This is a genomic window from Paenibacillus sp. ATY16 (genome assembly GCF_003399985.2).
Taxonomy (GTDB): domain Bacteria; phylum Bacillota; class Bacilli; order Paenibacillales; family Paenibacillaceae; genus Pristimantibacillus; species Pristimantibacillus glycanilyticus.
Genome location: NZ_NMOK02000015.1, coordinates 173,015 through 288,357, shown reverse-complemented (window position 1 = coordinate 288,357; position 115,343 = coordinate 173,015). Strand labels below are relative to the sequence as shown.

The following is a 115,343-nucleotide window of genomic DNA, read 5'->3' as shown; positions in this document are numbered from 1 at the left end:
TCTTCGGGAAAGACGGAGAGTTTAGCGGAGGAGATCGGGCGCCTGCCGAGGCCGGAACCGAATTTTGGAAAGAAGGCACCGTGTCGTTCAAGGCTGGCGAAGACTGGATGGAGCTCGACGGCGGCGCCCATGAGCATCGGATGAAGTCGATTCGCGGAGCAGCCTATCCGGCTGATTGCCAGACGCTTGTGGTCAATGTGCTGACGCCGTATGACCGGACCTTTGATATCCGGCTGTCGCCTTCAAATGGAAGTGGGAGGAACGGGCAATGACCGTATATATAGAGCCTCGGGATAGCGCAAGATCTGCGTTTGGCGATGATGAACACCGCATTTTGGAGCTGCTGGCTAGCCGCTATGTCGGAGCAAATCCACCCATTCCGTTTGCGTATCGCCCCTTTTCGAAACAAGGCATTTTGCAAAATGAAGAAGGTCTGTACGACATGGAGCTTGGCTCCAGATGGCCGCAGGCGGTAACCGGCGATTACGCTTACGTGTACGGACTTGTATGGAGCGACAATGAACGCTCGATTGATTGCAATCTGGAGCCGATCGGCCCTATTCGACTATACATGAACAACCGGCTGCTGTTCCGTACTTCCGCCGTGGAAGAGATGAAGCCGGATGCCCGCGTCGTAGTTCCGATGCTGCTGGCTCAAGGCTGGAACCGGATTCTGATCGAGGCAAGACGTACGCCTGCGGGCTTTGGCTGCCGGTTTGGGGCGGATGAAGCGAAGGTGCGGATTCTGAACGTGCTTGCTCCATTCACCGGACGGGACGGAAGCGCGGGATGGGTATTCTCCGAGCCGGTAAAGAAGTCTTTGTACGGGGAACTAGGTTTCCCTAACGAACGTTTACCGGAAGAGGAAACCGGCATTCGCTGGCTTCCCCGAACGAAATGGCAGGAGGATGAAGTTTCACAGCCGAACCTGACGCGCCTCTTCGGTACTCCGGAGACAACCGTTGCCGGGTACGGCTGGACCAAGCTTCCTTTCCTGCCGGGGACAGAATCGCTTGAGCTTGAAGGAAAAGTATTTGGGCCGGCATCGGTATGGCTGGACGGCAAGCTGGTGCTGAGCCTGGCCGAAGCGGGAGCATTCCGCGAAAGTCTGAAGCCGGAATCCGGCAGCGGACATCTGTTGATCCGCACGGAAAGCAGCGCGCGTGGCTGGGGCTTTGAGTTGAACGCTTCGTCAGGCGGCGAGCCGCTGGCTCTCCGGCAGCCTGTACACATTCACGGGTATGACGGCGAGTGGATTTATGCCGGGCCTATTGCGGCAAATGCGGAGCTGGATGCTTCGGAGGTTGGCCGACTGTCAGCCCTGCTGCCTGCCGTTCGCTTGGACGGTCAAGCCGCGGGCAGCACGTATTGGGAGCTGGATATGCCTAAGACCCGGCTTCGTCCTTATTATGAGAATGCGATGCTAAGCAACAAGTGGACGGTTGGCACAGCTACCAATTACGGGCGGTGGGACTATCCGCTTGGCGTTACGATGTACGGTTTGCTGCGCACGGCGCGGGAATTGAACCGGGAGGACTGGTCGCGTTACGCTTTGTCGCATATCCGCACCTGTACGGATATGTACGATTATTCCTTGTGGGACCGGCGGGAATACGGATTCCCGAGCGTTAATCATCAGCTGGTGCTGATGAAGATGCTGGATAATTGCGGCTCGTTCGGCTCGGCGATGCTGGAAGCGTATCTTCAGGAGGGAGACGACGTATTCCGCCGCATTGCGGATTCCATCGTCGAATTTATGCTGAAGCGGCTGGAGAGGAGAGAAGACGGAGCTTTCTTCCGGCTCAGCGAAGGGGAATATTTCGACAAAACCATGTGGTCGGACGATCTGTACATGAGCGCGCCGTTTCTGACCCGTTATGCCGTTATTACCGGGGACCGGGAAGTACTGAATGAAGCAGCCCGGCAATTTTTGCTGTTCCGCCGTTATCTGTTTATAGAAGAAGAACGGATTATGTCGCATGTCTATGATTTCAAATACGGCCAGGCAACCCGAGTGCCTTGGGGACGGGGCAACGGATGGGTGCTGTTCTCGCTTTCCGAGCTGCTTGAGCGTCTGCCGGAGGATCATTCGGACCGAGAGGCATTGCTCGATTTCTTCAAAGCGATGTGTTCCGGAGTAGCCTACCTGCAGAGCGGCTCGGGTCTTTGGAGACAAGTGCTGAACGAGCCGGAAGCCTATGAGGAAGCTTCTTGCACCGCGATGTTCGCTTACGCCTTCTCGAGAGGCATCCGTTTCGGCTGGCTGCAAAACAGCGAAGATCATGACTACGCAGCCGCAGCAAGGCAAGCCTGGAAAGGCCTGACCGAGAATGCCATCGACCGTTCGGGCAGCGTACACGGCGTATGCAGCGGCTCGCGATATTCCTTCTCGCCGGATTACTATATGCACGACCTGCGTACCGTCGTAAACGACAATCACGGCATTGGCATTATGATGCTTGCCGGCGTTGAGGTAAGCAAGCTTAACCGCGCAGGAAGCGTTGTCTAACGAGGGCTTGCGGCTACGGAAAGGGGGGGTTACCGCTGTTTGCGATTAAGCTTGGGGCGGCATTAGCCCTTGGTCTGCTCATCGGGGTAGACCGTCAGCTTCGGCATAAGCCGCTTGGCATTAAGACAAGCATGGTCATCTCGGTAGCAAGCTGCCTCATTACGATGGTGTCCGTAGAAGCGGCATCCACGCTTGCCCGCCCGGGGATGACCAATATGGATCCGATGCGTCTCGCCGCCCAAATCGTAAGCGGAGTTGGCTTTATTGGCGCCGGAGTTATTCTGCGGCGGAACAATGACGTCATCTCCGGCCTGACAACGGCCGCGATGGTGTGGTCCGCCTCCGCGCTTGGCATTGCGGCGGGCGCGGGCTTTTACAAGGAGGCTTTCACGGCTGCCGGTATTATCATTCTGGCCGTTAACCTTGTGCCCCTTGCCGTTCGGGCGCTTGGCCCTTCCAAGCTGCGGGAGCGCGACGTATCCGTCTGTTTGACCTTCGACCGCTTGGCCGAGCTGGACGGGATGCTGGCAAGCATCCGGTCGGATCATCAGATCAAGCATACAACGATTAAGGATATCGGGGATGGCCGGATGCAAATCCGGCTTGTCCTGTCATCCGGAGAGCTGTATCCGACGACTTCGATCTACGAGGAAATGCGCCGGTTTAAAAACGTTCTATCGGTTGAAGTCGAAAATTTGAGCTCCTGAAAAGGAATTTGCAAATATTCCAGATAAACGTTGAAAGCGCTCTCCTTAACGCGCATAATGGACTTAAATATGTTTCGCGCGATTGGAGACCGTCAATGATGAAAGCGACCATATACGATGTAGCTAAAGAAGCAGGCGTATCCATTGCCACTGTATCCCTTGTCATTAACGGCAAAGGGAAAATCAGCGAGGAGCGCCGGGAAGAGATCCGGCAGATCATGCTGCGCATGGGCTACAAGCCAAGCATGATCGCATCCGCGCTGACCGGTAAAAAAACGTATGCCTTAGGCTTGCTTGTGCCGGATATCTCTAATCCTTTTTTCGCTGAGATCGCAAGGGCGGTTGAGGATGAAGGGCAGCGGCATGGCTACAGCGTCTTTATATGCAGCACGGACAACAAAGACGAGAAGGTGGAGCATTATGCCGCCTTGCTTCAGCAAAAAAACGTCGATGGCGTTATTATCAGTACCGGCTTGAAGGAGCTATCCGTGTTAAATCCGCTTCTGCAAGGGGGAGTTCCGGTAGCCCTGCTGGCTAGGGAGTTTCCAACCGTTGAGGTTCCGACGGTTGTTGTGGACGATTATGAGGGAGGGGCCGCCGCCGCAGGGCATCTGATCTCGCTTGGGCATACCCGTCTAGCCGTTCTGGCCGAGCAAGGCTCGATCAGCAGCAGCAGGGAGCGGGTTCGGGGGTTCAGGCAGACCGCTGAAGCGGCGGGGCTTATGCTGGATCCGTTATTTGTCGTCAGCTGCGGCCATAAGGATGGCAAGGACAGGGCATGGGAGCTGCTTCAGATGAAGGACCGCCCGACGGCGATTTTTTGCTGCAACGATTTGCTGGCGATTGGCGCGCTCCGCGCGGCCAAGGAGCTGGGACTGCGGATTCCTCAGGATTGCTCGATTATCGGGTTTGACGACACGGTGCTTGCTTCCGTCACGGATCCGCCGCTGACAACGGTGGCCCAGCCGATTGAACAGATGGGGCAAAGAGCGGTGCAGCTGCTTGTCCGCCAGATCAGTCAGCCGGGAGAAGAGAGTGAACGGATCGTGCTTTCCCCATCGCTGACTATCCGGCAGTCCGCCGCGATGCCGGACAATGCTTCCGTCTATAATCCTCTTCGCGAGAAGAACTCAGGCTGAGCTTACGGCCCGTAGTCCGGAAACCTTTCGGACTGCGGGCTTTTTGCGGCCTGTCCGCAGCTGGTATACTGGGTAAAGAAAGGCGTATTCGTAAAATTGCGGGGTAACGGGAGGATATTATGAGCATTGTACGGTTTGGCATTATAGGGGGAGGCTGGCGCAGCGAGTTTTTTCTGCGTATTGCAAAAGCGCTGCCTGAACGATTTGATGTTGCAGGCGTCGTTGTGCGCGACGAGGAGAAAGGCAGAGCATTCGAGCAGGCATGGGGAGTTCCGACGTTCCGTACGGCTGCCGCGATGCTGGATGCCGTTTCTCTTGCGTTTGTTGTCGTCAGCGTACCGCGTAAGGTTGCTCCGGACGTCATGCTGGAATTGACAGGCCGAGATGTTGCGGTGTTATGCGAGACGCCGCCCGCCGAGAAGCTGGAGGATCTCATCTCATTATACCGGCAGGTCGGCGGCAAGGGACGGATTCAGGTTGCCGAGCAATATGCATTTCAGCCGAATCATGCCGGGAGGCTGGCCATTGTCCGCTCCGGCAAGCTTGGCCAGGTGACGCAGGCTCAAGTATCGTCCGCGCACGATTATCATGGCATTAGCCTGATTCGCCGCTATCTGGGCATTGGCTTTGAGAACGCCAGCATTCGCGCCGCCGCTTTCTCTTCACCGATTATGGAAGGTCCGGGCCGTTCCGGTCCGCCGGCAGAGAGCAGAATAAAGCAATCGGAGCAGGTTATGGCGTCGCTGGATTTTGGCGGAAAATACGGCGTTTACGATTTCACCGGAGACCAGTATTTCTCCTGGATTCGTTCGCCGCGCGTGCTGGTGAGAGGGGAACGAGGCGAAATCAACAACTTTGACGTCCGCTACTTGCTTGATCATTTGACGCCGGTCCATTTGCGGATGACCCGTCAGCAGGCCGGATTGGACGGCAATTTGGAAGGCTATTACCTGAAGAGCCTTCACTTAGGCGAACAGGTCGTGTACAAGAATGACACGGCGCCGGCACGTCTGACCGACGACGAAATCGCTGTGGCGGCATGCCTGGAGAAGATGGGAGTATATGCGGCCGGCGGAGAAGAGTTCTATAGCCTGGCGGAAGCCTGCCAGGACCATTATCTGGCTCTTTTGATGAAGGAATCCCTGCTAACGGGCGGATCGGTTACGACGGAAACCCAAATCTGGGCGGAGCATAATTAAGAAAAACTTTAGATTTGCCCTGCTTAATTTTTAAACAATGAGTCTTATTCTGATTAAGTCAACGCAGGCGGCGATTGGCTTAACGGAAGGGCAGGGATATTTATGATGAAATACACCAAAGGCAGCATCCTATCGGTTCTTTTTTTATTCTATCTTTATATTTTGCTAAAGGTGGTCTTGTTTAAGTTCAGTTCGGTTAACATAGCGTTTCTATGGCAAAAGCTTCACTGGACGTTAGAATACCCGGAATATATGCGGTACGGTCTGGAGCGGGCCAATTTTACCCCGTTCAAATCGATCTCGCAAAATCTTCACGGGCTGTCGGAGCGTCACGAACAGGTAAATTTGTTTGGCAACATCGCGATTTTCCTGCCTTGCGGCATTCTCGTGGGCTTATGGACGAAGCATGACTCCATTTCCTTTCTTGGAGCAGCCGCTCTTTCGTTTGGTTTAAGCTTGGCCCTGGAATGCTCGCAGCTTGTTTTCGCTATGGGCAGCTTTGATGTCGATGACCTTATTCTGAATGGCTTTGGCGGACTTCTGGGATGGTGGATCATGTTTGTCATACGAAGGGAAAGAGCACTTGCACAAGTTTAGCTTGCGCAAGTGCTCTTTCGTATATATACACCGCCGTCATTAACCTTAAAGGTACAAGCTGTGTCCCGAACACGGCTTGTACCTTTTTTTATGCGGATCCCAAGATTGGTTAACGTCCGTACAGCTTCCGGTAAGTCTCCGGCGTCATGCCTTCCTTTTGGCGGAAGGTGGAGACGAAATGGCTCGCATCGCGAAAGCCTACCGCTTCGCCGATGCGGCGTACGGTCCAGTCCGGCCGGGAAGGCAGCCATTCCTTCGCTTTCCGGATCCGCAGCTGAATGAGATACGAATAAGCCGTCTGGCCAAACAGCTCGCGGAATCTTTCGTTCAGCTGCCTCACGCCGATGCCAAGCTGCCCGGCCATGTCGGCCAACCCGATCTCCGGGTTGGCGAAATGCTGCTCCAGCCAGGCCAGCAGCACCTGAATCCGCTCCAGCCGTTTGGACATGGACGGGCGGTTGTCCGTTCGGGCATTGGTCCGAAGGAGCGTCAGGAATTGGTACAAATCGGCCGATGACTGCCAGCCGGAAGGATCGCTTCCGGCTTCGGCAGAGGTCAGCATGTTGAATAACTGATCGCTGATCCGGTCGTTGCCGGCTTCCCATTGGAATCGTTCGGCGCTTCCCCAGCCAAACGATTGCACGATGCTGGCAGCCATACCTCCGCGAAACGTAATATAACCCGTCTGCCACCAGCCGTTTCTGGCCTCGTACAGGTGCGGCGTAAACGGGGCAAGAAGGACGCCGGAGCGCTCATTCATTTTCCAGGTTTGACCGCCAACCGTCAATTCGCCTTCCCCGTCCAAGGTCTGGAGCCAGTGGAAATAGGGATAACCCTCCTGTCTGTCCAAGGTCTCCTGATCGGGGTTGAAGCCAATCGTTTCGAGCTGCAGGGGCAGCGGCTCGGAAGGGAAGGCGGGCACGACTCGTCGCATCATAGGAACCTCCATATTTTTATATGCGAAATCATTAATTTTATATAGGTTAAGGTAATGAGAAGGCTTACAATAGAAGCAGATAATGCAGTTTTATCATATACAAAGAGGTGTGACAAGATGATAAATACGAAAAAGCCGAAGATTTGGTATGGCGGCGACTATAATCCGGATCAATGGGAGAAGGCAATCTGGGACGAGGATTTAAGGATGTTCAAGCTTGCCGGAATCGATGTGGCAACGCTTAACGTGTTCGCCTGGTCAAAAAACCAGCCTGACGAGGATACCTACGATTTCGGCTGGCTCGACGAGATGATGGACAAGCTTCATGCGGACGGCGTTGGCGTCTGTCTGGCTACAAGCACGGCGGCGCATCCCGCGTGGATGGCCCGTAAATACCCGGATGTGCTGCAGGTTGATTTCAACGGCAATAAACGCAAGTTCGGCGGGCGCCATAACTCTTGTCCGAACAGCCCGACCTTCCGCAAGTATTCGGTGCGTATGGCGGAGAAGCTTGCCGAGCGGTACAAAGATCATCCGGCTCTTCTTATCTGGCATATCAACAATGAATACGGCGGCGCGGGCAACTGCTATTGCGACAATTGCGAAGCGGCATTCCGCGTATGGCTGAAGGATCGTTACGGAACGATTGAAGAAGTAAACAAAGCTTGGAATACGGCGTTCTGGGGTCATATTTTCTACGACTTTGAGGATATCGTTCTGCCAAGCGGACGCAGCGAGGAATGGTACGGCGCGAACGGCCGGACGGAGACAAACTTCCAAGGTCTGTCGCTCGACTACATGCGTTTCCATTCGGACAGCCTGCTCGAGTGTTACAAGCTGGAGTACGAAGCGGTCAAGAAGGTTACGCCGGATATTCCGGTTACAACCAACCTGATGGGCGCTTTCAAAAAGCTGGATTATCATAAATGGGCGAAGCACATGGACGTTGTATCCTGGGACAACTACCCGAGCTTCGATACGCCGCACAGCTATACCGGCATGATGCATGATCTGATGCGCGGCCTGAAGGACGGCCAGCCGTTTATGCTGATGGAGCAGACGCCAAGCCAGCAGAACTGGCAGCCGTACAACTCGCTTAAGCGTCCGGGCGTTATGCGCTTGTGGAGCTACCAGGCCGTTGCGCGCGGAGCGGATACGATCCTGTTCTTCCAGCTGCGCCGCTCCGTCGGGGCATGCGAGAAATATCACGGCGCGGTTATCGAGCATGTCGGCCATGAGCATACCCGCGTATTCCGCGAATGCGCGGAGCTTGGCGCAGAGCTTGGGAAGCTGGGAGATGCTTTGCTCGATGCGAGAGTGAAAGCTAAGGTTGCCATTCTGTTCGATTGGGAAAACTGGTGGGCGATTGAAATGTCGAGCGGTCCATCCATTGCGCTTAAATACGTGAATGAAGCCCATAAATTCTATGATGCGCTATACCGTGCCGGCATTGCGGCCGATGTGGTCAGCGTGGAAGCGGACCTCAGCGGCTACGACCTGGTTATTGCGCCGGTCATGTACATGGTGAAGGATGGCGTGGCCGAGAAGCTGGAAGCCTATACGGCTGCCGGCGGCGCGGTTATTACAACCTACTTCAGCGGTATCGTAAACGAGACCGATCTGGTGACGCTGGGCGGTTACCCGGGCAAGCTGCGTAACCTATTCGGCATCTGGGCGGAAGAGATTGATGCCCTGCTTCCTTCGCAGCGCAACCGGATTGTTTTGTCCGATAACACGCTTGGTTCGAAGGCAGAATACGAATGCGGCATGCTCTGCGATCTCATTCATTCGGAAGGCGCCGAAGTTAAGGCCGTATACGGGGATGATTTCTACAGCGGCATGCCTGCCCTAACGGTTAACAAGTTTGGCGAAGGCGAAGCCTGGTACCTGGCGACAAGCCCGGAAGTGGCCTTCCTGCAGGACTGGCTGCCTCAGCTATGCGCTTCCCGCGGCATCAAGCCGCTTGTCTTCGGCACGCCGGATGGAGTGGAGACGACGATCCGCTCCAAAGACGGCCAAGATTATCTGTTTGTGCTTAATCACAATGCGGATGCCGTTACGGTGGCGCTCGGAGAGCAAACCGGGGTTGATCTGCTTACGGGAGCCAGCGTCCAAGGCGGCGCAACGGAGCTTAAAGGCTATGACGTGCGGATCATTAAGCTTAACCAGGCATAGAGTAGAGTTAAACCGCAAGGGCTATAACCTTAGAGTAAAAGCACGCCTGTTCATGGCGTGCTTTTTGTTATTTTAATTTATTACAAAACCTCACTTAATAAATTACATTTTATTAAAAATCCAAGCAGGTATAATTTTTTACATGAGCTCACCTTATACGGAAAGAGGGATTGATAAAATTGAAAGCGGTTTTAGGCAGAGATAGCCAGCGCGTCGAAATAAGGAGAAAAAACCGAATCGTTCAAAATATCAAGAGAGATTTTTTGTTATATGCCCTTTTGCTGCTGCCAATGGCGTATATCGCGTTATTCAGATACGCGCCGATCTACGGCGTATTGATGGCATTCCAGGATTACAACATTTTTCAGGGCATTAGCGGAAGCGAATGGGTTGGGCTTGACGTGTTCCGGTTTATTTTTGAGCAGGACAGCTTTTACCGGGCTTTAACAAATACGCTTGTTCTTAATCTTCTGGATTTGGTTGCAGGCTTCCCGGCACCGATTATTCTGGCGATTTTGTTAAATGAGCTTAGGTTTACGCGATTCAAAAAACTGACGCAAACCGTTCTGTACCTGCCGCATTTTCTATCTTGGGTCATTATCGGAGGCATGGTGTACCTGATGTTCTCGTCGGGCGGCATGGCCAATACGATCTTGTCCGGCCTTGGTCTTGGCAAAATCGAGTTTCTCTCCGACAAAACAAACTGGCTGATCATGTATGTAGCCGTTGGGATATGGCAGAGTGCCGGTTGGGGGACCATTCTTTATTTGGCCGCCATGATCGGAATAAACAAGGATTTGTACGAAGCGGCAGACATTGACGGCTGCAGCAGGATTCGTAAAATCTGGCATATTACTTTGCCGGGCATCAAACCAACTATCATCATTCTGCTTATTCTGCAGATCGGAAGAATGGTCTCGATCGGATTCGACCGGCCATTCGTCATGGGAAATTCTCTTGTCAGCGATTACTCCGATGTTATCAGCACTTATGTCTACCGGATCGGGATTGGATCCGGCGATTTCTCCCAGGCAACGGCTGTCGGATTGTTCCAATCGGTTGTAGGGCTGCTGTTTCTCGTATCGGCCAATTATGTTGCTAAAAAAATCGGCGAGAACGGAATCTGGTAAAGGGCGTGAGTGCGTTGAACAAATCAAAAACGAATCTCGTAGATCTACTGATTGTATTATTCATAACGGCGGTTTCAATAACTTGTCTTGTTCCCTTCCTATATATGATAGCGCTTTCCTTGAGCTCGAATAATGCGATTATCTCGCAAAAGGTATCGCTTTGGCCGGTAGAACTCACGTTTGAAACCTATAAAACGATTCTGAGCGATAACGACATGCTTTATACCCTTGGTTATACCATTGTGCTTACGATTTTGTTTACCGCATGCTGTATGTTTTTAACCATATGCGCCGCTTATCCGCTTACTAAGAAACGACTGATGGGTAGAAATTTCTTGTTGACCGCTATGGTGTTCACGATGTATTTCAGCGGAGGACTCATTCCGAGCTATATCCTGGTGAAAAATCTGGACATGATGAACACGATGAGCAGTTTGATCTTGCCTGGCGCATTGAGCGTCTTTAATATGATCATACTGAAAACCTTCTTTTCGTCTCTTCCGGAAAGCCTGGAGGAAGCGGCAGCGATCGACGGATGTAATGAATGGGGCATTCTGGTTAAGGTTGTTCTTCCGTTATCCATGCCTTCTATAGCAACCTTAAGCCTCTTTTACGCGGTTGACCGGTGGAACGGCTTCCAGGATGCTCTGTTTTATATTACAGACAAGAACCTGTACCCGATGCAATTAAAGCTGTATCAGATTATTACCGCCAATCAGCAGCTGGATACGCAGCAAGGCGAAGGAAGCATGGGAGCGTTTATCGTTCCGGAATCCTTGAAGGCTGCAAGCGTCATGTTTGCTACCGTACCGATATTGCTCGTTTACCCTAAGCTTCAGAAGTATTTTGTTGACGGAGTAATGACGGGGGCTATCAAAGGTTAAGGCAGAGCCTCGTGGGCAGCCGTAGGGAAAGGTGGTGATCGTTGCCAAATTGCCGGAATTCGTGAACAATTATTGGGGCCAGTTAAGATTTCATAAAGACGATAAGAATAAAAAAGCGAGGTTGAAAAACATGAACAAAAAAATGTTGGTTTTACTGCCCGTGCTTACTTTGCTAGCCAGCGGATTGGCCGGATGCGGCGGCGATAACAATAATAAAGAGAATCAGCCGAATGAATCATCGGCCGCTTCAACCGAGACGAAATCCCCTTCAGGCCCGCCGACTACACTTACGGTAGAGGTGTTTGACAGAGGGATACAAGGCCAGCCGGATCTGAACAACAACACCTGGACCAGGTATATTAACGAACATTTCGGCAAGCCAAACAATGCGGTTGTAAAATTTGTTCCGGTTCCGAGATCGCAGGAGATTGATAAGCTTAACGTCATGATGGCAGCGGGCGAGGCGCCGGATATTTCCTTTACTTATGACAGCGCAACCGTATCCCGGTACGCCAAGATCAACGGTATCATGCCATTGGAGGAATTGCTTGAGAAGTACGGCCAGGATCTGAAAAATTATCTGGGCGAGACCGTTCTCACTTACGGGCAGTTTAACGGGAAGCAGATGGCGATCCCCGCAAAACGAACGTCGCTGGCTTGGATCGGCAGCTTCATTCGAAAGGATTGGCTGGACAAATTAGGGCTGCCGGTGCCGACGAACAGAGATGAATTATATAATACTCTCGTTGCATTCCGAGACAAAAATCCCGGCGGCGTAGACGGCGTTATTCCTTGGGGATTGGCGGCGACCGGCATGAATTACGGCACCGGTAATTTGGCCGAGTCTTTCTGGGGCGAACAGTCTGAGGAGGATTTTGTAACCTCTCCGAACTGGTTAAAGCCAGGAAACAAGGAATCGCTGAAATTCCTCAACAAGCTGTACAATGAAAAATTGATCAGTCCCGATTTTGCGTTGGACAAAACGGCAAAGCAGGCGGATGCGGACGTGACGAACGGCAAGGTCGGATTTTTCAGCGCTAACTGGGATTACGCGTTTAGACAAAACATAAGCGAGCCGTTAAAAGCCAATGTGCCTGATGCTAATTTTATTCCGATCGATACGTTTAAAAACGATGAGGGCAAATACAAAAAAATGATTTACAACGAAAATGGTTTAAATGTGTTTATTCCGAAGTCCAGTAAAAATGCGGAGCTGGCGATTAAGTACTTGAACTGGATGGCAAACCCCGACGTGTTATTTTTCCTGCAATACGGGGAGGAAGGCGTAAACCACAAAACGGTAGACGGAATCCCGCAGGTGATTGCGCAGACCGGAGACAATATGCAAATGAGCCCTCAAAACCTCGACTATACCTTGGTGGTAAACGGCGTTGAGCTTGGCGATCAAGAGAAGAATATTAAAGCTCTTTCCGCTTCGTATGCCGGATTAGAAGAGACGGCAGAGCAGTCCTACAAAATCAATACGACGGACGGTTACACCAGCTTCTTCTATGATACGCCAAATGATGCCAACATTAAGTACGGCAAGACGCTTGGGGATTTGAACAAACAGATGACCGATAAGCTGATTGTGTGCAAGCCTTCGGACTTCGACAGTTTATACGATAAGCTTGTGGATGAGTATATGGCGGCAGGCGGCAAAGCCGTTATGGAGGAGAACGTGAAAATTTACGAAGCGATGCAGGCAAACAAGAAGTGATATAATAGGTTGGCTTGCTGACAAGCCTATGGACTTTAGGGTTCATAGGCCTTTGTCCATATAAAGAGAATGGCTGCGATTTGTTCCTGGTTACCGAGTTCCCACGATTATGACGAGAAGAACCTATCGGGAGGTACTTATGTATAGTGTCATTATTGTAGATGATGAGCCATGGGCGATTAAAGGAATAAGGAATGCCTTTGACTGGGGCAAACACGGATTTGAAATAGCCGGTCAGTTCACAAGCGTTCATAAAGCATTTGAGTTTATATGCGATGAAAATCCCGACCTGATCGTTACGGACATTAGAATGCCTGAAATTTCCGGGCTAGAGCTGATGAGGATGACCAGAGAAAAGGGCAAGCATGCCGACTTTGTAGTTGTAAGCGGTTTCGCCGAATTTTCCTATGCGCAGGAGGCAATAAGATACGGGGCGCTGGATTATTTCTTGAAGCCTATCGATATCGAGTTGGCGGAAACCTTAATTAATAAGCTGGCTGTCCATTTCGCTAACAAAAGAGGTCACCGTAATAGCCTTATCCTGGAGGCGTTAATGTCGGCTGACGAACATGAATTGAGCCGTTTAACTCCTTTTTTTGATCCTTCTTCGAAAGATGACTATTATCGCGCGCTTATTCTTTATTCGAATCGTGAACAAATCGGCGGCAAAAAGAAGTTTGATGTCAAGCATGCCTTGGAGATCGAGCTGGGATCAAGGAAAACGTTATATATACTAAAAAGCGGCCAAATGGCGGATTTGAAGGGACTTAATTTGGCGAGTTTGGCGGGAACAGATATTAAGGCTGCGGGAATCAGCAGCATCTCGAATCATTACAAGGATCTTGCCAAGCTGATCAAGGAATCCGACCTGGCGGCCTCAAAGGTCTTTTTAAATGAGGATGAAAAGGGTTTATTCGAATTCGAGCAAAAGCTGAATACAGTCAAGCCTTTTATAGATAGCATTTCTGTCATTATTCAGGAGAAACAATTCGAAGCTTTGGAAGATACCATGGGGAGGCTCAAAAACGACTTCAGCAAAAATAACGCGGGCATGGGGGAGGTTGTTTATTTATGGAATCAGGTGGTCGGCGTATTATTAGCTTCCTTTTACGAGGAACTGAAAGACATGGAGCTTGGCTTCCTGAATTATTCAGAGCTCAAGGAGCGCTTCGAGAACTTTGAGTCCTTATGCGGTTTTTTGTATGATGTCCTTCTCTATATCAGGCAGTTGAACCGTCAATGCGTAAGCGAAGGCGATATCGGCTCCTATTTCGCCCAGATGGTGAAATATATCGATAATCACTATTCAACCAAGCTGTATCTAAAAGATTTATCTTCAAAGTTTTTCCTTAATCAGGTCTATTGCTGCCAGCTGTTCAAGAAAAACTTGGGGAAAACCTTCTCGGAATACGTCACGGAACTCAGGATAAATAAAGCCTGCGAGCTGTTGAAGCATACGGAAATGTCCGTTGAGGAAGTAGCTTTAAAGGTCGGAATCATGGATTATTATTATTTCAATAAAGTATTCAAGAAGCAATGCGGAATAACCCCCGCAAAGTACAGAAAATGCTGATTTTTAAATTAACGTATCGGAGTGGGCAGCTTGAAGATCAGCAGACTGAAGCTTAAACATCAAATCTTCCTTATCGTGTTGTTTACGGTCATCATCTTTACCTTTATGGAGGCTTATTTCTATTTCAGCTTTTATAATCTGACCCAGACAAGGGCCGCCAATTACGGCAATAAAATCATTGAGCAGACGCGTCAAAAGATCGATTCGGTTTTTAATGATATAAAGATCAGCACGAATACTGCTGTAGATAATAGAAAAATTCAGGAATTTACTACGGCGGATAACGATTACACGAGAGATATCGACATCGGCAATTACGTCATCGACTTAATGGAGTACATGAGATCCTTCAATTCCTATGTAAGCGGCATTGTCATTAATGATAATCAAGGCAGAAAGGTATACAGCGTCGATTCGATAACCGGCGATATTTTTTTCCTGAATCAGTATAACGCGTTTATTCAAAAGTACAAAAACGACAGCGAAGCTTTAAAAGAAGGAAGGTTTACGGATTTGTTGAAAGACGGCAAATCAGGAAATAAATATTTCTTTTATGTGACACCTGTTATCGAATCGATAGGCGGCGTTCATTTTTCGCAAAGAACCGGCTTTTGTTCCGTTATGGTCAATATCGGAAAGCTGCAGGAGCTGATTGAAAACACGGAGCTTACGCCCCACTCCGCCCTGTATGTTCTGAACAGCAGCAACGAAGTTATAGCTTCCAACCAGGCAGGCTTCCGCGGCGTTTTGTTCGAGGATATCCTGTCGGCGGACCGGAACAGCTTAACAAGCGGAGTGAAAACGGAGATTAACGGGGAGAAGGTTATCGTCCAGGAGAAAGGTCTGGAACAAGCAGACGGTTGGAGCATTGTCAGTATTATCCCGGTTCATGAATTGACGGAGGACATGAATCCCATTAAACATAACAGCATAATAGCCGGAGTCGGAATCATTCTGAGTCTCTTTATACTGGGTTATTTCTTTCTAAACAATTTGACGCGGCCGGTTATGGGGCTTGTGGCGGACATGAGGAAAATCGGCAAGCGGGAGGGCTTCAGAGTAAAGGTTCGATCGACGAATGAAGTTGGAGTATTGGCTTACGATATCAATCGGATGATTGACAAAATGGAGAATATGTCCAGCCATGTTATTAGCACGCAAGCACGATTATACGAATCGGAGCTGAGCAAGAAGCAGGCGGAGTTTTCTGCTCTGCAAAGCCAGATCAATCCGCATTTTCTCTATAATACTTTAAATTGCATCAGCGGCATCGGGCTGGAATACGGCAGCAAGGAAATCGCCCAAATTACCTCGTGTATGTCCAAGATTTTCCGGTATAGCGTGAAAGAGGATGCATTGGTACGGATCAGCGAGGAAATGGAATGCATTAAGGCTTATTTGAATATTATCTCTATTCGATATGAGAACAAATTTGCGATGGAAGTGCGGATAGACGAGAAGCTGATGAACCTGCAAACACCAAAAATGATATTGCAGCCCATTGTGGAAAATGCCGTTTACCACGGGCTTGAGAGAGTGGATGCCGAAGGAGAGCTTAAGGTCAGCGGCCATTTCGATGCCAATGGAGACATATGCTTTGCGGTAACGGATTCGGGAAGAGGAATGGATGAGGAGAAGCTTGAGCGCTTAAGAGAGAAGCTGAATTCGAAGCATTCGGATAGAGGGTCCGGGAAAAGTATCGGTCTGCCGAATATAAATAACCGAATAAAGCTGCTGTTCGGAGAAAGCTACGGCGTAGTAGACATCGTTAGCCGGTTGGGATGCGGAACGACCATAATTGTCAAAATACCAGCTTTGGAAAAATAAATTTGAAGCTTGATCTGGCGGAAAAGCTGGGATCAGATAGGGAAAGATCAATAGATTTGTCCACCTTCCATACATCCTTTTCCTTGAGCATCTCTTGAAATTATTGCTATAATTTCCTAATAAAGCTTCAGGAGAGAGAGCATGCAATGGAAAAGGGGGATGGAAGATGGAGCAATGCAATGAAAGCTTTATTATTAGCATCGACCGTTTCAAGCCGCATACCTTTCATTTGGAAGAGGGAGACGGTCTTTTTATCTCGCATTCTCATGATTACGACGAATTGACGTTGGTTCTGGATGGAGAAGGCTATTACAGTTCCCCGGAACAAAACATAAAGGTGCGCGCGGGCAGCTTGATCCTGATTCCTCCCGGACTGCATCACGGCTTTGTATGCACGAAGCCTTGGAGAGGAGTATCCGTTCATTTCAGCCATGATCGGATTCCGCTCCAATCCCGTTTCCTGTTTCAAACCGGATACGAATGTAATCGAATTCATCCTATTCAGCTGGATGAAGAGGATACCGATTGGGCGAAAATCAGCTTTAGCCAGCTGGAGAAGGAATGGAAGAAGGATACGCGCAGCATGGATTCCATCAATATAATGCGAATTGCTTTCGAGACGGTAATCGTCTTATTCCAGCGGTATCAAGCACTTACTTCCCAAACAGCCGGCGGCAAAAATGATCAGACGATTATTCAGGAAGTATTGAAGGAAATTCACGCCAGGTTCTACAGTCAGCTTACGGTTCATGAACTGGCCTCCAAGCATTTCGTATCGGAGAGCAATTTGCGCAAGAAGTTTACCGAGATCGTTGGCGTATCGCCGAAGCAATATATGATTAACCTGCGGATGGAGGAGGCGAAGCGTCTGCTGCGGCAGACCGACAAAGCCATCGAATCGATTTCCTCCGAAGTCGGCTTTACCTCCTCCAGCCGATTTTATGATTTCTTCGTGAAAGCGGTTGGGGTAACTCCGTTCGAATGGCGCAAGCAAAACACGAAATAACAAATTTGATAAAGCCGGCTCTTTTTCGACCGTCGAAACCGATTTGGCTATTCCGTTTTTTGAACAAAAAATAAAGCGCTTTCGCAATTGTTCGCCGAGGGGAGACTCCTAGATAATAGGAGATGCAAGACGTAATAATGAAGCAAGAAAAGGAGAGAGTAGATGACTCAAGCTAAGACATTCCGCAACCCTATTGTTGCAAACGCTGGCGATCCATGGGTATATAAGCATACAGACGGTTATTACTACTACATGTGTACGCTGGGAAGCCGTCTGGAACTGACGCAATCCGCCAGCTTGACGGGGCTTGCGGGGGGGCGCAAACAAACCATATGGACACCTGAGGCTGGAGGCTCGTACAGCAGCAATCTATGGGCGCCGGAAATTCACTTCTTGAATAACAAATGGTACATCTACTACACCGCTAATGATGGAGGAGGAGATGATACCCGCCGGATTTGCGTTCTGGAGAATGAGCAGGCGGATCCGCTTGAGGGCGAGTGGACGTGGAAGGGCGTTCGGGCTTCGCTCGGTGAAGCTGAACGGGATGGCATTCCGCATTAACGGCAAATCCGTATTCCAGCGGCTTGTGCTGGATCAGGGCTTTTACCCGGACGGTGTCTATACGGCTCCAAGCGACGAAGATCTCCGCAAGGATATCGAGATCTCGATGGGACTTGGTTTTAACGGCGCCAGGCTGCATGAGAAAATATTCGAGCCCCGTTTCCTGTACTGGGCGGATAAGCTTGGCTACCTCGTATGGGGCGAGCATGCCAACTGGGGATTGGACATTACGACTTCGGAGGGGCTCGCCGGCTTTTTGCCGGAATGGCTGGAAGGAATGGAACGCGATTTCAACCATCCCGCGCTTATTGGCTGGTGTCCGTTCAACGAGACTTGGGATAAGGACGGGACCAAGCAAAATAACGAGGTGCTCCGCATCGTCTATGAGGTGACGAAGCGAATGGACCCGACGCGTCCGGTTATTGATACGAGCGGTAACTTCCATGTCGTCACGGATATATTCGACGTTCACGATTACGATCAGAATCCGGAGACGTTCCGGGCGAGATACGAGCCGATGAAGAACGGCGGCGAGGTATTTAATACGTTTCCCAAGAGGCAGCAGTATGAAGGCCAGCCTTATTTCGTCAGCGAATACGGCGGAATCTGGTGGAATCCGGACCAGAAGGACGAGAAGTCGTGGGGCTATGGCGACCGTCCGGTATCGGAGGAGGACTTCCTTGCCCGCTATGCGGGATTAACGGATACGCTGCTCGATCATCCGATGATGTTCGGCTTCTGCTATACGCAGCTGTATGATGTGGAGCAGGAAGTTAACGGCCTTTACACGTACGACAGACGGGCGAAGTTCGACCCCGAGATGATCCGCCGTATCAACAGCCGCAAGGCGGCAATAGAAGATTGAGTTGAGAGGCTTCCGGGTAACCGGAAGTCTTTTGTTTTGTTGCAAGAAGGAGGAATTGGGAGGGTAACTATTTAATTAAGTAACTACGGGGTGATTATTTGAAAAAGCTAGGTATGCTCTTCTGCGTGTGCTTGCTGTTACTTACCGGATGTCAGAGTTCCAATGATGGGCTTGCCAAAGCCCAGGAGAAGATTGACCAATCCAATCTCTCTTTTAAAATTCCGAAACTAGACGGATATGAAGTTAATTATGTGCAACTCGTCGGTCCGCCAAAGGATGAGCAGGGTAATGCCATGGGGGACAAGCAAGAGGTTCTTGTTACTTATACCGATCATAAGGGCAAGCTGATGAAGCCGGCAGAAGAACAGAAAGCAGATAAGGAAAGAGATATCTTATATGGACCCTATCAAGGTGAAACGTTCATTACGATAACCTATAGCAGTTTCGAGTCTGATCTGGATAATAGTCAGGATATAGTAATAGACGGTGAGCAAGTTCAGAAAGCAGTTGCAGGCGAGCGCACTTTGCTTCTTTTTAACGGTGAGGAAGGTTCAATCATGTTGGAGTATAACAAATTAGATCAAGCTGCTATTACGCAACTGACTGAACAGGTAATCAAGGAGAACAAATAGATCTAACCGATTAAGACTTCCGGATTTCCGGAAGTCTTTTTTTGTCATTTTAAGGAAATGTCGGTCTCCTTCTTAAGACCCTAAAGCGGACGTAAAGCACTATTTATTTGGTAATTTTTGTCGAAGTTATTGAAATGACATATACAATATATATAATATATCTTGTGTGTGAGCCACAGCTATGATGCACCGCTAGGAGGTGGGAAGCCAGCGTTTCGTTTTCGAACTTGCAGCATCACTAATTAAACCATAAGAGGTGTGAGAACATGATTCGAAAGTTAACGGCAATCAGTCTAGCCATTGTCAGTACGCTGTCTTTCACGGCGGCAGGATCGTATGCCGATCCGCAGCCGGCGGCACAAGGATCCACCATTTCATGGCCGGATAAACAACAGCTTCCGACCTTCAAGCAGCCTAAGCAGCTGGAGGTTGCGGACATTTATGACGCTCCGGGTGACGTGAAGCTTATGCTGTCTACCCTGCAGGGGATCGTCAACCGTAAGGAGCCCCGCATCTACCTGCTGGAAAGCAAGGAAGAAGGCAAGTATAAATGGCTGAATGATTTGGACGTCGACTATAAAGTGCGCGACGATTATTTCGACCTTTTGAAAAAGTTCCAAAAAGAAGTAAAGGGTATCATTATCTACGATCCTAACGTACCGGATTCCGTTAACGTGGCTACAACGCTTGCCGGACTTCGCGACGGCGTGGCCGTAAGCCCGGAGCTGGGCGCAAAGCTGCAAGCCGCACCGTATAATTTCAAAGTAATCGAGGATCTTCAAGGCAAATTCAAAGACCGCGTAGATGCTTATACGTGGGAGTACGAGAATTTGTGGAAGGAAACAAGCCACCGGATGCTGGTTGGTTTGAGTCCGGAAGTATCCGCGCGTCCGCCTGCGAATCAGCCTGATACGTACAAGGTTGTAGCGCAGGAGAAAACGGAAGAGCGCGATGCCAAGAACCGTCAAGTCTACGATCTGGACTTGTCTTCGTTTTTGGCAAAGCCTGATGTGTACGTGAAGTTCGGGGATGCTTTCACCCAGGACGGCTGGGGATCGGCCGTTCACGAAATTACGGTGAAGGCTGACGGCGTAGAGGTTGCGCACTTCCTGCCGGGTACGGATGCGGAGAAGCCTTTCCTGTACGACCCACAAAGCTCCCAGGTATCTTCGGGCAGCGGCGGCCACCGCTTTGCGGATGGCGGCAACTACTTCACTTACAAGTTCACGCCGCCTGCCGGCACGAAAGCTCTGACAATGTCCGTTGAGATGTGGAACGAGTACAAGGTGAGCGCGACTAATGATCAACCGTTCTCTTCCCTGACGAAGGAGCCATACGGTTACCTGCGCGATTACGCGGTAGCGAACAAAGCGATGGTCTTCTGGCTGGATTCCAATGATCCGGCGGAGAAGGAGCTGTTCGAGAAAATTTTGTCCGATGTGAAGCCGGGAACGCCGTACCTCGGATGGTTCAGCAACGATTTCCAAGGCGAGTTCAGCGGCGTAGAGGTTGCTTCGAATCATGGCGTATACGTGCTTGCGGCGGACTGGTTCAGCAATATGACCGTGTTCTCCGGCACGAAGCCGGAATTCTCGAAGCCTAAAGCTCCGAAGCCGGTGAAGCTGGATAACAAAATTTACGTAACGTATACCTTCAGCGAAGGCGACAACCTGCAATATAACCAGCATAGACTTCGGAATTTGTGGGATGATCCAAAACGCGGCCAGGTGCCGATCAACTGGACTTCCAGCCCGCTGCTCTATGATGCCGCTCCTGCCATGCTGAATTACTTCTATGGCACGGCAACGGCTAACGATCAGATTATCGCCGGTCCTTCCGGAGCGGGTTACTTCTATCCGGCAGCTTGGCCGGAGAAGGCTCTTACCGATTATCTGAGAAACACGAAAGACTACCTGAAGAAAACCGGCATGAACATTCCGTATGTGCTTAACCGTCTGAATGGCGAAAACCTGCCGCTCAGCAAAGCGAACAATGCGGCATACCGCGATCAATATGAAGTGCCTGGCCTGTTCATCGGCTGGGATAACTTCACCAAGGTAGACATTGTTGACGGCGTTCCAACGTCCAACATTCAAGGCGTAGGCTCCGTAAACGATACGAAAAAAGCTCTCGCGGACGCCAAAGCGAAATGGGACGGCAAATCGCCGCTCTTCGTATCCCTCGGCATCCTGGCATGGGGCATGACGCCAACCGATCTGGCGAACGTTACAGCCGAGCTTGGTCCTGAGTACCAAGTGGTCCTCGCCGACCAATACTTCTCGCTGATCCGCGACGCCAACGGCTTGCCGGCGAAAAAGTAACCTGATCCAGACAAAGACCTCCGGGGTTCCCGGAGGTCTTTGTTATTTCCGAGCCAAGCTGTCCTTCACTCTCGCTAAAGAAACGTAGTAACCTTATTTGTGACAATTTGGCTGTCTGCCAAATCTAACGAAACTTGGTAACGTTATTTGGCTCATTAGAGACCACATGGTGCACGCAGAAATTCGATCGTTCCGTGTCCTAAGGGTCGTGAATACAAGCAAAAACGCCGCTTCGAAATCGTCTTATCACGGAGATAAAACGAAAATCAAAACGGCGTGTGCTTCACGACCAACTATTTATTAACCGTATAAATTAATAATAAATGAGAAACAAATCGCTCTTTTATGAGAAAAATGAAAGAATTTCTAGCGTATTTCAGCTTTTCTGTGAAAATGTTAATCCAAACTTTATATTTCCATGTGGTACAATTACCCAGAGCATGAATGGTTCAGGGCTTTATACCTACATTTATTCAAGGAGGTATATATGATCGTACATAGCATGCAAAAATCTGTGAAGATCATGTCTTGTGTAATGGCTTTAGCGCTTCTCTGGCTTAGTGCTGGACCGCTTGCAAGCGTTTCTGCGGCAGAAGCGGGCGCAACGGTTCGGGTAAATGGCGAGAACGCGAAGCTGTCAGATTCCATTATTACACAAAAGAACAGAATGTATGTACCGGCAGCTCGCATTGCTACGATGCTTGGCGCCGAGATCAGTTGGGACAGCAATAATGAAGAACTTACAATAGATACAGCTTACAATGATGAAATTGTATTCGGCAATGGCGTACCTGTCGTATATTTCAACGACAACCGTTACAAGATGGATGCGGTACCGTTCATGGAAGACGGCAGAATGTATGTGCCTCTCCGCCAGCTGGCTGACGTGCTTCACGCAGAGCTGACATGGGATACCGATTCGAATACGGCAAAGCTTACCGATGTGGACCGTGCAGCCGTAACCGATGAATACGGTCTTGCCGAGATCAGCAAGGAATACGGCATCAGCACCGCGACTTTGCTCAAGCGCAACGGATTAAACAGCAAGGATCAGGTAAAGCCCGGAACAAAATTAAAAGTCGTTATCCCTTCATTCCTGGATAATCCGGCTTCTTCGTATTCGCAAAGCGATTTAACGCTGCTTGCGAAGATTTCCCAAATTGAAGCAGGCAGAGACTCCTACGAAGGACAGCTTGCCATTGCGAATGTTATTCTGAACCGGGTGAAGGACTCCCGTTTTCCGGATTCCATTCATGATGTAATCTACTCCGGCAAGCAATTCCCGCCAGCCCACAACGGACTGCTAGACAAGAGCAAGCCGAATGCTAGCGCGCTTCGCGCAGCCAAGGATGCCTTGAACGGGAGAAATAACGTTTATGACGCCGTTTATTTCTACAATCCGAACGTCACCAGAGGATCGTTCTGGAGCAGCCTCGAGGTTGTAGCCAGAATCGGCGGACACAACTTCGCAAGATAACAGGATAAGATTATCGATGCACCTCATTTAATGAGGTGCTTTTTTTATATTGATTTTTACCCCTATCCGGAACAAGTTGAAACCTCTTATCGCTGCCTGATGCCTTGCAGGAAGAGAAGAATAAGCATTTTACAGCCATAATTAGGGAAAAATTATGTCATATCAGTCCGTATACGCAGCTTTATAAATAAAAGTGATTAATATTACAGAATATCTTATAGACATTTTTCGACGAACGCATTGAACCTAACGAAAGCCTGCGTTAGTATTAAGTATAGTAAAAAACAGAGTGTCGAAGTCGGATTTTATAGATTGATGTGAGGTGGATGTTGTTTGCAACTTCAAGTGACGAATAGTCCGTTTACGGGCGAGCAGGCAGAACTGCTTAACAAGCTGCTCCCAACTTTAACAGGATCTCAAATGCAATGGCTGAGCGGTTATTTAGCTTTTTACGGCGCGGGCAATAACACGGCTCTGGCATCGGTTGCCGCGGGAGCCGCTATCGCGGAAGCGCCTGCGACTGCCCTTTCCGTAGTACCTGCCGTGCCGCAAGGTCCTAAGGATGCTACCATTTTGTTCGGATCGCAAACAGGCAATGCGCAAAGATTGGCTGGCCGTCTTGCCGAGAAGCTGAAAGCGCAGGGCTTTGACGTAACGTTGTCGGCGATGAACAAGTTCAAGACCAACAAATTAAAAGAAGTCGGCTATTTGTTTATCCTCGCAAGCACGCATGGCGAAGGAGATCCGCCGGATAACGCCTTGACATTCTATGAATTCCTGCATGGCAAACGTGCACCGAAGCTGGAGGGCATGAAGTTCTCCGTGCTGGCTCTTGGCGACACATCGTACGAATTTTTCTGCAAAACAGGCGCAGACTTTGACTCCCGTCTCGCTGAGCTTGGCGCTGAACGTATCGTTGACCGCGTGGACTGCGACGTTGATTTCGAAGATGCGGCAGCCGGTTGGCTTGCGGCAGTCAGCGGAGCGGTTAGCGCTGCGCCGTCGGCAGCGGCAGCTCCGCAAGGAGCTGCGGTATCGGCATCCCCGGCAGCAGCCGGCGAGTCCGAATACTCCCGTTCGAATCCGTTTATGGCCGAAGTGCTGGACAGCTTGAACCTGAACGGCAGAGGCTCCGATCGCGAGACGCGCCATTTGGAGCTGTCGCTCGAAGGATCCGGTCTGACTTATGCGCCTGGCGATGCGGTTGGCGTATACGCGCAAAACGATCCCGCATTAGTAAACGACATCATTGCGCTTCTTAACTGGGATGCGAATGAGAAGGTTGTAACCGGTAAAGCCGGAGAGACTTCAACGCTGCGTGAAGCTCTGCTCCACCATTATGAAATTACGGTATTAACGAAGCCGCTGCTGGAAAAAGCCGTTGCTTTCTCGGGCAATTCCAAGCTTGCCGAGCTTGTTAAACCGGAAAATAAAGAAGAATTGAAGGCGTACCTGAACGGACGCGATTTGCTTGACCTGCTCCGTGATTTCGCGCCTTGGACACTGAAAGCAGCGGATGTCGCAAACTTGCTCCGCAAGCTGCCTCCGCGTCTATATTCGATCGCAAGCAGCATCGAAGCGCATCCGGAAGAAGTGCATCTGACCATCCGCAAGGTGGAATACGAAGCGCATGGCCGCGACCGCAAAGGCGTATGCTCGGTATTTGTATCCGAACGTCTGCAGCCTGGCGACAAGCTGCCGATCTTTATCCAACAGAACCCGAACTTCAAGCCGCCGGTTAGTCCGGATACGCCTGTGATCATGGTTGGTCCGGGTACTGGCGTTGCACCGTTCCGCGCCTTCCTGGAAGAGCGCGAGGAATCGGGTGCCGAAGGCCAGACTTGGTTGTTCTACGGCGATCGCCATTTCGTAACGGACTTCCTGTATCAAACCGATTGGCAGCGCATGCTGAAGGACGGCGTATTGTCGAAGCTGGACGTAGCATTCTCCCGCGATACGGAAGAGAAGGTCTACGTGCAACACCGCATGCTGGAAAATGGCGCAGAGCTGTACAAGTGGCTGGAAAACGGCGCTCATGTTTATGTCTGCGGCGACGAGAAGCACATGGCGCATGACGTTCAATCCGCGCTCCTGACGATTATCGGCCAATACGGCGGCAAATCGCCTGAGGATGCGGCAGCCTACCTGTCCGCATTGCAAGAGCAAGGACGCTACCAACGCGACGTATACTAGGCGCTCGATCGGCAGCGCATAGCAAATAGATAAGTATGGGCCCATTACATGGGCAAAGGAGCTAACAGCAATGGCAAAGAACCATAAAGTCGAGCCAGTCGGCGGACCGCCGAGCGACGTGGAACATCTGAAACTCGAAAGTAACTATTTGCGCGGTTCGTTGACCGACTCGCTGGCAAACCGGATTACAGGCGGACTTCCCGAGCTGGATAACCGACTTCTGAAATTCCACGGCAGCTACATGCAGGACGACCGCGATTATCGCAACGAGCGCGAGAAGCAAAAGCTCGAGCCGTATTATCAATTTATGCTTCGCGTCGTTACACCGGGCGGTGTAGCGACTCCGGAGCAATGGCTTCTGATGGACAGCCTGGCTGACAAATACGGTACAGGCAGCCTGAAGCTGACTACGCGTCAAGCGTTCCAGCTGCATGGGGTATTGAAATGGAACCTGAAGAAAACCATTCAAGAGATCAATGAAGCGATGTTAACGACGCTTGCTGCTTGCGGCGACGTTAGCCGTAACGTGATGTGCAACCCGAATCCGTACCAGTCGGAGCTTCATAGCGAAGTATTCTACTGGGCGCAGCAGCTGACATCGCATCTGGCGCCAAAAACGCCTGCTTACCATGAAATCTGGCTGGATGGCGAGAAGGTCGTAGACGGCGCGGAGCAAGGCGAGGTTGAACCGATTTACGGTCCGGTCTACCTGCCTCGTAAGTTCAAGATCGGTATTGCCGTACCTCCTTCTAATGACGTGGACGTGTACTCGCAGGATCTTGGCTTTATTGCGATCCTAGGCGAAGACGGCAAGCTTGCCGGCTTTAACGTCAGCGTTGGCGGCGGCATGGGCATGACGCATGGCGATACGGCGACTTACCCGCAGCTTGCTAAAGTCATCGGCTTTGTAACCCCTGATCAAGTATTGGATCTGGCGGAAAAAGTCGTGACGATTCAACGCGACTACGGAAACCGTTCCGTACGCAAATACGCTCGTTTCAAATATACAATCGACCGTCACGGCCTTCCTTGGTTCATGGATGAGCTGCAGGACCGTCTGGGCTGGCAGCTTGCTCCTGCCCGCGAATTCCGCTTCGAGCATACGGGCGACCGTTACGGCTGGATCAAAGGTAAAGACGGCAAATGGAATCTGAATCTGTATGTTCAAGCCGGCCGCGTGGTCGATACGGAAGACAATAAGCTGAGATCGGCGCTTCGCGAAATTGCGAAGATTCATACGGGGGATTTCCGTTTAACGGCTAACCAGAACCTGGTTATCGCGAACGTTACGGCTCAGAAGAAGACCAAAATCGTTGCTATTTTGAAGGAATTCGGCATTGCGGAAGGCTCGAACTATTCGGCGCTCCGCCGCAGCGCATTGTCCTGCGTAGCCCTTCCAACCTGCGGTCTTGCCATGGCGGAAGCGGAGCGTTACCTGCCGTCGCTGATCGACCGTCTGGAGCCTATCCTTGCTAACGCGGGACTCCGGGATCAAGAGATCAACATTCGGATGACGGGCTGCCCGAACGGCTGCGCGCGTCCGGCGCTTGGCGAAATTTCGTTTATCGGCAAATCGCCTGGCAAATACAACATGTACATGGGCGCAGGCTTCGCCGGCGACCGCCTCAGCAAGATGTACAAAGAAAACATCGGCGAAGACGAAATCATCGATACCCTTACGCCAATTATTAACCGGTATGCTGCCGAACGCAACCAAGGCGAGAATTTTGGCGACTTTGTTATCCGTGCGGGCTACGTGAAGGCGGTAGCGGACGGAACGAACTTCCACGACTAACAGCAAAGCGGTGCAGAGAACAATCTCTGCACCGCTTTTTTTTGCGTTAACCTTTATAGGGAAGATTCAAAATGGGGACCTGCAGGAAGTTCTGGATCGCAATCGCGCATGCGCCAAGCACGCAGGATTGTTTCCCGATGGTGGAAATCTTGATTTCCCGGTAGTGGCTGACTCTGGAGTTTAAATTCGATTCAATGAGCGGGAGGGAGTCCGGATAAATCCGCAGCAATTCGCTGTCCAGAACAACAACCTCCGGGTTATAAATATTAATAATGTTATTTAGACCGATGGAGAGATAATAGAGGAACTGCTCCATTATATCCGTCACGTCCGGGTCCTTCTCCTCCATCCAGCGTTCGATTTGCGCATAGGTGATGTCCGCGTCCGGCTTCTTGGCGCGCAATAGCTGGAGGACGCTTGTCTCGGAAGCGTATTTCTCCCAGCAGCCTTGATTGCCGCAATTGCACGGAAGGCCGCCAGGCATAACAATCATATGACCAATCTCCCCGGCAAATCCGTCTTGCCCCCGGAAGAAGGAATGATTTATCATCATGCCCATCCCGATGCCGGAATGCAAAGTGACGCTTAACAGATCGTTAGTCTCGTGATGGAAAAAAACGCGCTCCGCGAAAGCGCTGAGATTCGCATTGTTCTCCAGCTTTACTTGCAGGCCAAGAGCGTTCTCCAAATCGCTCTTCAGCGGGACGTCATGCCAGTCAAAGGACGGGATATAATGAATGACTTCATCCGTTGAGACTAGGCCGTGAATGGCGATAACAATGCCGATAATGCCGTACCGGCTGGCAGCGAAGCGCTCCTGATAATGCTTGATCTGGCCGGTCAGCAAGGTCAGGATATCCGCGTAAGCGTTGTTTTGCAATTTGATGGCGTCGGACAGGACAAGAGAGCCTTGAAGATCCGAGATCGCGAAGGAAATCCGATCATACTCCAGATCGATGCCAATCGCGTAACCGGCCTCCGCGTTAATGGACAGCATAATCGGTTTGCGGCCGACCTGGTTGTATTCGATTTCTTTCTCGATAACCAATTCCTCTTCAAGCAGATCCGAGACCTGGCCCGATACCGTCGCCCGGGTGAGGGCGGTTACTTTGGAGACGTCGGCTCTCGAAAGCATGCCTTCCTTCAAAATTTCTTTCAGAATCAAAGAACGATTCATTTTCTTTATATAAGAAGCGTCGCCGGTAATCATCTTTATCCTCCTAGCAGCATAAATACGGAATTGACAATGGAGATAGTGCTTGTTACATTTATAATACAATTAATTTGTTCATTAAACAAACAAATTATTAGAGCGTAAAAAGGAGCGATGACTGGATGGGTATTTTGCAGGATTTGGTCAAGGATATTCCGATTCCGCGCATGGCCAAGGTGAAAGTCAATTTCGACGATTCAAAAATTGAAGATATCGCAAGCGAGCTGCTGCCGAAGCTTCAGCGGGAGCAAATTACAAGCCGCGTCAAACCGGGCATGGAGATTGCAATTGCGGTAGGCAGCCGCGGACTTGACCGTCTCGTGGAGATTACGGCGGTTACCGTGAAGTTCCTGAAGGATGCCGGAGCGAAACCATTTATCGTGCCGAGCATGGGAAGCCATGGCGGAGCGACGGCGGAAGGGCAACGCGAAGTGCTCGCTCATCTGGGCGTAACGGAAGAGACGGCTGGATGCGAGATCCGCTCTTCGATGGAAGTCGTGCAGCTTGGCGAGCTTCCGAACGGCCTTCCCGTCTATCTGGATAAATTCGCTGCCGCGGCGGACGGTATTGTCGTCATTAACCGCGTGAAGCCGCATACGGCATTTAGAGGCAATGTGGAAAGCGGTATCATGAAGATGATCAGCATCGGTCTTGGCAAGCAAAGAGGCGCGGAGGCGTGCCACCAGCTTGGCTTCAAATATATGGCGGAGAATGTTCCGGCTATGGCTAAGCTTATTATGGAGCAGAAGCCGGTGTTGTTTGGCGTAGCGTCGATTGAGAATGCTTTCGATAAAGTCCGCTACATCGAAACGCTTACCCCGGATGAAATCGTAGAGCGGGAGCCGCAATTCCTCGCCCAAGCGAAGGAGCTGCTGCCGAAGCTGTTCTTTGACCAGCTGGATGTTCTCATTATTGATCAGATCGGCAAAAACATCAGCGGCGACGGAATGGATCCGAACATTACGGGCCGTTACCCGACGCCATACGCGCATGGCGGGCCGGACGTGAACAAAATGGCCGTGCTTGACCTGACGCATCAGACGGAAGGCAACGCAAACGGCGTTGGAACGGCGGATTTTACAACGCAGCGTCTCGTAGACAAGATGGACCTGGAGAAAACGTACGCAAACGGTCTGACTTCGACGGTTGTGGCGCCAACCAAGATTGCCACGACGCTTCCGAATGACCGGGAGACGATTCAGGCGTCGATCAAGACGTGCAATATTTTGCATTTTGACCAGGTAAAAATGGTGCGGATCAAAAACACGCTGGAGATTGGCGAGATTGAAGTATCGGAAGCTCTCCTGGAATACGTGAAGCATCATCCGCGCATGGAAGTCGTGAAGGATTTATATGAGCTTGATTTCAATAACGACGGAAACTTGTTCTAGATCAGAGACAATGGGGAGAGAAGAATAATGACGGCTAACTTATTTGATTTGACGGGGAAAACGGCGGTTGTCATCGGCGGCAACAGCGTACTTGGTTCTTCCATGGCAGCGGGTCTTGCCGCTCACGGCGCCCATGTTGCTATTGTTGGACGTAATATCGAAAAGGCGCAAGACGTTGTGGACGCCATTATCAGCGATGGCGGTAGCGCGAAGGCGTTCCAAGCGGATGTATTGTCCAAGGAATCGCTGCTCAAGGTACAGTCGGAGTTTGAAGCGTGGAGAGGCGGATGCGATATTCTGCTGAATGCCCCGGGCAAAAACAGCGCAACTCCATTCTTCGAGCTGGAAATGGAGGAGTATGACGACATCATGGACGTCAATCTGAAAGGAATTATACTCACCTGCCAAATCTTCGCCAAGCGGATGATCGAGCAGCAGCGGACGGGCAGCATAATTAATATTTCTTCCGTATCCTCCACTACGCCGTTGTCCAGAGTGTTTACTTATTCGGTATCCAAAGCCGGTCTTAACAGCGTTACGCAATTTCTCGCCCGCGAGTTCGCCGAGCAAGGCATCCGGGTGAATGCCATTATTCCGGGGTTCTTCCCGGCTGAACAGAACCGTAAAATATTAAGCGAGGAACGTGTTGCCTCCATTATGCGTCATACGCCAATGAACCGGTTCGGAACGCCGGAGGAGCTTCAAGGCGCAGCGGTATGGCTGGCTTCGGAGAAAGCATCGGGCTTCGTTACGGGAACCTTGATCCGCGTGGACGGCGGTTTCGGCAGCATGACGATCTAGAGAGGGGAATGGAAATGCAGACTGAAAAATATGTTGCCCTGCAGGACATTCTTCGCGAGATGGGATCGGTTGTGGTTGCTTTTTCCGGAGGGGTGGACAGTACCTTTCTGTTAAAAGCGGCGGTTGAGACGCTTGGACCGGAGAACGTGCTTGCCGTCACGGCCGATTCGGAGACCTACCCGACGAGTGAGCTGGAAGAAGCCAAGGCGCTGGCGAAGCAAATCGGCGTACAGCACGAAGTCGTTTCGACTTCGGAGCTTGCCATTCCGGGGTATGCGGAGAACAATAAGAACCGTTGTTATTTTTGCAAAAGCAGCCTGTTTGACCACCTGTTCCCGCTGCTCGAAGAGCGATCCTTCGCCAATCTGGTGTACGGCGTTATCGCGGATGACAAGAACGAACACCGTCCCGGCATGCAGGCGGCCAAGGAAAGAGGCGTCAGAGGCCCGCTGCTGGAGGCGGATTTATATAAACAGGAAATTCGGGAGCTGTCGAAGGTCTTTGGCCTGCCGACATGGGATAAACCTTCCTTCGCCTGCTTGTCCTCAAGGATTGCTTACGGCGAGAGAATTACGAACGAGAAGCTGCTGAAGGTGGAACGCGCGGAAGCTTATTTGAAATCGCTCCGTATTCGCCAAGTTCGCGTGCGTACTCACGACGAGATTGCTAGAATAGAGGTAGAACCTGGCGATATGACGCTAGTGCTCGCTCATCACGATTCAATCGTAGCGCAGCTTCAAGCCTTTGGTTATAAATACGTAACCCTTGATCTGCTCGGATACAAGAGCGGCAGCATGAATCGATCGCTTCATCTATAATTCGGGCAAGCCGTTTACACTTGGGGAAAAAGGAAGGATTATCGAATGTCAAATTACGTCATTGGGCTTGATCTGGGCACAACCAGCGCCAAAGCCTGTATCTTTAACCGCGTTGGCCATCTTATTGCGGAGGCGGAGGAGCTTGTTGACTCCGAATACCCGCAGGTAGGCTGGGTCCAGCAGAATGCGGCTGCTATTGAACGCTCTGCCGTTCTTGCCGTAAGCAAGGCGATTCAGAAAGCGGGAATCGGGAAGGACGAGGTTGCCGTTCTCGGATTTTCAGCGGCTATGCATTCTCTCTTGCCGGTAAGCGGAGAGGGGAAGCCGTTAGCCCCTGCTTTGATCTGGTCGGACGGAAGGGGAACGGATCAGGCGGAACGCCTGACGGAGGAAGAGCGTCAGCGTTACTACGAGAGAACGGGTACGCCGATCCATCCCATGTCGCCCTTCCTGAAGCTGCTGTGGATGAAGGACGCCGGATACGAGCCTTACCGTCAAGCCGCCTTTTTCATGTCGATCAAGGAATATTTGATTTATTGCTGGTTCGGCAAGCGGGTCATCGACTATTCGATGGCGTCGGCCACCGGATTGTTTAACCCGCATGCGCGGGAGTGGGATGGGGAAATGCTGGATCTGGCCGGTATTCAGGCGAGCCAGCTATCCGAAATTGTTGCCCCTACGACCCTTCTAGGTACGATAAACAGGGAGATTGCCGAAGAAATGGGAATCGCGCCGGAGCTGCCCGTGGCGATTGGCGCCGCGGACGGCCAACTGGCTAACCTGGGAATTGGCGCGCTGCTGCCCGGGGAAGTTGCCGTATCGGTCGGGACAAGCGGAGCAATCCGCCAAGTGACCCATGAGGCGAAGGTCAGCAGCCGCGGCGAGACGTTCTGCTATTCTTTTACCGAGGATTCCTATATTATCGGCGGACCTACGAACAATGGCGGCATCGCGCTCCAGTGGCTGAAGCAGCTTCTGAATGATCAAGGCAGCTACGAAAGCTTCCTCGCGGAGGCGGACAAGTCCGCTACCGGAGCCGAAGGCCTGCTGTTCCTCCCGTATATTAACGGGGAGAGAGCGCCTCTGTGGAATCCGCGTGCAAGAGGCAACTTCTACGGCATGACCGTTGCCCATACGAAGGCGCATTACGTTCGCGCCGTGCTGGAAGGCATTACGTTTAATTTGTATCAGATTGGACGGGCCTTGGAGCAGCTTGCCGGTCCTTCCCGGAAAATTTACGTAAACGGCGGTTTAGCGCGTTCGCCGTTCTGGCTGCAGATGATGGCGGATATTTTCGATGCGGAAATTTACGTTTCGGAGAATCATCATAGCGCAGCTTGGGGAGCCGCCTGGATTGGGCTGGTCGCAATCGGGGAAGAGAAGGATCTGGCTTCTATTAAGTCTAATATCCCGATGGGGGAAGCCGTGCATCCGAATCCCGGGAACAGCAAGGTATATAAAGCCATTTATGATCGCTACGAGAAATTGGCAGCCGGTATTGCAGCATTGTTCTAAAGATCCGAAAAGGCTTAAGAGGTGAATACATGCTTGAAGAAGTGCTAAGACAGGTACAGGACGGCAGGCTTAGCGTCGAGGATGCGGCGAAGCAGCTGGCGACATTCGAGAATTTGGGCTTTGCGAAGGTGGACCATCACCGGAAAAAACGCCAGGGCTTCCCTGAAATCGTATACGGGGAAGGCAAATCGGCGGAGCAAATTATCGGGATTGCGAAAGCTTTGCAGGCGCAAAATCACGAGGTTCTTATTACCCGCGTGTCTCGGGAAAAAGCGGAACAGATCCGGATTGTGTGTTCCGATTATCAATACGATGCCGTAGCTAGACTGCTGTTCTGGAAGCATGCGGACAATGGGGAGAGCAAGCTGAACGGGTATGTTGCGGTTGTGGCGGCAGGCACATCGGATCTGGCCGTTGCCGAAGAAGCGGCTGTAACGGCTGAAGTTCTGGGAAGCAGCGTACGCCGCTTCTACGATGTTGGGGTTGCGGGCATTCACCGCCTGCTGCATCATGCGGAAGAGATTCAGCAAGCCGCCGTTTCGGTCGTCGTTGCCGGGATGGAAGGAGCGCTGCCAAGCGTTGTAGGCGGCCTTGTCGCCCATCCGGTTATCGCGGTTCCGACAAGCGTGGGCTATGGCGCTAACTTTAACGGTCTGTCTGCACTTCTCACCATGCTCAATTCATGCGCCTCCGGCATCAGCGTCGTCAACATCGACAATGGATTTGGCGGCGGATATAACGCCGCGCTGATCCACCAGCTTATAAACAAAGGAGCCGCTGGCCTATGAAAACCTTATATATCGATTGCTTCTCCGGCATCAGCGGAGATATGTTTATCGGCGCCCTCCTGGATGCGGGAGGCGACGCCTCTCATCTGCAGGCAGAACTGAAGAAGCTTCAGATCAGCGACGAATACGAGCTTGCCTGGAAGCATGTGATGAAGAACGGCATCAAGGCTTTGAAGTTTGATGTCGAGCTGAAGCAGGAGGGGCAGGGGCACAGCCATGCTCATGATCATCATCATGAGCATAGTCATGAGCATGAACACGGACATGATCATCATCATGAGCATAGCCATGAGCATGAACACGAACATGATCATTATGACCATCACCAGCATGCGCATAGTCATGATCATGAGCACGACCATGGTCACAGCCATTTGCACGATCATGAGCACGACCATGGTCACAGCCATTTGCACGATCATGAGCACGACCACGATAACAGCCACCATCACGACCACAGCCATAGCCATTCGCATGATCACGGTCATCACCACCATGATCATCGGGCGTACAAGGACATCGTCGAGCTAATCGACAAATCTGCCTTGACGGACGCGGTTAAACAAACCGCGCTTCAAATTTTCAAGAAGATTGGCGAGGCCGAAGGGAAGATTCATGGCCTGCCGCTTGAACGGGTTCATTTTCACGAGGTAGGCGCGGTTGATTCCATCGTTGATATCGTTGGCGCTGCGATTCTGCTTCACCAGCTGCAGATTACAACGGTGAAATGCGCGCCCGTACCGGTTGGAGTTGGTAAAATCCGTATCGATCACGGTATTTACCCAGTGCCGGCGCCGGCAACGCTCGAAATGCTGAAGGGCATTCCGATCGAGCAGTCGACGATTCGTGCGGAGCTTACGACGCCTACCGGGGCAGCTTTTGCGGCAGTGCTTGCCGAAAGCTTTGGACCTATGCCTTCCTTCAAGGTGGAGGCAATCGGTTATGGCGCAGGGACCAAGACGTTCCCGGACCATCCGAATGTTTTGCGCGTTGTCATTGGCGAATAGTTGAAGGGGATAGGAGTCGGGCGAAATGTTCAATCAACCGGCATATGAGCATGAAGACAGCGGAATGATCAAGCTCGAAGTGAATCTGGACGATATTTCGGGCGAATGGCTCGGGTATGTGATGGACTTGCTGTTTGAGGAAGGCGCTAATGACGTGTTCTATACGCCGATTTATATGAAGAAAAATAGGCCGGGAACCATGCTGCAGCTGTTATGCCCGCAGGATAAATTAGAAGCGATGAAAGCGATTTTGTTCCGCGAGACAACTACGCTGGGCATCCGCTATTATCCGCTTACCGTTCACCGGCTGGAGCGGGTATTCGAAACGGTCCAGACCGAATGGGGACCGGTCACCGTCAAGAAAGGCTTGTATAACGGAGAAGTGGTTCAATGGGCACCGGAATACGAGGATTGCAAAAAAATCGCAAGCACGCTTGGCATTCCTCTTAAACAAGTTTATGATAGAGTTCGTATGGAACAAAATGGTTAAATGGTAGAGAGACAGGAACGCTTGGGAGGCTATACGGGATGGAGAGTTTAATAACGGTTCTGCTGCTTGGTCTGGTGCTTGGCATCAAGCATTCCATTGAACCCGACCACATTATCGCGGTATCGACGATGGTAAGCAATCAAAAGAAGCTGTGGCGTTCGACGTTAACGGGAATCTTTTGGGGGATCGGGCATACAAGCACGTTGTTTATCGTAGGAATGGTGCTCGTCCTCTTAAAGGGAGAGCTGCCTGAAGTTTGGGCAATGTCGCTGGAGTTTCTGGTAGGCATTATGCTCGTTTACTTGGGTTATAAAAATGTAATATCCGTAAAACGCGCTTATCAGCATTCCCATCGGCATGACAAATCCTCCCTCATCAAGGTGACGGTTATCGGCTTTATCCATGGTCTTGCCGGAAGCGCGGCGATGGTTATTCTGACCTTGTCAACGGTTGAGTCGGTATGGGAATGCGCCTTGTACATTCTTGTATTTGGAGTCGGAACGATCACGGGCATGCTGATATTCACAACGATTCTTGGCATTCCGTTTGTATATAGCAAGACGAGCGTAAAGCTGAACCGCGGTTTGATGCAGGCTGCGGGCACGGTAAGTTTTTTGTTCGGCCTTTATTATATGTACAACCTTGGGGTTACGGAAGGGCTGTTTGAGTTGTGGGTGAAATAGCAGCCTGCTGAAGCAAACGGGAGTAGATCGCGTGGTACGCCACGGTGACTATTCCCGTTTTTTATAGTCCAAAGGAACTGTTCACAAAACAGAAAATTTTGGTAAAATAGGTATTACCTTTAAATGGATGGTGATGTTCAGATAGGTAAGCTAGCTCATTTTGATTCTGATGGAGGAATGTAATAGCATGCTGCTTGAGGCTCATGTTAAGGTGACGGACTCCGATCGCCGGAAGGTGAAGCAGCTGCTGAAAGCTTACCCGTCAATGAAAGCGGTAGTCGATATTTCCGCGTGGGATCATAGGGTTGACCAAATTGCTGAATATGCCGGAAAATGCAAAGCGATCGAACGGGCGCTGGAGGCGCTGCCTTATGAAGGTAAGGAAATTTTGACCCGGTGTTTTTTTGAGCAGAAGAAAGATAAGTACATATACGAATTTGTGCTGAAGATACCCAAGAGCACTTACGATGTTTACAAATCAAGAGCTGTACATACGATATCCTCCATTTTAAAAGCAGCTAATATGATCTGACAGACGATATGATAACAAAAGCTTCCTGCGGGAGGCTTTTTTTTATTGTCTATAAACGTATTTCGCTTCCTTATAGTCAAAATCTAGGCATTCCTTAGGCGATTTTCATACGCAACTCATACAAGCCATGTACCGAAAATAAGCTCTTCTCCGCTTACACTGGAACAGATTACGTTCATGAAGGGGCTGGTCGATTTTGTTTGCCGACATCTTGTCGATTGCGTCCTTGTGCGGGAAGTTGATCAGCGCCGAGCAGTACATCGGCGATGTGCCGGAGGAGAAAACATTCCCCGCATTGGCCTTTCCTCCACCGAGGGTGGTAGACAGTCCGGGCAACCTGGTGTCGTTCCGCAAGACGTATACGCTGGTCATCAAGGTATTTGAGGAGACCGACAGCAAGGCCTTTATGGCTGCCGAGATTATAGCGGACGGAATCCGGGCTCCCCGTTACCGTGTTCCATGTCTCGCGGAGGATGGATCGTTGACCGGTGAATTTATTCGCGTCGACAAGCTGGATCTGCAGATGGGCGGTACCGGAGAGGCCCAATTAACGCTGGAATGGTCCAGACAGATCAGCTTTGAAAGGGAGACGTACGAGAAAGTAAATACAGTTACGGTTACGGAAAGGATGAAAAGCGATGCCTAGACCTAGAAAAATAGAGGTCCAGCCGCCACCGGCCCAAGTACCCGCGGATGCGCTCGAAAGCGCGCCGGCTGCTGCCGGACTAGAAACGGCGGAGACGCGTTATACGGCGGAAAGCCTGCGACGAAACGCGCGGGAGCTGTTCCGGGTGAATCCGGAAGTGGTTGACGGTGCTTTATACGGAACAAGCGCTCATGAGCTGACCATTGCGGAAGCGCAAGCGCTGATCAAGGCCTATATGCAAAGGGAGGTTCGTTAAGATGGCGGGAGGAACATGGATTCAAGGCGTGGAGAAGGTAAGACCGGGATTGTATATGAACTTCAAAATCGCAGCATTGGAGCGGATCAAATCCGGCGAGCGAGGCACGGTGACGATGCCGCTTGAGCTGAGCTGGGGCCAATCCAAAACCTTTCTGAAGATTGAAACGGACGGCGATGTGCTGGAGCTGCTCGGTTACGATATCAATGATCCCAAAATGATCAAAGTGCGCGAAGCGAAGAAACGGGCAAAGACGCTGCTTCTCTACAGGCTGAATGCCGGCGACCGTGCGAAAGCGACATTTGGCGCGGACTCTAATGTCGTAACGGCAACCGCGATACATACCGGAACAAGAGGCAATGATATTACGATTGCATCGGAGGATGATCCATCCGGAGCCGCGAAAAAGCTGGTTAAGACGCTGGTTAGCGGCCGCGTTGTTGACCAGCAGGTTGTCGGCAGCGCATCCGAGCTTAAAGCGAACGCCTGGGTAACCTTTTCCGGTACGGGGGGCGTAGACAAAACGGCAGGCTCTCCGCTGACAGGCGGTACAAACAGCTCGGTTACCGGCGGGGATCATACGGAGTATCTGGAAGCGACGGAGACACAGCATTTTGACGTTATCGCTTATCCATTCTCGGATGATAATCTGAAAATCTCGTTTATCTCGTTTATTAAACGGATGCGCGAGGAGGAAGGGAAGAAGATTCAAGGCGTGATTGCGTCGCCGGTAAAGGACGGAGCGTTCTCCAATATTTCCGACTATGAAGGAATCGTCAGCGTTGGCAACGGCGTGGTATTGCTGGACGGCACAACGCTAAGCGCGCTGGATGCCGTTGCCTGGGTAGCCGGAGCAACTGCCGGAGCTTCGATCATTCAGTCCAATACGTACAGCGCTTATGAAGGAGCGGTTGACGCCAATCCTCGCCTGAAGAACAGCCAGGTGATCGAAGCGCTTAAGAAAGGCCAATTCGTATTTGTCCATGACGGCGTGAAGGTAAAAGTCGAACAGGACATTAATTCGCTCGTATCTTACTCGCAAACCCGCAACGGCCGTTTCTCGAAAAACCGCGTAGTCCGCGTGCTGGACGCGATTGCGAATGATTTTGCACGGGTCGCCAACGACAGCTATATCGGCAAAATCGATAATAACGGGGATGGCCATGCGCTGCTGAAGGCCGCCGCTAATCAATATTTAAGAGATTTGCAGGATGCCGGCGCGATTCAGAACGTTGATTTCATAAAAGATTTCGAGATCGATACAATCCGTTCGGTTGGCGACGAAGTGTATGTCAATCTTGGCATTCAGCCGGTTGACAGCATGGAGAAATTTTTCTTTACGGTGGAGGTGCGATAATCGATGGCAAAGTTCCGTGCGGATAATACGATTAACGGCCGGGAAGCAAGGCTCTTTATCGACAGTGAGGAAATCGGCTACGCCAAGTCGTTTGAAGCGACAATCGAGAAGAATAAGGTGGATGTGGCGGTTCTCGGCAACCGTTGGCTCGGAAAAAAAACGACCAGCTTAAGCGGCACGGGTACGCTGACGCTTTATAAAGTAACGACGAAGTTCTCCAAAATGCTGCTGGAATACGCAACCTCAGGCAAAGACGTATACTTCACGCTGCAGGGCGTGCTGGACGATCCGGGCTCCGGCCGCGGAACAGAGCGTATTACGCTGCTCAACTGCAATATCGATTCGGTAAAGATCGGGCAGTTCAACGTAGAAGCCGAAGTGCTGGAGGAGGAAATTCCGTTTACCTTCGAAGGTGCCGAAATTCCGGAAGCCCTTAAGGACGGCTTTGAATAATACTCTCTAACTCGGAAGGGGAATGGACCATGACAACAGCAACAAAATCGATGAATGTATTCATGAAGGGCAAGGCGAAGCAGGCGGTCATCGAGGAGATTATCGTATCGCGGCGTTACGAGGACGAGGACGGCAACCCGATACCACTCCGGCTCAAGGCCGTGGACACCAAGCGTATTGAAGAGCTTCAGGACGAGTGTACAGTACCGCAATTCAAAAAAGGCAAAAAAGTCGGCGAAGAAGTCGATTGGAAACGGTTCGCTTGTCGCTTGGCCGTTGAGACAACGGTATATCCGGACTTCCGCGATCAGGAGCTGCTGAGCAGCTACGGCCTGGTAGACCCTTGCGATCTGGTAAAAGAAATCTTGAACGTAGGCGGCGAATACGCCGAGCTGATTCAAGCCGTTCAGCGCGTGAACGGTTTTGACACGGACTTTGAAGAGCTGGTGGATGAAGCAAAAAACTAATCCGCAGTGGCGATTATCATGCGCTGATCTCCCACCGGGTCTGGCAGAAGCATCATCTCCCCCCGCAGGAGCTTTGGCAGATGGATGATTACCACCGCGCTTTTATTTATGCCTCCGAGTTTACGGAGATGGAAGCGGAACGAAAGGCTGCGCGCGCGCAGGGCCGCAAATAGCCCATGCAAGCGGGAGAGGAAGGAGGCGGTTATGAATGGCAGCCGCAGCCGCACTGACAGGTACGGGTTTTAAACTGGCACTCAAAAAAGGCGCAAAGAAAAAAGGGGCCTCCGTTTTTCTGAACAGCTTTAAATCCTTCAAAAAGCAAGGCCTCGGCAAGCAGGCGGTGCAGGCCCTCTTCGGGAAGAAGACGGCCGCTAAGCCTCCTGCCGGGGCCGAAGAGAAGAAGCCAACCTTCGCCGATCATCTGAAGAGCATGCAGGAGGTGTTCGGCGGCGTAGGCGAACAGCTGAAAAGCTTTGGGACCGCTACCGTTGGGGCAGCTGCTGACCTGGAAACCGACAGGATTGGCTTCGACTTTGTGGTCAGTAAGCTGAAGCCGCCTGGGGGGAAGGGCGGGAAAGGGAAGGGAGCGGCAAGCGCGGCTGCGCTTCAGAAATCCTTTGCCGATTATTGGACAGCGCTCCGGGATAATGCCCAGACATCCGCGTTCTCGGCTAATGATGTACTGAAAGGCGGTACGGAGGCCATCAAGCTGACCAAAGGCGATACGGGAAAGGCGATGCAGCTGGTTAAGCTGGCGGAGGATATGGCGGGCTTTAACCCCGGCAAGACTGTCGCCGAAGCCATGGAAGCGATAGAAGCCGCGAACGGCAAAGATTATAAGAAGCTGGAGGAATTCGGCTTCGAATTCAAAAAGGGCAGCTGGAACAAGTTCCTGACGGATGCAGGCAAATGGTTTGATGGCGGCTCCAAAAAGCTGAACGAATCGGCAAGCGGCATGTGGGAGATCGTGACGGAAGGTCTTAAGGGCTCCCTGCAAAATGCGGGGGTTGCCGCGCTGGATCAGGTGAAGCCGATTATGCAGAAGCTTGTAACCTGGCTTACGAACGGCGGCTTCAAGAAGCTGGAGAATATAGCGGCCAAGACCGTTGATGTCTTGGTGAAGAGCTTCCTATGGCTTGCCGACGTGCTGGGTCCGGTATTTGGCTGGCTGGAAAAGGCACTCGACTGGTTAAGTGCCAACTTTGATTCGTTACGGCCTGTACTGAATGGACTTATCGCGGCATTCGCTGCTTTTACGGTTATCTCTACCGTTGCTTCTATCATTTCGGGGATAGGCGTCTTTATTGGCCTCTTATCCAATCCGATCTTCTGGGTGGTTGCCGCCATTGGTCTGCTTACGGCAGCCTGGACGGGCAACTGGGGTGGCATTCAAGACAAGACCAAGGCGGCTATCGCCTGGATTGTGTCTGCCTATAAGGGATTTGTTCAATCCATGAAGCAGTTTATCGCGGATACCAAGCAGCTGTTCTCCGATCTTGGCGCCTGGATGAACCAGCTATGGTCGAATGCCGTAAGCGGCGTACAGCAGTTTGTGAACCAGCTGGTAACGGGAACGATTACCCGTTGGAACAAACTCGTCAGCACGGTTACGCAGCTTGGCGCGCAGCTGCAAGCCTGGCTGACCCAAACCTGGAGCAATATCGTATCGGTGACGACGCAACTGCTCTCGCAGGTCTGGCAGGCGGTCAGCACAGCCTTCCAATCCGTATGGGCAACCGTTTCCGGCGTCATGATGCGAATCTTCCAATTCTACGCGCTTATCTGGAACGGAATGGTGAAGATCGTCGCCGGAGCGGGGTCCTTTATTATCAATACCGTCCGTTCCGCCTTCCAGTCGGTGAGCGGCATCATCACCTCCGCTTTTGACACCATCGTTGGGATCGGGCAGGCGGCGATGGATATGCTGCGGGGCATTTTCAAGGGCGTATGGCAGGGAGCGTCCGGCGATCACCAAGGAGCCGTACAGACGATCCGGAACGCGGTTATGGGAGCAATCGGCAAAGTAGGCAGCCTGCTCGCCGGCTTTGCCTCGAAATCGGTGAATTACGCCAAAGCCTTCGTATACGGTTATGTGTCCGGGCTTGGTCAACTCTATCAGACCGTAAAAAGCGCAGTAATGCCGGTATGGCAAATCGTCACGCAGGTTTGGGGTACCATCTCAAGCTTTGTCGCATCGGCTGTCCAAACCGCCTGGTCGGCCATTCAAAAGGCATGGGATTCAATATCCGCTTTTGTTGTGAATGCCTTCCATACGGCCACTGATGCGATCCGTCGGGGCTTCTGGAGCATGATCGGCTTTGTGAAGACGGCCGTTCAAGCGATCAAGCAATGGCTGGACATGGCCATTGCGGCAGCTATTGCCTTTGCGATACAAAGCTTTCATTCGTTTGTCGACTTTATGAAAGCCGCGGGGCCGGCAATCGTCGATTTTATCAAACGAACCTTTGAAGCGGTTATCGAAGCCTCCGTTAAAGCTTTCTTTACGGTGGTGGACACTTTGGAATCGGCTATGGGGGCACTGTGGTCGGTCATTACAAACACGATGACGGCGATTAAAAGCTTTTTTATCGAAACTTGGGGCATTGTCTCCGCGGCTGTCGTGAGCGCCTTTACAACGATGTACAACTGGGCGGCCAGCACGCTCACTGCTCTATGGGGGGTCATATCTCCCGTACTGACAGGCATCGGCGAATTTACCGCTTTGATGTGGGGAATCGTTGTTGGCGCCTTTGCGTGGGGAGTGCGAATCGTCTATGACCTGATGAACGGCTTCGTTCAGCAGGCGATGTCCTTCGGAACACAGTTTATGGAAAGTCTCATTCAAGGCTTCCAATCGATGTGGGGAACGCTTGTCCAGACGGTTCAGCAAATATGGGATTCGGTCAAGTCGATCTTTGGCAGCGCCACGGCAACGGTGAATATGGCGGTAACGCCTATTAACGGCAGCCACCTGAACGGCTTGAACCGGGTACCTTTCAACGGCTACATTGCCGAGCTCCACCAAGGCGAGATGGTGCTCACCTCGGAGCAGGCGAATCAGTACCGCGGCGGTCAGCTTTCGACCGAACAGCAAAGCGCGATGCTTCAGCCTTACAGCCCTTCCGGCGGAGGCTCGGTGAACAATTCGAAGTCGGTTGAAATTGCGAACCTGGTTGGCGAGATCCATGTGCATGACGAGGCGGACGAGAACCGTTTTATCGACAAGCTGAAACGGATGCTGGAAGAGGATTTATTAACGGAAGGAGAAGGCGTGTATGCCGGTTGAGTTCTGGTTCACCTATAACAACGGAGCGGAATCGCTGTGGCTGCCCGTCAATCCTTCCGAGCTGAAGGTGACGGCAGGCTCCGCGAATGAAACGGTAACCGTTCAGGGACTTGGACAGGTGACGGTCATTCAGGATCCGGTGCTGAAGACCTACGAATTCTCCTCCCATTTTCCCCAGCATTACGGTCCGTATTGCGCTTACAAGGATATTCCTCCTCCCAAGAAATGCGTCGACCAGCTTGAAACCTGGAAGTTCAGCGGCTTTCCCGTCCAGTTCGTCATTATTAATCCCGAAGGGCAGAAGCTGACCGTAGCGGTAACGATCGAGTCGCTGTCCTACCGAGAGATTGCCGGCGATATCGGCAGCATCTATTATGATCTGTCTCTTCGGGAGTTCAAGTATACAAAGCCTCGCGCGATCGAGACCAAGGAAGAGAACGGGCAAAAGGTTGCGGAGATCAGCAGCAAGGGGCAGCGGCCGAACCAGACCGTAAAGCCTGCCTCCTATACCGTCAAAAAAGGCGATACGTTATGGGCCATCGACCGGATGGTTGGGGTGCCTTACGAGAAGATAGCCGCGGCCAACGGCATTAAACCGCCCTATACCATCTATCCGAACCAAGTGCTGGTGATTCCATGATCCGGGTCATGCTTGTCGACAACGGCAAAACAACGGATGTTACTACTCTGATAGAAACGGTGGAATGGTCCGGCAGCTCGCAAAAGGCGGTACGGAAGCTGTCGGTCAGCCTGCTTTTTGCCAAGGAAGGCGGGGCCAGCCCTTCGATGGTCTCTAACGGAACCGGCATTATGCTCCACGACGGGGAAGAGGAGCTGTTCCGCGGGATTGTCTTTAACGCCGAATACAAGCCCGGGAAGCTAAGCCTGACCGCCTACGATCAGCTGATCTATCTCTCGAACAACAAGGATTCTTATGTGTTCAAGAGCATGAAGGCTTCGGCAATATTAAATAAGCTGTGCACGGATTTTTCCATTCCGGCCGGTACCATTGAAGACACGGATTATGTCATCTCCTACCTGGTATGCGATGAGGAGACCTTGTTCGATATGGTGAAAAAAGCGCTTGCGATCACTTACCGGCAGAAAGGCATCCGCTACTCGCTGTATTCCAGGGAAGGAAAAGTGCAGCTCGTGCCTTACAAGAAAAACAGCCGCAACTGGGTCATCGAGACCGGTATCAACCTTATCGATTATTCGTACGGCGAATCCATTGAAGAGACAGTGACGAAGGTGAAGCTCCAGGGCGGCGAAGAGAAGCAGACCATTATTGCCACCGCGGAGAACAAATCCCTGCAGAAGCAATTTGGCGTCCTTCAGCATTACGAGAAGGTGAAGGAAAAGCAGAACCGCGCGCAGCTCCAGGAAGCGGCGGATCTCTTGCTCGCTGAGAAGGGGAAAGTCAAGAAATCGCTTAAGCTTGACGAGGTTATCGGGATATCCGAGGTCATCGCCGGTACCGCTATCGTGGTGAAGGTGCCGGAGCTTGGCATTGAGCAGACGTATGCCGTAGAGGAAGACAATCATCATTTTAACGGGCGTTATCACAAGATGTCCTTGACCTTAACCGGGATGACCTGAATGGAAGGAAAGCAGGTGAACCGCAGTGTCGCTGGGGGAACTGATCAGGCAGCACAGCATGAAGAGCGCCAGGTCGCTGAAGATGCTGGAGCTCATGGAGGCCGAAGTCACGAAGGCTCCGCCGGATCTTGCGATCAAGCTGAAAGGCAGCGATAAGCTGATTATTCCGAAAGAGCTGATCGTCGTCGCCGAGCATTTATGCGAGGTGAAGCAGCAAATCAATCTGCATGCGGACGGCCAGACGGAGGTAGGGAAGCAATCTTTTGAAATGACCATTACGGAAGTGCCGCACACGGTGCCGCCTCCTACTCCCGATACATCTCCCCATGGTCATCCAAAAACGATGCTTGAGGTAGCTTTGACGAATAAGAGTTTTGACCTGAAGGAAGGCGAGCTTCACTACATTAATGACGACAAGAAGGATGATCTATTGCAAAAGGGCGACAAAGTTATGGTGATGACCTTTGAGGGCGGGCAGAAGTTTTTCATCATCGACCGGATTGTCCAATATTAACGAAGGCAGGTGCATCCATGTCGCTTGGTGACTTGATTAAACAGCATAGCGTCAAAAGCATACAGGCGATGAAGCTGCCGGAGCTGATGGAAGCCGAGGTTGTCTCGGACCCTCCCGATTTGAAGATCAAGCTGAAGGGCAGCGACAAGCTGATTATTCCGAAGGAGCTGATCGTGGTTGCCGAGAGGCTGTGCCGCGTCAAGCGCAAGGTGAATCTGACGAACAGCGGAGCGACAACGATTGGCGCGCAGACCTTTAGCGGTAATACGGAAAATTCGCCTACCTTCGCGCACGTCCATCCCTACTCCGTTGAGGTTAGCCTCAAGGATCGGGATTTCACCTTGAAGGAAGGAGAAATCCATTACATCAATGACGACAAGAAGGATGATCTGCTTAAAAAAGGCGACAAGGTGATGGTGATTACCTTCGAGGGCGGGCAGAAGTTTTTTATTTTCGACCGAATGGTTACCTATTAATCGATGATGGGAAGGCGGAGAGTAAATGGGGCTTACCCCCGATATCGGGTTTCCGGATGTTATCGTGAAGAAAAAGTCGGTCTTGCGCACCTACAGTCTTGATCTCGAGACGGGCGAAATCGGCCGGCAAATCGATGGACTTGGTGCCATTAAGCAGTTTATACATAAAGCGATTCAAACGATCCGCTTTGCTTATCCCATCTATTCGCGGGACTATGGGTGCGAGGTGCAGCTGATGCTGGGCAAGGCTTATACGCAAGGTTTTATTCAAGTAGAGATGAGCCGGATGATAACGGAAGCTCTTATCTATGATGAGCGAATTAACCGTGTCTATGATTTCGAGATTGCCTGGGAGAACGACGAAGTGAAAGCTGCTTTCAAGGTTGATTCAACGTCGGGTTTGATCCGGTACGAAGGAGTGTTGTAGCTTGGTCGGTACAAATACGCTTAGCTTCGAGTCGAAGCTGCAGCAGCTGCTGGACCGGGTGGATAACGGGCTGGACAAAAGCGAAGGCTCCATTATCTACGATGCGCTTGCGCCCATCGCCATGCAGCTATGGATTGAGGAAAGCAAGTTCCGCAGCATACTGGAGCAGGCTTTCGCCGTAACGGCAGAGGGGCGTTTTCTCGATTTAATCGCGAAGGATTACGGTCTTGACCGGACGCCGGCTGCGGCAGCTTGGGTCGAATTGACGTTTACCGGTATCCCGGATGCGGTTATTCCGGAAGGGACAACCGTCGGGATCGAGAACTCGGATATCTCCTTTGCTACGACCGCGGAGGCGGTTATCGGAAGCCAAGGGAAAACAACGGTGACGGCGCGGTGCAAGCAGCCCGGTGTAATCGGCAATGTAAAAGCGGATACGATCCGTCTCTTATTCGATCCGGTCAAGGATATTTGGACGGTTAACCATATAGCTCCGGCTGCAGGCGGCTTGAACCAGGAATCGGATGAATCCCTTCGCGGCCGTATTTTGTATCAGAAGCGGAATCCCGAGCATGGCGGAACCGAATCGGATTACAAGCGCTGGGCATTGTCCGTTACCGGCGTAACCTACGCGGAGGCGATCAACTTCGGCCGCGGATTAGGTACGGTGGATGTTGTCGTTGGCGCGGACGGCGATCTGGAGCATGTGTGCCTCGAGGTTCAGAAGCTGATCGAGCTGAAAAAACCGCTTGGGGTGGATGTCATCGTGAAGCCGGTTATTCCGGAGCCGATGACCGTAAAAGCGAAGGTAATCGGGCTAAATGAAGCAACGGCGAAAAATGCCGTATACGCCTACTTGAGAACGGTCGACATCGGCGGAACGATTTATCTGTCCAAGATTGTCGCGGCTCTTATTGCGGCGGGGGCGGAGGATGCCTCCATTCTTGAGCCCATAGCCAATCTGGAGCTGCCGATTGACCGGAGCCTTCAGGCGGAGGTGATTATCGTATGACCTCGCCGCTTATTCAATATTTGCCTGATTATTATCACGAGAGCAGGCAGATGAACGCGATTATGGATGCAGCGGCGCCGGATATTCCTAATGTGGAAGGGCGGCTGCTGCATTCGTTGTTTCTGTCCGAATCCCCGGACGAGTGGCTTTATTTGTGGAAGCAAGAGCTGCAGGAGGAAGAACGGGAGGCGCTGCTTGCCAAGCTGCGCTCTTCCGGAACGTTAAATCGGGAGACCATTGATGCGCTTGGCCTGTCGGCGCTCGAGACGTTCCGGTTAAGCCCGGATGACGGTTATACCTTATCGGGCGACGATGCGATGTTTCCGGACGGCGAGTTTTTTGGACCTTTAATAACAGCGATCTATGTCAATCCGGATCAGGTCGAGGTTGTCCGCAAGCTGATTCAGATAAGCGGATTTGCGGGTTTCAAGTATTGGCTCGCCGTTATGCTGAAACAAACGGTGAAGCTGGACATTGCGAAGGCGGGAACGCTTCGCAGCTTGTATCCGGGGCCGGACCGGGAAACGAAGCTGAACTATGAAGAGGTCAGCGGGTATAAGGTAAGCACGGGATTTGCGACGGCGATTTATACAGGCAGCAGCAAGGCAGAGGCAGAGCGGGGGGCGTGGTGGTCGCCGGGCGTATTCTTCACCGATGAGCTGTACTTTACGGAAAAGGAGCTGCGGATACAGCAATCCGCTGTTACCATAGCTCCGGCAAATCCATAGGAAATGCTTACGCGTAAGAATTATCGCGGAGAACGCGATATTCTTTTTAGGAGGAATCTAACATGGGAGTCAGTTACACGGCGTCGGTTGCCGGGATGCGGGCGTTTCAGGCGCTTCATCTCGTCCGCACCGACAATATATGGATCGGAATCGGCAGGCAGTCACCATGGAATGAGACCGACACGGTACCCGAGGTATCGGGCTCCTCGCTGCTTAATGAACCGATCGGCTACAAGAAGGCGGAGAAGGTACGTTTTGTTATCCCTGACCCTGAGGGGGACATTATCCAATTTGATCAGCGTTGGAAAATAATCTCCGAAGAGGAAGCGGTGTCCGGCCTTGTCCGTTGGGTGTATGTAGCGGCCTGGATTACCGGAACGGAGCTTCCGGCCGTCAGCTATCGGCAAAGCGCTATCGTAACGGATTTGCAGCTGGCGGAAACGACTTTGCCCGGCAAGCTTGCCGTTACCGCGGAGGAAGTCAGCAGCCACGGTTATGCTCTGGTCGTCAACAACCGCTCGCCGATTCACCGGACGGAGGATCAGCGGGAATATCTCGAATTTATCGTAGAGTTCTAGGAGGAACGTTCATGAGCATATACAACCGTTTCGCCCCGGACAAACGCTGGATCGCTCTGCAGGCGCAAAGCGGCAGACGTTTGCAGTCGGCCGAATTAAACGAGATCCAGTCGCTTTCCCTATACCGGGATAAGCGGATGGGCGACGTTATTTTTGGCTCGGGCCATATTATCGAAGGCGGACAAATTTATGTCCAGGATGACAAGAAAAAGGTCATTATTTTTCCCGCAACCGTCTACTTCGACGGCGTTATCCACGATATCGGAGAAAGGATCATTCCGCTTACGGGTCATGGGGAAGAGATCATCGGCCTTAAAATTACATATACAACCATCACCTATGAAATGCAGAAAGAGCTGCTGGATCCGGCTGTAGGCTATGCGAATTTCGGTTCGCCGGGGATGGACCGTCTGGTGGCAACGCCGGAATGGGTGTTGAACGACGCAGCCGCTATTCCGATGTACCGGCTGGCTGACGGGGAAGTCGTTACGGCCAAGGTCCCCCCGGAGCTGGAAGGCTTTACGCCTGTTCTTGCCAGAAGAACTTACGATGCAAGCGGTAGCTTCCTGGTATCGGGGATGGACGGGTTTATCGAGCCGGCGGAAGGCGATAATGTAACGCTGGTCATTGAAGCGGGCAAAGCATATGTGCTTGGGTACGAGATTAATAGACTGGTTCCGACCCGGATCAAGCTGAAGAAGTCGCTCGATTCGCGCAGAGTATCGGATGAGGTGAAAACCTTCGTTGCCGGTACGACCCGTTATTCGCTGAACAGCAAGCCGGTAAAGGCCATTCAGGAAATTACCGCCAGGGTGCAATTGCCGGGTATCGGCATAACGAGAGGCGGTTCATCCCTGCAGGATGCGCTTCCCGCGGATGCCGTCGTTGATATTGTGAGCATCGTTCAAGGGACAAAAACCTATGCGAAAGGCAAAGATTATCAGCTTACCGAGAATAGCGTTGACTGGTCCATAGGCACAGCCCGGCCTGCTATCGGCGAGACGTACAGCGTGACCTTTGAATATATGAAGCAGATGGCGCAGGGCACGGACTACAAGCTGGAGGCCGGTAAAAATGAAGTCACCTGGCTGGGCGGCGATCTTCCGGTTGCCGGCTCGATCTTTAACGTGACCTACGATTACTATTTATCCCGTAAAGACGCGTTCTATTTGACCGCTGACGGGCAGATCCGGATTGTAACCGGGCAATCGGACGTTCACCCGCCTTCGCCGCCTGTTCCGCCGGATGTGCTGGAGTTGGGCGAGCTGCAATTTCCGCCGGCTAGCTCCGACGTTGTTGTCGTGAACAACAAGCCGAAACGGCTGACGATGCTTGAGCTTCGCTCCCTGCTGGATCGCCTCGAGAGGGCGGAGTATAACCAGGCGATGCTGGAGCTGGACCGTACGGCGCAAATTTCGGATCCGGCTACGTTTAAGAAAGGCTTTTTTACCGATAACTTCACGAACTTTGAACGTGCCGACCTCGAGAGAGGCTTCGATGCCATGATTGACCCGTCGAACCAAACGCTGCAGCTCCCGGTGAACCAGCTTTTCTTTGAAATGGAAGTCGAAAGTCTCGATTCGGTACATCAGCATGAACGCCTCTTAACCCTTGAGTATGCGGAGCAGCTCATCATCGATCAGAGCTATGGAACAGAAGCGCTTAACGTCAATCCGTATCAGGTGTTTGGCTCCCAGGCCACGATCCGGCTGACGCCTTCCCAGGATTCCTGGGTGGAGACATCTTACATTTACCAGACGGTTTGGGGCTGGTGGGATGCGTGGTGGACCGGCAACCGGACGGAGACCCGCGTCATTCTGGACGAGAATATTCCGTTTATCCGTCAGCGGGTTGTTACGGTCTACGGCGAAGGCTTTGAGCCAAACAGCAATAATCTGCAGGCCACCTTTGACGGCGTGGACGTAGCGCTGGCTCCGGTTAATGGCTTTGAGGCGGGAACAAAGCAGGGGACGATAAAGGCTAATGGCGCAGGCAAATTTGCCGCGACCTTTGCCATTCCGCCGAATATCCGGACAGGTACGAGGGAAGTCCGTATTTTTAACTATGTGTAGGAGGGGTAGAAGTGGCACAGATTCAAAATGAATCAAGAACCTCTTATGTTGGCGTCGGCCGCAAGCAGATTATCGAGCAGACCTTCTGGCAGGTGCCCTGGTGGAATCAGATTGATCCGCTCGCTCAAACCTTTTTGCTGCCGGAGGAGCGGATCGTTACAAGCATAGAGCTCTTTTTCGAAACAAGGGACTTGGATGCATCGGGAGGCAGCGCTTATAAGGCCAAGCCGGTTACGGTACAGCTTCGCAACGTGGTGAACGGTTATCCGGGAACAACCGTCCTCGCCTCCAAAGTGCTGGAAGCCAGCTCGGTAAAAGTATCGCTGAAGGGCGACGTGCCGACCAAGTTTGCGTTCAGCGATCCGGTACTTCTTCAGGCCAATGTGGAATATGCCGTAGTGGTGCTGACAGGCTCAAGCCAATATCGGGTTTTTGTTGCAAAAATGTCCGGGAAGGATCTCGCGAGCGGCAATATCGTCTCGCGTCAGCCGTATACCGTTGGATTGCTTTTCTCAAGCTCCAACGCTACGGCTTGGACCCCTCATCAGGATATGGATTTGAAGTTCCGCCTGTACGCAGCGGAGTTCAAGAAGCCGACCGGAATTCTGAATTTCGGAAAGCTGCCGCTGCCGATTGCCGTCTCCCAGCTGCTGCTCTCGACAAGCCAGGTGGTTCCGCAAGGCAGCAATCTGCAATGGCAGTGGTCGTTGGACCGAGCAAGTTGGTATGCGCTTAACGATGCGGGAGTAACCGCACTTGGAGCGATGACCAAGGATGTTTATGTTCGGGCTTTGCTGTCGGGCAATGCAAAGAGCTCGCCGGTCATCCAGACCGGCGCGATTGGTGCCGGGGCTTTGTCCTATAAAGCAAACGGAACGTATGTCAGCAAGGAGTGGTTCACGAACGAGACGTTTACGAAAATTACCGTCTACGTTGACTTTCATACGCCGTCAGGTACTTCGCAAAACGTGGAATACAGCGTTGACGGGGCAGCGACTTGGGTGGCTTTCCCTACGGGGAAGGTAAGCCAGCAGTTAGGCGTCTATACGCAATTTAAATATGAAGCAACGGTTACAGCCTCGCAGAAGGTCCGGATTCGCATTAAACAATCGAATTCGGTAAACAGCCAGGCGGAGACGCCGCGGGCCAAGCGGCTGATGGTGACTTTAACTTAGGAGGAGCGGGGGAGTAGCGATGAGCAAGACGAACCGAATCAATCTGGATCCGGCTGCCCCGGACAGCTTATATGCCGGTGCGCAGAAGGTGAATCAGGCGCTTGATGAAACGGAAGAGCAACTGGAGCAGCTGAAGAAGGAATTGAACGTGAAAATAAGCAACGCGCTTTGCCTGCATTGGATGGGAGGATAGCATATGGCGTATGAAGTCTATTCCGCGGTGGATTTGTATGCGGGACAGCCGGGCGTAACGTTGACGGATCTTGTAACGCTGCAGCAAAAGACGATTCTGAAAAGCATCGTCATCCATAACACTACAAGCATAGGCGCCAAGCTGAGGCTGTATATTATCCGGCCGGGAAAAACGGCGAATGCTGAGACACAGCGGATCGGTACCAGCATCGGCAGCGAGGATACGGTCAAGTTTTCGTTTGAGACGGTGCTGCCGAAAGGAACAAAGATTGCGGCTTCCCAAGCCATTGCCGGTGCATTGTCGATCGATATATCCGGAGTAGAGGTGATTCCGGGTGTATAGCTCCTTAAAGGGTTTGACCAGCGGGGGTGGAACGTCCTCCATTAAACGAACCTTCCCTGTTGCGCCGGGAGAGACGATCGAGAAGGACGACGTCGTTACGATTTTTGACAACATGCTTTATAGAAATGCCGAAATGCCTGTTGACGCGCTGCCCCGGTTTAGTCCGGATGTGCTTTATTTGAACAGCGAGGAATACAGCAATTCCATTCATCCGATAGGCGGAAACAGCTATCTGTACATCGGGACGACGCAGAAGGTAATTTCTATTTATCGAGTGGAATTGGAAGCAAGCAGGATGTCTGTGTCCGTTGTAAAAAAGCTGCCGATTTATGGAGTAGAGGGGATAAACCAGTTTCAATTCAAACCTCTTTCGGAAGATATGGGTATCCTTTGTTACCTGGAATCCAATACATCGATATGGACGATGCTGACGATCCGGTGGAATGATAATGGCTTGCAGCTTGGCGAATCATCCCGCATGGAGCTGTACTCGGGTGGTTCGCTTCCGGCGATTGAGAGCTTAAGCGATAATAAATTTCTGCTGGTATGGCATTGCACGAAAGTAGCGCCTTGGAGACTAAAGGCATCCGTATGCAATATTGGCCTTAATGATCTTATAACGCTTGAAGGGTATGCAACCGAGATTGACTCCGCAGCTAATCTGTATGCGGAATTTGCCTTCAGCAAGCTTTCCGCTGGGATGTTTGCGGCAAGCTATTGGGTGAAGGAATCCGATACGAAGGGCTCGCTGGTTACGAGAGTGGTGACCTGGAACGGAGAAAGGCTTGCCGTTGGCACCGATAAGTCTGTTATCATTACGGCGGGGAGCTGGCAGATCGAGGTTAAGCATTTGGTGCTGTCATCCGTCCATTTTATTTTAAGCCTTAAACTGGATACTACGTTAACCTTCCATCCGATTACTTTGCGCGAAGCAGCGAATATTCCGGTTAACGGAGGCCCAACCACAGGCAATTTGGCGGATCCCTTTTACGATGCGGTTAAAATATCGGAGAAACGGTTTGTGACAGCCGTCTGCTATAAAGAATCGGGAGCGCTTGTCTTGAATCTCTTTGACACCACGGACGGGAATATTAAGCAGATAGCCGGCAAAGCTGTTTTAACCTCGGTGAAAGGCAGTTCCAATAAGCTGACGCTGACTGCTATCGGGCAATCCTTGTTTGTGCTTGCTTTTAACCATGAGCCTGAACGGGATTACGCTTATACCCAGGCTTTAATGTTCAAGATGGCTCCTGATCAGAATGTAATCGATGAACTCAATTGGAAAGAACAGCTGACATCGATTTGGGGGAGGGACGCTGCTGCTTACGGCTTTATCTTTTGCCCGACTGCAGCAAGCGGTTTTATCGCCGCTGGTCAAGGCAGGCTGAAGCTGTTCCGCTGCGGGTGGTCTCCTACCCGTTTTATCAGCTCCGGAGTTGGCGAATTTAATAGGGTCACCGGCGACCATGACAGAATCTGGCGAACAGTGGCCTCGGTCGTATTGTCCAACGGATATGTAGTTATCGCTTATCGGGAGCGGGATACATGGCATGGCAAGCTGTCCGTCTTACAGCCGTTTGAAGGCAGTTATAAGCCGATACAATCGCATACCTTTTCTTACAGTCATGTTGATAATCTATCTATCGTGGAACTGACTCCCGGCGTCATTGCTCTGCAATATAAACAGCGAATCAACCCTTCTTACGACTCCAAGCAGCTTAATAGCGACAATACGTTCGAAGAGTTGAAGCTGCTGACGGGCAGCGTCTCGAGCACGGGACTCAGCGGGAAAATAACGACTGGCTTTAAACCCGAAGAGGCCTATATGAACAGTCAAATTATGAAGCTGGATAATGGATATTTGCTGCATGTAGGCGTAACTTCGAATTACGTCGTTACAGCCAGAGTAATCCGCTGTGTGATTAATGATACCAGTGTGACCTTTACGCCTCTCGATCAGGTCGAGTACCTGGATTACCAGCGAATGAATGCTTCAGCCATTCTAATTAGTCCCAACCTGGCTGCAATCCAAACCGATTCCAAAATGATCGTGGTAGAAGTGGGCGAAAACGGCTTATTATGCAAGCTGGCAGATCACTATTTCCAGCTGCAAGATCGGACAACAAGAGGAATTATCGCCGATGGCAGAGGCGGGTTTATCCAGGTGACCACCCATAACATCAATCAGGAATTACTGGAGCTTACCCCGTACCGTTTCGCAAACAACAAGCTCTTTCAATATGCAGATACCCGATCGGTTAGCCGGACAACGTTAGATGTACAAGTGGAAGTTGGCGCTGATGGCAAAGCCGCGTTATTCTATCAGGCCAGATGGCAGAGCGGCAGGAGCTCAAGTCTTGTAGAGCCGCATCAAACCATGTTTCTTGGTTTGCTGGACATAAACACGGGCTCAAACCCGGAAGATCGGCATTATCCGTTTCCATGCTCGGAGGAGACGCTGCCTGTGTTTCTTCCGCTTGGCGGTCAGCGTTATTTCTGCATGGGCGCTGATCCGGACGGCAATCAGATCTATATGACCGCTTACAGTAACGGTGAACAATTATCCTACGGAAAGCCAAGTTTAACCCCGCATGGGATAGCCAGCTCTGATGGCGTTCCAGGAGAGTATGTAGAGGTAGCCATCCGAGGAATTGCGGAGGTAGATGCTCCTCTTCAGGCTGGATCAACTTATTACAATGGGCGTGATGGTAAGCTTTCAATTTATCCGACTGGCAGTAAAGTAGGTCGCGCCATTTCGGGAAATGAGCTTTTAATGGAGTAGTCTCTCTCTCATAAAGCAGAAGGAGGTGCTTTTACAATATGGCGCAGCAGCTAACGAAACAGGCGTTTTTCGCCTTTCTGTCAGCCACCGTTGTGAAGGTGTGGAAGGAAGGCTCGCCGCTCTTGCCAAGCGTACGAATGGCTCAGAACTGGCTGGAGACCGGCGGGAAAATCCATGAATGGAACAATCTTGGCGGCTATAAGGTTGGCAGCGGAATTCCGAATGCCTATTGGAAAGGCCGGACGGTGTGCACCTCAACCTGGGAGGTCTATAACGGGACCAGGGTGACCCAGAAGGCAGATTGGAGGGCTTACGACTCCATCTATGACTTTTACAAAGACCAGGATCTGTTGTTTACCAAGAACCGTTATGACCGCGTACGGTCAGCCAGGACTCCGGAGCAGCAGACGACAGCCCTGTATGCCTGCGGATACGCTACCGATCCCGATTATGCGTCAAAGCTGATGTCTATTATTAGAGCTAATAACCTGACGGCATTTGATGTCATAGAAATAGAGGCGGAAGTAGAAGAGGAAAGAGGGGAAGAGGAAATGGAGCCTATTACCGTCTATGTGAACGGCAAAAAAATAGATGACGGCTTATACGACGATTCCAAAGGCATCACTTACGTGCCAGTCCGTACGTTGGCTGAAGCGCTTGGCGCGAAGGTGCAATGGAACGGGCAGGAGAAGCGGGTTGACCTCACAAAAAAATAGGGCAAAAAAAGAAGACGTTACTCTCCCGTATCGGGGGAGCAATGTCTTCTTTTTTTGATTCAAATAAATTTCTCCCTCTAAAAACCTTATAACGTTATAATATCCCCTCATAGTGGAATTTTCCACCTTACCTTAATTCGCTTCCTGTTCCATGATAGATTTACTAGAAATTAACAACTTAATGTCACTAAATACATCGGTGGTGATGAATGGGAGATTGCTTACGTTATGCAGCAAAATGACTTGCAGCGGGGTCTAGCAGCTAGCCGGGCTTAAAATCCAATCCTAATTCAAATCCAATAGAGGTGAAATAATTGAACTTATCGATGATGAGAAGATCTTTATGGAATCTCCCTTTGTTATTAGTGGTTTCAATCCTCACCGGAATAATAGCTTTTGCACCAAATGCACACGCGGAGGAGGGGCAGGCTGTACCAGCTGCTCAAACCGGACCTACTAATTTGCGCATAGCCCAAGACGAGAATGGCGCTGATCTCATTACGCATAATACGGCTGCCATTGCATGGGACCTGATCGGCGACGAGACCAATAACAATGATATCGACATCTGGAACGCGGATACCGATGCTTGGATGACTTGGGGAGACCGAAGCAAGCGGGAGATCGGAGGACTAACGCCGGAAACGACTTACAGGGTCTATATTACCTGGTATGCGGATCGCCCTTCGCTCGACTATAAAAGCAATGTCATCGAATTTACCACCGCTCCCGATACGAGCGAATATCCCGAGCCGCCGCTTGCTCCTCCGGGACATCTCCGCACCGCCGCGATTACCGATAACAGCATCACCTTGAAATGGACCGGAAGCCCCGGCGCGAACGGTTATGATTTGTATGTTAACGGCGCCTGGAAACAAGGCATATGGGACGGTTCCAATACGGTAACCTATACGCTTCCCGATGGAGGCCATACAGCCGGTACCGCGTATAAGTTCGAGGTTGGGGCACAGAACCTGCCGAAGGTATCGGCGAATAGCAATGCCGTTACGGTAATATGGGGCGGGCTGGCAGCACCAATCGGCTTGCAGGCGGTTACCGCGACCAGAACGGCGGCTGCGCTTGGCTGGGCGGAGACCCCTGGTGCCACCGGGTACGATATATATGCAAATGGCCAATTTATCGGTTCCAGTCTCGAGAACCGTTATGTGGCTTCCGGTCTTCAAGAAGGAACAAGCTACGTCTTCACGGTTGTAGCGAAAAACGCGGTTTGGCGTTCGGCGGACAGCTCGCCAATTACGGTTGTTCCGGGAGCCGATTACAATATCGTCACGTACTATACGCTTTGGTCTCCGAGCAGTACGGGACGGAACTATCATCCGTCCGACGTGGATGTCTCGCAAATTACCCACGTGAATCTTGCATTCGCGGATCTTTGCTGGAGAGGTTTTGGATCAGGGGCGACGGCTTGCCAGAATGCCGCTGTTCCAACGCAAACCGATTATGTTTATGACGGCGAAATGATTGTTGGGGATCCGTCGGTGGACTTGGCGATTTTCCAGGAATGGGCAGCCATTCGGGATGCGAACCCGCATCTGAAGCTTATGATTTCCGTCGGCGGCTGGTCTTGGTCGAACAACTTCTCGAATATGGCCGGCACGGAAGAAACCCGGCGTGCCTTCGCCAATTCGGTTGTTAAATTTCTTCGCGCCTATAAGCTCGACGGAGTCGATATCGACTGGGAATACCCGGTTGAAGGCGGCGAGGATGATAATTCACGGAGCACGCTGGATAAGGAGAACTTCGGACTGATGGCGCAAGCCGTAAGGGAAGCGCTGGATGCGGCTGGCTCGGAAGACGGCAAATATTATTTGCAGACGATCGCCTCGGGCCAAGGGGATAATTTTGTGGTTAATTCGAATTTGGGCGAATCCTCGGACAATCTTGATTTTATCAACATTATGACTTACGACTACAGCGGAAACTGGGATACGCTCGCACACCATAACTCCCCGCTTTATTACGATAAGAACCATCCTAAGGATTACGCGAAGCGCAACAACGTGCTTGGCGCCGTGCTTGCCGAGCTAAACGGAGGCGTGCCGAACTACAAAGTGAATATAGGCATTCCGTTCTACGGCAAGGGCTGGGTTGGCTGCCAGCCAGGCGGTCAGTATCAGACCTGCGCGGGCGGAACGCCATTCGGTACTTGGGAAAACGGTATTTTCGATTTTACCGACATAGAGGAAAATTACTTGAATGATGAGGCTTACGAGCATCAATGGAATAACGAAGCCAAGGTTTCTTATTTGTACAATGTGGACAACGGCGTATTCCTTACTTACAATGACGAGTCTTCGATGATGTATATTGCTTCGCTCGCGAAGTCTCTTGATTTGTCCGGCGTCATGAGCTGGGATATTAGCGGCGACCGCAACCGGACCTTAACGACAAGGCTCGCCAAGGATCTGCCTATTACAGGAATACCGGATCCCGATGCGCTGTCCGCGCCAACCGGTCTGCAGGCCGCATCCATCAGCAACGGAAGCATCAAGGTCAAATGGAACGCTTCCGAGCATGCGACGGCCTACGAGGTTTACCTAGGGAAGGTGTTGGCGGGGACTACGTCGGGTACGGAGTTTGAGTTGACGGGTCTTACTCCTGACACAAATTACGCAATTGAAGTGCTGGCGATTAAGAAAGACAACGGTACGCTCGTAAACGTATCGGCCTTCAGCAATCCGCTGACAACCAAGACAGCGCCGGTGAAGATAACGCCGCAAGAGCCGGTGAAAGGGCAGGAAGGCTTGCATACGCAGGTTGCAAAAGACGGCGATAAGCTAATAGTCAGCCTGCCAAGCGATGCCGCGCTGAAAGAAATTGCTTCGGCTGCGTCCACAACGTTCCCTATTATTGTGGAGGCCGATGGCAAGCAGCTTGAGGTTGCTTTGCCAAAAGAAATTACGGCGGCAATCGCGGATAAGGGCAGTGATTCGGTTATTGTTATCCGCTGGAGGGGCGCGGCGTTCTCGATTCCGGCAGCCGCTTTGCCTGCGGGCACGGATATCCGGATCTCGATGGAGACCTTGGATACAAAGCTGCTGCAGCAGAGCGGTATCCCGCTTGTCACGGCTCCGATGTCCTTTAAGATAGAGGGCAAACAGGCGAACGGCGCATTTAACGAGATAACGAATTTCGGTGATTATTTCTTATCGCATAGCTTTACCGTGCAAGGCTCGGATATCAACAAAGCTCAAACAGCCGGTGTCGTTTATTTGCCTGAGTCGAATGAGCTTCGTCCGGTTCCCGTATTGTTCACCGACAATGCCGATGGCACGGTAACCGCGGCATTGAAGAGGAAAGGCAATAGCGTTTACGGTCTGGTGAAGACGACAGTTTCCTTTGCGGATAAGCTTGCTGCCTGGGCTCAGCAGGAGGTATGGCAGGCAGCTTCCAAGCTGATCGTGAGCGCAGACGCTGACGGCAAGTTTAACGGAGCGCGAGTTCTGAATCGCGGGGAAGTAACTGCTCTTATCGTAAAAGCGTTAGGTATCCTGCCTGACTATTCAAGCGCAGGTACGGCATTTAAAGATGTAGCGGCAAATTCCGCTTTTGCCGCGGATATAGCGGCGGCGAAGAAGGCCGGTCTGGTAAACGGCAAAGGCAACGGCCTATTTGATCCAGAGGCCGCAATCACTCGCGAAGAAACGGCGGTTATTCTCGCGAAAGCATTGGCTTATGCCGGGGCATCAGCGCAGGCGGATTCCGCCGTACTGAACCACTTCGCGGACCGCTCAAAGGTGTCGGGCTACGCGGTGCCTTCACTTGCTCTTCTCGTCGAACGCGGAATTATGAAAGGCGTATCCGCGCATCGTCTTGCTCCGCAAACAACCGTCACCAAAGAGCAGGCAACGGTGTTAATAATGAAGACGCTCCGGTCCGCCGGCTTGTCGAACTAAGCGGTAAACCGCCCGTGAACTCGGGCGGTTTTTTTCTTTTTTCCTGCTGCGGGCTATACGCGAATACATCCGCAGACTGATTTACCGGTAAAGGGATTAGCTTAAGATTGAAACATTGATTCGAAATGTAACGATCGTTTAAATTCAGTTTAAAAATGAACGGTAAGATGATGACATCAACAATTCTTGGGAGGAAACAGGAATGGAATATAAGAATGGGAAGAAGCCAAACAACGGCGACTGGGCGGTTGAGGCTAACGGTCTAGTTAAAGTGTTTGGAGATAACAAAGCGGTGGACGGCGTCAACTTGAATGTGAAAGCCGGCTCCATTTATGGCGTGCTTGGTCCAAACGGGGCAGGCAAAACAACAACGATCCGCATGCTGGCGACGCTGCTGCGTCCGGATGCGGGCTCGGCCCGGATTTTTGGCCACGATGTGCAGAAGGAATCTCAGATTGTCCGCCAATTGATTGGCGTTACCGGCCAATACGCATCGGTTGACGAATCGCTCAGCGCAACCGAGAACTTGATTATTTTCTCCCGCCTGCTTGGACTGGGACGTGCGGAAGCGCGGAAGAAAGCCGCTGATCTGCTGGAAGAGTTCGGGTTGACAGAAGCGGCCAAGCGTCCGCTTAAGAACTTCTCCGGCGGCATGAGACGCCGTCTGGACCTCGCTGCCAGCCTAATCGCGCAGCCGCCGCTTATCTTCCTGGATGAGCCGACAACAGGTCTTGATCCGCGTACCCGCGCTCAAATGTGGGATACGATCCGTCGTTTGGTGAGCACGGGTTCCACGGTTCTGCTCACGACCCAATACTTGGATGAAGCGGACCAGCTGGCTGACCGGATCGCCGTTATCGACCGCGGTCATGTCGTGGCGGAGGGCACCGTAGACGAATTGAAGCAATCGGTAGGAACTTCTTCGTTGCAGCTCAGAGTTCTGGATCCATCCGATATTGAAATGGCTCGCCAAACCGTCGAGCATGTGCTTGGGGTGCAAGCGACCTTATCCAGCGAGGCTGCCAAAATTACGGCCCCTATGGCCAATGCCGACCTGGTTACGGATCTGTTAATCGCGCTTCGCGAGAAGGGCATTACTTTATCCGAAGTCAGCGTTCAGAAGCCAACTCTTGATGAAGTGTTCCTGACTATTACCGGTCATGGCGTTGAAGAGAAAGCGAAAGAAACGGGAACCGAAACAAAAAGAGCGGAGGCTGTAAACGTATGAGTTCATCGGTAAAAACAGGTCATCTGAAAAATCACACGAGTTTTATTCAATCCTTGCGTCATTCGCTTACTATGGCATACCGGGGGATTTTGAAAATCCGCCGCACGCCGGAGCAGCTGTTTGACGTAACGCTGCAGCCGATCATTTTCACCTTGATGTTTACTTACATTTTTGGCGGCGCGATCTCGGGCGACGTGCAAAGCTACCTGCCGGTGATCATCCCGGGTATTCTCGTTCAGACGGTCATCACCACGTCCATCGTAACCGGCGTTCAGCTCCGGGAGGATATGGACAAAGGCGTCTTCGACCGGTTCAAGTCGTTGCCGATTGCCCGGATAGCCCCGCTTGCGGGAGCGTTGCTCGCCGATACGATCCGGTATACGATTGCTACCGTGCTTACGTTTTCCATGGGCTTCATTATGGGTTACCGTCCTGACGGCGGTATCGGCAGCGTTGTTCTTGCCGCTTTGCTCGTTATTTTCGTCTCCTGGGCGATGAGCTGGATCTTTGCTTTCTTTGGCGTTATCTCTCGTACGGCTTCCAGCGTGCAGGGAGTATCGATGCTCGTATTATTCCCGTTAACGTTTATGTCCAATGCTTTCGTACCGGCAGATACGATGCCGAATTGGCTGCAGTGGTTCGTAAACATTAACCCGGTTTCCCACGTTGTTTCGGCCGTCCGCGAGCTGACCAATTCCGGCACGGTTGGATCGGATATGGTCTGGTCCTTGGTAGGCGCAATAGCTATCGTAGCTGTATTTGCTCCGATTACGGTTCGCGCTTACATGCGCCGGACATAGGAATTGCTTCATTGAAAAGAGATGGCATAATCGCCATCTCTTTTTGTCATTCTAAGAGGGTTAATCCTGAGCGGTTTAAATTCAGTTTAAGTAGCAGCGTTACTATATCTGTGTAAGGAACAAACAACAATCACGGATATAGGAGATGATTAGCATGACAACAACTCATATAAATAACTCAAAGAAAATAGCGATTATCGGCGGTGGACCAGGCGGGCTTGCACTGGCTCTCATCCTGCAAAGACATGGCATTGCCGCAACGGTCTATGAACGGGAAGCCCAGGATGGGAATGCCCAGCGCGGCGGCTCTCTCGACATACATGAGAATTCGGGGCAGATGGCGCTGAAGGAAGCGGGGCTGCTGGAGCAGTTCAAGGCGATTGCCCGTTATGAGGGAGAAGATTTCCGACTGTTTGATAAAACCGGAAAAATCTATATGGACGACAGGGCGGAGGATGGAGAGCAAGGCGAACGTCCGGAGATTGACCGCGGCGTATTATGCGATCTTCTGCTGAACGCATTGCAGCCGGGTACGATTCTTTACGGTTACAAGTTGACGGAAGCGGCTGCTATGGAAGGCGGTCGGCATGAGCTTCACTTTGACAATGGCGAGAAAGTGACGGCTGATCTTGTCATAGGGGCGGACGGCGCTTTCTCCAAGCTTCGTCCGCTGCTGACCGATGAGCAAGCCTCTTACTCCGGATTAACGATGGTGGAGCTGCATGTGGATGCGGAGGCGCACCCGGATCAGGCGGCTTTTAACGCAAGAGGCAAAGTGTTTGCGCTTGATGATAACAAGGGAATACTTGCACAGCTAAATGGGGACGGTAAAATTAAAGTATACCTGACCTTTACGGCCGAGCAGAACTGGCTGGATAGCTGCGGCATCCCGTTTGACCAGCCCAAGGAAGCCAAGCAGCAGCTGCTTGCGTATTTCGATGATTGGGCAGAGCCGCTCCAGAACTATATTCACAAGTCGGAAGATCTTGTTCTTCCAAGACGGATTTATACGCTTCCGGTTGGACTGAAATGGGAGCATAAGCCGGGGATTACGCTTATTGGAGACGCTGCGCATCTGATGTCCCCGTTTGCGGGCGAAGGCGTAAACCTCGCCATGCGCGACGCAGCCGAGCTTGCGCTTGCCATTGCCGGTCATGAGGATACTGATCAGGCCATTCAAGCTTATGAGAAGAAAATGTACGAGTATTCCGCGGAGTCTGCACAATCGTCCGATGATAATTTGAAGCTGATGTTCTCGGGCAATGCCGCTCCGAACCTTAAAGCATTGTTTGACGAGCTCCATGAGCAGTTTGCCCAGTAAAAATAAGTGAGGCTGTGCCGTTTTATTGGCACAGCCTCTTTTTAATCTAACGCGTAAATTTTCTCGACGAATACGATCTTTTATTTGCACGTCCATTTTCTATGCAGGGCTGGATGATTGTGGTAAAGTTTGAGTAGATGCGAATTCCATTGCAAATGGAGAGGATCCATTGAAAAAGATCGTTTGCGTGTTTATCATGCTTATCGTTGTACTGGCGGGGTGCAGTCAATCAACGGCATTGATAAAGGAAGCCGATTCGCATAAGCTGAATCAGAAGGTGAAGTCTTTCGTAGACCGGAACAAAAGCAAGAATGGGATCTATCTGTACTCGGTGGCGGGAGAAAAAGAGTATTTTATCGTGAATTACTCTACGGCTCAGCAGGGCGAAAAGGTGAAGTTCCTTTCGGGTATTCGAGCAGAGCTCCGGGAGGATGTATTTACGATACAATTGGATGTGCAGGAAACTTCCGATCCGCACGATAAACGAATAAGGCCATTGTCTATCTATAAGCTTAATAAGCATGAAGAGGCAATTAAGATACAGGTTAAACTTAACGGACAAGAGACTCCGATCGATATAGTCGGCAGTTGAGCGGGAAAGGAGGTGTGCGGCATGGATGGAAGCAATGAGGCAATCAACGAAGAAGATAAAGGCTCGAGCATTTGCGAGGTGCTTCAAATATTGGGGGCGAAATGGGCATTTCTTGTATTGGAGGAGCTGATGAACGGACCGTTAAGATTTAATCAGCTTCAACGGAACGTCTCCATCGTGAAGACCCAATCGTTAACCAATACGGTTCGTCATCTGGAGAACAACGGCCTTGTCATGCGCCAGGTATTTCCGACAGTGCCGGTGACCGTAGAGTATTCCCTGACCGAGAAGGGAAAAGATTTTCAGGCTGCGCTTAGAGAGATGGAGAAATGGGTGCAAAAATGGGGCGATTCCCCTAATCCCCGGCTTAGCCGTTCCTAACGGCAATGATGCAATCGAACCGTAAGAGCTATTAGCTCTTGCGGTTTTTTTGTCTTCCACTTACTTACCGAACGGTTAGTTACTCCAAAAGGATGGATTATGCCAAAATAAATTGCGTTCTTACTAAAAGTAAGCAACCTCGTTATAATCCGAATTAACAAATCGTTTTGGAAAAGGAAGTGTCGTTATGAATCGTGTTGTGATTTACGTCTTGATGATTGCGGTGTTTTTTACGGCCACCTCAGAGCTGGTGATTGCCGGAATCTTGAATGTGCTAGCCAATCAAATGAATATATCGGTGAGCTTGGCAGGGCAGTTGATCACGGTTTATTCTTTGGCTTTTGCGATTGGCACGCCGGTTATTATCGCCTTATCCGTCCGAATACCGCGAAAAAGACTTCTGCTCCTCGCCATAGTCGTATTTATAGCCGGTAATTTTTTGTCCATTGCAAGCACGAACTTCATGGTTTTGATGGCAGCGCGGATGCTGCTCGGGGTTAGCTCCGGCGTCTTTATCGTGGCAGCGTTTAGCGCTGCGGCCAAGATGGTGCCGGTTGAAAAAATCGGCAGCGCGATCGGAACGATTATCCTCGGATTCAGCAGCGCGATGATTTTGGGCGTTCCGCTTGGCGTTGCTTTGACGAATATGTACAGCTGGCAGACAATCTTTTTGTTCCTTGGCATAGGAGGCATTGTGATCCTTATCGGTCTTGCTCTCTTGCTTCCGCAAATCGAGGGGGATGCTCCGGTTCCCTTCAAGCAGCAAATGGGGCTGCTGGCTAATCCGGTGATCTTCTACGCCTTGCTGCTTGTGCTGTTCAGAGAAGCGGGCAACTCGGTGATGTTCACGTATATTGCTTCCTTCCTTGGCGACATTCTTCACAGAAGCTCCGCGGAAATCGGCCTAATGATGCTAGTGTTCGGGCTGGCCGGTGCGGTTGGCTCCAGGATCGGAGGCTCTGCCGTAGACAAATGGGGAAGCGCCAAGTTAATACTGATTGGAGTCACGATCCATGTTATTGCCCTGTTACTGCTGCCTTTAGCCGTTCATTCCTTCCCGGTTGCCATCACCTTGTTGTCGCTATGGATCATGTCTATGTTCACTTTAGGACCGGCAACTCAAACGTATTTCATCGAGCGTGCTCCGCAAGCATCGAATCTGATTATCAGCCTGAATATTTCCGTCACTCAGGTCGGCATCGCCGCCGGTGCCAGCGTCGGCGGACTGGTCGTCAATTGGCAGGACACCGTCCTCTATAATCCGTTAGCCGCCGGCTTGGTGCTCATCCTCTCCTTAGCCGCAGCCGTTGCCTCCATCCGCAAAAGCCGGCCATTGAAACTCCCATCGCTCTAAATTCTAAACGATAACAATAAGGGCTAGATGAACCTGACCGGTTCGTCTAGCCCTTATGCGTTATGCCGCTTCATTAACCGAAACGGCCCGTAATGTAGTCGTTAGTCCGTTGATGCGCAGGGTTGGTGAAGATCGTTTCCGTTTTATCGTATTCAACCACATGACCGTTCAGGAAGAAGGCGGTTTTGTCGGATACGCGCGCTGCCTGATGCATGTTATGGGTTACGATAACGATGCTGTAATCCTGCTTCAGCTCGGAGATCAGCTCTTCGATCTTGGACGTCGAGATCGGATCAAGCGCGGAAGCGGGTTCGTCCATCAGAATGACATCCGGTCTAACCGCAATCGTACGCGCGATACAGAGACGCTGCTGCTGACCGCCGGATAAAGCCAAAGCGGATTTATGAAGACGGTCTTTGGTTTCCTCCCAGATCGCGGCTTTCCGCAGGGACTGTTCGACAAGCTCATCCAGCTGCTTCTTGTTCTTAATGCCGTGATAACGCGGACCAAAAGCGATATTCTCGTAGATCGACTTATGAAACGGGTTAGGACGCTGCCAAACCATCCCGATTTTTTTGCGAAGCGCTACGACATCCGTTTCCGTGCCGCTGATTTTCTGCTCTTTCAGCCAGATATCGCCGGTAACCCGGCAGGATGGGATCAGGTCATTCATCCGGTTCAAGCTTCTGAGGAAGGTTGATTTGCCGCAGCCGGAAGGACCAATCAAGGCAGTCACTTCTTTTTCGGCGAAATCAAGCGAGACGTCATGAACGGCATGTTTTTCTCCGTAGTGAACATTTAATTGTTTGGCGGCCAATGCGATTTCTGTCATGCTTGTAGCCCTCCTTATTTCGAAGCTGTGAATTTATTATGCATGTAACGACCAAGCGCCCGTGCTCCGAGGTTGAAGAGCAGAACCGTAATGACCAGCACGGCCGAAGCGCCTGCCGCGATTTGCGTAGCATCCGGAGCAAGACCTTCCGAGTTGACTTTCCAGATGTGAACGGCGAGAGTCTCGGCCGGACGCATAGGGTTAAGCGGCGAAGCGGAGTGGAGCGGGTTCCAGTCGGAAAAATCAAGACGCGGGCTGCTCATGCCTGCGGTGAACAGAAGCGCTGCCGCTTCGCCGAAGATCCGGCCGGCAGCCAGAATCGAACCGGAAAGGACGATTGGCAGTGCGATCGGGAGCTGAACCGAACGGATGGTTTTCCATTTGGAGATACCAAGCGCAAGACTTGCTTCCTTCTGCTGAAGCGGTACGCTGCGGAGACCTTGCTCGGTAATCCGCACCATCAGCGGCAGGTTGAAGATCGTCAGCGCGATCGCGCCGGATAGCAGGGAGAAGCCCAGGTTGAATTTATTAACGATAACAAGAAGCCCGAACAAACCAACGATAATCGAAGGGAAGGAAGACAATACTTCGACGACCAGACGAATCGCGGAAGTGATTTTGCCGGCTTTTGCGTATTCGCTCATATAAATGCCAGCGCCGATACCAAGCGGCACGGTAATAACCATCGTAAGTACTAGCAGGAACAGCGAGTTGAAGAGCTGCGGACCGATACCGCCGCCTTTGCGAATCGTTTCCGGCGGGGAAGTAAGGAAGTGCCAGCTGATATGGCCAAGACCGCGGAACAAAATGTAGCCCAAAAGTCCGATCAGGGCGAGAGCGATTAAGCCCGTGATGAAAATAATAATGCCGGTTGCGATTTTATCTACTGTTTTGGCACTCATAGCTTCTTCCTTCCTTCCAGCCAGCGAATGATAAAGACGAATACAAAGGTCATCAGCATCAGAATCAATGCAAGCGACCACAGGGCGTTATTTTGAACGGAGCCCATCGCCGTATTGCCCATGCTAAGCGTAATGGCACTGGTGAGCGTTGAAGTCGATTCGAATAGGGAATGCGGAATATGCGGTGCGTTGCCGATAACCATCTGTACGGCTAGGGCCTCGCCAAATGCTCTCGCAATACCAAGCACGATACCTGTCATTTGCGCGGGAAGCGTAGTAGGCAGGACAATGCGATATATCGTTTGCCAACGGGTAGCGCCAAGCGCGTAAGAGCCTTCCTTCAGGCCCGCGGGCAGGGAAGCCAGCGCATCCGTTGCTATAGTCGTAATTGTAGGTAAAATCATAAAGGCAAGTACAAGCGCGCCTGCTGCGATCCCGACGCCTTGGCCAGGGAACAGGTTGCGGAATAATGGAACGATGACGCTTAAACCAACAAATCCGTATACAACGGAAGGAATGCCTGCAAGCAGTTCGATAACCGGCTGCATAAATGTCCGGCCCAACTTCGGAGAGAGCTCAATCATAAATACTGCCGCGCAAAACCCGAGCGGAGCAGCAATGATAGCAGCAAGAATCGATGTGCTGAACGAACCAAAAATAAACGGCAAGGCGCCAAACAACGCCGGTTCGCCATCCGGTTTCCATTTGAGTCCTGTTAACAAATCCTTTACGTTTACGCCGTTTACGATAAAGGTGCTAAGTCCTTTTGAAGCGACGAAGTAAACCATCGAAAAAATGGTGATGATAAGAAACAAGATGCAGATGAATGTATATACTTTGCCAACCCATTCCTCCGCAAGATGCGGCGTGGCTACTTCCCGATCATTAGACTTCTTCATCGCGACCACCCTTTACATAATTAACATATAGGCATGCATTCAAGAGACGAGCTTGCCCGCCTCTTGACTATGCCTTTATTTATTGGAGATTAATTATTTCGTTACTGCGCCTTGAGCATCGCGCTTAACTTCCATTTTGCTTACCGGAATGTAGCCCATTTCCACTACGTCGCCTTGGTCGCCTTGAACATCTTCGGACACCATGTAGTCAAGGAATGCTTTAGTAGCTGCATCAGGCTCGCCTTTTGTATACATGTGCTCGTAAGCCCATACCGGGTAAGTGCCGTTAGCTACGTTGTCTACATTTGCTTCAACGCCTTCGTATTTAACAGCTGCGATCGAATCGTCCAGGTAAGACAGGGCCAGGTAACCGATAGCGCCAGGAGTTTCGCTTACGAGCTTCTTAACCGTACCGGAAGCATCTTCTTGAATCGAACCTTGAAGGTCTTCTGTTTTAGTGCCAAGCGCGAATTTCTCGAAAGTAGCGCGAGTACCGGAGCTCGAAGGACGGTTAACGATTTGGATTTTCTCGTCTTTACCGCCAACGTCTTTCCAGTTCGTTACTTTACCAGTGAAGATGTCAACCAGTTGTTGCTTAGTCAGGCTGTCAACGCCAACGTCTTTGTTTGTTACGGCAGCCATCGCGACTACGGCTACTTGATGGTCAACCAGCTCAGCTGCTTTGTCGGCATCCAGCTTCTCTTCAGCGAATACGTCGGAGTTGCCGATTTGGGCTTGGCCTTCCGATACTTGAGTCAGACCGGTACCGCTGCCGCCGCCTTGAACTTGAATCGATACGCCGGAGTTTTTGTCCATGAACTCTTTGGATACTTGGTCAACCAGCGGTTGAAGTGCAGTAGAGCCTGCTGCCAGAATCGATCCGGATACGGAAGCTGTGTTATTTGTTGTTGCATTGTTTGAAGCGGCAGCATTACCATTTTTTGCACCGTTGTTTGTATTGTTATTGCCACAAGCTGCGAGCGATAAAGACAATGTCAGTGCCATAGTGACGATCAGAGATTTTTTCATTTAAGTAGGTTCCCCTTCCAAACTTTTGTTTTTGTTTTGCTTACATGAGTTATTGTAGTTGGGCTACGTAAACGCAAAACGTTATTCATGTTAACGCAATGTAAATTTTTTTGAGAGTTGTTAAGGTTGTCCGCATGATTGTAATCCTCTATAGTAAGGGTGACATTTTCCTTACGAAATGAGGATGCATTAGATGAAGGAAGTTGAACTGAAGCATGTACTCGATCAGGTGGAAAGCCGGCAGGATGAGTTGTTCGCTTTGCTTGCTGAACTGGTCGCTTTCCCGACGGTAAGTCCGCCGGCGCGCAATACGATGCAGGCGCAGATGTTTATGAAGGATCAGCTGCATGACCTTGGCTTTGAGACGGAGCTGTGGGAGGTCTATCCGGGAGATCCAAACGTAACCGCGGTTAGACGAGGGACGGAGAGCGGTTCCTACAAAAGCCTGCTTCTCAACGGGCATATGGACGTAGCGGAGGTAGGCGACAGCACGGAATGGTCCATGCAGCCGTTTCAATTAACGCTTAACGACGGACGGGCATATGGCCGCGGAACAGCCGATATGAAAGGCGGCCTTGCCGCTTTATTGTTTGCCATTAAGCTGCTGACGGAAGCCGGTATCGAGCTTAAGGGAGATTTGCTGTTCCAATCAGTAATCGGGGAGGAGGCTGGAGAGGCTGGCACCAGAGCATGCATGGAACGCGGCTGCGAAGCGGATTTCGCCATTGTCGCGGATACAAGCCATCTCGCGGTTCAAGGACAAGGGGGCGTTATTACCGGCTGGGTTACGGTGCAAAGCCCGGTTACCCATCACGATGCGATGCGCTCCCGGATGATTCACGCGGGAGGCGGGCTGCATGGGGCAAGCGCGATCGAGAAGATGGCAAAGCTTATTGCCGGGCTGCAGGAGCTGGAGAGGCATTGGGCGGTAACGAAGTCCTATCCGGGATTCCCGCCGGGCTCCAATACGATTAATCCGGCTGTTATTGAAGGGGGACGCCATGCCGCGTTTGTTGCCGACCGCTGCGCACTTTGGATTACGGTTCATTTCTACCCGGATGAAGATTATGAATCGGTAGTCGCGGAAATCGAGGATCATCTGATGCGCGTGGCGCAGGGCGATCCATGGCTTCGAAATCATCCGCCAACGTTCCGATGGGGCGGGAGATCGATGATCGAGGAGCGGGGAGAAATTTTTCCTTCATTAGAAGTTGATCCGGATAATGATGGCGTGAAGACATTGTTAACGAATCACCATGCTGTACTGAACCGCGAGGCGGAGGTTGGAATGACACCAACGGTTACGGATGCAGGCTGGATCGGGCGGGCAGGAATCACGACGGTTATTTACGGACCGGGGGAGTTAAGCAAGGCCCATGCCGTAGACGAAAGCCTTGATATTAAGGAGCTTATTGAATATACGAAGGTGATGGCCGCTTTTATCGCTGACTGGTGCAACCGGGAAAAAGCCTAAAAGATGAAAATGACGTTTACAGCCCTTATAATGAATACTGTTAATGACGATTCAGAGGAGAGATCATGAGATGACGAACATCAATGAGTTTATTGCCGGTTGGAAAAGCCATCGTAACGTTCTGCACGACATGCTGACCGATGTAACAACAGAACAACTGTCCTACAAGCCGTGGGAGAAAGGAATGTCGCTTGCCGGGCTTGTCCTGCATATTATTGGCGCGATGGATATGTTCGCGAAGACGGTACAAAACGGCGCCTACACGCCAGGCGCAAAGCCTGCTGCGCCTGCAACGATTGAAGAACTGAAAAGCGCCGTGGCAACGGCAACGGAACAGACGGAAGCCGTTCTCCGTTCCCTTACGCCGGAACAGCTTGCAGCGCCAATCGATTTCTTCGGCAACTCGCTTCCGGGCGTCGTTTTGCTGCAAAATGCCAAAGACCACGAGATTCATCACAAAGGCCAGCTGTTTGTCTATTTACGCCTGGTTGGCATCGAGAATCTGCCCTTTTTCGTAAGCAAGGGCTAACGCTGTAAAAGTATAGCACTGGACGGTATAAAGCGCCGGATGGTATGATGCTTGAGGGTGAAAACAATATGAATAATGATATTACGAATGCGAATAATAACGAAACTAACGATAATACCGAGGTCTGGGACGCGCTCATGAAGACGATCTTCCAGAAGGGACTCGCGACTCTAAAGCCGTACTTCCCTCATGTGGAAGGTCTTGTCGTGAACGATGAGAAATTTGGGCAGATCTTTATTTACCGCGTGACGAACGATTTCAAGAAAACGTATGACTGCGGCTTTTTCCTGCGCGAGCTGGCGGAACAGTTCCAGGATGGCGGCCGTGAAGCAGGGGAATGGATGGCTTCCTTCTTCTACGAGCTGATGAAGACGAACAAAGGTGGCAGAGAGCTGCCTCCTCCTCCGGACAGCGAACAGAAGGAAGAACAATTCATCGATGATGTGTTGTTCCCGCATTGCCTTAGCGCGGTCAGCGAGGAATTTGCGCCGCTTACGATTACGGGCAACAGAGGGCTTGATGAGAACCATACGCCTGTGCTTGAGCTTGGCTTCAAGGATGTTCCGGAAGAGAAATGCGTTTTCCCGATTCATTATTTGTACAAAATGATGCAATTGAACCGCGACCCTTCGGATACGATTCTTGTCCAATTGGCCAAGCTTCGTCAGAAATACGGCGTAGAGTAAAGAGGATTGACGAGCCGTCCCTTTGGGGGGCGGTTTTTCTTTTGGACTAGACTGATGATTTGTCGGAATGATATGATGATTACGGGTGAAGCGAATAATGAATAATGAGACGACAAACGAAGAGATCCAAGGCAATTCAGAGGAAGAAGCGAAGCAATTCGCTGAGCTTGTCAAGGCGGTCCAGCACAACGGCTTTGTCGCTTTGAGACAGCATTTCGAAGATGTTCAAGGGCAAGTATTGAACCAAGAGCTTTATGGTCCCGTGTTTGTTTACAAAGTGAAGGATGAATCCGGCAGCGATTACGTTTGCGGCTTTTTCCTTCGTGAGTTAATCGCGAATTTCCAAGCGGGCAACGAAGAAGCGACAGAATGGATGGCTTCGTTCTTCTACGAATTGATGAAGACCGAAGGAGGTAAGCCGCTTCCGCAGCCTCCTGCAAGCGAAGATGATGCCAAAGCTTTAATCGATAAAGTTCTCATCCCGCATTGCATTAAGTCTGTTGAAGACGAATTCCCCGAGGAGAAGGTTCATGCAGGCCTTGCCTGGAACGAAGAGCTGAAAGGACCTGTATTCGAAACGGGTTTCCCGGCGATTTCCGACGGCAATAATGTTTGCGCTTTCTCCCTGCATCTTTTGTATACGCATCTTTTGATCAACCGCGATCCTGCGGAATTGCTGCTTCGGGGACTGTACAAGATCCGCGAAGAGCATGGCATGGATTAGAAAAAACAGCTCCTTTACAGGAGCTGTTTTTTTGTTGCCGCATCTTTTGTGATATACTGTTTATTAAGTACACAATTATGGCATGACCGGTATGGAGGATAATGGGATGGAGCATGGTGACGAGGAAGACGTATTAAAATCCTTGCCGCGGGGAGTTGCATTGGCATGGGGGCTGGTGAAGGAATCGCAGAGAGGACCCAAGCGCGAGCTGTCTATCGACCAGATTGTGGCTGCAGCAGTCGAGCTGGCGGATAAGGAAGGACTTCAGGCTGTCTCGATGAGCCGGGTTGCGACATCGCTCGGTTTTACGGCGATGTCTCTGTACCGCTATGTGCAAAGCAAAGACGATTTGCTGCTGCTTATGCAGGAGTCTGTCTGCAAGCTTCCGGATAGGCCGGAGGACGAAGAGGCGGATTGGCGAGAGGGCATGCGGCAGTATGTACGGGATTGCATTCACGTATTTCTGAAGCATCCCTGGTATGCGGATATTCCGATATCGGGCGTGCCCCTAACGCCTAATAATCTGCTATTTGTGGATTTGGCCCTGCGGCCGATGCGGAAGCTTCCGCTTAATGACTTTGAGAAAATGTCTACCGTTCTGCTGCTCAGCAATTACGCGCGCTCCACCGGTCTGATTCAAAGGGACATGGTTCGGGCGATGGAAGGCGGGGCAAGTCCGGGCTCCTTCAGCGGACTCGATTATACGAAGGCGCTTAAGATACTCGTGAAGGAGGAGCATTATCCGGACCTGCAGCCGCTTATCGAATCAGGCGTATACACGGAGGAGAATCCGGCTGATAATCCGGTCGGCAATGATTTCGATTTTGGCCTGGAGCGCATTCTGGACGGCATTGAGCATTATCTCGCTTCCAAAGGTTAGATGCGAAAAAGCCAGCCATTTGATGAAAACTCATCAGATGGCTGGCTTTTTCTATTTCAGGAAATCCGATTAACGGCGTCCGGCTTTTTTGCGGAAGGAGAAGATGCTCCAGACGAACGCAAGAGTCAGGATGAAAAGGCACCAGCTAACAGCCCACCAAGCGCTATTATCCAGCGGCGTACCCGTCAGCAATCCCCGGATCGTCTCGATGACAGGCGTTATCGGCTGATGATTGGCTACGCCTTGCAGCCAGGAGGGCATCGTATCCGTTGGCACAAAGGCGCTGGACAGATAAGGGAGGAACAGAAGCGCAAAGCCGTATCCGCTTGCTGCCGCCGGACTTCCCGCAACCAGGCCGATAGCTGCAAATAACCAGGTGAAGGTCAATATAAACAAGGTAATAACGCCTATCGCCAGCACCCACTCGATAAAGCTGGCATTTGGCCGGAAGCCGACAAGCAAGGCGACTCCAATAACAACGGCCGTAGCGAATAAATTGCGGGCGAGGCTGGCTGCGACATGACCGGTCACAACGCTGAGGCTTTTGATCGGCATCGTCCGGAACCGGTCGATAATGCCATTGGTCATATCGTTGGACACGTCAACCGCCGTGCTTGAAGAGCCGAACCCCGCGCAGAGCAAAATAATGCCTGGAACCACGTAATTCACATAATCCCCGCCGGAATCGATAGCTCCTCCAAAGACGTAAGTAAACAGGAGCATCAGCATAACAGGGAGCATAATCGCCATCATCAGAGCCTCCGTATTACGCAGGCTGTGACGGAGACTGCGGCCGATGAAGACAAGGTTGGTTGTCAGCATCGATGCCGGTTTTGCAGGTTTAGTCGAAGCGATCATACGCGCTGCACCTCTTTCCCGTTAGTTGTTAAGGCAACAAAAACATCGTCCAAGCTAGGCCGGCGGATATTGACCCGCGTCCCGGGCGGAACCGAATGAACAAGTTCATTCAGCGTACGGCTAATATCCTGAACGCTTCCGGTTGTAGGTACCGTATGAATAACCTCGTCATGGCCGTTTAATAGTTCGATGACTTCTCCTCCGACACGCGTTTTTAATTGCTCGGCGCTGCCGGTCGCCACGATCCGGCCGCCATTAATGACGGCGATCTGGTCGGCCAGCTGATCGGCCTCCTCCAAATATTGCGTAGTCAGAAAGATCGTTCTGCCTTGACTCGCCAGATCGCTAATGATATCCCACAATGCCCGCCGGCTGACGGTATCCAGACCTGTAGTTGGTTCATCCAGAAAGATAACGGGGCGGTCGACCACAAGGCTGATGGCAAGGTCAAGTCTTCGGCGCATGCCTCCCGAATAGGTTTTTACCCGTTTCTTTGCGGCGTCAACAAGATCAAATGCTTTTAGCAGCTCTTCCGTACGCGTTCTGGACTGTGACGAAGAAAGCCCGGACAGCCTGCCGATCATGCGCAAATTTTCTTCGGCGGACAAGACTTCATCCACTGCGGCGAACTGGCCGGTGAGGCTGATATGCTGCTTGACCAGCTCCTGCTCGGTCTGCACATTATAACCTCCAACGAGAACCTTTCCGCCATCGGGTGCAATTAAAGTAGACAAAATATGAATGAGAGTGGTTTTGCCGGCTCCGTTAGGACCAAGCAGGGCAAAAACGGATCCGGCCGGTACGGACAGTTCAAGTCCGCTTAATACGGATTGTTTCCCGAAGCTTTTGCGGAGACCCGATACTTCAATCGCCATTGATTTCACAATGCGCCTCATTTCTGTGTATTTTGTACACTGATTATTATGTAAACAGTATATGACATAAACATTAAAAGATGCAATGATTTTTTGAAAAAAGAATGGGCGCAAACTTTGCTGTTTCAATTAACCTCTAGAGGTGTAATAGATAATACGAGATCGGATACGGTTTCGAATACGAGAACGGAATAAAGGAGAGATAACTATGCCAAAGGAAAACACAGGTAGCGGTCTGCTGGTAGGTACAATTGTAGGGACAGCGGTTGGTGCTGTCGGGGCGCTTCTGCTAGCGCCGAAAACAGGTGTGCAGCTGAGGGAGGATATCTCGAATAAGTTCCAGGCACTCAGCCAGCGTACTCAGGAACTTGCTTCCACGGCGAAGGACAAAACAAAGGATGTTCTGTCCAGCGTAAGGGAAGAGGCTTCGGATTTGACGGATAGGGCGAAGAAATCCAACGAGCATGTCATGGATGCCTTCAGCTCCGCCAAGGACGATATGAAAGACAAGATGAGGTCCACAACGAATTAAGAAGCGGATCGAAGGGAGAGGTTGTCCATCGGACAACCTTTCTTTTTTTGCGCTTGGATTGGCAAAAGAAAACCGCCCGTCTCGTAACGAGACGGGCGGTTCGTTCAGCCTCCTTCGCTTTGCGGCGGATGCAGAAGCTGTCTTAATTTATCAAGCGCGCGCTTCTGGAAGCGGGATACGCTCATTTGGGATACGCCAAGCTGATCGGCGATCTCCCTCTGGGATTGGCCATGCTGATAGACGAGAACGAGCACTTTGCGTTCCTCATCCTTGAGCTGCGCCATGGCATCGCTGAGGGCGATCTGGTTATCGACATGACTGTATTTATCGCTGTTGTCGCTTATGACATCGCCAATTGTCGCACTGTCGCCTTCGCTGGAGAGCGGGGTGTCAAGCGAGACATACTGATAGGATTCGCGGGAAGACAAGACTTCGATCGTTTCCTCCACCGATAATCCCAAATAAGCGGCAATCTCGTCCATCTTGGGGGAGCGTTCGAGCTTTGTCGTCAGCTCATCGATGGCTTTTTGGACGAGCAGTCCTTTTTCCTTCATATTTCGAGGCACCTGTATGTACCAGGACTTGTCGCGCAAATAATTTTTAAGCTGGCCAATGACGCTTTTCATGGCGTAGCCTTCGAATGGAACGCCCTTGTCGCTATCATACTGCTTGAACAGCCGCAGCATGGACATTTGGCCGACCTGATACAAATCCTCGTAGAGATCGGGGCGGTTTCTCGAAATTTTTGACACGGCCATCCGGACCAATGATTCAAAATGCTGCAACAATGCCGTTGCGGCATCGTTGCAGCTCATTTCCTTGTATCTTTGAAGCAGATCATTAATTTGCTGCTGATTCAGGCAGGATGATTGTGATTTCATGCCATCTCCTCTTTCCTACCAAGTCGCTTGGTTAGAATCACCTCGGTGCCTAATTCCGAGTGGACCTCAACCTGGTCCATTAAAGCCTGCATCAGAAAGAGACCAAGGCCTCCCACATTCGCGTCCATTAACGGCTTTTCGTGCAGGGAAGCATGCGCAATAACGGTCGGCTCGTAATGAAAGCTGTTGCCGGAATCCTTCACCCGTATTTGAAAGGTTTCTTCCTCTGCTTCAAAGATAACTTCCATAACCCCGAATTCTCCTCCGTTATAGGCATGCAGAACAACGTTGCTGCATGCCTCCGTAACGGCTACCTTCATATCCTCGATTTCCTCGTAAGAGAAGCCTTCCTTGGCGGCGAGCCCCGACAGGGTAAGCCGCACGATGTCAATATATTCGGCTTTTGCCGGTATAGTCAAGCTAGTCCATGGTTTCATCATTGTTCCCGTTCCTCTCCGCTTATCCTATTATAGCTTAATGTTGTTTGAGTTTTCTCCAAATTCGTAAGGAGGAAATAATGCCGTCTGTTATGGCGCTTGTAATCCTTCCATTGCTTGGCCGGGGTGTTCCGCTATCGTAGACCTCCCGCTGAGCTTTATTTTTGACGGTGGCAACAAGACCCGCGGCCGTTTCCTTCATGACGCCGGTAAAGCTGTGCAGGGTCTGGCCGATGTCATGCACGGTTGCGAATACGACATCCAGCGAGCGGAGCTTCGTGCGGACATCAAGGGTCATCTCCGTGGTGTTATGAATCATTTCCTTCACGTCCCCGCTGATCTCGGAGACGTCGGTTCGAAGCTCGCCGACCGTATTGCGTACTTCGTTCAAGGTTGAGGTCAACGCTTTGATGGTCTGGATAAGGAAAAACATCAGGATGACGAAAGCAACCGTAATGACGGCAATAATGATCTGAATGAAAATATCCATTACAATCACATCCTCTTTTTTTCTTTTAATACCCTAGAAATTTGTAAATGAAACAGCCGTGTAATTGTAGATATAATGGTATAATTAGTTTAAGAGATTAAGAGATTAAGAGATTAAGAGAGAAGGAGATTTCTATGCTTCGAGCATTCAAATTTAATATTAGAACCAAGATTGCAATCGGGTATTTCCTTATTCTTATTTGTTTAGGGGCTTCGATTGTAACGGTGACGGACCGTATAGAGGCACTGCAAAACGAAGTTGAAACGATAACTACCCGGGATGTCGAGGTTCACAACCTGATTGCTTCCATTCAATACGATGCGGTCAGCATGGAGACAGCCCAGCGCGGATATATCATTACGGGCGATGAAAGCTACCTGGATCCCTACGATAAAGGAAAGTCGCAGTGGGAGTCCAATTATAACAGCCTGTATGCTTACATCGCGGACAATTCAAGCACGCAGAAACAGCTGGAGGAAATCAAGTTGACCATCCAGGAATGGATCAGCAAAGCGGCAGAGCCGACAATCGCGATGAAAAGAGAAGGAAGAGAGGCGGATATTATCGCCTTCTTCCAGAATGACGTCGGCAAGCAGCGGATGGACAGCCTCCGTTCCAAATTCGATGCGATCGGCAATCAAGAGGTTCAGGCGACAAAGCTTCACATTATGGATCTGGAGAACAAAAACCGGATTCTTACCATAGGCATCTACCTGCTGCTGCTGGCTGCAACCATTATATCGTTTATGATCGTGTCGTTTGTGTCCGGTTCGATTGTCAAAACGATTAAGCAGGTCGTGGAGACGATTAAGGAAATCGCTTCTTCCGGCGGTAATCTGGCAACCCGGATTAAAGTTAATTCGAAAGACGAGATCAAGGATCTTGGGGATGCAACTAACGAGCTGCTTGCAAGCCTTGAGGCGAAAAGCTGGATTCAAGCCAAGGTTGCGGAGGTCGCAACGATGACGCAGGGGATTAACGACCTGCAGGTGCTTGCCCGGACGTTTCTGACGAAGGTCGCACCGATGGTTAACGCGTCTTACGGCGTGTTTTACATCCGGAAAGGAGCAGGCGATCAGCAGCGTCTGGAGAAGCTGGCCACTTACGCCAGCTCCGGGGAGGATGCGGGCAAGTCTGAAATCCGATTTGGAGAAGGGCTAGCAGGGCAATGCGCAATTGAAAAACGCATTTTCCTTATAAATCAGACGAAGGACCATGCTCCGCTTATTTCAACCGGACTTTTTCAGATGGAGCCGCGGAGTATACTAATCGTTCCCATTGAGTATGAAGACAGGCTGGAAGCCGTTATCGAATTCGCTTCGCTTGAATCATTCACCACCCAGCACCTGAAGCTGATGGAAGAGGTTGAGAAAGACTTCGGCATAGCGGTTAACAATGTGGCCGGACGTATGGAGGTCGAGCGTCTGCTAAGCGAATCTCAGGTATTGACCGAGGAATTGCAGATGCAGCAGGAAGAGATGCGGATGACAACCGAGCATCTGGAAGAGCAATATCTGGTGGCCGAGCAGAAGACGAAAGAGCTCGAGAAGGCAAAGGAAGAATTGGAGGATTACTCCGAGCAGCTGGAGAAAAGCTCGCAGTATAAGTCCAATTTCCTTGCGAATATGTCGCATGAGCTTCGCACGCCGCTCAATAGCATTCTCATTTTATCGCAGCTGCTGGCAGAAAATGAGAACCATACTTTAAGCGAAGACGAAGAAGGTTATGCTAAAGTTATCCATACTTCGGGAACGGATTTGCTCAAGCTCATCGACGATATTCTGGATCTGTCGAAGATTGAAGCGGGGAAAGTCATTTTGACCGTGGACGAAGTGAATCTCACCGAAATTCCGGAGCTTATGAAGCTGACCTTTAACCCAATAGCGGAAAAAAGAGGAGTAACTTTTGCAATTGACATGGCCGAGAACCTTCCTGCCGTTTGGTACACGGATGGCCAACGCCTGCAGCAAATTTTGAAAAATCTGCTGTCCAACGCCTTCAAGTTTACGGAGAAGGGCTCCGTTCGATTAGGATTTGATCATACGGATGACGGGATGCTGGCGATTTCCGTGACGGACACGGGTATCGGTATTCCTAAGGACAAGCAGAAGCTGATCTTTGAAGCCTTCCAGCAGGTGGACGGCAAGACAAACCGGATTTATGGCGGAACGGGACTAGGGTTGTCCATCTGCAACGAGTTTGTGAAGCTGCTGGGCGGGTCCATCAAGCTCGACAGTACGCTTGGTGAAGGCAGCTGCTTTACCGTCTATCTGCCTCTGCTTAGTCAAGAAATGGTTGATATCATTCAGATGGCTCAAATGGAAGCATCGGCGGCCATTGAGATTACGGGAACGGAGCAGCCAGAACAGACGCAGCCCTCTGGAGAGGAAGCAGCGGAGGAGCATGTCGCCGGCTGCGTGTTTGCAGGGAAGAAGGTGCTGCTGGTTGAAGACGACGCGCGCAATGTGTTTGCGCTCGTTAACGCGCTGGAGAACAAGAAGATGCAGGTGACGGTGGCGGGCAACGGCAGGGCGTGCATGGATCTTTTGAAAGAAAATAAAGACTTTGATCTTGTTCTGATGGACATTATGATGCCGCTTATGGATGGGTACGAGACGATGAGGGAGATGCGCAAGCAGCCGGAGCTGCAGGCCATGCCGATTATCGCCCTGACGGCTAAAGCGATGAAATCCGACCGTGATAAATGTCTCGAAGCGGGTGCTTCGGATTACATCAGCAAACCATTGCAGATGGATCAATTGTATTCGCTTATGCAGGTATGGCTGACGAAGCAGGTGGGGAGCTAAATGGACAATCAGCAGCACTTTGATTTACCGGATCATACGCTCGATGAACTGCCGGCCAACGAATGGGAAGACATTGAGATCGAACTGTTGATTGAAGGGCTGTTCCGTGCATACGGTTATGATTTCCGTCATTACTTAAGATCCTCCCTCAGACGGCGGATCCGGAACCGAATGTATATGGACGGCGTGCAGACCGTTACCGGAATGCTGGAAAAGGTTTTGCATGAGCCGGACTATGTCCATAAGCTGACCAATGATTTCTCCATCAAAGTAACGGAGATGTTCCGTGATCCAAGCTTTTTCCGGGCATTCCGCGAACGGGCGGTTCCGCTGCTGGACAAGCTGCCGGAAATCCGGATTTGGCATGCGGGCTGTTCAACTGGCGAAGAAGTATATTCCATGGCCATTCTGCTGCAGGAGCAAGGGCTGCTCGAGAAGGCCAGAATTTATGCGACCGATATGAGCGAGCGTGCCATTGAGCAGGCGAAGGAAGGAAAGTTTCCTCTTAAGCGGATGCAGACGTTTACCAAGAACTATTTGCAGGCCGGCGGAACAAAGGAATTCTCCGCTTATTACACGGTTGAAAGGGATTATGCGATATTTGACCCTTCCTTGGCGCAGCATGTGATGTTCGCCCAGCATAACCTGGCAACGGACAGTACGTTTAATGAATTTCATGTAATCCTATGCCGCAATGTCATGATTTACTTTAATCCCGAGCTGCAGGACCGCGTACACCGGCTGTTCCATGAGAGCTTAACCAAGGCGGGCATATTGGGACTTGGCAGCATGGAATACCTGATTGCTCCTTGGAAGCAGCATTACGAGGAGCTTGCCGACGGCGAGAGGTTGTTTGTAAAGAAGGATTAGCCTTATAAGGCTGGATGGTGATAGATCCGGCGCTTTCCCCAAAACGAACCATTATGAATATAATCAACGAGCTGATCAACTGAGGGCTTGAGCAACCTAAAACGAGGGCGATTGCGTTAAAGCAAAAGACCGGCGAATATTCGCCGGTCTTTATTTGGATTGTCTAGCATCCGTTTACGAATGCTCGCTTACATATTTGGTAAGAATCACTTCGGTGCTGCTTTCGTTTGACTGCACCAATACTTCGTCCATAAGAGCTTCCATCAAGTAAATGCCGAGCCCGCCAACCGGCAGCTCGCTGATTTCAATCCCTTGCAGGGGAGGGCTGGCGATCCCGGCTTCAGTATGCTCGAATGGAGGGCCGTCATTCTTGACAATAATCGTGATGCCCGCCTCGGAGGGCTGGAAGGTAACGTCAATCAGGCTGCCGCCTTCCTTCTCGGAGCCTCCATGCAGCACGGCATTCGTGCAAGCCTCGGATACCGCGACCTTCATATCTTCGATGTCTTCGTAGGAGAAATTCAGTTTGGACGCAATACCGTAAAGACACACTCTAACGATATCGATATAATCGGCATGGGAAGGGATTTGTAATCTTATCATGATTATCCCTGTGTCCCTTCCGATAAATAACCGGATATGCCCGTCAAATCAAACAAACGTTGAATGGACGGGGGAATATCTTTGACCGAGAATGGCGCATTAATGCCGTCACGGTATTTGAGCACGGATACGATAATGCCGATGCCCGTGCTGTCGATGTATTTCAAATCGCGAAGATTAAGCACGAGACCGCGGTCCGTCCGCTCCATCAGCGGCTCCAACGCGGCTCTAAGCTGAGTAACGACCGATAGGTCGAGCTCTCCGCCAAGCGATAAAATATAGCTGTCGTTTGTTTCTTTTTGCTCAATCTGGAATTGCTGAGACTTCATTTCATCCACTCCGATCCTTATATTAAGATAGTCCTCCGTTAGACGGAGGAGATATGGTAATAAGCGATAGATTCAAGAGTTCCGGTATCGTAGTTGATAAACAGCTTCAGGACATTCTCCCGGCGTTCGTATACAATACCGTCCTCTGCCTTATAATCAGGTTCGCCGAGCGCGTCGATTAACGCTTCGATCGAGACAGGGATTTCTTCGTCATCGATCCAGATAGTGCTTGCGCTGCCGCTTACCTTGATTTCATCCATGATGCCGTCACGGAATACGATGTCCATGTTGGGATATTCGTAGGTTTCCATCTCCGTTAACCATTCATCTTGGTTGATTTGGTTCGGTTCGCCGAGCATGCGTTCGACGGTTATTTTATCATCGTAAAGAGAAAGCCCGTTGACGGATTGCAGCCGGAAGTCGGATACCGTATAGTCCGCATGCGAGACGGTCGCCCATTCGGAAGCTGCTCCCGTGGTCGTTGCCTGCGGCTCTTGCACGGGATGGGGAAGAGACATGTAAGCAAGCGGCACGACGCCGATAATTCCTCCTGCAAGGTAACATGCTATAAATGCATTCTTCATAAGTTATCCCTCCAGCCGTTGTCATTTGCTTTACTATCAAATACCCGGGAAGTGGGCAGTTGAAACAGGCTGGAGTAAAAAATTATTTCGTATACAAGGTTACAAGACAAATATCGTCCTTCTGCACGGTGCCGCTATCCTGCGGGATCATGGCGGCTACAAGCCCCGATGGATCTAATTGATCATTATTTCCCATCCAATCGATTAACGTTTCGTTGGAGGGCTCCTCACCGGTTAACGCTGCAATACCGTCGGTTAATCCGTCCGTATACAAGACGATTCTTGCATCCCGCTCATATTGGAGACTGCCTTTGCTTACCTTCAGCTTATTAAATAAACCGATAGCGCTGCAGCAAGGCTCAAGCAAGGCGGGCTTGCCGTCCAGGAAGGCGATTCCCGGGGGATGGCCTGCATTAACGTATTCAATCGTTTTGTTCTCCACGTCAAGCACCAAATAAATGGCGGTAAAATAGTAGTTCATCAGTTCATCCTTGATATGCAGCTGATTCATGTAACGGTTAAGCTCATGCATCACTTGTTCCATATCGTTTATGCGCGTTATCGTATCCCGAAGCACGGACGAAATGTACATGCAGACAAGGGAAGAGGAGATGCCGTGGCCCATCATATCCAGAAGGATTACGCCGTATCGGTTCTTGTCGATCCGATACCAATTATAGAAATCCCCCGCCAGCTCCGAAGAAGGCTGGTAGACGGCGTTAATCCGCATATTCTCATCGTCAATCTCCGTGCTGAGTACGCTGAGCTGCACCTGCTTGGCCAGCTCCAGATTATATCTCATATTTTTGTCGCGTTCTTTGTGCCGGTCGATTTCCTGCTTCAGCCGCATCGCCGAGCGGATGCGGGCAAGCAGTTCCATGCGGTTGATCGGCTTCATGACGTAATCGCAGGCTCCGGCATCGAGTGCTTCGGCCATTTTGTTCGAATCGCCAACCGCGGTTACGAATATGATGGGGATGTCTTTGTAACGGCAGTCCCGCAATACCGCGCGGCATGCTTCGATTCCGTCGATGTCCGGCATCATCATATCCATCAGAATGAGCTCGACATCCAGGTCTGCTGAGGTAGTGGAGCCTCCTATGCCAAGCATATCGTAAAGCTCATGGGCTGACGAGGCCGTTAATAGATTCCGATAACCGGCCTTATTCAGGATGGTCTGTATGATAAGCTGGTTGGTCGCGTTATCGTCAACAATGATAATACTCATCCGGGAGCACTCCTTTCTTTGTTTCTATTCTTTTAACACTATACCATAGATCAAAGACCTACCCGTAGGAGTAGGCCTTTGATTTTGGATTGCTCGGTTATAAACGGTATTCCGGATAGTAGTAGACGGAGGAGTCGTATTCGTCATCCTTATACTCTTTGCCGCCCCAAGCGATAACCAGAATTTTATCCCTGTCCATCTCTTTTTCCAGATGCTCCGCGTATTGCTTCGAGATCCCAAGCGATCTCATCTTGGCGCGAAGCTCATTGCCGGTGGAGCGGAAAATGTTGGCGATAGCCGTTCCGACGCCTTCCGCCGCTACGGTGATTTGCTCGGCGTTGGTATTTTTAGCAATGCGTTCCGTACGGTCCTTATCGTGAGTCAGTACAAAGATATTCTCTCTCGCATAGCCGTCACGTTCGAAGCGGTGAACCTGCTCCTGTACCTCCAGCATGTTGTTGACCGTGTGTACTCTTGTCGTCATGGTTTGAGTTGTCATTGTAATTCCTCCTCGATTTTAATTAAATTGTTGTGTTACGATGCTTGCGGGTTATGCTCGTCTTCGTCCCAGTATCAGAGAAGCGATAAAGAGGACGATAAAGACCACGAATAGAATTTTCGCAATACCCGCAAGTGCGGAGGCGATGCCCAGAAATCCGAACAGGCCAGCGACGACTGCGAAGATAAAGAAGAGTAGAGCCCATCCTAACATATGAATCACCTTTCTTTCGATTGGATACTTGCTTGTTTTGTCTGTCTTGCTTGTCTTGCTTGATAGGTATTTAACCATGATAGCGGAAGGTGAAACATCTTCTTCCTTAAAAAGTCGGTCAAGTATTTTACTTCATTAATAGTCAAATAAAAAACAGCCTGCAGGGGATTATCCCTGCGGGCTGTTTGACATGCCAGGCGGTTAAATTCGGTTAAGATGCTCGTTCAAGAGACCCGGAAAATCGGTAATAATGCCCGTTACGCCGATGGAAATCAGCTTGTCCCATTCGGCGGGATGATTGGCCGTGTAAGGATAGATCTGAAGTCCGGCCGCGAGGGCGTCCTCGGTATCCCGGGCTCCGATATGGCCATGATGGGGATGAAGAGACCATACCTCCGTCTCCAGCAGCGCCGCGTACGTAGCATGATGAATGAGGTCGGCGGCATAGAGCAGTCCGATACGGAGCTCCGGCTCTGCCTGCTTCAGCCTTAGAAGCAGCTTATGATCGAACGAAGAGACAACGGTGCGCTCCAGGCGGCCTTCGCCGCGGAGATAATCCAGCAGTACCTGGTCGAGAAGGGAGCCTGCGGAATCCTTGACTTCGACATTGATTTCGATGTGTTCGGGCAGCAAATCGTATACTTCCTCCAGGAACGGAACTTTCTCGCCGGCAAAAGAAGGCGAGAACCAGCTTCCCGCATCCGCCTTGCGGATGACTTCCGAATGCAGCAAGCGGATCGCTCCGGAGCCGTCCGTTGTCCGGTCCAGCGTATCGTCATGGCAGACAATAAGCTTGCCGTCCTCCGACAGGTGAATATCCAGCTCTACCATATGGCTGCCTTGCTCGGCCGCAAGCCTGAAGCTTGCTAGCGTATTCTCGGGTGCTTCTCCGGCTGCGCCTCTATGTCCAATGACAATGGGGCTGCTTGCATGAATATTTGGCTCGATTTCCCTCGACATTCTTTAGTTCCCTCCCAGTCTGGCTCCAACGACATCCAATGGATTACCCTATCGCTTGCCTTCATTATAGGTCGGGACGGTTAACTTGTCCCTCACTGATTATAAATCTAAAGAAAATCTTTAGAAAGACAGGTTTATTTTCAAGTAAGCGTTGTCACATTTCCTAATCTTAATAAAACGCTGACATAGGAGTTACAAATGGCGGTTATTCTTGGACTTGCCAAGCCATATCAGGTTCAGCAATTTCTTGAAAGGGCGGTTGTAGCCACACATGAATTCGTCACTCTATTCAGACAAATCCGAGCCGGTCTTGTCTCCGGCATCCGCGGCAGCGCCTGACAGCCGGATCAACGCGGGCATGCTGAGAAGAATGCGGGAGCATCTCCTCGGGTACCTGTTTTTGGCGCCAAGCGTGGCTATATTCATCCTGTTCTTCTTCTATCCGATGGCTCGCTCCGTTTATCTGAGTTTTCAACTTACCGACCCCCGCGGCAGGGTGGCCGCCTATGCCGGATGGGACAATTATTCGCGCATGATGGAATCATCTGCCTTCTGGAACAGCCTCTGGATCACGGTGAAATTCACGCTGATGACAGTGCCAGCCGGTCTTATCCTCGGCTTGCTATGCGCCAGCCTTGTTCACTCCGCAGGCAAAGGGAGCAAGCTGTTCCGCTTTATTTTCTCGCTTCCGCTGGCGCTCTCCGTCGGAACGGCATCCATTCTGTGGATGATTCTGTACCACCCGTCGCTAGGCATGCTCAACTATTTGCTTGGGCAGATCGGCTTCGGACAAGTCCAATGGCTGACCGATCCGGGTGCGGCGCTTGATTCCGTCTCTCTTATGACGGTATGGATGAACTCCGGATTTCCGTTCGTCCTGCTTCTGGCAGCTATTCAGGGGCTGGATAACGATATCATGGACAGCTCGCGAATCGACGGTGCATCCATGTGGAGAACGTTTTTCTCGATCAAGCTTCCGCTGCTGTCGCCAACGCTTTTCTTCCTTGCGGTTGTGTCGATCATGAGCGCCTTCCAATCATTCGGACAAATCAATATTTTGACCAGGGGAGGACCGGCGGGTTCAACCGATGTGCTGGTGTACTCCATCTACCGTGAAGCCTTTATCAACTATCAGTTCGGCACCGGCAGCGCGCTGGCGATCGTCCTGTTTATTCTGATGCTTCTGCTGACGGCCGTACAATTTCTAGTCCTCGGAAAGAAGGTGCATTACCAGTGAAGGCTTTCGGTCATCCGCGCAGTCCATACCGCTTATTCAGCCTTTACGGCCTGCTCGTCCTGCTGTCGCTGTTAGTGCTGGCACCGCTGCTTTACTTGCTTGCCCAAATCTTCATGACGCCGGACGAAGCAAGCCAATTTCCGCCCAAGATTCTTCCTTCCGGTCTTTATGTGGGGGAGCTGAAGAACGCCATCGATACCGTGCCGATATTCGGCTTTATTCTCAACAGCTTTGTTCTGGCGGTCTCAATTATGATTCTTCAGGTGCTGACGGCGGCGCTGGCCGCTTACGCATTTGTGTATATCCGGTTCGCCGGCAGCCGGTTCTGGTTCGCTTTATTTATCAGCACCATGATGATTCCATGGGAAGTTACGATTATTCCCAATTATTTGACCGTGAAAAGCTGGGGATGGCTCGATTCGTTTCAAGGGCTTATCGTACCGTTTGCCGCTTCGGCGTTTGGCGTGTTCCTGCTTCGCCAGTTCTTCATGCAGCTGCCGCGCGAGCTTTTTGAAGCGGCGCGCATCGACGGCTGCGGGCATTTCCGCCATTTCACGTCCATCGTGCTTCCCTTATCCGGACCGGCTGCCGCATCGCTTGCGGTGTACGTATTCTTAAACGGATGGAATCAATACTTGTGGCCGCTGCTCGTTACAAGCAGCGACGCCATGCGAACGGTACAGATCGGAATCGCGATGCTCCAGTTCGAGGAGCTGACAAGCTGGAATCTGGTGCTGTGCGGAGTCGCGCTTGTGTTGGTTCCGTCGTTTGTCCTGCTGGCACTCGGCCTGAAGCCGCTTGTGCGGGGAATTACGGCCGGCGCGGTGAAGGGTTGATCTTACGGGGTACTTGTCCTATCGGACTTGCCATATAGAAAACATTATTTCAAGGGAGAGAAAAGAAACCATGGTTAAACGCAATTGGAAAATGGTATTGCCTGTGGCGGCTATGCTCGTGCTGCCTTTATCAGCTTGCGCATCGAATCCGAATAACGGAGGTAACGAACCGTCGCCTACCGTCTCGGCTTCCAATACGGAGACCAGCGCCAATGCGGGCGCAGCTTCCACCGAGCCGGCCAAAGAGCCTGTCAAAGTAGTCTGGTGGCATTCCATGAGCGGCGAGCTCGGCACAGCCGTGGACAAGCTGGTCAGCGATTTCAACGCTTCGCATCCCGATATCAAGGTAGAAGGCGTCTTCCAGGGCACCTACGACGAGAGCTTGAACAAGCTGAAGGCTTCCATGGATTCGAAGTCCGGACCTTCCTTAATCCAAGTGTACGAGATCGGTTCGAAATTCATGATCGATTCCGGCGCCGTTACGCCGGTGCAGCAGTTCATCGACGAAGAGAAGTACGACTTGTCTTCGCTTGAGCCGAATATTGCTAAATACTATACGTTTGACGGTAAGCAGTACTCCATGCCTTTCAACACCTCCAATCCGATTCTTTACTATAACAAGGACCTGTTCGAAAAAGCCGGTCTTGATCCAAACAAGCCGCCTGCGACTTACGAAGAAGTAGCAGCCGACGCTAAAAAATTGACCGGGAACGGCGTAACGGGAGCATCCTTCGCCATCTACGGCTGGTTTATGGAGCAGCTTCTGGCTAATCAAGGCAAGGACCTTATCAATAACGGGAACGGCCGCGAGAGCGCCGCTACGGAATCGCTCGTAAACCAGGAAGCAGCCGTAAATACGCTCACTTGGTGGAAAGGCATGGTCGACAATAAATCGGTTCTGAATCTCGGACGCAAAACGGATGACACGAAAAAAGCGTTCCTGGCGGGCCAAATCGCCATGACGCTGGACTCGACGGCTTCGCTGCGCGGCATTGTTGACGGCGCGGCAGGCAAGTTTGAAGTAGGCACGGCTTTCCTGCCTAAGCCTGACGCTTCCTCCGAGGGCGGCGTTGTCATCGGCGGCGCGAGCAACTGGATTCTGAACAACAAGCCGGCGGAAGAGCAGAAGGCCGCTTGGGAATTCATGAAATACCTGGCTGAGCCGGCCGTGCAAGCGGAATGGCATATTAATACCGGTTACTTCCCGATTACGACAAAAGCTTACGACGAGCAGATTGTAAAGGATAACCTGGCGAAATATCCGCAGTTCCAGACCGCTGTTGACCAGCTTCATGCCTCCAAGCCAAGCACGGCAAGCCAAGGCGCCGTAATGGGCGTGTTCCCTGACGCTCGTCAGACGGTTGAAGGCGCGATTGAAGAAGTGTTCACGGGCAAGAAGGACGTTAAGGCTGCGCTTGACGGCGCAGCAAAACAAATTACGGAGAAAATCGATATCTACAATAAAACGGTATCGAAATAATGCGGCGAAGAACAGCTCTGGAGCTAAGCGCTCCAGGGCTGTTTTTTTGTTTTGAGCAAATAAATTCAGAATTGTCTGATAATAGTGTTTCAACGAATCGATAGCTGGTTAAGTAATGACATGATAGCATTTCAAATCGAAAAGGATGTGGGATCGATGGATAAGCATAAGGTAAATGTCAATGGCATCGATATGGTATATGAAGAATGTGGCAAGGAAAACGAAAAAGCGATTATTCTGCTTCACGGTTTTTGCGGATCGTCCCATTATTGGCATAATGTTTGTCCGCTGCTGACCGATCACTACCGTGTCATTATGCCGCAGCTGAGGGGTCATGGCGAGACATCGGTACCAGACAATGTGTATACGATGGAAGTGATGGCCGATGATATAAATGCATTGATCGAAAAGCTTGGAATCGAGAAAACCGTTGTATTCGGTCATTCTCTAGGCGGCTATGTAACGCTGGCCATTGCGGATAAATACCCTGACAAGCTGGCCGGTTTCGGACTGATTCATTCCACCGCCCTGCCGGACACGGAAGAAGTGAAGAGGAAAAGGTACCAGGATATCTCCTTCATCCAGAAGGAAGGGATCGAGCCTTACGTACACGAGCTGATTCCGAAGCTGTTCAAGGAATCCAAGAGGCAAGATATGCCTGATGAGGTGGAAAAGGTTAAAGAGGCCGGACTCAAAATGTCTGCAAAGGGAGCTATTCATACGCTTGAAGGCATGATGATGAGGCCGGACCGAAGCGCGATGCTGCATGAAGCCAAGTACCCGATTCTGCTTGTCGCCGGCGCGGAGGATGAGGTGGTATCCCCGGACGATACGTTCTCCGTCAATGAAAAAGAGACGCCGAAGACAACCTACGAATATCCGCATATTCAGGAAAATACGTTCGAAGGCGTTGCGCATATGAGTCTGGTCGAAGCTCCCGAGCAGCTGGCCAGGGTTATCGCTAACTATCTTAGAACGCTAAGCGAGAAGGAGCCCGTGAGGGCGTTGTAAAAACGAATAGAAATGTTCAAACCGTGCAGGCTCAGCGCCTGCACGGTTTTTGCTGTTTTTCAGTAAACCTGCTCGAAAAACAATGAGTTGTGGGTTAGAATAAGTGGGCAAGATTATTATCGACAAAGGAAGTGCATAGTCAGATGGCAAAGCTCACACCGTATTTTTACTCCGAGGACGCGAAAACGCAAGCCGGATTTTACGTGCAGGCTCTTGGCGGTAAAATCATCAATCAAATGACGTATGGGCAAGCTCCGGGTACGGACGAATCGATAAAGGACAAAATCATACATATGGTTTTTCAAGCTGCAGGCGTTACCTTCTACATTGCCGATACGATGCACGAGCCTCCGGGACGCAGTACGAGCTTTGATCTGAACCTCGAATTCAAGACGGACGAGGAAGCTCAGCAAGCCTTCGCCAACCTGTCGGAAGGCGGACGGGTGATCATGCCGCTGGAGAAGCAGTTCTGGGGTACGCTGTTTGGCCGGGTAGAAGACAAATTCGGCATCAAATGGCAGATCAGCACGGAGCCGAAGCCGCAAGGCTAATGATGGGAATCCTGACTATCCGCAGCTCCAGCTTGGGAGGAACGCTCGGATAGTCTTTTTACGATAGAGGTTTTCTCATAAGGAGAGGGAAACAAAGTGATGGCAAACGAATGTCCGATCTGCAAGGGGAACAATCAATGCGGCAATCTGCAAGGACTGCCGGCCGGGGAATGCTGGTGCAGCAAAGAGGTTTTTCCGCAAAAGGTGTTTGAACAGATTCCGTCTGAATTAATGGGAAAAGCCTGCGTATGCCAAGCATGTCTGGAAAGGCTGAAGCGGGAATCGAAGGAAGAGTCCGGGGAGAGGCAATCATGAATACGATAAATCCATTAGAAGTAGAGAATTTGCTGCGAACGTTCATTGGGGAAGAGATTTACGTCCATAGCGAAGCAACATCCTACGTTTTTGTGCGGAACTTCAAGATGAAGCTTACGCAGGCTTTTACAGCCGGGGAGGGGCCGTTCCGGCTCGCTTTGCGATTCGATGAAATTGGGTGGCTGCGAATGGAAGCGCTCACGCATTACGAGCTTGATGCGGAGGGACGGCTGCTGCTGGCCGGCTACGATGACAGAGGACGGATGAATGTTGCGCTGCACCTCGGAAAGGAGCCGTTTGCGGAATGAGTACAGAGCCAAGAAAGCTGCTCGCCGTATTTGCCCATCCGGATGACGAGTCTTTTATTTGCGGCGGTACGTTAGCGAAGTATGCTGACAGCGGCGTAGAGATTACGCTTGTCAGCGCAACAAGAGGCGAGATGGGCAGGCGAATGGGCAATCCGCCGTATTTGAACCGCGAGACGATGGCCGCGGCCCGCGAGCAGGAGCTTCGGGAAGCGTGCGAATGCCTTGGAGTGAAGCATCTGCATTTCTTCGATATTCGCGATAAAACGGTGGAGTTCGCGGATCCGGATCAATTAGCGGACCGCATAGCCGGATTCATACGGGAAGTTAATCCCGATGCCATTCTTACTTTTCATGAGAAATGGGGAGGGCATCCGGATCATTGCGCGATTGGCAAAGCTACGATAGAAGCGCTTGCCCGCACGGGACTTGCGATAGCCTTGTATTTCATTTCGTTCGGGGATTCGCTGGCCTATCCCGAGGCTTATGGTTATACGCAGGAGGAGATAGCCCGGATTGACGTAAGCCGCTATAAAAAAGCGAAGCTTGCGGCTTTCCGCGCGCACCGCTGCCAGACGGAAATCGATGAATGGGTATGGCTGCCTGACCGTCAGGCCATGGGCCATTTCGGGGATCATGAATATTTCATCAAAGGAAACAAAGAGGCGCTCAAACTCGGCAAAGCCGATTTGTTCTAGCGCCTCTTGGAGAACCTTATTCAAATTCGCTTAAAGCCGTCGCCGCCAGATTTTGAATGACGACATTGTCCATCGGCGGATTATGCAGTCCGGCCCGGACATCCCGGTAATAACGCTCGAGCGGCTGCTGACGGGATAAGCTGGTGCCGCCGACGATCCGCATGGCCAGATCAACAATCTTGATGGCATTATTGGTAGCCGCGTATTTCGCGAGACCCAGGTCAGCTTTCAAAGCTGGCCTGTTTTCCGTTTCCCGGTCCCAGCGTTCCGCGATCGAATAGAGCATCGTATGGGCGGTGCGAAGCTCAAGCTCCATCTGGCCAATCGTATGCTGGACGGAAGGAATAGACGAGATCGGCTTATCCATCTGTCCGGGCTTATAGGAGTTAGCGAACGACAGGGCATAATCTCTCGCAGCTAGCGCGATGCCAAGATAGCAGGCCGGAATATGCAGCAGCCAGCCGCCTCCGTCATCCGTCCCTTTCCCGGTAAGCCGGTGATCGGCGGGAACAAAGACTTGATCCAGCACAACATCGTGGCTTCCGGTCGCGCGCATGCCAAGCGTATCCCACGTTTCGATGATGGAGACCTGCTCGTCCCGGCTCACCATGAAATCGCTAACGCTGTCCTCGTCCGGAATATAAGCGGTTACGACAAACCGGTCGAGGATGGGGGACAACGTACTAAAGGTTTTGCGCCCCGATATAAGCCATCCTCCCGGGACGGCGGTTGCGGTTGTTTCGGGCCTGCCGCCCCGGCTGGGACTGCCGGAGGCCGCTTCGCTGGCGAAGGTGTTGATCATCGCTCCGTATTTGACAACGGCCGCGCATAGGTCTGCGAAGACAGGCTCCTGCCATTTTCGTGAAGTGCGCAGATGCAGCATTTGTCCCATATGCCAGCCAACCGCAAGCGCTGTAGAACCGTCGCCGTATGCCAGCCTTTCCTGCAGCATGACCATCTCATAGAGAGAAATTTCTTCTCCGCCGTAAACTTTGGGAACCGTAAGCTTCAAATATCCCGCCTCGCGCAAGTCCGCGAAATTATCAAACGGAAACGAACCTTCACGGTCGTGCCGGGATGCTCTTTCCGCGAAAGCAGCCGCCAATTTATCTACTTGCCATACCCGGGCTTGTTCCTCTTCGTTCCGGATATATTGATCTACCCAACGAGTCATCTATTTTCGCTCCTCTTATAATGAATATTTCACAAATAAGGGCTGTACTGCAGGCTGTATGCCTTACCTTATTATAGCAAGCAGAGGAGACGTGTCGCTATCAGGCTTGAACTCCGATATGACGGTTTGACGCGAATTCGAACAAGCCTTTGTCCGTTATCTTGAGCTCGGGGATGACCGGGAGAGCCAGGAAGGATAACGTCAGGAACGGGTTGAAGGCATCCGGTGCGCCAATCGTGCGAAGCGCCGCATAGAGGCCAAGCATTTGTTGATTCACTTCGCTATAGCTTTGTTCGGACAGCAGGCCTCCGACTGGCAGGGATAAGGAAGCAAGAACTTCACCGTCCGCGACAACCGCGAGCCCGCCGTTCAACGCAGCCACATGACCGATAGCAAGCAGCATGTCTTCATCGGTTACGCCTGCGCATATGATATTGTGCGAATCATGGGCTACCGACGATACGATCGCGCCTTTGCGGAGGCCAAAGCCCTTTACAACCGCAAGCCCGATATTGCCGGTCCGGTGATGACGTTCAACGACGGCAAGCTTAAGCTGGTCGCGTTCGGTCGAAGGAAGGAACCGCAGCTGCCCATCCCTTGCTACCTGTTCCTTCAAATGCCGGGTCACAAGAGAGTTCGGAATAATCCCGATAACATGACAGGTATCGGACGCGAGCGGAAGCTCAAGAGCATCCGGCCGGAGCGGCTTCATTCCCGCTTTTATATCGGATGAATGCATCGGTTCCAGGGAGGCTTGCGCAGCGCTTACGTTAAAGGCCTCCTCCCGAAGAGTTCCGTTGCGAAATACGCATACACCTTCCTTAAATACCTGGCTGATCGCCAGCTTCTCCAGATCATCAACGATCACGAGATCGGCTTTATAGCCGGGAGCAATGGCGCCTTGACCGCGAAGACCAAAGCATTCCGCGGCGTTTAGGGTTGCCATCTGGATGGCGGTAACCGGATCAAGCCCTTTGCTCACGGCCAGCCGGATGCTGTAGTCGACGCTTCCTTCCTCAAGCAGATCGTCAATGAGTTTATCATCCGTTACGAACAGACATCTCCGGCTGTTCCCGGCGTTAACGGCAGGAAGGAGCGCCTCCAGGTCCTTGGCCACGGTACCTTCGCGGATCATCAGATACATGCCCAGCTCGAGCCGGTGCCTTGCTTCTTCCGCGTCTATCGCTTCATGATCCGTGCGGATGCCCGCGGCCATATAGAGATTGAGTTGATCCCGGTCAATCCCGGCGGCGTGACCGTCGATATGCGCATGAAGCTCGTTCGCGTCAGCCAATTTGCTGATCATGCCGGGATTGCCGGCTGCAAGAGCGGGAAAGTCCATCACTTCAGCCAATCCAAGCACTTTGGGATGCGCGTAGAATGGGCGAAGCTCCTCCGCTTCTAGAGTTGCGCCGCTTGTCTCGAACGGGGTAGAGGGTACGCAGGACGGAAGATTGACGTAAATGTCGAGGGGAAGTCCTGCGGATTGGTCAAGCATGTATTGAATGCCTTTGCCGCCCATCACGTTAGCCATTTCATGCGGGTCGGTCACAACGGCCGTAACGCCATGCTGCAGAACAACCTTCGCGAATTCGCGCGGCGTCAGCATCGAGCTCTCGATATGCACATGCCCGTCAATCAAGCCGGGAATAATCCATTGCTCTGCCGCGTCAATGACTTCCGAGCCTTCCGTGTACCGGCCGATCCCCGCGATCACTCCGTCCGCGATTGCGATATCGCCGGACATTATGCTGCCTGTAAACACGTTTACGATTTTTCCGTTTCGTATAATAAGATCTGCCGCAGCGCGTTTGGCTGCTACGTCGATTCGATTCGTGAGTTTGTCTTTTGTATGCATGACAGCTATTCTCTCCTTTTTTATACTAAAATAAAAAAACTCCCGATTACCGCCGATGCTGAAAGAAGCATGCTGGTAATCGGGAGTTTACGGTTCCCGGTAGAAACCCTCGGCCCGTATTGCCGAGGTTATACGCAATATTGGATTCTATTGTAGAAGATGGACAACGGGAATGCAACTGCTTATTTTGTCGCAGGAGCGATATGCGTCGGAATCTGGCCGTTCGGATACGGGCCTTCCCAGCCGAGATAGTAATGGCGGATCGGCTTCAGTTCATCATCCAGCTCGTACAAAAGCGGAATACCTGTCGGGATATTCAGATCTGCAATGCCGTCCGGCGGAATTTGGTCCAAATATTTAACCAGCGCCCGCAGCGTGTTCCCGTGGGCGGCTATAATAACCTGTTTTCCGGAGGAAACAGCGGGAGCGATTTCGGCATTCCAATACTTCAGAACCCGTGCCTCCGTGTCTTCCAGGTTTTCCGTTAACGGAAACTCGCCTTCCTTGAGTCCGATGTAACGAGGGTCGGCAGCAACGTATCGCGGGTCGGTTACATCGAGTGCCGGAGGACGGACATCAACCGATCTGCGCCATAAATGCACCTGCTCCTCTCCGTATTTGGCGGCGGTTTCCGCCTTGTTCAGCCCTTGCAGCGCGCCGTAATGCCGTTCGTTCAGCATCCAGCTTTTCTGCTCCGGTATCCATAAGAGATCCATCTCCTGAAGGATAATCCATAAGGTTCGGATGGCGCGTTTCAAGACGGAGGTATAGGCGATGTCGAAGACGTAGCCGTGTTTTTTCAGGATTTCTCCGGCTTCCCGGGCTTCATCCAGACCTTGCGTTGACAGGTCCACATCGGTCCAGCCCGTGAACCGATTCTCGACATTCCATACGCTTTGCCCATGGCGGATCAGGACGATTTTTTTCATGAGGCGACCTCCTTTCCAAAGTTTGCTTATCTCTATAATGTTTCCAATCGAGAAAAAAAACAAGCCAACCCGATTAAAATCGGGTCAGCTTGTTCCAAATTTTTATTAACTTATCAATGCGCTTCGGCCTGGTCGACATGCTTCAGATGTTTATGGTTGAACGCAATGAGGATAACGGCCAGGATAACAAAGCCGCCGCCGATATAGAACGGGGCATGGAAATCGAACCATTCGGCGAATTTGACCGCGTAATACGGAGCAAGCGCGCCGCCGATGAAGCGAAGGAAGCTGTAAGCCGCGGAAGCGGTTGGCCGTTCGACCGGAGCGGCGTTCATAACGGCTGTCGTGATAAGGGTATTATTGTTGCCAAGGAAAGCCCCTGCAAGAATAACCATGCAGATGACGACCGCTTTTTCCGTTGTCCAATAGCCCATCGCAAACAAGGTGCAAGCGAAGAGAACAAGCTGAATGCACATTGATTTAATTGTGCCCGAACGTCTTTGCAGCTTAGGAGCCATAAAGACGGAAGTGAATGCCAGAAGCAGACCCCAGCCCAGGAAGACATAACCAAGTCCGTGAACGTCCAGATGATGAAGATGGCCAAGCACCAGCGCGGCATACACGAGAAGAGTAAAGAATCCGAAGTTGTAAAGCGCCGCGGAAAGGCCAAAGATCAGAAGGGCGCGGTGCTTCAAGGCACGGAACGGATCGAGTATGGAAGCTTTCTTTTTCACCGCAGGAGCAGCAGGAGTTTTGGCCTTCGGCATCATGAAGGTGATCAAGCAGAAAGCGACAATCATTAAGCAGGCGACGCCGTAGAACGGGCTGCGCCAAGAGATGGCGCCAAGCTCTCCGCCAAGAAGCGGGCCTACGGAGATGCCTAGACCTACGGCAACCTCAAACAAAATAATCGATTTGGCAACGCCAACGCGGGACAAGGAGACAATGGCGGACAGCGCGGTTGCGACGAAAAACGCATTGCCAAGACCCCAACCGGCGCGCAGCCATACGATGGACATGACATTGTCGACGCTTCCGGCAAGCGCGGAAAATATAGCGATGAGGACGATACCGGCAAGCAGCATTTTTTTCGTGCCAAGCTTGGAGGAAATAACGCCGGTTACCAGCATGGCTACGGCCATGACGGCATTGTAGCTCGTAAAGAGTAAATCCGGTGTCACAAACAAAGACCTCTCCTCGTTCTATTTGCAAAAGCATATAGAGGAGAGATCATCTATGACGGAATGGACAGTGGTTGTCATTGGCGGCGGGTATGCGGGAATTCATGCGGTAAAAGCGGTTTGGAAGCAGTATAGCGCTCATGCGGAAGGACGGAAGCTTCGCCTTCTATTATTGGATCCGAATCCTTACCATCTGCGCAAGGTGCTCTTGTTCAAGCCGGCGGTAGGGGCTGACAAGATTACGGTACCGTGGAAGCAAATTTTGCCGGAAGCGGCCGAACACGTACAAGGAAAAGCACGGCATGTGCATGCGGATGAGAAGGTGCTCGAATATGAAGATGCGGAAGGCAACTCCGTATGGCTTGCTTATGACACTCTGGTTGTTGCGGTTGGCAGCGTAGCCCGCGAGACGGAGTCCGGACTTGGGGGCATATCCCTTACGGGAATGGAGTCGGCTGTCCGAATCAGGGAAGCATGGGGCTATAATATGCAGGCTGCAAGGGTGGAAAACAACGCGGAGGAACGCCGTCGCCTGCTTACGGCAGCCGTGGCCGGAGCGGGAATTACCGGCATTGAGACGGCCTCGGAGTTAGCGTACGCCATGAGAGAAGAAGCAGCCAGACAGGGACTTAACCCCGAAGAAATCCGGGTCCATCTGCTGAATGCCCAGGATCGTTTATTTCAGGAGGGACCAATGAAGGCAAGCCGCAAGCTGGAGGAGGAGCTGGCGAAATGCGGCGTATCCGTGCATCATCGTTGCAAAGCGGTACGAGAGGAGAACGGCAATCTCATGCTCTCAAGCGGTGGGGCTCTGCCGGTTGGCCTTACGGTTTGGACGCTGGGTCTTGTTCCGAATCCGGCTATTCGCAGCTTTGGACTGCCCGTAACGAAGGATGGCAGGCTTATCGTGGACGAATGCTACCGCGTGAAGGATGCCCGTGGTGTGTATGCCATTGGGGATTGCGCGTTTATCGTGGACCCGGATAACGGTGAGGCCGCCCGAATGACCTGCAAAGAGGCGATTCCGCAGGCACAGCGATTAGGCAAAATCATTGCGGCGGACCGGAACGGCAGCGAGGCTCCCCGCCATAAACAGGTGATGGATGGCTTTACGATTGGACTTGGTCCGGGACGGGGAATGACATGGACGCGCAAATGGGGGCTTGATATAATCATTTCGGGAAGTTTATCTTACAAAATCAAACGTTTCGTCTGGGATTACGCGAGTATGCTGAAATCATAAGGAGACGTCATATGATTGAGCTGTATGAACGTTATAAAGGCTTGTTGTTGAGCCTTGCTTACCAGTTAACCGGCTCGGCCGCCGATGCGGAGGATGCGGTTCAGGACGTATTCTTGAAGGTGCAGAATATGAACCCGGATAAGCTGCACGAGCCCAAAGCGTATTTGTGCAAAATGATAACGAATCGATGCCTGGATCAGCTTCGTTCGGCAAGGGTTCGCCGGGAGCAATACGTCGGTCCTTGGCTGCCGGAGCCAATAGCACAATACTACGATGACGGACTGGAGGAAGTGGTTCGCCATGACCTGCTGTCCTACGCGATGCTTGCTCTGCTCGAAAGGCTGTCGCCTTCGGAACGGGCCGTATTCGTTCTGCGCGAAGCGCTTGGGTTCGATTATCCCGCTATTGCCGAATTAACGGAAAAAAGCGAGCAGAACTGCCGCAAGCTGATGAGCCGGGCCAGAGCAAAGATTGGAATAACGGAAGAAGAGCTGCAGGCTGGCGGTACAATCGAGCAGGCGTGGATAAACCGGTTCGTAGCGGCCTTATCCGAAGGCGAGGTCGACACCGTGCTGTCCATGCTGGCGGAAGATGCCGTGCTTATCTCCGACGGAGGAGGCAAGGCGTCGGCGGCTGTCCGGCCAATCGAATCAAGGGAGCGCGTGGCGCAGTTCCTGCTGGGCATTTTCCGCAAATCCCAGATTACGAGCCATATGACGGTAGAGGTAAAGCCGCTAAACGGGGAACCCGCCTTCGTATTCCGGCAGGAAGGAATCGTGGATTCGGTTGTATTTCTTGACCAGCGCGAAGGTCTTCTTCACCGGTTGTTTATCGTCCGCAACCCGGATAAGCTTCACAATGTATAAAAAACGGTTGTGCTTGTTGAAAACAGGCACAACCGTTTTTTTATTTATTTCGCTACTTTTTCGCGATTGAGGTATACCGTCTCGCCAGTGCGGGCGGATTCGTAAATCGCTTCCAAAATTTCGGTTACGACAAGAGCTTGCTCGGCTTTTACAACCAGATCCGTATCGTTCAGGATCGCGTTGATCCAAGCTGCGCATTCCACGTCGATATCGCGCTCCGAAGCGCCGTCATAGAACGCTACGCCGCCGGCGGAAAGGTCGATTTCTTTAACGAACAGACGGCTGTTCTCTTCGCCGTTGATGCGAAGGCCGTTCTTCATGTCCGCGCCGCCTTCCGTACCGCAAAGCGTACATTTTGCTTCGTCGATATCAAGCGTATTCAGCGCCCAGCTTGCTTCAAGCGTGATCGTTGCGCCGTTCTCCATCTTAATAAAGCCTACAGCGGAGTCTTCTACCGTAAATTTCGCAGGATCCCATGGGCCCCAAGCGTTAGCGGCATTTTCTTTCGATCCAAGCTTATGGAATACGGAGCCCGTAACGGAAACCGGCTTGTAGTTGTCCATCATCCACAGCGTCAGGTCAAGCGCGTGAGTACCGATATCGATAAGCGGTCCGCCGCCTTGTTTCTCTTCGTCGAGGAATACGCCCCAAGTCGGAACCGCGCGGCGACGGATCGCATGAGCGCGTGCATAGTAGATTTCGCCCAGCTCGCCTTGCTCGCAAACCTTTTTGAGGACTTGGCTGTCCGGACGGAAACGGTTGTTGTAACCGATGGTCAGCTTTTTGCCCGTGCGCTTCGCGGCATCCAGCATAGCTCTTGCTTCAGCAGCCGTCTTAGCCATTGGCTTTTCGCACATAACATGCTTGCCGGCTTCAAGGGAATCTATCGTAATAAAGGAGTGCGAGTCATTAGGCGTTAATACATGCACAACATCGATCGACGGATCGGCAATCAGCTCGCGGTAATCCGCGTATACTTTCGAGCCTTCAGCGCCGTATTTTTGGGATGCTTCTTCAGCGCGTTCCACTACAACGTCGCAAAAGGCAACGATTTCAACATTCTTGTTCTTGCTGAGTGCAGGAAGATGCTTGCCATTCGCGATACCGCCGCAGCCGATGATGCCAACCTTCAGTAATTTACTCATGTCCAGCCTCCGATTAATTGGATTTATATAAAAAGGTGTTTATGCCATTACTATAGGTTTGACCGATATTTAGAGTCAATAAGGCTATAAAAAAGTTCTTGTCTGTGTCGTATAATTATAGTCAGAATGTCTTTATGTTCTAGTTTTACTTTGGTAAATGGTGTGCTACCTTAGAAATAAGTCGCAAATATGCAGTTATCCCAAATAATCGGTCTGAGGAGTGGAAGTTATATGATTAGAGTCGCAATGTTAAGTTATTGGCATGTTCACGCATGGGATTACACGAGAGAGGCGCAAGCGCATCCGGATACGGAAATCGTAGCGGTATGGGATGAAATTCCGGCTAGAGGCGAAGAAGCAGCTTCCAAGCTGGGCGTTCCTTTCTTCTCCAATCTGGATGAACTCCTCGCCCGCGAAGGTATTGACGGAGTGATCGTGGACGCGCCTTCCAATATTCACCGCGAGGTTATGGTCAAAGCCGCTCAAGCCGGCAAGCATATCTTTACGGAAAAAGTGTTGGCGCTTACAACGAAGGAAGTTAACGAGATCCTGGCGGCAGTGGAAGAAGCGGGCGTGAAGCTGACCGTATCGCTGCCAAGACTTAACGACTGGTATACGCCTTCCATTCAGAACGTGCTGGAATCCGGCATTCTGGGCAAAGTTACCTTGACTCGCGTCCGCTTGTCCCATAACGGCGCAACCGCAAACTGGCTTCCTGAGCATTTCTACAACCTGGAGCAATGCGGCGGCGGCGCACTGATCGACCTTGGCTGCCATCCGATGTATTTGACTAGACTGTTCCTTGGCGAAATGCCGGTTCAGGTTCAAGCTTCGTACGGTTACGTTACCGGCAAAGACGTAGAGGATAACGCGGTATCCATTCTCACGACGGCCGGCGGCGCAATCGGTATCGTGGAAGCGGGCTTCGTAAATGCCCATTCGCCATTCACGATCGAGATTCACGGCACGGAAGGCTCGCTCTTGTACGGTACGCCGGAAGACCGCATTCTGGTCCGCAGCAATAAGAACGGCGAATCGGAGTGGACGGAAGCGGATAAGGCAAGCGGCCGCATCAAGGCATTCGAGCAATGGGCTGACCATATCCAGAACAATACGGTTGCGGCAGAGAACATCCGCATGGCGCAGGATCTGACGGCGCTTATGGAAGCATCTAACCGCTCGGTTGCTGAGAAGCGGGCTGTACGTATTGAAGAAATCCGCTAATACGATGACTGGCATGGGTGAACGGGAGCAGATCGTGGAGTCAGACAGCAAGGTAAGCGCAAGACCGTATCCTTATGCCATTATGAAAGAAAAGATGGACGCGCTCGAACGGCTTGATCTGCATTTCAGATGGGGACGTTACGGGATCAGGGTGCTCAAATGGCATCTGACCACCTTTAAGCCCGGACAGCTGATCAAATTCCACAAGCATTCGGAGTTTGAATTCCACTTCGTGCCGCGCGGCAAAGGAACGGTCACCTTGATTGACCATATTTACAAGCTGAACAGCGGCATGTTTTATTTGACCGGTCCCGGCGTTGTGCATCAGCAAACGGCGGATAACCGTTCCGGCATGGAAGAGCTGTGCCTGCATGTGGATATCACGCGTCTGCCGGACGGAGAGGGACGGGAAGAATGGGGCTCGGAGTGGGAAAATAAAGAGTCGGAAGCCTGTATTCAGGCGCTGACCGATTTTCCGCTTCGCCCGTTTATGGATCAGCATGATGCCATGACATGCTTCCTGCAGGCTTACATGGCTTGGCGATCCGGCGAGCTTGGGGCTTATACGACGATCCGCCAGTCCTTGATTCAAATATTGCTGCGCGCCGCCAAAGCGACCGTTGACCGGGATGGCCAGCAGATGCTTCCGGCACGGGATATACAAGCGCATCGCTTCGAGATGGCGCAGCAATATATTTACGACAATTACGCAAGACCGCTGACCCTGCAGGAGGTTGCGGACCGGATCCAGATCAGCACGAGGCAGCTGCAGCGCGTCTTTCACCGATACGGGGTTAGTTCCTTCAGCAGCTATTTGGAGGATTTCCGGCTGCAGCGCATTTGCGAGGAGCTGGTCGAGACCTCGAATACGGTGGAGTCCATCGCGGTCAACCATGGTTTTACGAATACGAACTACCTGTTCCAGGTGTTCAAGAAAAAGATGGGGATGACACCGCTCGCTTATCGTCAACGCCATCAGTTAACGAGCGTATAAGAGCAAAGGACAAGCCGGAATTGGCTTGTCCTTTTTTGGTTTTTTCATCCAATGACGGCCATTTCCTTCTTGTATTGCGAAGGCAGCATGCCGGTCCATTTCTTGAACGTCTTCGTAAAATGGGCCTCATCGTAATACCCGACTGCCTTGGCAACGGAATGGATTTTCATATCGCTGGCCTGCAGCAGCGCTTTGGCCTTCTCGATCCGGTATTGATGGACATAATCGAGAAAGTTAACGCCAAGCTCCTGTTTGAACAACGTGGAAAGATAGGTGCTGGAGACAAACAAAGCCTTCGCGACTCCGGCCAAAGTCATCCCGTGATCGGCATAGGAAGCTTCGATGGCTTCCAATGCCTGCTGAACCTTGCGTTTTGGCATGCGATGCGGGTTCAAGCTTAGCTTGCGATACAATTTAGAACCTTGGTTAAATTGCTGCTCCAAAGCCTTTAACGCTTCTTTATAAGAAAAATACAGCTGCTGTACATTTGGTTTGGGCAGGCCGAAGGTAACGCTAGCGATTATTTTCAAATATTGCTGCTCCAAATTTTTTACTTCTTCCATGGCTCCCGAAAGACAATTTGTAAGATGATCAAATAAGTGCTTCATTTCTTCATACGGTAATTCATTCAATGGTAAAGCTGAATGGTTGAGACGGAGATGTTCCTCTTCCGCAACGAACAGCTTTGGCATAACATGCCTCCTCACCGCTTATGGAATCGATTACATTTCACTCTTTACTATAAATTGTAAATGGAAAAATGGCTATGCCCAATGTTTTAGCTTTATAGCGTTTTAACGTTCTTCGTTTTTTTGCGGCGGGGGTGAAACCTTGCTTCTGCTTTTTTTGTGTTATACTGAACAAAGTAAAGTAACTTCGCAGAGAAACAAGGTGGACAACTTGAATGACAGAATCGTAATGCCCGTGTGGATGCTGGGCTTGTTTGTCGTGGTCATGAATACGACCATGTTTAACGTCTCGGTGCCAAGTATTATTAACGATCTCGGAATCACTTCGGATCTTGGCTCATGGATTGTATCCAGCTATTCGATTGGATATGCCCTGTCAACGGTGATCTACAGCCGCTTGTCGGATATCGCTCCCATACGCAGGCTGGTAGCGATTGGGCTGCTTATATTGGGTCTTTCTTCGGTGCTTGGAATTTTTGCCCATAATTTCGCTCTTCTGCTGACGGCGCGGATTCTTCAATCGGCGGGAGCGGGGACGATGGCCGGACTTGGGCTTGTATTAGCCAGCCGCTATATCCCGGTTGAACGAAGAGGCCGGGCGATCTCGATGATCGCGGCCGGCAGCGCAATGGCGTTTGGTCTTGGGCCGATTGTAGGCGGCGTCATCAGCGAATATTTTGGCTGGAACGGCTTGTTTGTGGTCACTTGCCTGGTGCTGGCTATATTGCCGGTCTTGCTGAAGCTGCTGCCGAAGGAAAATCCGCAGCCTGCCAGCTTTGACTATTGGGGGGCCGCATGGACCGTCATTAATGCGACTTCCTTACTGATTGCGGTAACGCAACAGTCCGTCATCTGGCTTCTAGTCAGCGTGATTACGATTGTAATTCACGTGCTCCATATCCGGAAGGCGAAGGGCAACGGAACCTTCGTGAATCCGGAAGTGTTCCGCCAGCCCGGTTATATCCGGCTGCTTGTGGTAGGCTTCTGCCTGCTTATCATTAACCTGGGAAACCTGTTCCTGATGCCGCTTGTCCTGGCGAATCTGTTCCATAAATCGGAGATGCTCATTGGCTTCCTGATTGCTCCGGGTGCTATTCTATCGGCGGTATTAACGCCATTTGTCGGGCGCTGGCTGGACCGGTACGGCAATGTCCGGTTCCTGTTTATCGGGACAGCGGTCTTGACGGCCGTAATGGCTTTGTTTATGACGGCTCTAGGAAGCTCGCCTTTTGTTATCATGTGCGGGTATTTGCTGTTCTCGCCGGCATTCTCGGCAACGCTGGCCTCTCTCAATAACCAGACCTCCAGCATTTTGCCACGGCATTTGATCGGCTCCGGCATGGGGATGATGCAGCTTATTCAATTTTTCGGAGGTTCCTTGTCGGTGGCCATTTGCGGACTATTGCTCCATAAGATGAGCAGCATTACGCTGGAGCACGCCTATAACCATGTCTATCAGCTGCTCTTCATTTGCCCGATCATAGCGATTGGGATGTTAGGCTGGTATTACTCGTCTTACCGGAAAAGGGTACAAGCTCAAAAGCTTGTTTAATGTTTTCGTCCATGCCAATCTCGTAGAAAAGGGCTGTCCCAAAGCGGGACAGCCCTTTCGTATGTTTAGAAATATTTCTCCATAAGGATGGACAGCATCTGAATGCCTACTTCGTTCTGTCCGCCTTCGGGAATAATGATGTCGGCGTATTTTTTGGATGGCTCGATAAAGGCTTCATGCATCGGTTTAACCGTCTTCAAGTATTGATCGTGAATCGATTGAATGGAGCGGCCGCGCTCTTCAATATCCCGCAGCACGCGGCGGAGGATGCGCACATCGGGATCGGTGTCCACAAACACCTTGATATCGAGCATCGCGCGCAAATTTTCGTCGGACAACACATGAAGTCCTTCTATGACAATGATTTTGCAAGGTATGAGCGCAACCGTCTTATCCTTAAACCGGGAGTGGTTTGGAAAATCGTAGACCGGAGCTTCGGCCGCCTGCCCGGATTTCAACTGCTTCAAATGCTCGATTAAGAGCTCGTTGTCAAAAACAAGAGGATGATCATAGTTCAGACCTTCGCGCTCGGCAAAACTCAAATGCGGATGATCCTTGTAATAATTATCTTGCGAGATAAAAGTGACCTTATCTTCGCCAAGCCGTTCAATAACGGAGCGTGCTACCGAGGTTTTCCCCGAACCGGTGCCGCCAGCGATACCAATAATAAGCATAGTTGTTCTTAAAGCCCCCTAAATGTGTAAAGCCCGTCAATTCAAGTATTGTATCATAGCGAGGCACGAAAAACATCTGCATGGCCTTTGAGATTATTTAGGATGCCGAATGCTTTTTTATTTCGGCTGTACAAGGACTTGAATACCCCAAAGTACGTATCATAGATAGCTTTGTTCCGGGGATTGGGCGTATAGGAGGCGCGTACCCGCACGAAAGATTTGGCTGCGTCCAGGTCTGGAACGATGCCAAGTCCAACGGCCGCGGTAATGGCTGCCCCGATGGCACCGGCATTTTGCGGACTGTCAACCGTCTCGATCGTCCGTCCCAAAATATCGGCGAGGATCTGGCAGGTAAGCGGGGCAAGCGCGCCGCCTCCGACAAAACGGATCGCCCGGGAGGTCGTAATCTTCCGGTCTTGCGCTTCGAGCTGCCACCTTAGATGGTAACAGATGCCTTCCAGCACGGCATGAATGAGCTCGGTTTTCCCCGTTTCAATGCTGATGTTGAAAAACAAGCCCCGTGCGTGCGCGTCCTCAAACGGACAGCGGTTGCCATGCAGCCAAGGCGTAAAGATAACGCCGTTGCTGCCCGCGGGCACGTCTTTGATCGCATGCATCATGTAATCGTATAGGCTGCGGTACATCGTTTCCTGAGAGTCGGATACTTGTTTTTTCTCCAAATAGATGCCGATTTCATCCAAGGCCAGATGGTTTTTGACCCATTCCAGGCATTTGCCCGCCGTCTCCAGCTCGCAGAAATAATGATAATGCTTCGGCCTTGCTCCTACAATGGAAGCGATCATGCTGCCCGCATCGATAATCTGACGGTTCACAACCGTCGATACCCAGCCGGATGTACCCAGGTAAATATGCGTATCGCCTTCCGCAACCGCACCGGCTCCCACGCCGATAAGAGAGGCATCGCCTCCTCCGCCGAATACGGGCGTGCCCTCCGTAAGCCCGAGCTCCGCGGCAGCCCCGGCGGTTAATAATCCAGCCATTGCCGTGGACGGAATCACCTTCGGAAAATGCTCGTTCCGGACGCCGAACATCCGGCACATTTCCTTGCTGAACCGGTTGTTTCTCGCGTCGTACAGCAGCGTGGCATAAGCGGTGTCCTCGGTCATGACAAATTCGCCCGTACATTTGAAGAGCAGATATTCCTTGACGTCCAGCCACTTGTGAACGCGGCGGAACACCTCGGGTTCATGCCGCTGCACCCACCGGTATTTCCAGACGGGATCCTTGACGCTGGCCGGAACGGCGCGGGTGATTGCAAGCGACTTAAGCAGCTTGAATACATTGGCCCCGGCAATTTGAATGCCGTGCCTGATTCCTTTGCGGTGCTCCTCGGCAGCCCGGGTATCCATGTAGCTCATTGCTTTGCGGACCGGCTCGCCTTGTTCGTCGACAAGCACTAGACCTTGCATTTGGGCGCAAAAAGAGATGCCGCTAATATGCGAGGCTGGGATGCTGCTCGTCTCCAGCACCTGCCTTGTTGTTGCCCTCATCGCCTGCCACCAGTCCGCCGGATCCTGTTCCGCGCCGCCATTGCCCAGAATCGTAAGCTCATAGCCATGCAGAGCGCTGGCCACAAGCGACAAGGAGGGGGACAGATGGTAAAGACAAGTTTTGACGCCGGAGGTTCCTATATCGTAAGTGAGCACGTAAGCACTCATTTGCTGCACCCGCCTTTACCTTTTACATGGACTGATTGGTATCTTCATCCTTGGCCTGGTAGGCCGATTCCGGAATGCGCAGCGTAACGGGAAGCAAAGCGGCCGTCAGCACGACAAACAGCAGCATCGGCCAGACGATAGACTCCAGTGCTTCGTTCAGAACTTCAAACAAATAAACGAAAGCAATGCCGGAAACCTGCCCCATCAGCAAAATCATGCCAAGCGAAGTGCCTTCCCGAACGGGATAAGCAAGCTCCGAGCCATGCTGGAACAAGATCGGAGCAACGCCCATAATGGCGAAGCCCGCAAGTCCGGCAATAACGGTTACCGGAATGAATTGTTCCGCAAAGGTTAATCCCAAGTAGGCAGGAATGAGCAGCGTAATGGCCGCGATAAAAAAAGGCGCCCGAATCCGGTGTCTATCCGACAGGATCGGCAGAGCAATTGCGCCAATAATCCCGGCGACGATAAATACTGCGCCAACAAGTCCGGCTTCCTCTGATGTAAATCCCCGGGGAATAAGGATCGTTTCCAGAAGGGTAAGAATCGTGTTGAAGATGCCGATGCAGATAAAGCTGACGAGCAGGATAAGAAAATAGCTTTTGTTCTCGATGAGCAGACCAATCGATTGGAAGCGTAATACCTCTTGTCTGGGGGCGGAATTGGGCAGGGAAGCGGGAGGTTTCACGAAAACAAACGCAGCGGCGAGACCTGCGGCAGCAATCGCAAACGCCGCGAACCACATAAACAGGTTGGGGATGCCGGAAGCTTCCGCGATTGCGGGAGCAAGCGCCATCGGAACGATAAATCCGATATACTGGGCAAGCGTCAGAATGCCGGCTGCCGTAGATCTCTCCCGAAGCGGGAACCAGTCCGAGGCTACTTTCGTAGCGATATTAAGCAGGAAGGGCTGCCCGATCGCCAGAATGAACTGAAAGATCAGGACAAGCGTAAAATGCTCCGCATACAAGGCGCGCAATAAGCTAAATACGGCAGTCAGACCTGCGCCGATCAGAAGGGAAGCTTTGTAGCCCCATTTGTCTATGACCCAGGAGGCGGGCATGGAGAATAAGATAAACATGATCATAAAGCTCATGGAGCATAACGTGACGGACATGCTGCCGACGCCGTAATAGTCTTCCGCCAAGCTCGAGATTGGCGCGAGGGAGAGCCACATCATTTCGGTCGATACGATAACCGGGACGATCGATAAAAGAATGATCCATTTCATGAGGAAGATTCTTTTAATAACAATTCCACCTTTCGGCTAGGAGGTCGCTGCAGCCTGCTTCGAATATTTTTTCAAATACACCAATCGCATTAACAGGCTTTCCAGGTAATGTATAGGCTTGACTTGGCCAAGCAGCTTAGCTCCGATATGAGCCTTGCCGTTTTTCTCTAAAACCATTCCTACGGCTAGAGCATCGTCATAGGTAGCGCCGCAGCATAAAGCGCCCTTTCCGCGGATCAGCACGGCTGAGGAACTTTTGAGAGCAGCGGTTACCTCGGAAGGGGAGAGCGCAGCGTTTCTTGCCGAGGTGCCGATCAGCTGGGCAAAGTCGTCAAGCAGCGGCTTCAGCGGCTGCCCGGTCTGGGACAATGCCGTAATCTCCGGAATGCCGCTCCAGCGAATATGGTTAATCTGATTATGCGTACGGTAGATTTGCTGGTAGACCCAGGCTTCGTCCGGCATGGCGGCATCCAGCTCTTCATACCGGCCAAGGAGCTCGAAGCCGGAATCGTCATACAGCAGGAAACCATCCTCGGTCCTTCTGCTGTGATACAGCATCCGGGAAGCAGGTTCCGGGGAAGAGCAGCTCAGCCCAAGCGCAAACCGGCTTAACGCGGCCGCATCGGCTTCTTGCTCGCCAGTCAAGCTTTTGTAAGTACCCTCGATATATTGAAGGCAAGCCTGATCCAGCTCCAGGGCGGCTTCGAAGGCTTCCGTATCGTTGGCGCCGTAACAGACGGCACCATGGTTTTTCATGATAATCGCTTTGTTGGTGGTAAGAGTAAGCGCTTTAGCAACGTTGCGCTGCAGCTTCTTGGTACTCGGGAGCGCGTAAGCCCCGCATAATACCTGTCCTGCCAGCAAGCCGCTTGTAATCGGAACGGCATCCACATTGCAGGCGCTGATGACGGATGCATACTCCTGATGAGTATGGATGACGAAATGGGCATTGGGAAAACGTTTGTAGACCTCGGCATGCACGCCTTTCTCGGAGGAAGGCTTGATATTGCCGCTATAGCTGCAATCGGAGATTTCCACGGTAACGATATCCTCCGGCGTTAGCGAGCGGTAATCCCGGCCGCTTGGCGTAATGACGAACCGGCCGCCCTCGATGCGGTGGCTTACGTTTCCCCAGGTGCGGGCAATCAGACCGGTTTCCATCAGTTTGATTCCGGCTTCGATAACACGCTGCTTGGCTTCCTCGGTAGCTGTCACGGGCATCCTATTATCCCTCCAATAAGGCTACATGGCTGAAAATACGGTCAAAGCGGACAAGGACGTCGTCAATCATTTCTTCCGTGTAAGCCCCGCTGGTGTACAGCCGGCTGCCTGCCAGAGTTACGATCCCTTCGGCCATGTAGGCCGCGCCCATATGCTCCATCTCTCTTTTCCGTTTGGACGTCTCCGACAATACCTTCGGAATTTGCCAAGGCTTCGACCAGTTGATGGAAAAATGCATCGTGCCTACCGTCTCGAGGTGGCAGATCGATCCTTGGTTAAAAGCGACAAACGGCAGCTTGTATTTGCCGATTAAAGCCTGCAGTCCTTCGGTCAGCCGGTCGGCCATCCGGCCGGATCTCGGGATCGCGTTCGTCCGTTCAATCTCGGATAACGTGTAGTAGCCGGCTACGCAGCTGAGCGGATTCGCTGCCATCGTACCGCCGATTAGCGCCTTCTTATGCTTGCTTCCGGCTTCAATGCCCGCGGACAAATATTTCATGTATTCCTTCTTGCCGCCGAGGCCGCCAGCCCCCGGATAGCCACCCGCAACGACTTTGCCGAAGACCGTCAGATCCGGCGATACCCCGTAATAGCCCTGCGCACCGGACATTCCGATACGGAAGGCCGTAACCACCTCGTCGAATATAAGAAGGGCGCCGTATTTACGGCAGAGCCGCTCCACGCCTTTATTGAAATCCGGGTCAACCGGCCTTGTGCCGCTCTCCGGTCCAACCGGCTCGATCAGGACGGCTGCCGTGCCGCCGCGCAGCTGATTGAAGCGGAGCTTTCGTTCCAGATCCTCCAGATCGTTCGGGAAAAACTCCTGGGTATGCTTGAAGATATAGCGGGGAACGCCCTGCGCTTGCGTCCATTTGGATCCGGGAATGCGGATGCCGTAGGCCAGCTGGTCGCTCCAGCCATGATAAGCGCCGCCCATCTTGATAATCTTTTTCTTCTTGGTTGCCAGACGCGCCACGCGGATAGCCGCCATGCAGGCTTCCGTGCCGGAGCCCAGCATGCGGAACATTTCGACGGAGTCGATGCTGTCGGCGATTTTTTTGCCTAGTTTATATTCGTATTCGTGGAAAAGTCCGGTGGAGGGGCCGCAATCGTTCAGCAGCTCGATGACCTTCCGGCGCACCTCGGGCGGGTTGCTTCCGAGCACCGTCGGGCCACCGGCCTGGAGAAAATCATAATAACGGTTGCCGTCTGCGTCGTAGAGGTAAGCGCCTTCGGCTTTCGTAAATACAAGGGGGAACGGATAGTTAAAGGCCAGGTTATGCTGGACGCCGCCGGGAATAATCTCCTTGGCAACGTCTATCATCTCTTTCGATTTCGCGCATTTCGCTTCAAAATAATCCTCTTCGTATTTCTTCAAAGCATCGGGTCTAATCGAATAAATCGGCTGATCAATGAGCCGGTCCAGCTGGCTTGTCACGGCCTTTACATCGGGGTAGCGGGAAATCGAAAAAGTCCTCTCCATATGTACCCTCCTACAGATAGTGGTCACGCAAGGGGTAGAGAAATTATAATTCAAGTATATATAAACGGTTCGCAAGAAGGAACCAGTTTAGGTAATATCTCACAAAAATATTTAATAGAATTAATGCTTTTCTACTAAGGAACGATTACCAAGGTTTTCTTCATAATCGAAAAATAACACCATAAGCCGATAAGCAATTTGTTGTTTGTAATCGAAAGGTTGAATATTTGTAAAAGAAATAAAAAAACCGGAGGCCGTTAAGGCTTCCGGTTTACGGGTCTATCTCATCAATCCGCCGAGGATGAACTGCTCATGGACATCGGCGTATTGCTCCGTGACAGCGGCCTTGGCCGCTGCGATATCACCGTTCTTAACCGCTTCGTAAATCCGGCGGTTCGTTTGAACGGAGCGGCTTGGCTGGTATTGCGGGTATTTTTTGCGGTAGGCAACGGTATGGAAGACATACCGCCCGCGGTACAGCTCCATAATTTGCAGCATGCTCTCGTTATGAATCGTCCGGAGAATCGCTTCGGTGAACAGAAGGGTATGGTTGTAATAACCGTAGTAATCGCTTTGTTCCAATGCCAACTGCTGCTGCTCGAGTAATTGGCGCATCGTATCCACATCGAAAGCAAGCTGGCGCTTTAAGGCCGTGTCCAGCGCGAACAGCTGCATAGAGACTAGAACTTCATACATTTCGCTGAAATCATGGGCGGACACTTCCTTAACCATTACCCCCCGCCCGCGAAAAGTTCCCACAAGGCCTTCCCGCTCCAGCAGGGAGATGGCTGCACGGATAGGGGTCCGGCTCATGCCAAGCAGTCCGGCAAGCTCATTTTCCGATAACATGGAGCCGGGCATATATTCCGCGCGCATAATCCGCTCCCGAATTTCACGATAAGCGACCGTTTCCAGAGAAGTTGAAGACATCATGATCTATTCCTTTATCTGTTTTTAGTTTAATAGTAACAAATGTCCCGAAAATACTGCAATGAGGAAGATAACCTCCAAGTGCCCCTTGCCAACTCATTGTATTACTGCCATAATACAGTCATAGCAGGAGGCAGGTGAGGGTATTGCTGACGTTTCAGGATTTGCAGTTGAATAATAAAATGCCGGTCTATATGCAGATTGCCCTGCATGTGAAACGGCGTATTTTGCTAAAATGGGCCGTATCCGGCGACAAGCTTCCTTCGAGAAGGGATATCGCGATGCAGCTGAACATTAATCCGAACACCGTTCAGAAGGCGTTTAAGCTCATGGAGGATGAAGGCTACGTCCGAACGAGCAGCACTACGGGAAGCGTGATTTATCTGGACGACGAGATATACGGCCGGATCGAAACCGAGCTGACAAAGGAAATGGTGGCGGCGTTTATCGCGGAAGCCAAGGAAGCGAATCTCTCGTTCAAGAAAACCGTGGAGCTTCTAACGGAGTTGTGGGAGTAAGTTTTTTATAGAGTCATTGTATTAGTCGATTAATACAGGAGGTGCTGGCAAATGAAAGGTTTGTACCGGCTGCTTAATATTCAATTCGCGTCCATGCTGCCCGTTTTGTTGATTCTGACGGCGGGGATGATCGTGACGCCGTATCTTCTGCTGCAATCCGCGGTGGAGAAATTAAACGAAAATTCCGTTCATCCAAGATTCGAGAGTTTATATGCTACAACCGGCTGCAAGACGGCGTTGTTCGCGTTTATTGCCGTGTTCTGCGTTTATTTTCTCGTGAAGCAGTACAACGCGTATTGGGGAAGCAAAAGCATCTATACGTACTTGACCCTTCCGGTAAAGCGCGAGGCGTTTTATTGGAGCAATCTGATATCTTTTACGATTGGGCTGCTGCTGCTTTTTGCGGGTCATTTGCTGGCGATCCGCTGGGGGTACTCGGCGTATGCGAGTCATATCGGCAGCTATGCGGATGGCAGGTTCGTGATGCATAACGGGTTGTTCCTCGCTTTTATCCGTTCCAACTTCCTGAAGGTTTTATTGCCCATTAGCATCGGCGGCTGGGTGGCTTCGGTCAGCATGCTTGCAAGCCTGGCAACCGGACTCTATTATGCGTTCCTGTGCGAACGGGGCAGACGGCATTGGTACATCATTCTCGTCATTGCCGCGGGGTGGATCATGAGGCATATTCTGAACGCTCAGATTGCCGCGCCGGATTTGGATTGGACAGTGGCAAAGCTGTATGCGTATAGCATAGCCCTGTTTTTATTGAGCGGTTTCTTCATCTGGCATAGCATGAGGCTGGTCCGGAGAGGGGTTATCGCCTGATGTCGCGTTTAGACAAAACAATATCGCGCCATGCGGCCCTTCCGATATTCATTCTGGCGCTCTTTCTGATCGCGTCGCAATACATGCTGGTTCATGCGGACAAGGATAACGGGGTTTTTTATTTAAAGGATCATGAGGGAGACCAAGAAGCGTTGTCGGATGTGTCCATCAGCGGTGAACTCGGAGACGGCTTTCACAGTACCCGGTTTAATCTGGTTAATGGAGAGGTAACGACGAATACGAAGCTGCTTGATCCGCCGCGGGCGGTTTGGTACAACAGCACGCAGCCCGATAAGTTAAAAGGGAAGTGGAAATTTGACAACGTCTTTTCGCCGGACTCGATAACGGCTAGAGACCCCGAGGACCCAGGATCATACTGGCAAGCGTCGGTACATTCGAATATGACCGAGTATGACGAGAACAAGCAGCCGAGAAAGGGCAATGGCGCTACTTACACGAACCGGCTTGAATACGGGCTGGCCAACATTGGAGACCAGTACTACTTCGTCGTTCCTTCGACAAACAGCTATGCCGGTACAAGCGGAATCTATCGATTAAACTTTATTAACGGCAGGGATTATCGGGGGGAATTGCCGGCATCGGAGGCCTTGGCTACCTTCAGTCTTGATAAAAACAAAGGTGACGGCTCCTCTGAGATACAGGTGCTTGGACTCGAAGCGGTTGGCGACAAGCTTGCATTAGTGCTGGAGGAAGATCATAAGCTGGTGATCCGGAGCTACGACGGCAAGAGCGGAGAGCGGTTAGGGGAAGCGGCCGTAAGCGGCTTTTCCATTTCGGGATCCGATAAGGCTCATGGCCGTTCGTTCTATGAATCCTATGAAGCGTATTCGGATTCCGACAGCGGCAGGTTAAGCCTGGCGTTTATGAGCGGTCCCGACCAAGGACAAGTGAGCAAAACAATATGGAGCTTTGATCTTGCGGACGGAGTAAAGCTGCTGGACGAAACAGCCGTCAGCTACCCGGACGATATGGAGTCCAACCTGCGCAACATGAAAAGCATTCACTATATGGACGGCAAGCTGTATGTCATCTATCAGTCAACGGAAACAAAGGATCAGAACGATATCTTGTTTGATATGGCCCGCCCCAAACACCTGATGATAAGGGTCTACAAGGCAGCGAGGCTTCAATATGAAGGCGAGCTTGTAACGGACCGGAACCAGGACAGCAACCGGGTCGCGCATCTTTCAACCAGTTATAGCTATGATCCGACGTATAACAGGGAATTTGATCATATTCGGATCCGGCCAGCGGAATAAGGAGGGATATACGATGATGATTGTTCGGAAGCTTTCCCGTCATCTTGCGATTCCCACTGGCATAATTGCCATCCTGCTTATTGGGTTCTTTTCCTGGCTGAACCATGCCCACCAGAATGCGGGGACCTTGTATATAAAAGATCATTTTGGCGACCGGTCGGCAATTGACCCGATTAGAATCTCCGGAGATATTAGCGACCAGTATGCGAGCACGGCGTTTGAGATAAACAAGGGGAAATTAACGAAGCATACCGAAGTGTACGATCCTCCGTTACTTCTGCCGGATCATTACAAGTACGTTAACGGGGGCAAAAAAAGGATAGACAATCTGGAGTACGAGGTACACGGAGAAGGCGCGTTTTACGTCTTGTATACCGACAAGAACTTGTTGAATGTTAAGAATAACGGCAAGTCCTCGCTTGTCTATACGAAAATTGCGAAAGCGAATGCGGACGGCAATTATGTCAATCCACTGGAATACGGACTCGCAAAGGTTGGAGATCATCTGTATTTTACCGTGCCAACTGCGGCGGACAGTACGGGCACAAACGGCATTTACGAGCTTTCTTTTGCAGAGGAAGGAACGACCCGGACGGTGACGGAATTTAGTCTGGACCAGAATAAAAAGAGTGCCTCCCTTGCCGTGCTTGGACTAGCGGCAGCGGGCGACAAGCTTGCGCTTGTATTGAAGGAGAACGGGCATGTCGTCGTCAGAGGTTACGATCCGGTAAGCGGGAAGATGCTTGGCAATATCAGGCTTGATCCACCCGGCAGCGTGTATTCGGATCAATACGAGGCCTTTACCAATGATAAGGTGTTGAATCTTGTCTTTCAGAACAATTCCGTTCAAACGGATTATGATACCTTTTATCGCAAAACGGTATGGAGTATCGATTTTCGCAACGGCATGCAGCTTGCGGATGCAACCAATCT

General features: G+C 51.4%; 111 protein-coding genes and 1 riboswitch (2 of these 112 running past the window's edge). Of the genes, 81 read left to right on the top strand and 30 right to left on the bottom strand.

All coding sequences use genetic code 11. From position 1 onward, the window contains the following. The 6 genes from CFI03_RS09740 to CFI03_RS09715 all read left to right on the top strand — a co-directional run. A protein-coding gene (locus CFI03_RS09740; protein ID WP_248757232.1) for a hypothetical protein crosses the window boundary here: on the top strand, positions 1-272 show its 3' end. 1,495 nt of this gene lie to the left of the window's left edge; the window shows 272 of its 1,767 coding nt (coding positions 1,496-1,767); its start codon lies beyond the left edge, outside the window; its stop codon occupies positions 270-272. Continuing rightward, positions 269-2,509, top strand: a complete 2,241-nt coding sequence (locus CFI03_RS09735; protein WP_248757231.1) for a glycoside hydrolase family 88/105 protein — start codon at positions 269-271, stop codon at positions 2,507-2,509. The genes CFI03_RS09740 and CFI03_RS09735 overlap by 4 nt, the downstream gene beginning before the upstream one ends. A 35-nt stretch (positions 2,510-2,544) precedes the next feature. Beyond that, the gene (locus tag CFI03_RS09730) at positions 2,545-3,216 is read left to right on the top strand and encodes an MgtC/SapB family protein (protein ID WP_248757300.1); all 672 of its coding nucleotides are present in this window, start codon (positions 2,545-2,547) and stop codon (positions 3,214-3,216) included. A gap of 98 nt (positions 3,217-3,314) precedes the next feature. Then, positions 3,315-4,355, top strand: a complete 1,041-nt coding sequence (locus tag CFI03_RS09725) for a LacI family DNA-binding transcriptional regulator (RefSeq protein ID WP_248757299.1) — start codon at positions 3,315-3,317, stop codon at positions 4,353-4,355. 119 nt (positions 4,356-4,474) lie between these two features. Beyond that, positions 4,475-5,554 (top strand): Gfo/Idh/MocA family protein, encoded by a 1,080-nt coding sequence (locus CFI03_RS09720; RefSeq protein ID WP_248757230.1) that lies wholly within the window; start codon positions 4,475-4,477, stop codon positions 5,552-5,554. A gap of 102 nt (positions 5,555-5,656) precedes the next feature. Further along, positions 5,657-6,151, top strand: coding sequence for a VanZ family protein (locus CFI03_RS09715; protein WP_248757229.1), 495 nt, complete (start codon positions 5,657-5,659; stop codon positions 6,149-6,151). Positions 6,152-6,260: 109 nt separating this feature from the next. Here the strand turns inward: CFI03_RS09715 and CFI03_RS09710 are convergent, their stop codons facing one another. Further along, entirely contained in the window at positions 6,261-7,088 is an 828-nt protein-coding gene (locus tag CFI03_RS09710) for an AraC family transcriptional regulator (RefSeq protein ID WP_248757228.1), read from the bottom strand. 117 nt (positions 7,089-7,205) lie between these two features. Between CFI03_RS09710 and CFI03_RS09705 the strand changes: the two genes are divergently transcribed. The 14 genes from CFI03_RS09705 to cysI all read left to right on the top strand — a co-directional run bounded on the left by CFI03_RS09705 (position 7,206) and on the right by cysI (position 27,250). Continuing rightward, positions 7,206-9,263, top strand: coding sequence for a beta-galactosidase (locus CFI03_RS09705; RefSeq protein ID WP_248757227.1), 2,058 nt, complete (start codon positions 7,206-7,208; stop codon positions 9,261-9,263). 179 nt (positions 9,264-9,442) lie between these two features. Then, positions 9,443-10,393, top strand: coding sequence for an ABC transporter permease (locus CFI03_RS09700; protein WP_127496051.1), 951 nt, complete (start codon positions 9,443-9,445; stop codon positions 10,391-10,393). A gap of 119 nt (positions 10,394-10,512) precedes the next feature. Beyond that, positions 10,513-11,277, top strand: coding sequence for a carbohydrate ABC transporter permease (locus CFI03_RS09695; RefSeq protein ID WP_248757226.1), 765 nt, complete (start codon positions 10,513-10,515; stop codon positions 11,275-11,277). 130 nt (positions 11,278-11,407) lie between these two features. Continuing rightward, positions 11,408-12,997, top strand: a complete 1,590-nt coding sequence (locus tag CFI03_RS09690) for an extracellular solute-binding protein (RefSeq protein ID WP_248757225.1) — start codon at positions 11,408-11,410, stop codon at positions 12,995-12,997. 139 nt (positions 12,998-13,136) lie between these two features. Further along, positions 13,137-14,570: a response regulator transcription factor gene (locus CFI03_RS09685; RefSeq protein ID WP_248757224.1), complete on the top strand. Its 1,434-nt coding sequence runs from the start codon at positions 13,137-13,139 to the stop codon at positions 14,568-14,570. 30 nt (positions 14,571-14,600) lie between these two features. Further along, positions 14,601-16,397, top strand: a complete 1,797-nt coding sequence (locus CFI03_RS09680) for a cache domain-containing sensor histidine kinase (protein WP_248757223.1) — start codon at positions 14,601-14,603, stop codon at positions 16,395-16,397. 166 nt (positions 16,398-16,563) lie between these two features. Further along, positions 16,564-17,403 (top strand): AraC family transcriptional regulator, encoded by an 840-nt coding sequence (locus CFI03_RS09675; protein WP_248757222.1) that lies wholly within the window; start codon positions 16,564-16,566, stop codon positions 17,401-17,403. A 162-nt stretch (positions 17,404-17,565) separates the two neighbouring features. Then, positions 17,566-17,967: a family 43 glycosylhydrolase gene (locus CFI03_RS09670; RefSeq protein ID WP_248757221.1), complete on the top strand. Its 402-nt coding sequence runs from the start codon at positions 17,566-17,568 to the stop codon at positions 17,965-17,967. Further along, positions 17,894-18,832, top strand: coding sequence for a glycoside hydrolase family 2 TIM barrel-domain containing protein (locus CFI03_RS09665; protein WP_248757220.1), 939 nt, complete (start codon positions 17,894-17,896; stop codon positions 18,830-18,832). Before CFI03_RS09670 ends, CFI03_RS09665 begins: the two co-directional genes overlap by 74 nt. 98 nt (positions 18,833-18,930) lie before the next feature. Further along, positions 18,931-19,464 (top strand): hypothetical protein, encoded by a 534-nt coding sequence (locus CFI03_RS09660; protein ID WP_248757219.1) that lies wholly within the window; start codon positions 18,931-18,933, stop codon positions 19,462-19,464. A 266-nt stretch (positions 19,465-19,730) separates the two neighbouring features. Beyond that, positions 19,731-21,785, top strand: a complete 2,055-nt coding sequence (locus CFI03_RS09655) for a GxGYxYP domain-containing protein (protein WP_248757218.1) — start codon at positions 19,731-19,733, stop codon at positions 21,783-21,785. A gap of 487 nt (positions 21,786-22,272) precedes the next feature. Next, positions 22,273-23,262, top strand: coding sequence for a cell wall hydrolase (locus tag CFI03_RS09650; RefSeq protein WP_248757217.1), 990 nt, complete (start codon positions 22,273-22,275; stop codon positions 23,260-23,262). 333 nt (positions 23,263-23,595) lie between these two features. Then, positions 23,596-25,455, top strand: coding sequence for an assimilatory sulfite reductase (NADPH) flavoprotein subunit (locus CFI03_RS09645; protein WP_248757216.1), 1,860 nt, complete (start codon positions 23,596-23,598; stop codon positions 25,453-25,455). Between the two features lie 70 nt (positions 25,456-25,525). Continuing rightward, a complete protein-coding gene (cysI, locus tag CFI03_RS09640; RefSeq protein ID WP_248757215.1) occupies positions 25,526-27,250 on the top strand; it encodes an assimilatory sulfite reductase (NADPH) hemoprotein subunit in 1,725 nt (574 codons plus the stop codon). A gap of 46 nt (positions 27,251-27,296) precedes the next feature. Here the strand turns inward: cysI and CFI03_RS09635 are convergent, their stop codons facing one another. Continuing rightward, positions 27,297-28,460: an ROK family protein gene (locus tag CFI03_RS09635; RefSeq protein WP_248757214.1), complete on the bottom strand. Its 1,164-nt coding sequence runs from the start codon at positions 28,458-28,460 to the stop codon at positions 27,297-27,299. Positions 28,461-28,585: 125 nt separating this feature from the next. On the opposite strand from CFI03_RS09635, the gene CFI03_RS09630 reads away from it, so the two are divergent. The 36 genes from CFI03_RS09630 to CFI03_RS09460 all read left to right on the top strand — a co-directional run bounded on the left by CFI03_RS09630 (position 28,586) and on the right by CFI03_RS09460 (position 65,160). Beyond that, complete coding sequence (locus CFI03_RS09630; protein WP_248757213.1) at positions 28,586-29,854, top strand: nickel pincer cofactor-dependent isomerase, group 22; 1,269 nt, start codon at positions 28,586-28,588, stop codon at positions 29,852-29,854. A gap of 27 nt (positions 29,855-29,881) precedes the next feature. Beyond that, on the top strand, positions 29,882-30,655 hold the full coding sequence (locus tag CFI03_RS09625) for an SDR family oxidoreductase (RefSeq protein ID WP_248757212.1): 774 nt from the start codon (positions 29,882-29,884) through the stop codon (positions 30,653-30,655). Between the two features lie 14 nt (positions 30,656-30,669). Continuing rightward, the gene (gene larE, locus CFI03_RS09620) at positions 30,670-31,473 is read left to right on the top strand and encodes an ATP-dependent sacrificial sulfur transferase LarE (RefSeq protein WP_248757211.1); all 804 of its coding nucleotides are present in this window, start codon (positions 30,670-30,672) and stop codon (positions 31,471-31,473) included. Positions 31,474-31,518: 45 nt separating this feature from the next. Then, a complete protein-coding gene (locus tag CFI03_RS09615; protein ID WP_248757210.1) occupies positions 31,519-32,988 on the top strand; it encodes a gluconokinase in 1,470 nt (489 codons plus the stop codon). 29 nt (positions 32,989-33,017) lie between these two features. Continuing rightward, positions 33,018-33,776, top strand: coding sequence for a nickel pincer cofactor biosynthesis protein LarB (gene larB / locus CFI03_RS09610; protein ID WP_248757209.1), 759 nt, complete (start codon positions 33,018-33,020; stop codon positions 33,774-33,776). After that, complete coding sequence (larC, locus tag CFI03_RS31045; protein WP_283094470.1) at positions 33,773-34,783, top strand: nickel pincer cofactor biosynthesis protein LarC; 1,011 nt, start codon at positions 33,773-33,775, stop codon at positions 34,781-34,783. Before larB ends, larC begins: the two co-directional genes overlap by 4 nt. 25 nt (positions 34,784-34,808) lie before the next feature. After that, a complete protein-coding gene (gene larC2 / locus CFI03_RS31040; protein WP_201004339.1) occupies positions 34,809-35,273 on the top strand; it encodes a nickel pincer cofactor biosynthesis protein LarC2 in 465 nt (154 codons plus the stop codon). Between the two features lie 38 nt (positions 35,274-35,311). Continuing rightward, a complete protein-coding gene (locus CFI03_RS09600; RefSeq protein WP_248757208.1) occupies positions 35,312-35,956 on the top strand; it encodes a HupE/UreJ family protein in 645 nt (214 codons plus the stop codon). Between the two features lie 187 nt (positions 35,957-36,143). Continuing rightward, positions 36,144-36,488 (top strand): hypothetical protein, encoded by a 345-nt coding sequence (locus tag CFI03_RS09595; protein WP_127496022.1) that lies wholly within the window; start codon positions 36,144-36,146, stop codon positions 36,486-36,488. A gap of 196 nt (positions 36,489-36,684) precedes the next feature. Beyond that, on the top strand, positions 36,685-37,134 hold the full coding sequence (locus tag CFI03_RS09590; RefSeq protein ID WP_127496021.1) for a hypothetical protein: 450 nt from the start codon (positions 36,685-36,687) through the stop codon (positions 37,132-37,134). Next, positions 37,127-37,390: a YqzN/YkzM domain-containing protein gene (locus tag CFI03_RS09585; protein ID WP_127496020.1), complete on the top strand. Its 264-nt coding sequence runs from the start codon at positions 37,127-37,129 to the stop codon at positions 37,388-37,390. Before CFI03_RS09590 ends, CFI03_RS09585 begins: the two co-directional genes overlap by 8 nt. A gap of 1 nt (position 37,391) precedes the next feature. Next, positions 37,392-38,747, top strand: coding sequence for a phage tail sheath family protein (locus CFI03_RS09580; protein WP_248757207.1), 1,356 nt, complete (start codon positions 37,392-37,394; stop codon positions 38,745-38,747). A gap of 3 nt (positions 38,748-38,750) precedes the next feature. After that, positions 38,751-39,200 carry a phage tail tube protein gene (locus CFI03_RS09575; protein ID WP_127496018.1) on the top strand — a complete coding sequence of 150 codons (450 nt, stop codon included), beginning with the start codon at positions 38,751-38,753 and terminating at the stop codon, positions 39,198-39,200. A 29-nt stretch (positions 39,201-39,229) separates the two neighbouring features. After that, complete coding sequence (locus tag CFI03_RS09570) at positions 39,230-39,667, top strand: phage tail assembly chaperone (RefSeq protein ID WP_248757206.1); 438 nt, start codon at positions 39,230-39,232, stop codon at positions 39,665-39,667. Between the two features lie 208 nt (positions 39,668-39,875). After that, positions 39,876-42,953: a phage tail protein gene (locus CFI03_RS09565; RefSeq protein ID WP_248757205.1), complete on the top strand. Its 3,078-nt coding sequence runs from the start codon at positions 39,876-39,878 to the stop codon at positions 42,951-42,953. Then, a complete protein-coding gene (locus CFI03_RS09560; RefSeq protein WP_127496015.1) occupies positions 42,943-43,593 on the top strand; it encodes a LysM peptidoglycan-binding domain-containing protein in 651 nt (216 codons plus the stop codon). The genes CFI03_RS09565 and CFI03_RS09560 overlap by 11 nt, the downstream gene beginning before the upstream one ends. Then, complete coding sequence (locus CFI03_RS09555) at positions 43,590-44,552, top strand: XkdQ/YqbQ family protein (RefSeq protein WP_248757204.1); 963 nt, start codon at positions 43,590-43,592, stop codon at positions 44,550-44,552. The genes CFI03_RS09560 and CFI03_RS09555 overlap by 4 nt, the downstream gene beginning before the upstream one ends. A 25-nt stretch (positions 44,553-44,577) precedes the next feature. Next, positions 44,578-45,066, top strand: coding sequence for a DUF2577 family protein (locus tag CFI03_RS09550; protein ID WP_248757203.1), 489 nt, complete (start codon positions 44,578-44,580; stop codon positions 45,064-45,066). Between the two features lie 17 nt (positions 45,067-45,083). Then, positions 45,084-45,542 carry a DUF2577 family protein gene (locus CFI03_RS09545; RefSeq protein WP_127496012.1) on the top strand — a complete coding sequence of 153 codons (459 nt, stop codon included), beginning with the start codon at positions 45,084-45,086 and terminating at the stop codon, positions 45,540-45,542. Between the two features lie 25 nt (positions 45,543-45,567). Next, positions 45,568-45,969: a DUF2634 domain-containing protein gene (locus tag CFI03_RS09540; protein ID WP_248757202.1), complete on the top strand. Its 402-nt coding sequence runs from the start codon at positions 45,568-45,570 to the stop codon at positions 45,967-45,969. 1 nt (position 45,970) lies between these two features. Then, entirely contained in the window at positions 45,971-46,981 is a 1,011-nt protein-coding gene (locus CFI03_RS09535) for a baseplate J/gp47 family protein (RefSeq protein ID WP_248757201.1), read from the top strand. Further along, positions 46,978-47,709, top strand: a complete 732-nt coding sequence (locus CFI03_RS09530; protein ID WP_248757200.1) for a hypothetical protein — start codon at positions 46,978-46,980, stop codon at positions 47,707-47,709. Before CFI03_RS09535 ends, CFI03_RS09530 begins: the two co-directional genes overlap by 4 nt. 62 nt (positions 47,710-47,771) lie before the next feature. Next, the gene (locus CFI03_RS09525) at positions 47,772-48,287 is read left to right on the top strand and encodes a hypothetical protein (RefSeq protein ID WP_248757199.1); all 516 of its coding nucleotides are present in this window, start codon (positions 47,772-47,774) and stop codon (positions 48,285-48,287) included. An 11-nt stretch (positions 48,288-48,298) separates the two neighbouring features. Continuing rightward, entirely contained in the window at positions 48,299-50,359 is a 2,061-nt protein-coding gene (locus tag CFI03_RS09520) for a DUF4815 domain-containing protein (protein ID WP_248757198.1), read from the top strand. 11 nt (positions 50,360-50,370) lie between these two features. Beyond that, positions 50,371-51,534, top strand: a complete 1,164-nt coding sequence (locus tag CFI03_RS09515) for a hypothetical protein (protein ID WP_248757197.1) — start codon at positions 50,371-50,373, stop codon at positions 51,532-51,534. Between the two features lie 19 nt (positions 51,535-51,553). Further along, a complete protein-coding gene (locus CFI03_RS09510; RefSeq protein WP_248757196.1) occupies positions 51,554-51,727 on the top strand; it encodes a hypothetical protein in 174 nt (57 codons plus the stop codon). 3 nt (positions 51,728-51,730) lie between these two features. After that, the gene (locus CFI03_RS09505) at positions 51,731-52,069 is read left to right on the top strand and encodes a hypothetical protein (RefSeq protein WP_201004370.1); all 339 of its coding nucleotides are present in this window, start codon (positions 51,731-51,733) and stop codon (positions 52,067-52,069) included. Next, complete coding sequence (locus tag CFI03_RS09500) at positions 52,062-54,851, top strand: hypothetical protein (protein WP_248757195.1); 2,790 nt, start codon at positions 52,062-52,064, stop codon at positions 54,849-54,851. The genes CFI03_RS09505 and CFI03_RS09500 overlap by 8 nt, the downstream gene beginning before the upstream one ends. A gap of 38 nt (positions 54,852-54,889) precedes the next feature. Continuing rightward, positions 54,890-55,567, top strand: a complete 678-nt coding sequence (locus CFI03_RS09495) for a glucosaminidase domain-containing protein (protein ID WP_248757194.1) — start codon at positions 54,890-54,892, stop codon at positions 55,565-55,567. Between the two features lie 461 nt (positions 55,568-56,028). After that, positions 56,029-59,484 (top strand): glycosyl hydrolase family 18 protein, encoded by a 3,456-nt coding sequence (locus CFI03_RS09490; protein ID WP_248757193.1) that lies wholly within the window; start codon positions 56,029-56,031, stop codon positions 59,482-59,484. Between the two features lie 202 nt (positions 59,485-59,686). Continuing rightward, a complete protein-coding gene (locus tag CFI03_RS09485) occupies positions 59,687-60,712 on the top strand; it encodes an ATP-binding cassette domain-containing protein (RefSeq protein ID WP_127496002.1) in 1,026 nt (341 codons plus the stop codon). Beyond that, positions 60,709-61,512: an ABC transporter permease gene (locus tag CFI03_RS09480; RefSeq protein WP_127496001.1), complete on the top strand. Its 804-nt coding sequence runs from the start codon at positions 60,709-60,711 to the stop codon at positions 61,510-61,512. Before CFI03_RS09485 ends, CFI03_RS09480 begins: the two co-directional genes overlap by 4 nt. 154 nt (positions 61,513-61,666) lie before the next feature. Continuing rightward, the gene (locus tag CFI03_RS09475; protein ID WP_248757192.1) at positions 61,667-62,833 is read left to right on the top strand and encodes an FAD-dependent oxidoreductase; all 1,167 of its coding nucleotides are present in this window, start codon (positions 61,667-61,669) and stop codon (positions 62,831-62,833) included. Between the two features lie 169 nt (positions 62,834-63,002). After that, the gene (locus CFI03_RS09470) at positions 63,003-63,425 is read left to right on the top strand and encodes a hypothetical protein (protein ID WP_248757191.1); all 423 of its coding nucleotides are present in this window, start codon (positions 63,003-63,005) and stop codon (positions 63,423-63,425) included. Between the two features lie 21 nt (positions 63,426-63,446). Beyond that, complete coding sequence (locus tag CFI03_RS09465) at positions 63,447-63,806, top strand: winged helix-turn-helix transcriptional regulator (RefSeq protein ID WP_248757190.1); 360 nt, start codon at positions 63,447-63,449, stop codon at positions 63,804-63,806. A 187-nt stretch (positions 63,807-63,993) separates the two neighbouring features. Then, complete coding sequence (locus CFI03_RS09460) at positions 63,994-65,160, top strand: MFS transporter (RefSeq protein ID WP_248757189.1); 1,167 nt, start codon at positions 63,994-63,996, stop codon at positions 65,158-65,160. A 73-nt stretch (positions 65,161-65,233) separates the two neighbouring features. On the opposite strand, the gene pstB is transcribed toward CFI03_RS09460, so the two are convergent. The 4 genes from pstB to CFI03_RS09440 form a co-directional block, all read right to left on the bottom strand. After that, complete coding sequence (gene pstB / locus CFI03_RS09455; protein WP_127495995.1) at positions 65,234-65,992, bottom strand: phosphate ABC transporter ATP-binding protein PstB; 759 nt, start codon at positions 65,990-65,992, stop codon at positions 65,234-65,236. A gap of 14 nt (positions 65,993-66,006) precedes the next feature. Next, positions 66,007-66,894: a phosphate ABC transporter permease PstA gene (pstA, locus tag CFI03_RS09450; RefSeq protein WP_127495994.1), complete on the bottom strand. Its 888-nt coding sequence runs from the start codon at positions 66,892-66,894 to the stop codon at positions 66,007-66,009. Continuing rightward, positions 66,891-67,793, bottom strand: coding sequence for a phosphate ABC transporter permease subunit PstC (gene pstC / locus CFI03_RS09445; RefSeq protein ID WP_127495993.1), 903 nt, complete (start codon positions 67,791-67,793; stop codon positions 66,891-66,893). Before pstC ends, pstA begins: the two co-directional genes overlap by 4 nt. Before the next feature lie 93 nt (positions 67,794-67,886). Then, on the bottom strand, positions 67,887-68,822 hold the full coding sequence (locus CFI03_RS09440; RefSeq protein ID WP_248757188.1) for a phosphate ABC transporter substrate-binding protein: 936 nt from the start codon (positions 68,820-68,822) through the stop codon (positions 67,887-67,889). 193 nt (positions 68,823-69,015) lie between these two features. Between CFI03_RS09440 and CFI03_RS09435 the strand changes: the two genes are divergently transcribed. The 5 genes from CFI03_RS09435 to CFI03_RS09415 all read left to right on the top strand — a co-directional run bounded on the left by CFI03_RS09435 (position 69,016) and on the right by CFI03_RS09415 (position 73,115). Further along, the gene (locus CFI03_RS09435; RefSeq protein WP_248757187.1) at positions 69,016-70,296 is read left to right on the top strand and encodes an acetylornithine deacetylase; all 1,281 of its coding nucleotides are present in this window, start codon (positions 69,016-69,018) and stop codon (positions 70,294-70,296) included. A gap of 70 nt (positions 70,297-70,366) precedes the next feature. Continuing rightward, positions 70,367-70,825, top strand: coding sequence for a DinB family protein (locus tag CFI03_RS09430; protein WP_248757186.1), 459 nt, complete (start codon positions 70,367-70,369; stop codon positions 70,823-70,825). A gap of 68 nt (positions 70,826-70,893) precedes the next feature. Continuing rightward, the gene (locus CFI03_RS09425; protein WP_248757185.1) at positions 70,894-71,511 is read left to right on the top strand and encodes a hypothetical protein; all 618 of its coding nucleotides are present in this window, start codon (positions 70,894-70,896) and stop codon (positions 71,509-71,511) included. Between the two features lie 97 nt (positions 71,512-71,608). Further along, on the top strand, positions 71,609-72,235 hold the full coding sequence (locus CFI03_RS09420; protein ID WP_127495988.1) for a hypothetical protein: 627 nt from the start codon (positions 71,609-71,611) through the stop codon (positions 72,233-72,235). Positions 72,236-72,341: 106 nt separating this feature from the next. Continuing rightward, positions 72,342-73,115, top strand: a complete 774-nt coding sequence (locus CFI03_RS09415) for a TetR/AcrR family transcriptional regulator (protein ID WP_248757184.1) — start codon at positions 72,342-72,344, stop codon at positions 73,113-73,115. 69 nt (positions 73,116-73,184) lie between these two features. On the opposite strand, the gene CFI03_RS09410 is transcribed toward CFI03_RS09415, so the two are convergent. Continuing rightward, entirely contained in the window at positions 73,185-73,973 is a 789-nt protein-coding gene (locus CFI03_RS09410; protein WP_248757183.1) for an ABC transporter permease, read from the bottom strand. Beyond that, the gene (locus CFI03_RS09405) at positions 73,970-74,857 is read right to left on the bottom strand and encodes an ATP-binding cassette domain-containing protein (protein WP_248757182.1); all 888 of its coding nucleotides are present in this window, start codon (positions 74,855-74,857) and stop codon (positions 73,970-73,972) included. Before CFI03_RS09405 ends, CFI03_RS09410 begins: the two co-directional genes overlap by 4 nt. A 199-nt stretch (positions 74,858-75,056) precedes the next feature. On the opposite strand from CFI03_RS09405, the gene CFI03_RS09400 reads away from it, so the two are divergent. Beyond that, a complete protein-coding gene (locus tag CFI03_RS09400; RefSeq protein ID WP_127495984.1) occupies positions 75,057-75,380 on the top strand; it encodes a YtxH domain-containing protein in 324 nt (107 codons plus the stop codon). Positions 75,381-75,484: 104 nt separating this feature from the next. Here the strand turns inward: CFI03_RS09400 and CFI03_RS09395 are convergent, their stop codons facing one another. The 3 genes from CFI03_RS09395 to CFI03_RS09385 are packed head-to-tail and all read right to left on the bottom strand — an operon-like array spanning position 75,485 to position 77,188. Beyond that, a complete protein-coding gene (locus CFI03_RS09395; protein ID WP_248757181.1) occupies positions 75,485-76,261 on the bottom strand; it encodes a sigma-70 family RNA polymerase sigma factor in 777 nt (258 codons plus the stop codon). Further along, on the bottom strand, positions 76,258-76,698 hold the full coding sequence (rsbW, locus tag CFI03_RS09390) for an anti-sigma B factor RsbW (RefSeq protein ID WP_481857667.1): 441 nt from the start codon (positions 76,696-76,698) through the stop codon (positions 76,258-76,260). The genes CFI03_RS09395 and rsbW overlap by 4 nt, the downstream gene beginning before the upstream one ends. A 37-nt stretch (positions 76,699-76,735) precedes the next feature. Next, the gene (locus CFI03_RS09385; protein ID WP_248757179.1) at positions 76,736-77,188 is read right to left on the bottom strand and encodes a DUF948 domain-containing protein; all 453 of its coding nucleotides are present in this window, start codon (positions 77,186-77,188) and stop codon (positions 76,736-76,738) included. A 134-nt stretch (positions 77,189-77,322) separates the two neighbouring features. Between CFI03_RS09385 and CFI03_RS09380 the strand changes: the two genes are divergently transcribed. Beyond that, the gene (locus CFI03_RS09380) at positions 77,323-79,995 is read left to right on the top strand and encodes a CHASE3 domain-containing protein (protein WP_248757178.1); all 2,673 of its coding nucleotides are present in this window, start codon (positions 77,323-77,325) and stop codon (positions 79,993-79,995) included. Continuing rightward, complete coding sequence (locus CFI03_RS09375) at positions 79,996-80,865, top strand: CheR family methyltransferase (protein WP_127495980.1); 870 nt, start codon at positions 79,996-79,998, stop codon at positions 80,863-80,865. Positions 80,866-81,039: 174 nt separating this feature from the next. Here the strand turns inward: CFI03_RS09375 and CFI03_RS09370 are convergent, their stop codons facing one another. The 7 genes from CFI03_RS09370 to CFI03_RS09340 form a co-directional block, all read right to left on the bottom strand. Then, entirely contained in the window at positions 81,040-81,468 is a 429-nt protein-coding gene (locus tag CFI03_RS09370) for an ATP-binding protein (RefSeq protein WP_248757177.1), read from the bottom strand. A 2-nt stretch (positions 81,469-81,470) separates the two neighbouring features. Next, complete coding sequence (locus CFI03_RS09365) at positions 81,471-81,797, bottom strand: STAS domain-containing protein (protein WP_127495978.1); 327 nt, start codon at positions 81,795-81,797, stop codon at positions 81,471-81,473. Between the two features lie 38 nt (positions 81,798-81,835). After that, entirely contained in the window at positions 81,836-82,381 is a 546-nt protein-coding gene (locus tag CFI03_RS09360; protein WP_127495977.1) for a hypothetical protein, read from the bottom strand. Between the two features lie 82 nt (positions 82,382-82,463). After that, positions 82,464-83,609: a fused response regulator/phosphatase gene (locus CFI03_RS09355; protein WP_248757176.1), complete on the bottom strand. Its 1,146-nt coding sequence runs from the start codon at positions 83,607-83,609 to the stop codon at positions 82,464-82,466. Positions 83,610-83,706: 97 nt separating this feature from the next. Continuing rightward, a complete protein-coding gene (locus CFI03_RS09350; RefSeq protein ID WP_248757175.1) occupies positions 83,707-84,108 on the bottom strand; it encodes a YflT domain-containing protein in 402 nt (133 codons plus the stop codon). A gap of 51 nt (positions 84,109-84,159) precedes the next feature. Beyond that, entirely contained in the window at positions 84,160-84,321 is a 162-nt protein-coding gene (locus CFI03_RS09345) for a DUF1328 domain-containing protein (RefSeq protein ID WP_127495974.1), read from the bottom strand. Positions 84,322-84,522: 201 nt separating this feature from the next. Then, positions 84,523-85,281 (bottom strand): glycerophosphodiester phosphodiesterase, encoded by a 759-nt coding sequence (locus CFI03_RS09340; protein WP_201004428.1) that lies wholly within the window; start codon positions 85,279-85,281, stop codon positions 84,523-84,525. A 271-nt stretch (positions 85,282-85,552) separates the two neighbouring features. Between CFI03_RS09340 and CFI03_RS09335 the strand changes: the two genes are divergently transcribed. The 8 genes from CFI03_RS09335 to CFI03_RS09300 all read left to right on the top strand — a co-directional run bounded on the left by CFI03_RS09335 (position 85,553) and on the right by CFI03_RS09300 (position 91,714). After that, positions 85,553-86,518: a carbohydrate ABC transporter permease gene (locus tag CFI03_RS09335; protein ID WP_248757174.1), complete on the top strand. Its 966-nt coding sequence runs from the start codon at positions 85,553-85,555 to the stop codon at positions 86,516-86,518. After that, positions 86,515-87,354 (top strand): carbohydrate ABC transporter permease, encoded by an 840-nt coding sequence (locus CFI03_RS09330; RefSeq protein ID WP_248757173.1) that lies wholly within the window; start codon positions 86,515-86,517, stop codon positions 87,352-87,354. The genes CFI03_RS09335 and CFI03_RS09330 overlap by 4 nt, the downstream gene beginning before the upstream one ends. A gap of 70 nt (positions 87,355-87,424) precedes the next feature. Continuing rightward, positions 87,425-88,834: an ABC transporter substrate-binding protein gene (locus CFI03_RS09325; RefSeq protein WP_127495970.1), complete on the top strand. Its 1,410-nt coding sequence runs from the start codon at positions 87,425-87,427 to the stop codon at positions 88,832-88,834. Between the two features lie 156 nt (positions 88,835-88,990). Then, the gene (locus CFI03_RS09320; RefSeq protein ID WP_248757172.1) at positions 88,991-89,845 is read left to right on the top strand and encodes an alpha/beta fold hydrolase; all 855 of its coding nucleotides are present in this window, start codon (positions 88,991-88,993) and stop codon (positions 89,843-89,845) included. Between the two features lie 143 nt (positions 89,846-89,988). Next, entirely contained in the window at positions 89,989-90,396 is a 408-nt protein-coding gene (locus tag CFI03_RS09315; RefSeq protein ID WP_248757171.1) for a VOC family protein, read from the top strand. A 99-nt stretch (positions 90,397-90,495) separates the two neighbouring features. Further along, positions 90,496-90,711, top strand: coding sequence for a cysteine-rich CWC family protein (locus CFI03_RS09310; protein ID WP_248757298.1), 216 nt, complete (start codon positions 90,496-90,498; stop codon positions 90,709-90,711). After that, positions 90,708-91,019, top strand: a complete 312-nt coding sequence (locus CFI03_RS09305; protein ID WP_248757170.1) for a DUF1806 family protein — start codon at positions 90,708-90,710, stop codon at positions 91,017-91,019. Before CFI03_RS09310 ends, CFI03_RS09305 begins: the two co-directional genes overlap by 4 nt. Continuing rightward, positions 91,016-91,714 carry a PIG-L family deacetylase gene (locus tag CFI03_RS09300; RefSeq protein WP_248757169.1) on the top strand — a complete coding sequence of 233 codons (699 nt, stop codon included), beginning with the start codon at positions 91,016-91,018 and terminating at the stop codon, positions 91,712-91,714. The genes CFI03_RS09305 and CFI03_RS09300 overlap by 4 nt, the downstream gene beginning before the upstream one ends. 16 nt (positions 91,715-91,730) lie before the next feature. On the opposite strand, the gene CFI03_RS09295 is transcribed toward CFI03_RS09300, so the two are convergent. From CFI03_RS09295 to CFI03_RS09280, 4 genes are all read right to left on the bottom strand, one after another. After that, a complete protein-coding gene (locus CFI03_RS09295; RefSeq protein ID WP_248757168.1) occupies positions 91,731-92,888 on the bottom strand; it encodes an acyl-CoA dehydrogenase family protein in 1,158 nt (385 codons plus the stop codon). Between the two features lie 100 nt (positions 92,889-92,988). Continuing rightward, entirely contained in the window at positions 92,989-94,746 is a 1,758-nt protein-coding gene (gene ade / locus CFI03_RS09290) for an adenine deaminase (protein ID WP_248757167.1), read from the bottom strand. A gap of 56 nt (positions 94,747-94,802) precedes the next feature. After that, positions 94,803-94,900, bottom strand: a riboswitch (purine riboswitch). 28 nt (positions 94,901-94,928) lie between these two features. After that, on the bottom strand, positions 94,929-95,675 hold the full coding sequence (gpmA, locus tag CFI03_RS09285; RefSeq protein ID WP_248757166.1) for a 2,3-diphosphoglycerate-dependent phosphoglycerate mutase: 747 nt from the start codon (positions 95,673-95,675) through the stop codon (positions 94,929-94,931). Positions 95,676-95,788: 113 nt separating this feature from the next. After that, positions 95,789-96,856: an MFS transporter gene (locus CFI03_RS09280; RefSeq protein WP_349292465.1), complete on the bottom strand. Its 1,068-nt coding sequence runs from the start codon at positions 96,854-96,856 to the stop codon at positions 95,789-95,791. A gap of 55 nt (positions 96,857-96,911) precedes the next feature. On the opposite strand from CFI03_RS09280, the gene CFI03_RS09275 reads away from it, so the two are divergent. Together CFI03_RS09275 and CFI03_RS09270 are read left to right on the top strand one after the other, a co-directional pair. Further along, complete coding sequence (locus CFI03_RS09275) at positions 96,912-98,099, top strand: NAD(P)/FAD-dependent oxidoreductase (RefSeq protein WP_248757165.1); 1,188 nt, start codon at positions 96,912-96,914, stop codon at positions 98,097-98,099. A gap of 11 nt (positions 98,100-98,110) precedes the next feature. Continuing rightward, entirely contained in the window at positions 98,111-98,965 is an 855-nt protein-coding gene (locus CFI03_RS09270; protein WP_248757164.1) for an RNA polymerase sigma-70 factor, read from the top strand. Between the two features lie 44 nt (positions 98,966-99,009). Here CFI03_RS09270 and CFI03_RS09265 read toward each other — a convergent pair whose 3' ends face one another. Next, positions 99,010-100,110: a Gfo/Idh/MocA family protein gene (locus CFI03_RS09265; protein WP_127495958.1), complete on the bottom strand. Its 1,101-nt coding sequence runs from the start codon at positions 100,108-100,110 to the stop codon at positions 99,010-99,012. Positions 100,111-100,341: 231 nt separating this feature from the next. On the opposite strand from CFI03_RS09265, the gene CFI03_RS09260 reads away from it, so the two are divergent. Then, on the top strand, positions 100,342-101,334 hold the full coding sequence (locus CFI03_RS09260) for a Gfo/Idh/MocA family protein (RefSeq protein WP_248757163.1): 993 nt from the start codon (positions 100,342-100,344) through the stop codon (positions 101,332-101,334). Then, positions 101,318-102,328, top strand: a complete 1,011-nt coding sequence (locus CFI03_RS09255) for a helix-turn-helix domain-containing protein (protein ID WP_349292464.1) — start codon at positions 101,318-101,320, stop codon at positions 102,326-102,328. The genes CFI03_RS09260 and CFI03_RS09255 overlap by 17 nt, the downstream gene beginning before the upstream one ends. Before the next feature lie 44 nt (positions 102,329-102,372). On the opposite strand, the gene CFI03_RS09250 is transcribed toward CFI03_RS09255, so the two are convergent. Then, the gene (locus CFI03_RS09250; protein WP_248757162.1) at positions 102,373-102,891 is read right to left on the bottom strand and encodes a helix-turn-helix domain-containing protein; all 519 of its coding nucleotides are present in this window, start codon (positions 102,889-102,891) and stop codon (positions 102,373-102,375) included. A gap of 328 nt (positions 102,892-103,219) precedes the next feature. Between CFI03_RS09250 and CFI03_RS09245 the strand changes: the two genes are divergently transcribed. Further along, positions 103,220-104,569, top strand: a complete 1,350-nt coding sequence (locus CFI03_RS09245; protein WP_481857665.1) for an MFS transporter — start codon at positions 103,220-103,222, stop codon at positions 104,567-104,569. Between the two features lie 65 nt (positions 104,570-104,634). Here the strand turns inward: CFI03_RS09245 and udk are convergent, their stop codons facing one another. From udk to CFI03_RS09215, 6 genes are all read right to left on the bottom strand, one after another. Continuing rightward, a complete protein-coding gene (udk, locus tag CFI03_RS09240) occupies positions 104,635-105,243 on the bottom strand; it encodes a uridine kinase (RefSeq protein ID WP_248757160.1) in 609 nt (202 codons plus the stop codon). Between the two features lie 53 nt (positions 105,244-105,296). Continuing rightward, a complete protein-coding gene (locus CFI03_RS09235) occupies positions 105,297-106,922 on the bottom strand; it encodes a xylulokinase (protein WP_248757159.1) in 1,626 nt (541 codons plus the stop codon). A 22-nt stretch (positions 106,923-106,944) separates the two neighbouring features. Next, on the bottom strand, positions 106,945-108,153 hold the full coding sequence (locus CFI03_RS09230; RefSeq protein WP_248757158.1) for an MFS transporter: 1,209 nt from the start codon (positions 108,151-108,153) through the stop codon (positions 106,945-106,947). A gap of 36 nt (positions 108,154-108,189) precedes the next feature. Next, positions 108,190-109,374, bottom strand: a complete 1,185-nt coding sequence (locus CFI03_RS09225; RefSeq protein ID WP_248757157.1) for a class II aldolase/adducin family protein — start codon at positions 109,372-109,374, stop codon at positions 108,190-108,192. Positions 109,375-109,378: 4 nt separating this feature from the next. Next, positions 109,379-110,857 (bottom strand): aspartate aminotransferase family protein, encoded by a 1,479-nt coding sequence (locus CFI03_RS09220; protein ID WP_248757156.1) that lies wholly within the window; start codon positions 110,855-110,857, stop codon positions 109,379-109,381. A 279-nt stretch (positions 110,858-111,136) separates the two neighbouring features. Continuing rightward, positions 111,137-111,790 (bottom strand): GntR family transcriptional regulator, encoded by a 654-nt coding sequence (locus CFI03_RS09215; protein ID WP_248757155.1) that lies wholly within the window; start codon positions 111,788-111,790, stop codon positions 111,137-111,139. Between the two features lie 134 nt (positions 111,791-111,924). On the opposite strand from CFI03_RS09215, the gene CFI03_RS09210 reads away from it, so the two are divergent. The 4 genes in view from CFI03_RS09210 to CFI03_RS09195 are tightly spaced (at most 51 nt apart) and all read left to right on the top strand, a layout consistent with a single transcriptional unit that may run on beyond the window. Then, complete coding sequence (locus CFI03_RS09210) at positions 111,925-112,305, top strand: GntR family transcriptional regulator (RefSeq protein ID WP_127495949.1); 381 nt, start codon at positions 111,925-111,927, stop codon at positions 112,303-112,305. Between the two features lie 51 nt (positions 112,306-112,356). Further along, positions 112,357-113,130 (top strand): hypothetical protein, encoded by a 774-nt coding sequence (locus CFI03_RS09205; protein WP_248757154.1) that lies wholly within the window; start codon positions 112,357-112,359, stop codon positions 113,128-113,130. Continuing rightward, positions 113,130-114,410 carry a hypothetical protein gene (locus CFI03_RS09200; RefSeq protein ID WP_248757153.1) on the top strand — a complete coding sequence of 427 codons (1,281 nt, stop codon included), beginning with the start codon at positions 113,130-113,132 and terminating at the stop codon, positions 114,408-114,410. Before CFI03_RS09205 ends, CFI03_RS09200 begins: the two co-directional genes overlap by 1 nt. 13 nt (positions 114,411-114,423) lie before the next feature. Next, on the top strand, positions 114,424-115,343 hold the 5' portion of the coding sequence (locus CFI03_RS09195; RefSeq protein WP_248757152.1) for a hypothetical protein. 313 nt of this gene lie beyond the right edge of the window; the window shows 920 of its 1,233 coding nt (coding positions 1-920); it begins with the start codon at positions 114,424-114,426; its stop codon lies off the right edge, out of view.

What these genes read in the sequence shown, in the direction of transcription:
- pstC (WP_127495993.1), bottom strand. Translation starts at nt 67,793, where the DNA reads ATGAAGAAGTCTAATGATCGGGAAGTAGCCACGCCGCATCTTGCGGAG.
- CFI03_RS09465 (WP_248757190.1), top strand. Translation starts at nt 63,447, where the DNA reads ATGGATGGAAGCAATGAGGCAATCAACGAAGAAGATAAAGGCTCGAGC.
- CFI03_RS09580 (WP_248757207.1), top strand. Translation starts at nt 37,392, where the DNA reads ATGGCGGGAGGAACATGGATTCAAGGCGTGGAGAAGGTAAGACCGGGA.
- CFI03_RS09315 (WP_248757171.1), top strand. Translation starts at nt 89,989, where the DNA reads ATGGCAAAGCTCACACCGTATTTTTACTCCGAGGACGCGAAAACGCAA.
- CFI03_RS09325 (WP_127495970.1), top strand. Translation starts at nt 87,425, where the DNA reads ATGGTTAAACGCAATTGGAAAATGGTATTGCCTGTGGCGGCTATGCTC.
- CFI03_RS09675 (WP_248757222.1), top strand. Translation starts at nt 16,564, where the DNA reads ATGGAGCAATGCAATGAAAGCTTTATTATTAGCATCGACCGTTTCAAG.
- CFI03_RS09600 (WP_248757208.1), top strand. Translation starts at nt 35,312, where the DNA reads ATGGAGAGTTTAATAACGGTTCTGCTGCTTGGTCTGGTGCTTGGCATC.
- CFI03_RS09705 (WP_248757227.1), top strand. Translation starts at nt 7,206, where the DNA reads ATGATAAATACGAAAAAGCCGAAGATTTGGTATGGCGGCGACTATAAT.
- CFI03_RS09300 (WP_248757169.1), top strand. Translation starts at nt 91,016, where the DNA reads ATGAGTACAGAGCCAAGAAAGCTGCTCGCCGTATTTGCCCATCCGGAT.
- CFI03_RS09510 (WP_248757196.1), top strand. Translation starts at nt 51,554, where the DNA reads ATGAGCAAGACGAACCGAATCAATCTGGATCCGGCTGCCCCGGACAGC.
- pstA (WP_127495994.1), bottom strand. Translation starts at nt 66,894, where the DNA reads ATGAGTGCCAAAACAGTAGATAAAATCGCAACCGGCATTATTATTTTC.
- CFI03_RS09360 (WP_127495977.1), bottom strand. Translation starts at nt 82,381, where the DNA reads ATGAAGAATGCATTTATAGCATGTTACCTTGCAGGAGGAATTATCGGC.
- CFI03_RS09530 (WP_248757200.1), top strand. Translation starts at nt 46,978, where the DNA reads ATGACCTCGCCGCTTATTCAATATTTGCCTGATTATTATCACGAGAGC.
- larE (WP_248757211.1), top strand. Translation starts at nt 30,670, where the DNA reads ATGCAGACTGAAAAATATGTTGCCCTGCAGGACATTCTTCGCGAGATG.
- CFI03_RS09555 (WP_248757204.1), top strand. Translation starts at nt 43,590, where the DNA reads ATGATCCGGGTCATGCTTGTCGACAACGGCAAAACAACGGATGTTACT.
- CFI03_RS09275 (WP_248757165.1), top strand. Translation starts at nt 96,912, where the DNA reads ATGACGGAATGGACAGTGGTTGTCATTGGCGGCGGGTATGCGGGAATT.
- CFI03_RS09505 (WP_201004370.1), top strand. Translation starts at nt 51,731, where the DNA reads ATGGCGTATGAAGTCTATTCCGCGGTGGATTTGTATGCGGGACAGCCG.
- CFI03_RS09670 (WP_248757221.1), top strand. Translation starts at nt 17,566, where the DNA reads ATGACTCAAGCTAAGACATTCCGCAACCCTATTGTTGCAAACGCTGGC.
- gpmA (WP_248757166.1), bottom strand. Translation starts at nt 95,675, where the DNA reads ATGAAAAAAATCGTCCTGATCCGCCATGGGCAAAGCGTATGGAATGTC.
- CFI03_RS09475 (WP_248757192.1), top strand. Translation starts at nt 61,667, where the DNA reads ATGACAACAACTCATATAAATAACTCAAAGAAAATAGCGATTATCGGC.
- CFI03_RS09520 (WP_248757198.1), top strand. Translation starts at nt 48,299, where the DNA reads ATGAGCATATACAACCGTTTCGCCCCGGACAAACGCTGGATCGCTCTG.
- CFI03_RS09480 (WP_127496001.1), top strand. Translation starts at nt 60,709, where the DNA reads ATGAGTTCATCGGTAAAAACAGGTCATCTGAAAAATCACACGAGTTTT.
- CFI03_RS09200 (WP_248757153.1), top strand. Translation starts at nt 113,130, where the DNA reads ATGTCGCGTTTAGACAAAACAATATCGCGCCATGCGGCCCTTCCGATA.
- CFI03_RS09570 (WP_248757206.1), top strand. Translation starts at nt 39,230, where the DNA reads ATGACAACAGCAACAAAATCGATGAATGTATTCATGAAGGGCAAGGCG.
- rsbW (WP_481857667.1), bottom strand. Translation starts at nt 76,698, where the DNA reads ATGAAACCATGGACTAGCTTGACTATACCGGCAAAAGCCGAATATATT.
- CFI03_RS09440 (WP_248757188.1), bottom strand. Translation starts at nt 68,822, where the DNA reads ATGAAAAAATCTCTGATCGTCACTATGGCACTGACATTGTCTTTATCG.
- CFI03_RS09560 (WP_127496015.1), top strand. Translation starts at nt 42,943, where the DNA reads ATGCCGGTTGAGTTCTGGTTCACCTATAACAACGGAGCGGAATCGCTG.
- CFI03_RS09715 (WP_248757229.1), top strand. Translation starts at nt 5,657, where the DNA reads ATGATGAAATACACCAAAGGCAGCATCCTATCGGTTCTTTTTTTATTC.
- udk (WP_248757160.1), bottom strand. Translation starts at nt 105,243, where the DNA reads ATGCTTATTATTGGTATCGCTGGCGGCACCGGTTCGGGGAAAACCTCG.
- CFI03_RS09650 (WP_248757217.1), top strand. Translation starts at nt 22,273, where the DNA reads ATGATCGTACATAGCATGCAAAAATCTGTGAAGATCATGTCTTGTGTA.
- larC (WP_283094470.1), top strand. Translation starts at nt 33,773, where the DNA reads ATGAAAACCTTATATATCGATTGCTTCTCCGGCATCAGCGGAGATATG.
- CFI03_RS09615 (WP_248757210.1), top strand. Translation starts at nt 31,519, where the DNA reads ATGTCAAATTACGTCATTGGGCTTGATCTGGGCACAACCAGCGCCAAA.
- CFI03_RS09540 (WP_248757202.1), top strand. Translation starts at nt 45,568, where the DNA reads ATGGGGCTTACCCCCGATATCGGGTTTCCGGATGTTATCGTGAAGAAA.
- CFI03_RS09205 (WP_248757154.1), top strand. Translation starts at nt 112,357, where the DNA reads ATGAAAGGTTTGTACCGGCTGCTTAATATTCAATTCGCGTCCATGCTG.
- CFI03_RS09595 (WP_127496022.1), top strand. Translation starts at nt 36,144, where the DNA reads ATGCTGCTTGAGGCTCATGTTAAGGTGACGGACTCCGATCGCCGGAAG.
- larB (WP_248757209.1), top strand. Translation starts at nt 33,018, where the DNA reads ATGCTTGAAGAAGTGCTAAGACAGGTACAGGACGGCAGGCTTAGCGTC.
- CFI03_RS09370 (WP_248757177.1), bottom strand. Translation starts at nt 81,468, where the DNA reads ATGATAAGATTACAAATCCCTTCCCATGCCGATTATATCGATATCGTT.
- CFI03_RS09295 (WP_248757168.1), bottom strand. Translation starts at nt 92,888, where the DNA reads ATGACTCGTTGGGTAGATCAATATATCCGGAACGAAGAGGAACAAGCC.
- CFI03_RS09335 (WP_248757174.1), top strand. Translation starts at nt 85,553, where the DNA reads ATGAATTCGTCACTCTATTCAGACAAATCCGAGCCGGTCTTGTCTCCG.
- CFI03_RS09625 (WP_248757212.1), top strand. Translation starts at nt 29,882, where the DNA reads ATGACGGCTAACTTATTTGATTTGACGGGGAAAACGGCGGTTGTCATC.
- CFI03_RS09725 (WP_248757299.1), top strand. Translation starts at nt 3,315, where the DNA reads ATGAAAGCGACCATATACGATGTAGCTAAAGAAGCAGGCGTATCCATT.
- CFI03_RS09305 (WP_248757170.1), top strand. Translation starts at nt 90,708, where the DNA reads ATGAATACGATAAATCCATTAGAAGTAGAGAATTTGCTGCGAACGTTC.
- CFI03_RS09310 (WP_248757298.1), top strand. Translation starts at nt 90,496, where the DNA reads ATGGCAAACGAATGTCCGATCTGCAAGGGGAACAATCAATGCGGCAAT.
- CFI03_RS09585 (WP_127496020.1), top strand. Translation starts at nt 37,127, where the DNA reads ATGCCTAGACCTAGAAAAATAGAGGTCCAGCCGCCACCGGCCCAAGTA.
- CFI03_RS09220 (WP_248757156.1), bottom strand. Translation starts at nt 110,857, where the DNA reads ATGGAGAGGACTTTTTCGATTTCCCGCTACCCCGATGTAAAGGCCGTG.
- CFI03_RS09685 (WP_248757224.1), top strand. Translation starts at nt 13,137, where the DNA reads ATGTATAGTGTCATTATTGTAGATGATGAGCCATGGGCGATTAAAGGA.
- CFI03_RS09235 (WP_248757159.1), bottom strand. Translation starts at nt 106,922, where the DNA reads ATGAGTGCTTACGTGCTCACTTACGATATAGGAACCTCCGGCGTCAAA.
- CFI03_RS09495 (WP_248757194.1), top strand. Translation starts at nt 54,890, where the DNA reads ATGGCGCAGCAGCTAACGAAACAGGCGTTTTTCGCCTTTCTGTCAGCC.
- CFI03_RS09345 (WP_127495974.1), bottom strand. Translation starts at nt 84,321, where the DNA reads ATGTTAGGATGGGCTCTACTCTTCTTTATCTTCGCAGTCGTCGCTGGC.
- CFI03_RS09230 (WP_248757158.1), bottom strand. Translation starts at nt 108,153, where the DNA reads ATGAAATGGATCATTCTTTTATCGATCGTCCCGGTTATCGTATCGACC.
- cysI (WP_248757215.1), top strand. Translation starts at nt 25,526, where the DNA reads ATGGCAAAGAACCATAAAGTCGAGCCAGTCGGCGGACCGCCGAGCGAC.
- CFI03_RS09425 (WP_248757185.1), top strand. Translation starts at nt 70,894, where the DNA reads ATGAATAATGATATTACGAATGCGAATAATAACGAAACTAACGATAAT.
- CFI03_RS09415 (WP_248757184.1), top strand. Translation starts at nt 72,342, where the DNA reads ATGGAGCATGGTGACGAGGAAGACGTATTAAAATCCTTGCCGCGGGGA.
- CFI03_RS09350 (WP_248757175.1), bottom strand. Translation starts at nt 84,108, where the DNA reads ATGACAACTCAAACCATGACGACAAGAGTACACACGGTCAACAACATG.
- ade (WP_248757167.1), bottom strand. Translation starts at nt 94,746, where the DNA reads ATGCATACAAAAGACAAACTCACGAATCGAATCGACGTAGCAGCCAAA.
- CFI03_RS09690 (WP_248757225.1), top strand. Translation starts at nt 11,408, where the DNA reads ATGAACAAAAAAATGTTGGTTTTACTGCCCGTGCTTACTTTGCTAGCC.
- CFI03_RS09735 (WP_248757231.1), top strand. Translation starts at nt 269, where the DNA reads ATGACCGTATATATAGAGCCTCGGGATAGCGCAAGATCTGCGTTTGGC.
- CFI03_RS09320 (WP_248757172.1), top strand. Translation starts at nt 88,991, where the DNA reads ATGGATAAGCATAAGGTAAATGTCAATGGCATCGATATGGTATATGAA.
- CFI03_RS09525 (WP_248757199.1), top strand. Translation starts at nt 47,772, where the DNA reads ATGGGAGTCAGTTACACGGCGTCGGTTGCCGGGATGCGGGCGTTTCAG.
- CFI03_RS09355 (WP_248757176.1), bottom strand. Translation starts at nt 83,609, where the DNA reads ATGAGTATTATCATTGTTGACGATAACGCGACCAACCAGCTTATCATA.
- CFI03_RS09485 (WP_127496002.1), top strand. Translation starts at nt 59,687, where the DNA reads ATGGAATATAAGAATGGGAAGAAGCCAAACAACGGCGACTGGGCGGTT.
- CFI03_RS09435 (WP_248757187.1), top strand. Translation starts at nt 69,016, where the DNA reads ATGAAGGAAGTTGAACTGAAGCATGTACTCGATCAGGTGGAAAGCCGG.
- CFI03_RS09720 (WP_248757230.1), top strand. Translation starts at nt 4,475, where the DNA reads ATGAGCATTGTACGGTTTGGCATTATAGGGGGAGGCTGGCGCAGCGAG.
- CFI03_RS09270 (WP_248757164.1), top strand. Translation starts at nt 98,111, where the DNA reads ATGATTGAGCTGTATGAACGTTATAAAGGCTTGTTGTTGAGCCTTGCT.
- CFI03_RS09410 (WP_248757183.1), bottom strand. Translation starts at nt 73,973, where the DNA reads ATGATCGCTTCGACTAAACCTGCAAAACCGGCATCGATGCTGACAACC.
- CFI03_RS09395 (WP_248757181.1), bottom strand. Translation starts at nt 76,261, where the DNA reads ATGAAATCACAATCATCCTGCCTGAATCAGCAGCAAATTAATGATCTG.
- CFI03_RS09430 (WP_248757186.1), top strand. Translation starts at nt 70,367, where the DNA reads ATGACGAACATCAATGAGTTTATTGCCGGTTGGAAAAGCCATCGTAAC.
- CFI03_RS09420 (WP_127495988.1), top strand. Translation starts at nt 71,609, where the DNA reads ATGAATAATGAGACGACAAACGAAGAGATCCAAGGCAATTCAGAGGAA.
- CFI03_RS09575 (WP_127496018.1), top strand. Translation starts at nt 38,751, where the DNA reads ATGGCAAAGTTCCGTGCGGATAATACGATTAACGGCCGGGAAGCAAGG.
- larC2 (WP_201004339.1), top strand. Translation starts at nt 34,809, where the DNA reads ATGTTCAATCAACCGGCATATGAGCATGAAGACAGCGGAATGATCAAG.
- CFI03_RS09375 (WP_127495980.1), top strand. Translation starts at nt 79,996, where the DNA reads ATGGACAATCAGCAGCACTTTGATTTACCGGATCATACGCTCGATGAA.
- CFI03_RS09215 (WP_248757155.1), bottom strand. Translation starts at nt 111,790, where the DNA reads ATGATGTCTTCAACTTCTCTGGAAACGGTCGCTTATCGTGAAATTCGG.
- CFI03_RS09380 (WP_248757178.1), top strand. Translation starts at nt 77,323, where the DNA reads ATGCTTCGAGCATTCAAATTTAATATTAGAACCAAGATTGCAATCGGG.
- CFI03_RS09385 (WP_248757179.1), bottom strand. Translation starts at nt 77,188, where the DNA reads ATGGATATTTTCATTCAGATCATTATTGCCGTCATTACGGTTGCTTTC.
- CFI03_RS09545 (WP_127496012.1), top strand. Translation starts at nt 45,084, where the DNA reads ATGTCGCTTGGTGACTTGATTAAACAGCATAGCGTCAAAAGCATACAG.
- CFI03_RS09265 (WP_127495958.1), bottom strand. Translation starts at nt 100,110, where the DNA reads ATGAGTAAATTACTGAAGGTTGGCATCATCGGCTGCGGCGGTATCGCG.
- pstB (WP_127495995.1), bottom strand. Translation starts at nt 65,992, where the DNA reads ATGACAGAAATCGCATTGGCCGCCAAACAATTAAATGTTCACTACGGA.
- CFI03_RS09460 (WP_248757189.1), top strand. Translation starts at nt 63,994, where the DNA reads ATGAATCGTGTTGTGATTTACGTCTTGATGATTGCGGTGTTTTTTACG.
- CFI03_RS09635 (WP_248757214.1), bottom strand. Translation starts at nt 28,460, where the DNA reads ATGATTACCGGCGACGCTTCTTATATAAAGAAAATGAATCGTTCTTTG.
- CFI03_RS09565 (WP_248757205.1), top strand. Translation starts at nt 39,876, where the DNA reads ATGGCAGCCGCAGCCGCACTGACAGGTACGGGTTTTAAACTGGCACTC.
- CFI03_RS09250 (WP_248757162.1), bottom strand. Translation starts at nt 102,891, where the DNA reads ATGGAAGAAGTAAAAAATTTGGAGCAGCAATATTTGAAAATAATCGCT.
- CFI03_RS09400 (WP_127495984.1), top strand. Translation starts at nt 75,057, where the DNA reads ATGCCAAAGGAAAACACAGGTAGCGGTCTGCTGGTAGGTACAATTGTA.
- CFI03_RS09655 (WP_248757218.1), top strand. Translation starts at nt 19,731, where the DNA reads ATGATTCGAAAGTTAACGGCAATCAGTCTAGCCATTGTCAGTACGCTG.
- CFI03_RS09365 (WP_127495978.1), bottom strand. Translation starts at nt 81,797, where the DNA reads ATGAAGTCTCAGCAATTCCAGATTGAGCAAAAAGAAACAAACGACAGC.
- CFI03_RS09260 (WP_248757163.1), top strand. Translation starts at nt 100,342, where the DNA reads ATGATTAGAGTCGCAATGTTAAGTTATTGGCATGTTCACGCATGGGAT.
- CFI03_RS09630 (WP_248757213.1), top strand. Translation starts at nt 28,586, where the DNA reads ATGGGTATTTTGCAGGATTTGGTCAAGGATATTCCGATTCCGCGCATG.
- CFI03_RS09225 (WP_248757157.1), bottom strand. Translation starts at nt 109,374, where the DNA reads ATGCCCGTGACAGCTACCGAGGAAGCCAAGCAGCGTGTTATCGAAGCC.
- CFI03_RS09340 (WP_201004428.1), bottom strand. Translation starts at nt 85,281, where the DNA reads ATGTCGAGGGAAATCGAGCCAAATATTCATGCAAGCAGCCCCATTGTC.
- CFI03_RS09710 (WP_248757228.1), bottom strand. Translation starts at nt 7,088, where the DNA reads ATGATGCGACGAGTCGTGCCCGCCTTCCCTTCCGAGCCGCTGCCCCTG.